Here is a 104062-nt window from a genome sequence, read left to right as displayed (position 1 = left end):
CACAGTTCGCTCGGGTATCTGACGCCCAAGCAGTTTGCAGACAGTTTTTTAACCGCAGACTCTAATTTGGTTTCGTACTAAATTGGGGAGCAGGTCACATCTATCCCATTGATGATGGTTAACTAGTATGGTTACAGGGCCGATTTCTCGACCGGCTTCGACGCCGAAGACTAGGTTGGGCGCTTCCCGTGCCGAGTCCGCTGCGGACGAACCGGATCCGAACCTGGTCGGTGCGGACGCCCGTCGATCTCAAGCGAAGTGGTCCGGTGGTAAGCGCAAGAGTGCTTGCAACACGGCGTCGAATTTCGCCGAATCCGTGTGGATCGCATCGTAGGCGTCTGGGTCCGGCATCTTGTTGTAGGAAGAAGCCTTAGCGAAGAGCGCAAACCGTGCCGGCTGAACGTACCGGGTGACATATCGGGTGCCTAGGGGGAAGGACTCGCCGCGGCCCTGCATCGAGTCCGCCTGAAAGTTCTGTCGAGAGTCATATGTGCCGCTCGGGAGCTGGGCAAGCTCTTCCCTGCCGCCATGGACATTGGCGGGCCTTTGGGCCTCCATCGTGCCGCATTCGAGAATCACGTGCGCCAAGTCAAGGCGTCCCGGTGGGCACCGGAAGCTCGCGATCGTGGGGCGCATCACGTTTACCGCAAGCTTGAACCCGTCGTCAGAATCGTGGCTGGTATGCCATTCGATCGCGTCATCGTCGAACGGCGAAACGCGCGCCCCACTGATGTCATGACCGCCACGGTCTGGCAAGAAAAAATGCACACACCCCCTACGGGACAGAGCCGTAAGCAGGTTGGCGATGTTGGCCGCTCCGGTAAAAACTGCCGTGTTTGGGACGGCAGTCGGAAAGGCCTCTTGTACGGATGCTTCCCATTCGTCCATCAGGGATGTGCGGCTCATGGCGTACCTCGTGTTATGGGCTAGCGCTATTGTGCCCCGGTAGAATTTCGGCGAGAAGGTCGTGTAATCCCGGTTTCGCTCCGGTTCTCGCGGGCGCTTTCCGTTTGACATTTTCTTGACATGAATCGGTCGATTTAGGGCCTAAATCGCGTGAAAGTGCTGCCGTTGATAGGGGCGGATGTCGCTGTAAGCGATTGATTTTGCAGCACTTTTCGCTATTGTCTTTTACAAAAAACGCGTCTCATAATCCGTTGGGGCTCGGTTCGACTCCGAGGAGGCCCACCAAAGAATTACTCAGGTATCAAGCACTTGGCGCCACCCTGACCGGTGGCGTTTCTTTTTGCGCGATGCCGTTTGACCAAAATCGATCCGTTCCCTGCCGCCAAGCTCCTTGAGCACCATGAGCGGCGTGCCGCGCTGAACGTGCCAGCTCGGCCAGGTGTGCCGCAGGTCGTGGAAGTGGAAATCCTCGAAGCTGGGCCGGCTGGCGGACCACCGCGACGTGCATAGGAACACCGCTACCAAACACAACGGGCTGATCATGTCCCGGCTACGGGGACTGCGGGGCAAGGGCAGCGAGCGCGCCACGCCGAGGGTGGAGAACCCAGGCCATGCAGACGATTACCGAGGCGCTGGATGCGGCCGGGCTGCTAATCGTGGAATGGTGGCGCTGTAGCTACAAAAATAGATTGCCACTCCCTAATTATGTAGCTACAATAATTAAATGGAAATCACATTCGACCCTGCCAAGGATCAAATCAACCAGAGCAAGCATGGCGTGTCCTTGGCGCTCGCAGCTCGGATCGATTGGCCCGAAGTGATGTCGAAACCTGATACCCGGCACGACTATGGCGAACTTCGAGAGATCGGGTATGCGGTTATCGAACAACGCCTGTTCTGTGTCGTGTTCACGCAGCGTGGCGATGTGATGCATGTAATCAGCCTGCGCAAGGCGAACTCCAGGGAGGTGAAGGCTTATGCCGAAGCTTAAGAAAGGGCTCATCATGCCCACCCCAGACGAGGATGCGGCGATCAACGCCGGCATCGCCGCGGACCCTGACACCTACGAGCTGGGCAAAGAAGAGTTCAAGCAACTGCGGAAAGTTGGGCGCCCGCGCGCGGCTCAAACGAAAGTCCAACTCACGGTCCGTTACGATCAGGAGGTTGTGGACGCGTTCAAATCCAGCGGGCCAGGTTGGCAGTCGAGGATGAATGACGCGCTGCGGGACTGGCTCCGGGATCACCGGGCACGGGACCTTGTGCAAAAGACGTAAAAAACGTGGTCATAGGTCTTGGAGCCATCGACGTTCCTGTACCGTGCGCTCCCCCGAGTGGCGGCGAGGATTCCCGCACATCCAGCAGCTACATGGCGTTGGGGTATCGATGACCTTGCTCCGCTCAGCTTCCCCGGTCAGTTTGTGACCCCACCAATAGGCCCGCTTTCGCCGCAGCCTGGCGCGTGCGGCGCGCCGTTCCGCTTTTCCTGACATGGTTTTCCTCGCACATTTTCATACGTTGAATGTGCGAAAGCCCGCTCAGGGGCGGGCTATGGGCGGAATGCTGGCTTTGTTGTGTCGGGCAGCCAGCGGCCCCGCGTCGGCAGCCCATCCCGGTTTCGCCATGGCGGGGGTGGGCAGTTCGCCGTGCTTCTTTTCGATCGAAGGGAAGTAGGACGCCGGACCGGTGACTTTTTCTTGGGTTGCCATGTTGGCCTCGGTAGCATATATCGAGAGCCGGCCAGCCTGTGAGGCGACCGGTGTCACCGGTACGACGAATGAAGGCGGCCGGAATCGACAGCTCATAGGGCCGATTCCGCGCCTTGGCTCCTGTAGCCTCGCGCCAGCCACCCCGTGGCCAACTCATCCCCATTCAGCGCCGGCGAAAAATAAAACCCTTGTCCCAAGGTAAACCCGATCTTGCGCAGCTGGTTGCGCTGGACCTCGGTCTCGATGCCTTCGGCGACCATGTCCAGGTGCATCGCGCTTCCCAGCCCATAGATTGCCTGGCAGACGATTTCGGCATCGTCGCTGGCGCCCAGGTCGTCGATGACGCTCTTGTCGATCTTGATGCAGTCGAAGGGCAGGGCTTTCAGGTGGCCGATGTTCGAGGCGCCGCTGCCGAAATCGTCCAGGGATAGCGGGAAGCCCAGGGCCTTGAGGCGGTTGAGTACGTTGATCGACAGGTTGGGGTTCGTCATCACGGAGGATTCCGTCAGTTCGAACTCGATCTGCGACGGGCTCAGGCCGTGGCCCAGCACGCAGCGCAACGATTTTTCGGGAAAGTCGTCGTCCAGCAGTTGTTTCGCGGAAAGGTTGACGGCCGTTACTGGCGGGACGAAGCCGCGCCGGCGCCACTCGACGAGCTGGCGACAGGTTTCATGTAGCACCCAGTCTCCCAGGGGGACGATGAGGCCCGAGGTTTCCGCCACGGGAATGAATTCGTCGGGAGCGACCTGGCCCAGCGCCGGGGAATGCCAGCGGCACAATGCCTCGACGCCGTGGAGCTTGCCGGTATCCAGGTGGACCTTGGGCTGGTATTGCAGGAGGAATTCGTTGCCGGTCTCGACCGCGCGCCGCAGTTCCACTTCGAGTTTCATGGGGCGGACGGCTTGTACGACGGTGTTTTCGTCGTAGACCTGCAGCCGGTTTTCTCCCAGCGTGATGGAGCGCGCCAGGGCCTGGTTGCCGTGCGCGATGAGTGTCTCCAGGGCATCGTGGTCGCCCGAGGACGAACTGATGCCTATGTTCAGGCTCAGGTGCAGGTCGCGGCCATGGAAATGGAAGGGGCGGCGGAAGGCGGCGAAGACGTCGTCGACCAGCGCGACGGTTTCGTCCAGGGGATCGGCCATGACGAACAGGCCGAAGGTGCCATCGTCGAAGCGCGCCAGGGTCGGGTTCTTCACCACGGCTTCCAGCCTGCGCGCTGCCTGGGTCAGCAGGGATTCGGACAGGCGCGGGCCCAGCGTCACGCTGACGTTGCGCAGCCGGCGGATGGAAATGAGCAGTACGACGATCTTGTCGTCGGAGCCGGCGAGTTTTCGAAGCGCGGCATCCAGTTCGAGCCAGAAGCCGGCCCGGTTGAGGAGGCCGGAGGCGCGGTCCCGGACCAGCAGCGTCCTGACCAGGTCCTGCTGCTCGTTGAGTTTGCGGCCCAGGTTGGTCTTCTGCTGGATGAGTATCAGCATGCCTCCTGCGATCATGGTCACGCAGAACTGGGTGAGCGGCATGACGATGAGCAGCGCTCCGGCCGCATGGGCCAGCCATAGCGCGGCGGCCTGGTTCAGCGAGGCCCAGGCGCCCATCGTGGCGAGGGCGCGCGCCGAGACCGCGCCGGGCTCGGGCACGAGCCGGTCGGGCCAGCGCGCCAGGAGGAGGATGCCGAGGAAGATGGTGGCCAGGACCGCCACGCCTATGGGGGCCACGGGGCCGCCTATCCAGCTGCGCGTGATGGCGCCGATGACCAGGGACACGAGCGCGGGTATGGGGCCGCCGAACAGGTAGGCCAGCACCAGGATGGCGCCTCGCATGTCGGCGATCGTGTATGGGCCGTGGTGGACCGAGGACATCATGGCCAGCCACATCGCGGCGCCGAACAGCACCGACATGTGGAGGTTCCCCTGCCTGCCGCCGGGCAGCCACGCCCTGAGCGCGACATAGACCGAAGTCAGCGCGATCGGAGTCAGGGCGGACAAAAGGAGGGGGAACAGGGTGTTCATACGTTCCCGCGCGCAAGGTGCGACTCCTCACCTGCGGCGCGGCGGATTACGGTCTGGCTTCAAAAGTGTAATCGCATCATCGATCCTGGATGTGGTGGAACGGTATTGTCAGGAACCCTTATCTTGGCCCCCCCTGGACGCCGGTTTCCTTCCGCCACACATCGTCCCGCGGCATGCTGGGGTTGGCCGGCCGCCGGTCGTAGTAGGGGATCAGCGGCACGTACAGGCCGTATAGTCGGCGCAGCTCGCCGATGGGCTCGTCGTGTTCGTCCACCCGCAGGTCGACCCAGGCGTAGGACTTCCTGTTGTGCACCAGCAGCGCGGCCGAGTGCTGGCCGGCCACCTGGCCGCCGGCGTCGCGCGCGGCTTCCAGCACGCAGACCAGGCGGTCGGCCAGTTCCAGGTCGGCGTGCCGTTCGAAGGCCTCGGACATGGCGGTGAGCGTGCGCTCGCTGGTCAGGCGGTTGCCCAGCACGACATAGTCCTGCTTGGCGATGTGGCCCTTCCAGTCCTCGTTGTCCTTGCCGGTGACGGCGGCGGTCCGGCCGTCCTTGTCGATGACGGCGATCTGCCGCCAGGCGATGTTGTCCTCGCCGTCGCTCTCGATGATGTCGTTCAGCACCTTGCGGGCGGAATAGCCCTGTTCCAGCAGCGACAGGCCCAGCGGTCCCAGGCGGGGATCGCCGTTGGCCTGCACGACCAGCCCCCCTATGCCGGGCCGCAGGAACGGGCACTTGGCGCCGATGGCCATGGGGCGCGTGGCGATGGCGATGCCGAACATGCCCGTGCGCGGGCAGCGGGCGATCACGGAGAACGTCATGGATACCTCCTTGGGGTGGATGGGGCTAGTCGACCTTGACGTTGGCCGCCTTGATGATGGCGGCCCACTTGGGGATCTCGGCGCGCAGGTAGGTATCGAACTGCTGGGGGCCGGCGCCGATGATCTCGGCGCCGAAGCCGTCCATGCGCGTCTTGATGTCGGGCGAGGCGAGCGCGGCGGCGATGTCCTTGTGCAGCCGTTCGACGATGGGCTTGGGCGTGCCGGCCGGCGCGAAGATGCCGAACCAGACCGCGACGTCGTAGCCGGGCAGGCCGGCCTCGGCCACCGTGGGCAGGTCGGGCAGCGAGGCCGATCGCTTGGTGCCCGCCACCGCCAGCGCGCGCAGGCGGCCGGCCTGGATGTGGGGCAGCAGGGCGGGCGGGTTCTCGAAGGCCATCTGCACCTGGCCGGACAGGAGGTCGTTCAGCGCCGGGCCCGTGCCCTTGTAGGGGACGTGGACGATGTCGACGCGGGCCAGGTACTTGAAGAGTTCGCCGAACAGGTGCTGCGAGGAGCCGTTGCCGGTGGACGAGAAGTTGAGCTGGCGGGGGTGGGCCTTGGCATAGTCGATTAGCTCGGGCACCGACCGGATCGGCAGCGAGGGATGGACCACGAGGATGTTGGGCACCACGGCGGCCAGCGTGACGGGCGCGAAGTCGCGCATGGGATCGTAGGGCAGCCGGGGATACAGGCCGGGCGCGATGGAGTGGGTGGGCGAGCTGCCCATGACCAGGGTGTAGCCGTCGGCCGGCGCCTTGGCCACGTAGTCCGAGCCTATGGTGCCGGCCGCGCCGGGGCGGTTTTCCACGACCACGGGCTGGCCCAGCGATTCGGTCAGCTTCTGCGCCAGCGCCCGGCAGAAGATGTCGTTGGCGCCGCCGGGCGCCCAGGGGCTGACCAGTTTGACCGGGCGCGCCGGATAGTCCTGCGCGGCCGCCTGGCTGCTGGCTATGGCTACCCCCAGCAACAGGTAGCGTGACCACTTCGACAACTTGCCGTTCCATCTGCTCGAGCGCATGGCGTGTCCTTGGAAAGACGACGAGGAATCAGTTGCCGGCTCCCGCCTTGGGGTAGAGGGTGGCCGTGTATCGGTAGCGTTCGGGGTGATAGACCGCATCGACGATCTCCACCGGCCGGTTCTGCGCGTCGTAGTAGATGCGGGTGGCGCGCAGCACCGGCGTGTTCCGGGGGATGCCCAGGCGGGCGGCGATCTCTCGGGTGGCGGCCAGGGGCTCGACGAGCTGGTCGGCGTGGTCGATGCGGACGTTCAGGCGGGTCTGCAGGTATTTGACCGGCGGCAGCGGACCGGCCACCTCGGCGGCGCCTATGCCGTCGGCCACGTGTTCGGCGAAGTAGAAGTGGGCGTAGTCCAGCGGTTCGGCGGGCGCCACGTGGTTGACCGCGCGCACGCATTTCCATTGCTGCGTGCCCAGGCCGAAGAGTTCGCGCAGCCTGGCCGGCAGGGGCGTCCAGGCCTCGTCCACGACGGTGACCTGGTTGCGCGGCAGGACCTCGTCGATCACGCCTACCAAGGTCACGTCCTTGGTGGCCCGGCGCGGATCGTTGACGAAGGTGCCGACGCCGCGGCGGCGGACGATCAGGTGGCGGGCCAGCAGTTCCTCGACGGCCTTGCGGACGGTGATGCGGCTGACGCCGAACTCGCGGCACAGGCTGTCTTCCGGGGGCAGGGCATCCCCGGGGACGAGCTGGCCGCTGGCGATGCGCTGGATGAGGTGCTCGGCCACCTGCCGGTACAGCGGCGCGCCGCCTTCGGCAAGCAGCGGGTTGGGAAGGTTCATGCGTGAGTCATGCCGTCATGATGTGAAGGCATCATGACGGCATGACATCATGATGTCAAGATCGAGCCATCGTCCCTGTCCGTTCCATGGCCGGCAGGAATCGCCGCCGCCGCAGGTTCACCGCCAGCACCATCAGCGCCAATCCCATCGCGAATGCGATCGCCAGGGTCGGCCCGATGCGGTCGGATTGCGCCAGGCCGATGCCCGCCAGCGTGGCGCCGAGCGACTGGCCGCCCACGCGGGCGATGGCCTGCATGCCGCCGGCCGCGCCGACCCGGTCGCGCGGCGGGCTGGACAGCATGTCGTGCGTGTTCGGCGCCTGGAACAGGCCGACGGCGATGCCCCCCAGCGCCAGGCCCGGCGCCAGCAGCAGGAACAGGTGGTCCGGGGCCAGCAGGATCCACGACAGGCCGGCCACCATGACGATGGCGGCCGTGGCGCACAGCGTGGCCGCGCCGAAGCGCGCGAGCAGGCGGCTGGCGAAGAAGGTGGTGACGGTGGCGCCGATGGGCCAGACGGTCAGCAGCAGTGCCGCCTGCGGCAGGGTCAGGCCCCGGTCGCCGTGGAAATGGAAGGGCAGCGCGATCAGGCTGGCCATCTGTGTCGCGAACATCAGCAGGGACGTGAAGATGGACAGGCGGAAGCGGACGATGGCGAACAGGTCCAGCGGCAGCAGCGGGCGGGCGCGGCGGGCATCCCGGCGTATCCAGGCCAGCCAGGCGGCCGCCGCCGCGAGCAGGACGGCCAGGCCCGTGGGGGGATGGACGCCCAGTCGGTCCAGGCCGATGACGGTCAGGCTCAGGGCCGCGACGTTCAGGGCCATGCTGGGCAGGTCGAGCCGGGTCGGGCGGCGCGGCGTCGCGGGCAGGGCGAAGGCGCAGAGCCAGGCGAGGGTGCCGGCGGGCAGGGCGATCGAGAACAGCCAGCGCCAATGGGCGACGGCGAGGATGGCGGACGACAGGGCGGGACCCGCCGCGGCGGCCAGCGTCACGGCCATGGTGTTGATGCCCAGGCCGGTGGCGAAGAGGCGCGCGGGGTAGGCGGCGCGCAGCAGCGCGGCGGCACTGCTCATGATGCATCCCGAGCCCAGGCCCTGGACGATGCGGGCCGACACCAGCGTCCGGGCATCGGGCGCGAAGGCACAGGCCAGTGCGCTGAGCGTGAACAGCAGCAGCCCCAGCCGGAAGACGCGGGCATAGCCCACGCGTTCACCCGCCACGGCAAGCGGCAGCAGGCTGGCCACGATAGTGAGCTGGTAGGCGTTGAGCAGCCAGACGGATGCCGCGGGAGACATGCCGGTCTCGGCGGAGATCAAGGGCAGCGCGACGTTGAGCATGCTGCCGTCCAGCACGCTCAGGATGGCGGCGAGGGTGATGGCGCCGACCGCCACGGCGCGCCGCGGCATGCGCAGGCCGTCGTCCGCCGGCGCGGGGAAGGAGAGGGAGTCTGGTGCGGACACGCGGATGAGGCCTCGTGCGGCGCCCGGGCCGGGCATCGCGGCAAACGACATGGGGAGCCCGCATGATGCATGCGGCGCGGGTCGCGGCGAACGAAGGATTGCGCATGACCTTATCCGCTTCCGGGCATGCCGAGCCGGTGCGAAAAACGTATGTCGATAGTCGATCTTATTTGTTCGCTTCAACGGACAAGGTGACTAAGCTTGCCGGTCTTCGCAACGACGACAGACAGATTCATGGAAGTCCAGGCCCTGACGCCGACCGTAGGCGTGCGCATCACCGATTTCAAGGCGTCCGAGGCGACGCCGGCCGATGTCGAGCGGCTGAAATCCCTTATCGCCGAGCATTGCGTGATCCATCTGCCCGGTCAGTTTCTGGACGCCGGCGGCCTGGAGGATTTCGCCGGACGCTTCGGTGAACATTGGCTGGGTTCCTTCCTCAAGCCCATCGACGGGCATCGCCATGCGATCCCCATCAAGAACAACGGCAAGGCACTCGCCATTTCCGAACGTTGGCACGCCGACAGCACCTACGATCAGTGTCCGCCCTACCTGTCGTTCCTGACGGCGATCGACCTGCCGCCGCTCGGGGGCGACACGATGTGGTGCAACCAGTACCTGGTCTACGAGTACCTGCCGGAGGGCGTGAAGCGGCTCATCAATCGGATCCGCGCGGTGCACTACAACCGCGGGCAGGTCAAGGTGCGCACCGGCGCGAGCCGCGACGACCTGCCCGGCTTTGCGCATCCACTGGTGATCAGGCATCCGGTCAGCGGCCGGCCGGTGTTCTACCTGAGCGCCCATGCGGAGCACCTGGAAGGGATAGGCAGGGAAGAGAGCGCGCTGCTGCTGGACTGGCTGCGCCGCTACAACGGCCAGCCGGCATTCAGCTACCGGCACCGGTGGTCGGCGGGCGACGCGATCATCTGGGACAACCGGTGCACGACGCACTACGCCGTGCATGACTACGGCGACTATCCGCGTTACCTGAACCGCGTGACCGTCGCCGGTCCCCAGCCCGAAGCCTATTTCGACATCGACTAGATCCCTACACGGGATGCATCAGAGGTTTTTCACATGAACACCCACATCGCACGGCGCAGATTGCTTGCCGCCGCCACGGCCGGCATTATGGCCGGCGCGCTGCCCATGCCCGGCCTGGCACAGGACTATCCATCCAAGCCCGTCACGCTGGTCATTCCCTACCAGGGCGGCATCACCGAACAATTGGGGCGGCTGTACGCCACCGAGCTCGAGAAGGTATTGGGCAAGTCCGTCATCGTCGAGGTCAAGCCGGGCGCGGGCGGGGTGATCGGCGGCAAGTACGCGGCGCGCGCGCCGGCCGACGGCTATACGCTGGTCGTGACGTCCGGCCTGACGCAGGAGACCGCGCAGGGGCGGTTCGATACCTTCGCCGAACTGGAGGCGATCACCGCCATCACGTCGCAGGCCTTCCTGCTCTACGTCAAGCCCGACAGTCCGATCACGACGATCAAGGATTACGTCGAGTACGCGAAACGCCATCCCGGCAAGCTGACTTATGGCAGCGTGGGGCCGAACACCTCGGCACACATCATCGGCCAGACGCTGGAGAAGAGCGCCGGCATCAAGCTGGTCCACGTACCCTACAAGGGAGGCGGCGCGCAGGCCCTGGCCGTGATGTCAGGGGAACTGGCTTCCGGCTACCTGACGTCGGCCTTCATCAAGCCCTACGTCGAGGGCAAGACCCTGCGGCCCATCGCGATCGTCTCGGACCAGCGCAGCGAGATCTACCCCGACGTACCGACCATCGTCGAGGCCGGCTATCCCGACCTCGCGCCGGTCGGTTCGTCGTGGTTCGGCATCTTCGCGCCCAAGGGGCTGCCGGCCCCGGTGAAGGACGCGCTGGTCAAGGCGGCCGGGACCATCCACGATGCCGGCCCGGTGGCCGCCTTCGTGCGCAACTCCGGCGGCGTCCTGTTGACCGCCGGCCCCGCCTACGCCACGAAGAAGACCCAGGAGGACATCGACTTCTGGAAAGCCTTCTACCGGACGCACGGCGCGAAGTGAGCGCGCGGACGTGAACGGGGACGCCGCGCCGCATCGCAGCTTCGTCGAGGATCGCGCCGAGCGCGCGCGCCGGACGCTGCCCGCCGAACTGTGGGCCTATCTGTCGGGGGGCGCGGAAACCGGCGCGGCGCTGCGCCGCAATCGCGACGCGTTGGATGCCGTGGCGTTGGTTCCCCGCGTGCTGGTGGATGTGACGGACATCGCGTGCTCGGCCTCTTTGCTGGGCCGCGAACTGTTGCTGCCGGTCATGTTGGCGCCGGTGGGGTCGCTCCACCTGGTGCATGAGCAGGGCGCGGCGGGCGCACAGCGGGCGGCCGAGTCGGCGGGCATCGCCTATGCGCTCGGCTCGGCCCTGCCCGACGCGGGTGCGCTGCGGGTGCCGCCGCGGGCCTGCGGTTTGTTCCAGCTTTACGTGGACGGCAACCAGGACTGGCTGGACGAGCAATGCGCGGCCGCCGTCGACCGGGGGTACTCGGGCCTGATCGTCACGGTGGACGCGCCGGTGTTCCCGGTCCGCCCCGCCGATGTGGAAACCGGTAATCATGCCGCGCTGCGCAGCGTACGCGGCACCAGCGCGCATCGCTGCTCCTTCGATTGGACCGCGCTGCGGCGGCTGATCGCCGCCCATCCCGGCATTCCGTTCTTCATCAAGGGCATCCAGGATCCCGACGATGCCGTTCGCGCCCGCGACCTGGGCGTGGCGGGCGTCTATGTCTCGAACCACGGGGGCCGGCAGTTCGACCAGGGCGCCGGTACGCTGGCCCTGCTCGGCCCGATCGCGCGGGCGCTGGACGGCAGCGCGACGCTGGTCGTGGACGGGGGCTTCGAGACCGGCAACGACGTGCTCAAGGCGCTGGCGCTGGGAGCGGACGTGGTGGCCCTGGGGCGCGCCTGTCTGTACGCCTATGCCCTGGACGGCGAAACCGGCCTGGCGGCCTATCTGTCCGCGCTGCGGCGGCAGATCCTCACCAATATGGCCCTGCTGGGCACGCCCACGCTGGCGGACCTGCGGGGCCTGAGGGTCCTCAAGCGCTGACGCGGCCGGGCGGCGCGCGGCGATCCAGCCATCACCTTTCAAGGCAGTCGAGTGGAAAGAGTCTATGCAGCGGTGTTTCTGGTCCTCGTGGGGGCGGGGGCCGTTCATTTGTCGATCGGCTACGGCATCGGCGATTCGCTGGAGCCGGGGTCGGGCTACTTCCCGATGATCCTGGGCGTGCTGCTGGCGGTCCTGGGCACGGCCATCGCCGTGCGTGAGTTCTGGGGGCGGCGGGAGGCGGCCGCCATCGGCCGGTGGCCGGTGCGGCCGCTGGCCTGCATCATCGGCGGCCTGGTCGTGTTCGCGGTGCTGCTGGGGGGCGGCGGGTCATCGGGATTCCGGGGCGCCGGGCTGGTGCCCGCCATGTTCGTGCTCGTGTTCATCACGGGGCTTGCCAATCAGCAACTGTCGTTCCGGGAGAATCTGCTGCTCTCGGCGCTGCTGACCGCGATCTCGCTGGTGATTTTCGTCGCTTTGTTCGGCCTGGCCATCCCGCTGTGGCCGTGGTCGTACTGAACCGGACTATCCATGGACCTGCTGCACAACATCGCCACCGGTTTTTCGCTGGCCCTTTCCGCCTCCAATCTGATGTACGCGTTGGCAGGGTGCCTGCTGGGCACGCTGGTGGGCGTGCTGCCGGGGCTGGGGCCCGTGGCCACCGTCGCCATGCTGCTGCCGGCCACCTACGCGCTCGATCCGATTCCCGGACTCATCATGATGGCGGGCATCTACTACGGCGCGCAGTACGGCGGTTCGACCACCGCCATCCTGATCAAGCTTCCCGGCGAGTCGTCGTCGCTGGTCACGACGCTGGACGGCTACGAGATGACGCGCCAGGGCAAGGCCGGAACGGCGCTGGCGCTGGCGGCCGTCGGATCGTTCTTTGCCGGCTGCGTGGGCACGTTGATCCTGGCGGCTTTCTCGCCGCAACTGGCCAAGGTGGCCTTCCACTTCGGGGCGCCCGAATATTTTGCGCTCATGTGCCTGGGCCTGATCGGCGCCATCGCGCTGTCTTCGGGCGACATGCTAAAGGCCCTGGCGATGACGGTGCTGGGCCTGCTGTTCGGCATGGTGGGCAGCGACGTCACCTCGGGCGAGACCCGCTTCACGTTCGGCTTGCTGGATCTCGAGGATGGACTGGAGTTCGCCATCGTCGCGATGGCCTGGTTCGGCTTCGGCGAAATCATCTGGAACCTGCACAATGCCGATCCCTCCCGGCACGTCGCGCCGCAGCGGGTTTCCCGGCTCAGGATCTCTCGGGAGGACATGAAGGCCGCCATGCCCGCCATTTTCCGCGGGTCGGCCATCGGTACGCTGTTCGGCGTGCTGCCCGGCGGCGGCGCCGTGCTGGCGTCCTTCGCGTCCTACACGGTCGAGAAAAAACTCGGCCCCAAGGCAGGCGAGCCCGATTTCGGCAAGGGCAACCTGCGCGGGCTGGCGGGACCGGAGTCCGCCAACAACGCCGGGGCGCAGACGAATTTCATTCCCATGCTGACGCTGGGCATCCCGTCGGGTCCCGTCATGGCGCTGATGATCGCCGCCCTGTCCATCCACGATATCCAGGCCGGGCCGCAGATACTCACCCGCAACGCCGACCTGTTCTGGGCGCTGGTGGCGTCGATGTGGATCGGCAATTTCATGCTGCTGATTCTGAATTACCCGCTGATCGGCATCTGGATACGGCTGCTGACCGTGCCGTACAAATGGCTGTTTCCCGCCATCGTGCTGTTCTGCACGATAGGCGTCTATTGCATCTCGAACAGCGCGTTCGCGGTCCTGTTGCTGGCCTTCTTCATTTTCTTCGGCTATGCCGCACGCAGGCTGCAGTTCGAGGGTGCGCCGCTCATGCTGGGTTTCATCCTGGGCGGCGACATGGAAGAATACCTGCGCAGGTCGTTGACGCTGTCGGGCGGCGACTGGTCGGTGTTCGTCCAGCGCCCGCTGTCGGCGACGTTCCTGGCCATCTGCGCGGGCACGCTTGCGCTGATGAGCCTGTCGTTCATCAAGGCCAGGCGGCGGCAGGTCTTCGTCGAGGCCGAGGCATAGATTCTCTGGATACTTTTTCATCATGAACAAGGTTTGCATCTTCGGCGCCGGGGCGGTGGGCGGATACATGGCGGCTCATCTCGCCCGGGCTGGCGTCGACGTGTCGGTCGTCGCCCGCGGCGAGCACCTGGCGGCCATACGCCGCGACGGCCTGAGGCTCATCGGTCACGACGGCGAGTTCACCGTGCGCGTGGCGGCCAGCGACCGTCCCGCCGACCTGGGGCCGCAGGATCTGGTCATCTCCACGCTCAAGGCCCACGGTCTGCCGCCGGCCGCGTCATCGATGCGGGCCCTGCTGGGACCCGATACGCCCGTGGTCTTCGCGGTGAACGGCATTCCGTGGTGGTACCTGGCGAACCTGCGCGGCGGTGCTCCCTCCGCGTCCAGGCTCGATCCCGACGGCACGCTGGCGCGCGAACTGGGCCTGGCGCGGACGCTGGGCTGCGTGATCCGTTCGCCCAACGAGGTCGTCGCGCCCGGCGTGGTGCGCAACAATTCGCGCGCCAGCAGTTTCGTGGTGGGCGAGCCCGGCGGCGCGCTGTCGCCGCGGCTCGAGCAGGTGGTGGCGCTGATGCGGCGCGGGCTGCCGGGCGCGGCGGCCACCGGGGACATCGGCCGGGAGATCTGGGGCAAGCTCCTGCTCAACGTTCCCAGTTCGCTGCTGTCCAGCCTGACCCACTCGCCATCGTCGGCCCTGTTTGCGGATCCCGCCACGCGCGAACTGTATGCCCGCCTGGCCCGGGAAGCGTGCGCGGTGGCGGCCCGCCATGGCGTCGCCATGGCGTTCGACCTGGAGGGGCAGGTGGCGGCCACGGGATCGAACCCGCATCCGCCCTCCATGTTGCAGGACCTGCTGGCCGGACGTCCGCTGGAGTTGGACGCCCAGCTATTCGCGGTCCAGGACCTGGCCCGGTCGGCCGGCGTGGACACGCCCATGCTGGACGTGATGCTGGCCCTGCTGGCGCACCGCGCGCACGCGCGGTCACCCGCCGCGCACGGATGACGAAGGCCTCAACGCCCGGCGGCCGCCAGCGGTTCGGTCCGGCGCAGCAGTTCGCGTGCCTGGGCGAGCGGCGCCGGATCGATCCAGTCGTCCACGGAAAAATCGTGGCGGATGAATCCGTGGCGATGGAGAAAATCCTTGCGGATCGACAGTGCCTCGATCAGGTCCGGGGCCAGGCTGGGTTCGAGGTTTTCATACAGGCTGGCGCCGAACGCCGCCGGCACCCACTCCTCGACCACGGACACTTCGCGCGCGATGATGCCGGCCGCTTCGGCGCGGTGCTCGCGCGCCCACTGCGCGGCACGCAGGACCTGGGCGAGGTAGCGCGCCACCAGGTCAGGACGGGTGCGTACCAGTTCGCCGCTGACCGACAGCACGTTGGGCGTGCCGTTGTTGATGGCGACCCGCCGGTCGGCGTGGTGGCCGATGTCGACCACGATGTCGGCGCCGAGGAATTCGCGCAGGGCGGGACCGTGCGCGCCGTAGACGTACAGGGCATCGGCCTGGCCGCGGATCAGCGCCAAGGCCTCGGCCCGCGACTGGCTGGCGGTCTGGCGCGCGTCGAATAGCGGGCCGGACGATGAGGCGGCCTGGTCGCCTATGTACGGCGCCTCGACCGGCAGATCGATGAAACTGACATCGTCAGCGCCCAGGCCCGCCGCGGCCAGAGACTGCAGATAGCCTTGCAGCGCCGAGGCGCGCCAGAAATCGATCTTTTCATTCACCCGCCGCGGCAGCGCCAGGCGCTTGCCCTTCAGGTCGCGGACATCGCGGATGCCAGCGCCGGGCAGGGCCAGGATGGCCTGGTACTGGGGCAGCCAGGTCAGGCCGACGACCACGACGTCCTGGCCTTCCGAGCGCGACCAGATGGGTGGCGCGTTGCCGCCCTGGCGGAAGGAGTTGGCCTGGCGGTGGTCGAAATGCGATTCGCGCACGGCCCGGCTGGGCGAGGCGCGCAGCGACGAGACAGCGATGCCGTCCGGCGCGAATTCGGCATCGATCCAGCCGTGGTGGATGGCGATGCCCGAGGCGCTGGGCACCGGGCAGCGGGTGTACCACAGGCGGTCGATACGGGAGATGTCCGGGCTGGGCATGTTCTTGCTCCTGTCGGCGGTGCGTTACTCGACGCGGATGTCGTGAGCCCGGATGACCTTGCCCCAGTTGACGATGCCGTCGCCGATCACCTTGCGCAGCGCATCGGGAGAGCCGCCGGCCGGATCGAAGGCCTGGGCCTGCAATTGCCTGCGGATCTCTGGTTCCCGCAGGACGGCATTGAAGGCGCGGTTGAGCCGGTCGATGATCTCGGGGCTGGTGCCTGCCGGCGCCACGAAACCCTGCCACGAGTCGAAGACGAAATCGGGCAGGCCCTGTTCGGCGAAGGTGGGCACGTCGGGCAGGGCGGCCGAACGCCTGGCGGTGGAGACGGCCAGCGCGCGTAGCCGGCCTTCGCGGATGAAGGGCAGGGCGGGCGCGATGGTGACGATGATGCCATCGGCGTGGGCGCCCAGCACGTCGGTCAGCGCGGGCTGGGCGCTGCGGTAGACCACCGGCTTGACTTCGATGGCGGCCTGGCTTTGCAGCAGCAGCACGCCCAGCTGGCCGGTGGTGCCGATGGCGGGCGAGGCAAGCGAATACTTGCCTGGCGCGGCCTTCGCCAGTTTCAGGAATTCCTGCACGCTACGCGCGGGTACGGCCGGGTTCACCGCGAAGACCTGGGGCGAAGAGATGGCGTGGACGATGGGCGCGAAACTGGTGCGCGCATCGAACGGCAGTTTGGTGAACAGCGACTGGTTGATCGAGATGATGTCGGTGGCCAACAGCAGCGTGTAGCCGTCCGGCGCGGCGCGCGCCACGTGTTGCGAGGCGATGTTGCCCGCGCCGCCGGGCCGGTTCTCGATGGTGATGGGCTGGCCCAGTTGCGCGGCCAGGGACGGCGCGAGCAGGCGCACGAGAATGTCGGGACTACCGCCCGGCGCCGCCGGGACGACGATCTGTATGGGTTTCGAGGGATAGGTTTGCGCGTGTCCGGCTGCCGGCGCGATCAGGCCGGCGAACGGGACGAGCAGCGGGATGAGCCGCGGGAGATGCATGATGAAGAAAAGCGTGGCGTGGGAAGGGCGCCACTATAGGCATGCACCCCCTGGGCGGGGAACCAATGAATTCGAGTTAGCTTATCTGTTTTCCGGCCGGCCGTAGAGCCGCCCCGCCAGTTCCGCCACCTTGGCGATGACCTGGTCCTTGACCTCGTCCGATACCCGCGTGCTGGCGACGTAGACCGACATCAGGATCGCGGGCCGTGCGGGCGGCCAGGCGAGCCCGATGTCGTTGGCGCCCACCTTGGAGTAGGTGCCGGTCTTCTCGCCGATGCGCCAGCCGGCCGGTATGCCCGCGCGCAGCCGCTTGTCGCCCGTCGTATTGCCGACCAGCCATGCCTGCAGCCGTTCGCGCGACGCGGGCGACAGGGCCTCGCCCACCGTCAGCCTGCCCAGCGTGCGCGTGATGGCGTGGGGCGTGGTGGTGTCGAGCATGCCGGTGGCATGGGGCACGTTCAGCTCGGGTTCGTAGCGGTCGCAGCGCGTGACGCCGTCGCCCAGGCCCCGGATGAAACGCGTCAGCGCCTCCGGGCCGCCGAAGCTGCGCAGGATGAGATTGGCGGCGGTGTTGTCGCTGGTGGTCATGGTGGCATGGCAGAGTTCGGCCAGGGTCATGCCGCGATCGCCCACGTGTTTCCCGGTCACGGGCGACCAATTGACCAGGTCCTGCCGGGTGTAGCGGATCCGCCGGTCCAGCGAATCTTCGCCCCGGTCATGCCGGGCCAGCACGAATCCGGCGGCCAGCAGCTTGAAGGTGCTGAGCATCTGGAAGCGTTCGTCGGCGCGGCGGCCCAGTTCCTCGCCGGAGGCGGTATCGACGATGCACACGCCCAGCCGCCCGTCGATCAGCCGCTCCAGGCGCGCCAGCTCGTCCAGGGCGGCGTTGCGCGCCGCGACCGGCAGGGTGCCCGCCGGCTGGCCGGCCCAGGCGCCGCGTGCGCCGCAGGCGAGGCTGGAAAGGACGAGGGCATGGAACGAGCGGCGAGTGGTCAAGGACGTTTCCTCCTAGGCAGGGAATGGCTGCCCGCGCGAAGGCGGGGCCGTATTCTAGCCTCCGGTGGCGGACCGGTCCGGGCGTTAAGCTATTCGACAACCCGGATCCGTAATATGACGGTACTTCCCGCGATAGGCCCGCCATGCCCCAGACCTTGCCGCCCGTTTCCGTCGACAGTGGTTCCCCGCCTCCTTCCGTGCTCCAGATCTTCCTTGCCTTCGCCAAGATCGGCCTGACCAGCTTCGGCGGCGGGCTGAGCGGCTGGATGCTGCGGGAGTTCGTGCAGCGCCGGAACTGGCTGTCGGAGGCCGAGTTCCTGAGCGGCCTCGCGCTGGCCCAGGCGTTTCCGGGCGTCAACGTGGTCAACCTGGCGATCTGGGTCGGTTTCCGGCTGCGGGGCGGCGTGGGCGCGCTGGCCGGCGCGCTGGGGCTGGTGGTGCCCGCCATGGTGCTGGCGCTGGTCGTGGTGGCCGCGTTCGCGACGATGGCGAAGTCCGACTCGGTGCACCTGGCGCTGGCCGGCGTGGCGGCCGCGGCCGTGGGGCTGTCGCTGCAGACGGGACTGCGGGCGGCGCGCCGGGCCGCGCGGGGTCTGCCCGCCCTGGCCGTGATGGTCGTCACCTTCGTGGCGATCTTCCTTTTGAAGCTGCCCCTGCTGTGGGTGGTCGGCGCGATGGCGCCGCTGTCCATCGGGCTGGCCTATCTGCGCCTGCGCGCGGGCGGGCAGGCATGAGGTTCGCGCAACTGGTGGAAGTGGTCCTGGTCTTCGCTCCGCTGTCCTTCCTGACGGTGGGCGGCGGGCAGAGCATCGTGGCCGACATCCACCGCCAGTCGGTGGACGTCTATGGCTGGGTGACGAATCCGCAGTTCATGGACCTGTATGCCCTGTCGCGCATCATTCCCGGTCCCGGCGCGCTGCTGGTGACGCTGGTGGGCTGGCAGGCGGCGGGGCTGGCGGGCGCGCTGGTGGCGTCGGCCGCGATCTTCATTCCGAGTTCGCTGCTGGTGTACGCCCTGGCGCATCTGTGGACCCGGTTCAAGGGCACGCGGTGCATACGCGCGATCGAGGCGGGCCTGGTGCCGGTGGCGGCGGGCATGGTTCTGGCTGCTTCGTGCACCGTGCTGCGCGCCGCCGAGGGCGGCGCCTGGGCCTGGGGCGTGGCGGCCGCCTCGACGCTGACGCTGATGTACACGAGGCTCAGTCCGTTCCTGATGCTGGGAATAGGTGCCCTGGTGTTCCTGGTGGCGCTGGGTTGACATGGATGAAGGCGGCGGATGCCGCCACAAGGAGTCGAAGGTGGAAGACTGGACGTTGCAGGCAAGAGGCTGGGTCAATGAACGCAATTTCGAGATCGATACTTCGCCGGGCGAGGACGGCTACCGGTTCCAGGTGCGGGTGCTGGGTTTTCCGCTGATGCGGGACAGCGAGGTCTTCGCTTCCGCGGAGCAAGCCCGGGCGGGTGCGGTGGCGTTCCTGGAACGGCAGTTCCAGGCCCCGGTCGAACTGGAATGAATCAGCCCGGATAAGCCTGCCGGACCGAGCGGATGAAGCCGCGCACGGCGTCGTCGTAGGCGGCGCCGCTGCGGCTGGTACCGGAGTGCGAGGCGCCTTCCAGCCAGACCAGCCGCTTGTGCGGCGATTGCCGTGCCGCCGCCAGCAGCGCGTCGCTCATGGCGGGCGGGACGACCCGGTCCCCGGTCCCGTGCAGCAGCAGGAGCGGCGTGCGCAGCTTGCCGATGGCGTCGCGCGAATCGAAGGGCTGCGTGACCAGCAGGCCGAAGCCGGGGATGCCGGCCCAGCGCGTGGTGGCGATCATGTCGCGGATACTGGTGAAGGTCGCTTCGACGATCAGGCCGGCCACCGGTATCGGCGGGTCGAGGCGGGCCATCAGGTCGATCGCGATGGCGCCGCCCAGGCTGTGGCCGTAGACGAAACGGCGGGCGGGATCGGGCTGGAGCCGGGCCAGTTCGCGCAGGGCTGCCTGGGCGTCCTGCCTGACGCTCGCCTGGGACGGCAGGCGAGGCGACGAGGCACCGAAGCCGCGATAGTCGATGGCGAGCATCGAATAGCCCAGCCCCGCCCAATGCTCCATGCGGAACGCGCTGCCGTTCAGGTTCCAGCGCGAGCCGTGCAGATACAGCACCGTGGGGGCGCCGGGATCCGGATGCCGCCAGTACCAGGCACGCAGGGTGTCGCCGCCGGGCAGGGGCAGGTCATAGACCTGGGTGCCGGCCGGCGGGTCGCGCCACCACGAGCGTTCGCCCAGTTCGACCGAGAAGATCATCCCGCGCTGCCAGCGGTCGAGCGCGACATAGCCCGCGCTGGCAAGCGCGAGCACGCAGGCGAGGGCGGCAAGGCGGCGGATCCACATGCTCATTCCGAGCGCCGGACCCGCCGGAGGTTCCCGCATGGGGCGGGCAAGCCGGTCAATCGGCCTGGATGCCGAATTCCTTGACGACCTTGCCGAAGAACGCGTATTCGTCGGCGGTCAGCTTGCCCAGGGCCTCGGGCGTGCTGGCCTTGGCGAAGGCGCCGAAGACGCGCATCTTGGCCACCACGTCGGGCATTTTCAGGATTTCGGCCATGTGCCCGTTCAGCGTGCGCACGACCTCGGCCGGCGTGCCCTTGGGCGCGTACAGGCCCTGCCAGGCGGCGATGTCGATGTTCTTGTATCCCAGTTCGGCCATCGACGGCGCGTCCGGGGCGAGCGGGGTGCGTTCGGCCGCGCCGTTGGCCAGGATGTGGATCTTGCCGGAGGCAAGATACGGTTCGACCGGGCCGTAGGTCATCCAGCTCAGCGCCACGTGCCCGCCCAGCAGGTCGTTCACGGCGGGGGCGACGCCCTTGTAGGGAACGTGGGTGATCTTGACGCCGGCGGCCTGGTTGAAGAGCTCGCCCAGGATGTGCATGGGCGAGCCCGAGCCGGGGCTGGCGTAGGTCAGCGCCTTGCCCGCCTTGGCATCCTTCAGGACCTGGGCGACCGAGGTATAGCCCGAGGCCTGGCCGGCCACCAGCAGCAGGGGCTGGGATGCGGTCTGGGTGATGGGAGCGAAGTCGCGGGCGGGATTGTACGTGTCGGCCGAATTCGTCTTGACCACGTGGGTGGCCATGGAGAAGGTGCTGGGAGCCAGCAGCAGCGTGTAGCCGTCCGGCTTGGCGCGCGCGACGTAGTTGCTGCCGATGATGCCGCTCGCGCCGGCGCGGTTCTCGACGATCACGGGCTGGCCCAGGCGCTGCGTCAGTTTTTCGCCGAACAGGCGGGCCATGGCGTCGGTGTCGCCGCCGGCGCCGTAGGCGACGACGATGGTGATGGGCTTGGCCGGGTAATTGGCCGCCATGGCCGGAAAGGAGGTGGAGAGCGCGCCGGCGGTCGCCAGCGCGGCAGCCAGCGCGAGCGTGGCGCGCCGGCTGGATTGGAGTTGCGTAAACATCATGATGACCATCTGTGTAGAAAGGAGAGTGGCCGACGGGCGGGGACGGGGCTCGTGGCCCAGCCGGGGGGCCGGCCGGCGGCGCATGCGCGTGCATGCGTGGCGAGGTTATACCGCAGCCGTCCGCGGCGCGGCTCCCGGCTTTGTATCTTCCAGGGAAAGCGATAGGTTGGGCGGGAGCAACATGCCAGGGGTGAAACGGCGCTGAAACGCGCGGACCCGGCGCAAGGGCAAAAAGAAGGCGGTCCAGCCATGAAGGCGAGGACCGCCAAGCTGCCGGAAGGCTCGTCCTGGGGGGGAGGCGCGGGCCTGTGTCCGTCCGGCAGCGACCCCGTGGATCAGACCGGGGACAGGGGAATCTCCGCCGCACCCGCTTCCAGGTAGCGCTTGAGCTCGCGCAGGTCCTCGGCCATCTGGCGCGCGGGCTCCTCGCGCGACAGGCGCGCCAGGAGCCGCCCCGCCTGGCCCAGCGGCGGCTGGTAGGCGATCGTCGCGGTCACCACCGTGCCGGTGCTATCGGGCGCGTCGTGGAATTCGACCTGGCCGTGATTGGGCACGTCGGCGGTGGCTTCGGCTTCCCAGGCGATGCGTTCGCCCGGAACGTCGTCGACCACGTGGGCGATCCATTCGACCAGCCGGCCCAGCGGCGCCTTGACGGTCCAGCGCGACCGGCGGTCGTTGATGACGTCGATGGAGACGATGTGGCGCATGAAGCGGGGCAGGTTCGAGAAGTCCCGCCAGAAGCGGTAGATTTCCTGGCGCGGGCGGTCGATGACGATGGCGTGGGTGGCCGCCGCGGCGGACAGCCATCCCTGTTCGCGCGCGATGCGCCGTTCCAGGGGCGAGGGGGCGACTGCGCGCTTGACGGGACAGTCGCCCGTGGCGGCGCGCCACAGCAGTCCGGCGGCGACGGCGCTGGCCAGGTCGCCGGCCAGCCCGCCGCGGCGCAGGCCCCAGAGTAGAAGCAATGATCCGCCGGCCGCCGAGCCCAGCCGCTCGGCGGATCCGAGGTTGCGGTCCGGATCGCGTTGCGCGGCAAGGGGAGCAGAGGCGGGGGGCAGGCTCGTCTGGTCGTCCATGCGGTCCTCCATGGCAGCGTGCTGCCGACCCAGCAAGCGGCGTGCCTCGGCGGTCCGGCCCGCGTCCGCGAGAAGCGGCCGCGCAACGTGTAAAAGTTGCCGCTCCACATCGGTAAAAAGGGGGCGCTCCGGTCCGGGCGTGCCGATGGCGTAGACTGGCTGCTCCGCGTGGCCGCAGGAGGCAAGATGGAGACAGGCATGGGTACGGGGTATCGGCGCTACGTGACGTCGCTGGCGCTGGCGTTCGCGGTGATCTGGGGGGCGCTGGCCATCGATCCGCTCGACCGTTCCGACTGGGCGCTGGAAAACGTGCTGGTGATCGGATTCTGCGCCGGGTTGGCCGCGAGCTGGCGGCATTTCCGGTTCTCGCGCCTGTCGTACACGCTGATTTTCGTTTTCCTGTGCCTGCATGCGATCGGTGCGCACTACACCTATGCGAAAGTGCCCTACGACGCATGGTGGCAGGCGCTGGCCGGCCGCAGCTTCAACAGCCTGTGGGGCTGGGAGCGCAACAATTTCGACCGCGTGGTGCATTTTTCGTACGGGCTGCTGCTGGCCTACCCGATACGCGAAGTGTTCCTGCGGGTGGCCGACGCCCGGGGGTTCTGGGGCTACTTCCTGCCGCTGGAGTTCACGCTGGCGACCTCCGCCATGTTCGAGCTGTTCGAGTGGATCGCGGCCGAGGTCTTCGGCGGCGACCTGGGCGTGGCTTACCTGGGCACTCAGGGCGACGTCTGGGATGCGCACAAGGACATGGCCCTGGCCGCCTGCGGCGCCGTGGTGGCGATGATCGCCACGGCCGCCGTGAACCGCTGGCTGCAGCGGGATTTCTCGCGGGAATGGTCGGACAGCCTGCGGGTCAAGGACCCGCGTCCCTATGGCGAGGAGGAAATCGCCCGCATGATCCGGCAGGGGCAGGACTAGCGGCGCCGCCGCGGGTCTGGGCCCGCGGCGGCCGGACTCAGGCTTCGCGCTTGAGGCGGCGCAGCAGCAGGGGCAGCACCAGCGCGGCCGCGGCCAGGGCGAGCAGCGTGGCCGAGGTCGGGGTCGACACCAGGATCATCGGATTGCCCTCGCCCACGGCCAGGGCGCGCCGCAACTGGGTTTCCGCCATGGGCCCGAGGATCAGCCCGATCAGGACCGGCGCGATGGGGAAGTCATAGACCCGCATGACGTAGCCCATCAGGCCGATGCCGAACATCAGCGCCATGTCGGTCCACGAGGTCGCCACGCCCCAGATCCCCACCATGGCGAAGATCAGGATGCCCGCGTACAGATAGGGCCGGGGAATCAGCAGCAGCCGCACCCACAGGCCGACCAGCGGCAGGTTCAGCACCAGCAGCATCAGGTTGCCGATGTACAGCGAGGCGATCAGGCCCCAGACCAGTTCGCCGCTGTTGGTGAAGAGGAAGGGGCCGGGCTGCAGGCCATAGCTCTGGAACGCGGCCAGCAGCACCGCCGCCGTGGCCGAGGTGGGCAGCCCCAGGGTCAGCAGCGGCACCAGCACGCCGGCGGCCGCGGCGTTGTTGGCGGCTTCGGGGCCGGCCACGCCTTCGATGGCGCCCTTGCCGAATTCCTCGGGATGCTTGCAGAGCTTGCGCTCGATCGTATAGGACAGGAAGGTCGGGATCTCGGTGCCGCCGGTGGGCAGCGCGCCGATGGGAAAGCCCAGCGCGGTGCCGCGCACCCAGGGTTTCCATGACCGCTTCCAGTCCTGGCGCGTCATCCAGGTGCCGCCCGCGAGCGGGTTGATGCGCGGCGGGGCCTTGCTGTAGCGGCTGGCGACATACAGGATCTCGCCCACCGCGAACAGCGACACCAGCACCACCGTCAGTTCGATGCCGTCGAGCAGGTCGGCCGAACCGAAGGCCAGCCGGGCCTGCCCGGTCTGGCCGTCGATGCCCACCACGCCCATGGCCAGGCCCAGGAACAGCGCGATGAAGCCGCGCACGCGCGAGGTGCCCAGCACCACCGAGACGGAGGTGAAGGACAGCACCATCAAGGCGAAGTAGTCGGCCGGGCCGAACACGAAGGCCAGTTCGGCGATGGCCGGCGCCACGAAGCTCAGGGCCAGCGTGGCGATGGTGCCGGCCACGAAGGAGCCGATGGCCGCGGTGGCGAGCGCGGCGGCGCCGCGTCCGGAGCGGGCCATCTTGTTGCCTTCGAGCGCGGTCATCATGGAGCCGCTCTCGCCGGGCGCGTTGAGCAGGATGGAGGTGGTCGAGCCGCCGTACATGGCGCCGTACAGGACGCCGGCGAACATGATGAAGGCGGCGGTGGGGGCGATCTGCACGGTAACCGGCAGCAGCAGCGCGATGGTCAGGGCCGGGCCGATGCCGGGCAGCACGCCGATGGCGGTTCCCAGCACGGAGCCCAGGAAGGCCCAGAACAGGTTCATCGGCTGCAGCGCGACGCCGAAGCCGGACAGCAGGGCGTTGAAGGTATCCATGGATCACCACCCCGCCGGAGGAAAGGCCGGGCCGAGGCTGACGCCCAGCCGGGAGAAGCCGAGCCAGCAGATCACGCCCAGCGCGAGGCCGATGGCACAGTCGAACACCAGGCGCCGCGAGCCGAAGGCCCGGGTGACCAGGGCGAAGGACCCCATGGCGGTCAGGGGAAAGCCGAGCGGCTGCATGGTCAGCAGGGGCAGGGCGGCGCCGGCGGCGGCCCACAGCAGGGCCGGCCAGGAGGCGCCGGCATCGGCCTCGGCGTTTTCCACTTCCTGGGGCGAGAAGGTCTCGCCGCGGGCGATCTGCACCAGCAGCAGGATGCCCAGGACGATCAGCGCCGCGCCGATGGCGCTGACGAAGAAGCCCGGGCCTAGCGCGGCATAGCCGCCGATCTGGGGCAGGGTGCCGCCTTCATAGAGCCAGACCGCGCCTATGGCCATGACGGCCAGGCCCAGCCACCAGGGGCGCCTTGAGGGTGTTGTCATCGTGTCGTCTCCGATGGGCGCCGGCGGCGGCGCCCGGTGCCTTCTCGCTGATGTCGGCCTGGGCCTTACTTGACCAGTCCGACGTCCTTGAGCACTTCGGCCTGGCGCGCCTTTTCCTTGGTCAGGAAGGCGGCGAAGTCGTCACCGGCCAGGTAGGCGTCGTCCCAGCCGCGATCGGCCAGCGCCTTCTTCCATTCGGGCGAGGCGTGCAGCTTGGCATAGCGCTGCAGCCACATGTCGCGGCCGGCCTTGCTCATGCCGGGCGCGCCGATGATGCCGCGCCAGTTGCCGATGACGACGTCGTAGCCGCTTTCCTTGAGCGTGGGGGCGTCGATGCCGGGCAGGCGCTTCTCGGAGGAGACCGCGATGATGCGGATGCGGCCCTGGTCGACGAAGGTCTTCAGCTCGGACAGGCCCGAGATGCCGATCTTGGCTTGCCCGCTGGCCAGCGAGGTGACGACTTCCGCGCCGCTGGTGTAGGGCAGGTAGTTGACCTTGGTCGGGTCGAACTTGGCCGCCTTGGCGAGCAGCGCCGCGGTGACGTGGTCGGTGCCGCCTATCGAACCGCCGGCCACGGCGGTGCCGCCAGGGTTGGCCTTCATCGCCTGGACCGCGTCGGCGATGGTCTTGATGGGCGAGTTGGGCGCGACCACGATCGCGCCGGCGTCGTCGGTCAGCCGCACCAGCGGCACGGTCTGGTCCAGCGTGACGGGAGACTTGTTGGTGATGATGGCGCCGACCAGGATGGCGCCCATGGACATGATGGCGTTGTCGTCGCCCTTGCCGGTGCGCACGAACTCGGCCAGGCCGATGGTGCCGCCCGCGCCGCCCTTGTTGGTGACCTGGAAACCGTCGGTGAAGATGCCGGTCTGCTGCATGACCTGCAACGGCACGCGCGCGGCGCCGTCATAGCCGCCGCCGGGGCCGCCGGGGGCCATGACCTTGGCGGGGGCCGCGATGCCGGCCAGCGGCGCGGCGGCGATGGCGAGGGCTGCAACCGTTTTCTTGACGAACTTCATGCATGTCTCCTTGCTGCGAGGGGCGGCGGGCAGGCCGCCTGATAAGAGGGAACGGCAAGGGGCCGTTCCGCTACGAAGACAGTATCCGTCCAAACGCGCGCGGGCGGAAAGTCATTCCCATGGCGGCAACAGCACCACGCCGTCCATCAGCCGGCGCGCCGTGCGGCTCATGGCCACCAGCGCGACGCTCCAGCGCCCGTCCTGGCTGCGTGCCTGGGCGCCCACTTTCAGCGTGCCCGACGGGTGGCCGAAGCGCAGTTCGCCGCGTGGGCCGCCCAGCACGTCGGCCAGCACCGTGCCGGGCACGGCGGCGGTGGCGGCGATCGCGACGGCACCGGTGCCCGTCATGGCGTGGTGCAGCTTGCCCATGGAAAAGATGCGCACGTTCAGGTCGATGTCGCCGGCGGCGACGGCGCGGCCGCTTGAAGCGGTATAGGCCGCGGGCGGGGCGGCGAAGGCGAGCTTGGGCGTGTGCTGGCGGTGCGCGGTGGCATGGGCGGCGTCGGGCGCCAGCCCCATGGCCACGGCGGCATGGGCGCGGATGGCCTCGGCCCGTGCCAGCAGGTCGGCGCGGCTGTTCACATCGGGTTGCAATTCCGTGCCGGCCAGTCCCAGGGACGAGGCGGCGACGAAGACGGTGGGGTTGCCGGCGTTGACCAGCGTCGCGCGGATTTCCCCCACTCCTGGAATGGTTAACACGTCGGCCGTGCGGCCGGTGGGGAACATCGCGCCTTCAGGCCCGTCGCCACCGCCCGGATCCAGGAATTCCAGCCGGACTTCGGCCGCCGGGAAGGTCACGCCGTCCAGTTCGAAGTCGCCCAGTTCCTGGACCTGCCCGCCCCGCACCGGCACGTGGGCGATGATGCGCTTGCCCAGGTTGGCCTGCCAGATGCGGACCACGGCGATGCCGTCGCCGGCCGGCCGTACCAGTGCGCGGTGGATGGCGAAGGGGCCGACGGCGGCGCTGAGGTTGCCGCAGTTGCCGCTCCAGTCGATGACGGGCTGGCCGATGGCGACCTGGCCGAACCAGTAGTCGACGTCGCAGTCGGGGCGGGTGCTGGGGCCGACGATGACCACCTTGCTGGTGCTGGAGGTGGCGCCGCCCATGCCGTCTATCTGCTTCTCGTAGGGGTCGGGGCTGCCGACCACCCGCATCAGGACGCGGTCGCGGGCGGCGGGATCGGCGGGAAGGTCCGAGGGCAGGAAGAACACGCCCTTGCTGGTGCCCCCGCGCATGTAGAGGGCGGGAATGGCACGTTGTCTGTCGAGGGTGGTCATGGCGGATCGGATTGCCAATTTCAGATTGTTTTCAGGAAACGCGCCCATATTTACGAGGTTACTACGAGGCGCGCGGGAATGCCCGGGCTGCCGGCAGGGGTGTGGCGCGTTGGCCCTCCCGGCCCGGCCCGAATCGGTGCAAACTAGCTTCCTTTGCCGTTTCCCCCGGGAACCGGCGCGGCTCGCGTTTCGTTCCCTCAACCTTTCGACGAGATAGCCATGACCCGCAAGACCCCCATCGAGCGCTACCGGAACATCGGCATCAGCGCGCATATCGACGCCGGCAAGACCACGACTACCGAGCGCATCCTGTTCTACACCGGGGTCAATCACAAGATAGGGGAAGTCCATGACGGCAATGCCACCATGGACTGGATGGAGCAGGAGCAGGAGCGCGGCATCACCATCACCTCCGCCGCCACGACGGCGTTCTGGAAGGGGATGGCGGGCAATTATCCCGAGCATCGCATCAACATCATCGACACGCCGGGGCACGTGGACTTCACGATCGAGGTCGAGCGCTCCATGCGCGTGCTCGACGGCGCCTGCATGGTGTACGACTCGGTCGGCGGCGTGCAGCCGCAATCCGAGACGGTCTGGCGCCAGGCCAACAAGTACGGCGTGCCGCGCATCGCGTTCGTCAATAAGATGGACCGCGTCGGCGCGGATTTCTTCCGCGTGCAGCGGCAGATCGTGGATCGCCTGAAAGGGCGGGCCGTCCCCATCCAGATCCCGGTGGGCGCCGAGGACCATTTCGAGGGCGTGGTGGACCTGGTCAAGATGAAGGCGATCATCTGGGACGAGGCCAGCCAGGGCGTGCGCTTCGAATACCGCGACATCCCGGCCGCGCTGCAGGCCACGGCCGCCGAGTGGCACGACAAGATGGTGGCCGAGGCGGCCGAGGCCGACGACGAGCTGATGGACAAGTACCTGAACGGCGACACGCTGACCGAGGACGAGATCAAGCGCGGGCTGCGCAAGCGCACCGTGGCGGGCGAGATCGTACCCATGCTGTGCGGCAGCGCGTTCAAGAACAAGGGCGTGCAGGCCATGCTCGATGCCGTCATCGACTACCTGCCGTCGCCGGTGGACGTCCCGGCCATCAAGGGCGTGGACCAGCACGACCGCGAGATCGAGCGCCACCCCTCGGACGACGAGCCTTTCTCGGCGCTGGCCTTCAAGATCATGACGGATCCCTTCGTGGGCCAGCTCATCTTCTTCCGGGTGTATTCGGGCATCGTGCGCTCGGGCGACACGGTCTTCAACCCGCTCAAGGGCAAGCGCGAGCGGCTGGGCCGCATCGTGCAGATGCATGCCAACGAGCGCCGCGAGATCAAGGAAGTCTACGCGGGCGACATCGCGGCCGCCGTGGGGCTGAAGGAGGCCACCACGGGCGATACGCTGTGCGAGCCCGACCACCCCATCATCCTCGAACGCATGGTGTTTCCCGAGCCGGTCATTTCGCAGGCGGTGGAGCCCAAGACCCAGGCCGACCAGGAAAAGATGGGCCTGGCGCTGAACCGGCTGGCCCAGGAAGATCCGTCCTTCCGCGTGCGCACCGACGAGGAATCGGGCCAGACCATCATCTCCGGCATGGGCGAACTGCACCTGGAGATCCTGGTCGACCGCATGAAGCGCGAGTTCGGCGTCGAGGCCACGGTGGGCAAGCCGCAGGTCGCCTACCGGGAAACGGTGCGTTCCTCGGTGCGCGACGTCGAGGGCAAGTTCATCAAGCAGTCCGGCGGCCGGGGGCAGTACGGCCACGTGGTGATCTCGCTGGAGCCGCAGCCGGCCGGCTCGGGCTACGAGTTCGTCGACGCCATCAAGGGCGGCGTGGTGCCGCGCGAGTTCATTCCCGCGGTCGACAAGGGCATCCAGGACACGCTGGGTTCGGGCGTGCTGGCGGGCTATCCGGTGGTGGACGTGAAGGTCACGCTGACCTTCGGCTCCTATCACGACGTGGACTCGAACGAGAACGCGTTCCGCATGGCCGGCTCGATGGCCTTCAAGGAGGCCATGCGGCGCGCGAATCCGGTGCTGCTGGAGCCCATGATGAGCGTCGAGGTCGAGACCCCCGAGGACTTCATGGGCAACGTGATGGGCGACCTGTCGTCGCGGCGGGGCATGGTGCAGGGCATGGAGGACATCGCCGGCGGAGGCGGCAAGCTGGTGCGCGCCGAGGTGCCGCTGGCCGAGATGTTCGGCTATTCCACCACGCTGCGTTCGCTCACGCAGGGGCGTGCCACGTACACCATGGAGTTCAAGCACTACGCCGAGGTGCCGCGCCAGGTAGCCGAGGCCGTGATCGGCGCCCGCAAGCAAGGAGGCTAAGGCTAGGCAGCGAGTTCGACGCCGCAGCCCGGCGTGCCGGGAAGCGTCAGGATGCCGTTTGCGATGCTCAGTCCCGTGCAGGGATCGTCCAGCAATTGCTCGTGTTCGGACAGTTCGCAGGCGTAGGGCAGGGCGCCGATCGTGCTGGCGGCCTGGGCGTTCATGGCCTGCATGAGCGCCGGGCCGAACGCGGCGCCCACGCGGCATGTCACGCCGCCGGCTTCGCAGATGTGGACCGCTTCCATGAAGTGGCGAAAGCCGCCCAGTTTGGTGACCTTGAGGTTGACCGCGTCGACGACCCGGTCGGCGACGAGCCTGTGGATGTCCTGGACGGTGACGGCGCTTTCGTCGGCTTCGATGGCCGTGGGCAGGCTGCGCGCGAGCAGCGAGAGGCCTGCCCAGTCATGCGCCGGAACAGGCTGTTCGATCAGCGCGATGTCGTACCGCTCCATGCGCGCGAACGCGGCCATCATCTGCTTGGCGTGGTATGACTGGTTGGGGTCCAGCGTCAGCACGACCTCGGGCCCGACCGCCCCGCGGACGGCGGCGACGCGCGCGATGTCGAGTTCGGTATCGCCGGACAGCTTGAGCTTGAGTTGCCGGTATCCGCCCGCCACCAATGCGGCGGCGTTGGCCGCCATCTCCGAAGGCGGCTTGATGGAAAGAATGCGGGACAGCCGCAGCTCGGCACGGACCTGCCCGCCGAGCAGGGCGCTGATCGGCACCCCCAGGCGCCTGGCCAGCAGGTCGTGCAGCGCCATGTCGATGGCGGCCTTGGCGCTGTACTGGAAGGCCAGTTTGCGATCGACGTCGCTCATGATTGCGGCGATCTCGCCCAGCCCCCTCCCCGTTACTACGGGTGCCAGCAGTTCGAGCGCGGTACGTACGCCTTCGCCATGGGTGGTGATGGCCGGAATGGCATGGGCGTAGCCCAGTCCGGTCGTGCCGATGTCGTCGGTCAGCGCCAGTAGATAACCCTCTATCGACGGTACCGAGGCGCGGGCGAACTTCCAGGAGGCGTCACGCATGCGCTGGGGGCAGGGTATGACGGATACGTGGGCGACGTGCATGGCTTACTCGGAATGTACGGTTGGCGTTGCAAGGGCGTCGAATACCGCAGCGACGTCATCGATCGCATCGAGCCGCATCAAGCGGTGGATGGCCTCGTCGATTCTGCCGGGAGCGATGACCCCGTCGGCATTCGAGCGGAATTTCCGGATGTAGTCTTCTTCCGAGATGGGGTTGGCGCGCGTGCCGCGCACACTCTCGATGACGTGCTCGAGGCATGAGCCGTCGTTCAGCCGGATGCGGACGTGGGCGCCCGCCTTCTTCGGGTCGGCGCTTTGGGAGGCATGGGCTTCGTACACCACCTTGTCGGCCAGGGCGTTGATGACCGGGTCCGCAAGCGCCTCCGGACTGTAGGCGTGCTTGTCCATGCCGCCGCGCACCAGGGCCTCGGCCAGCGAGTGCTGCAAGCTGATGCGGCCATGCCAGGAGGTCAACGGCCGCAGCTTCTCGGCAGCCGGTTCGCAAAGCGTCGCCACGGAGCTGGGGGCGATCCGGCACCGGATCTCGGCAATGTCGGCGGGCGCTATCGCATGCGCCGCCTTGAGGGCGAGCACCGCGTCGACATAGGGATGAATGGTGAATGCGCTGGGGTAGGGCTTGGAGGCGACGTTGAGCAGTTCCCACCGGCTGCCGAGGCCGTCTGTCGCCAGGGCGTAGCGGAAGGCCGACGGGTCGGCTTTCTGGACGTGCGTCTGGAACCAGCCGAAGCGCCCTTCGAATACCAGGCGCGGACCGCTGATCCCCTCCCGGCCCAGCGCGACCGCGCGCGCGGCCTGGCTCGCCGCCATCCCGACGTGGAGCGTCTTGGTCGACGCGCCGTCTTCCCATGACGCCATCAGGCCGCCGCACATGCTGGCGCAATGGCCGATGGCATCGACGACTTGCCGGCAATCGAGATGTTCCAGCCAGGCGAGCGCGTATACGGCGCCGAACGCACCCATGATCGCGGTCGGGTGTATGCCTACGCTATGAAGGCGCATGGGAGGGACCAAGCCGAGCCGGCAACTGAGTTCGCTGCCGATGATCACCGCCTGCATCAGCCGCGCGCCGGACAGATGCGATGACTGGCAGTAGGGAAGCGCGATCGAGAAGGGAGCCACGGTCGGGTGGACGAAAGACTCGATGTGCGTATCGTCGAATTCCAGCAGCGAAGACATGACGCCATTGACGAACGCGGCACCCGAGAGCGACAGCGATTGATCGAAACCGAGGCTCTTGGCCTGCGAGCCGGCGTCGGTCCGCGCCATGGCGCGGACCGCGGCATGGACGGGCTCCAGCGGCCTGGCCGCGAGCATGACGCCGACCGCATCGAGGATCTGCAGCCGGGCGAGATCCTTGACGTCGCGGGGAATGTCGGTCCATGACAGGTTCGTGGCCCAGTCCGCGAGCCGTTCGCTCATTCCATGCATGGCTCTAGTCCATTTTGATGGTGATGGATTGGCCCAGCCGCGACCATTGGCCGTACTCGGCGCGCAGGAATTCGACGAACTTCGCCCCGCCCAGCGCACTGGGCGTCGAGCCCTGGTTTTCCAGTGTCTGCTTGAAGGCCGTGTCCCGGAATACGCCGTCCACGGCCCGGTCCAGCGCGGACAGGATCGCCGCCGGCGTGCCCCGCGGCGCGAAGATGCCGTACCACCCGGCCAGCTTGACCTTGCCGAGTCCGCTCTCGGCGAGCGTCGGTACGTTGGGCAGCATGGACGAGCGTTGGGACGAGGTGACGGCGAGCGCCGTCGCCTGGCCGGACTGGACGTAGGGAAGTCCCACCTGGAGGTCGGAGAACAGCAGATCGATATGCCCGGCGTGAAGATCGATCAGCGCGGGGCCCGCACCCTTGTACGGTACATGGACCAGATTCGCGCCGGTCTCGTGTTTGATGAGTTCGGCCGCAACGTGAGGGAGCGTACCCGTGCCCGAGGACCCGATGTTCAGGCCGGCGGAGCCGGCTTTCGCGCGCGTGGAGATGTCGCCCAGCGTCCCGATGCCCGATTTCTTGCTGGCCATCAATATCATCGGAGAGGTGGCGATCATCCGTACCGCGATCAGGTCGCGGAACGGATCGTAGGGCACTTTGGTCAGTGCCGGATTGATGGTGATCGGGCCCTGCAGGCCCAACAGCAGGGTATATCCGTCCGGCGCTGCGTTCACGACCGAACTGGCGCCGATGACGCCGCCGGCGCCGGCCTTGTTCTCGACCACGACAGGCTGGCCGAGCTGCCGCGCAAGCGCTGCCGCCAGGGAGCGCCCTACCAGATCGGTGGGGCCGCCAGGCGCGTAGGGAACGACCAGCTTGATCGGCTTGGCAGGGTACCGGGTATCTTCGGCATGGACGCCGGGCGCGCAGCACAGGCCGGCAAACGCCAGGCAGAGCGCGCGGATGCGATAGGTCAACGCCATGAGTCTCCTCGTTTTTTTCGTGCTCTTGAAGCGTGGCACCGGGTGCGAGGATTACATCACAGCGCTGTTTCGCTGGGCGAAAAGTCCGGAAATAAGTGCCGGCTACCGCGCCGCGATGCCTGGCACGCCGCGCCGTATGGCCTGGGAGAAGTCCGGGTCCGCGTCGGCATCCCGCGCCCGCTGGGTGATACGGCCCAGCCGTTTCAGGTCCGCCAGCGTGTGCGAGGTGTCCAGCCCGCGCACATCGTAGATGTAGCCGGGCAGGTAGCCGGCCAGGACCAGTCGGTAGTCCATGGGCAGGCCCGGAATGATCCGGGTCATCATGTGGTAGACGATGGTCGTGCAGTTGGCCGTGATGGTGTGGTAGAAACGCGGCTTCGACACGAGCTTGTTGGCCTCGTCCACGTAGGCCAGGAACAGGGACATCATGGCCTCGCGAGGCATGGACACCCGGTACAGGTAGTCGTCTTCGCCCCGGATGTTGGTGCGTACCCGGACGATGTCGCGCTCGTCCGCCGCCACGACGCTGGTCTCGAACTCCTTGAAGAAACCGCCGATGGACGAGAATTTCTCGTGCCGTTCCTTGCGGATCTCGACCGAGAACACCAGTTGCCGGCCATCCTCGAAGCCGAACGAAACCAGGGTGTGGGCGATGGCCTCGATGGTCCAGTAGGACAGGATCAGGTCCACGCTGGCCAGCCTGGTCAGGTCGTAGCTGCGTGTCTCCCAGCGCGGGGTGTAGTCGTTCGGGCCGCGCCAGTCGAAGTTGCGCACGTTGCGCAGCGTGACCACGTGGCCGTCGACCTGGCCCGTGGTCATCTGCGCGACGTCGTCCGCCCAGACCCTGTCGTTCGACGGCGCGATGCTGTGCCACCAGGCCAGCAGCAGGCCGAAGGCCACGACGTACAGGCCCACGCCCCAGGCGGGGCGACCCGCCAGCGCCAGCCACAGCATGCCCAGGCCGAAGGCCGCGCCGGCCACGGCCGCCGCGATCTTGACGGGCAGCGGACCGGGCACCTGATAGCGCAGGGCGAAGGCCGCCCAGAGCGTGGTGGGAAGAAAGACCAGGACGGCCAGGGCCGACAGTAGAAATGTGCGCATGGGCCGGAACATACCACCGCCGGCCATCCGGCGGCAGTCCCCCGCAATGCGCCTGCCAACTGGTACAGTTGTCGGCGACGTTCCTCGGCTCACCGCTCGCGACCATTCATGACGCTTCCTGTCTTTTCCGCCCGCCTCGTGGCCCGCTGGCTGCTGATCCTGATGCTGCTGGCCGGCGCCTACTTCTTCAGCGGGTTCCTCGTTCCCGGCCTGGCGGCGCTGATCATCGGCCTGGCCAGCTGGCCCCTGTACCGGCGCTGGGTCCGCGTCTGCGGCGGGCGCACGACGCTGGCGGCCTCCGGCGCGCTGCTGGTCATCGTGGTCGGGCTGATCGTGCCCTTCGCCTACGGGCTGTCCTATGCCATCCAGGAGGCCAGCAACCTCATCCGCTGGCTGCTCGAGGCCAATCGCGAAGGCCTGGCCGTTCCGCACTGGGTGACGGGGCTGCCGCTGATCGGCGAGCGCCTGGCGGGATACTGGGAAGAACACCTGTCGCGGCCGCATGCGCTGGGCGCCTGGGTACAACTGATCAGCGGCGAGCACCTGGGCAACATCTACCGCGTGGTGCTGTCCACCACGGGCAATGTCTTCCACCTGGCGCTGACGGTGGTGTTCATGCTGATCATCCTGTTCTTCGTCTACAAGGACGGCGAGCGCATGGTCGGCCAGCTCGATACCGTGGGCGAACGGGTACTGCCGGTGCGCTGGACCCGGCTTTCGCGCGTGGTGCCGGCCACCATCAGCGCGACCGTGACCGGCATGGGCCTGATCGCCATCGGCGAAGCCGTCGTGCTGGGCACGGCCTACTGGATAGCCGGCGTGCCGTCGCCGGCCCTGCTGGGGCTGATCACCGGCTTCATGGCCCTGGTGCCCGGCGGCGCTCCGCTGGCCTTCACCATGGTCTCGCTGTACCTGGTCGGCTCGGGCAAGCTCATCGCCGGCATCGGGTTGTTCGCCTGGGGCACGCTGGAACTCTTCATCGTCGACAAGACCCTGCGCCCCCGCCTGGTGGGCGGCCCCGTCAAGCTTCCCTTCCTGCCTACCTTCATCGGCCTGGTGGGCGGCGTACAAACCATGGGCCTGGTCGGCCTTTTCGTCGGCCCGGTCCTGATGGCCCTGCTGGTCGCGATCTGGCGCGAATGGCTGCGAGAGGAAAGCCCCCCTAGAGGAAGCCCCCCCCTACGCGCTTACGCGCGCCCCCCAGGGAGCGGCACAGGCGGACCGGAAGGAAAGCCCACCCCCATGCGGCCTCCGGCCGCTCCCCCTCAAGGGGGCGGCACTGGCGGACCGGCGAAGCCGGATCCGCGGCGCCCTGGGTAGGGGGCAAAACAAAATGGCCTCGCTTTCACAAAGCGAGGCCATTTTTTCTTCATTTCCAACTGCTGGCAGCCAGCGAAGCATCACTGCTCCAAACCAGGATAACCGTACTAGACCCAGGATGCGGAGGATCCGGCTCCGCCGGTCCTCGCGCATCGCCCCCTGGGGGGGCGCCCGTAAGGGCGTAGGGGGGGACTGAATTAATACACCCCTTGCGCCAGCATCGCGTCGGCCACCTTCACGAAGCCGGCGATGTTCGCGCCGTCTACGTAGTTGATGGAGCCGTCGGCGCGGCTGCCGTGGCGCACGCAGTTCTCGTGGATGTCCTTCATGATGGCGCGCAGGCGCTCGTCGACTTCGGCGTGGTGCCACGACAGGCGTTGCGAGTTCTGCGCCATTTCCAGGCCCGACACGGCCACGCCGCCGGCGTTGCTGGCCTTGCCGGGGGCGTACAGGGTGCCGGCCCGGGTGAAGACGTCCACGGCTTCCAGCGTCGAGGGCATGTTCGCGCCTTCGGCCACGCACAGGACGCCGTTGCGGACCAGGGTCTCGGCGTCGTTGTGGTCGAGTTCGTTCTGGGTGGCGCAGGGCAGGGCGATGTCGACCGGGATGTGCCAGGGGCGCTTGCCGGCTTCGAACGACAGCTTGTTGCGCGAGGCGAAGTCGGCCAGGCGGCCGCGTTGGACGTTCTTGAGGTCCATGATCTCCTTGAGCATGTCGACGCCGATGCCGTCCTTCACGTACAGCGTGCCGTCGGAGTCGGACAGGCTCACGACCTTCGCGCCCAGGTCCAGCGCTTTTTCGGCGGCGTACTGCGCGACGTTGCCCGAGCCGGAGATCGACACGGACTTGCCGTCGAAGCTCTGGTTCTTGCGATACAGCATCTGCTCGGCGAAATAGATGGTGCCGTAGCCGGTGGCCTCGGGACGCATCAGGCTGCCGCCGAAGGCCAGGCCCTTGCCGGTGAACACCGCCGACGCGCTGTTGGACAGCTTCTTCATCATGCCGGCCATGAAGCCCACTTCGCGCGCACCCACGCCGATGTCGCCGGCGGGCACGTCGGTGTCGGGGCCGAGGTGGCGGTACAGTTCCGCCATCAGGGCCTGGCAGAAGCGCATGACTTCGCCGTCGCTCTTGCCCTTAGGGTCGAAGTCGGAGCCGCCCTTGCCGCCGCCCATGGGCAGGGTGGTCAGCGAGTTCTTGAAGGTCTGTTCGAATGCCAGGAAGCGCAGGATCGACAGGTTGACCGACGGGTGCAGCCGCATGCCGCCCTTGAACGGGCCGATGGCCGAGTTGTGCTGGATGCGGAAGCCGCGGTTGACCTGGGTCTGGCCCCGGTCATCGACCCAGCAGACGCGGAACTGGATGATGCGCTCGGATTCCACCAACCGCTCCAGCAGGCCATGTTCGGCGTAGCGCGGGTGTTTCTGCAGGAAAGGCCAGAGGCTGGTCATGACCTCCTTGACGGCTTGCAGGAACTCCGGCTGGTGAGGATCGCGCAGGGCGACCTGCGAGAGAAAGCTGTCTAGGCTGGCGTGTTTCAATATCGGCTCCGTTGAATGTCCGGGCGCTTGGGGTCGTCCTGCCGCAGCGAGCTGCGAGCGGCATCGAGGGCTGCACCTTTTGCGTGCGGCAATTGCTCTGATGTGGTGCGTTGCACCGAAAAAACGCGGCATTGTAATCGCGTTTTTCCGTCATCATGTCGGTAAACGACGACTTTATGCACGTATTTAGTGCGATTTTTAAAAAGGGACGGAGCATGGTGCTGAAGCGTTTCCCGGCGTTTAAATAGGGACGGAGCGACGCGGGGACGACCCCGCTGGTCATGACGAATGGGGACGGCCCCGCAACCAGGAAGAAAATGATGGCTTGGACCCTTTTGATCATCGCCGGACTGATGGAGGTCGGCTGGGCGATCGGCTTGAAGTACACGCATGGATTCACGCGGCTGTGGCCGTCGGTGGGCACTGTCACCGCCATCGTCGTCAGCATGGGATTGCTGGGCGTGGCGATGCGCACGCTGCCCGTGGGAACCGCCTATGCCATCTGGGTGGGGGTTGGCGCCGTGGGGACTGCCGCCCTGGGCATCCTGCTGTTCGGCGAGGCTGCCAGCCCGGCGCGCCTGGTCAGCCTGGGGCTGATCGTCGCAGGTATCATAGGGCTGAAACTGGCTTCCTAGCGTGCATTTCATCCCATGACCCTCGCCGTTCACGACGGACCCCTGGGCATCTTCGACTCCGGCGTGGGCGGCATCAGCGTGCTGAGCGCCATCCGGCAGGCGTTGCCCCATGAAGACCTGCTGTACGTGGCCGATAGCGGCCACCTGCCCTATGGAGAGAAGACGCCGGCCTACATCGTGGCGCGCGCCTTGCGCCTGGCGGAGTTCTTCCTTTCGAATGGGGCCAGGGCGGTGGCCATCCCCTGCAACACCGCCACGGCGGTCGCGGTGGATGCCCTGCGCGACCGCTACCCGGAACTGCCCATCGTCGGCATCGAGCCCGCTGTCAAGCCGGCCGTGCGGTTGACCCGTTCCGGGGTGATAGGGGTGCTGGCCACCACGGGCACCCTCCTGAGCGACCGCTTCCACGCGCTGGTCCGGCGCGAGGCGCCCGGCGTGGATGTGCTGCTCAAGCCTTGTCCCGGCTGGGTGTCGCTGGCCGAAGAAGGCTGGACGCCGGACCGCGACCATCTGGTGGCCGAGCCGCTGGCCGAACTGGTCGAGCGCGGCGCCGACGTCCTGGTGCTGGGCTGCACGCACTTTCCCTTCCTGATCGAGCCGATCCGGCGCCACGTGGGGCCGGACGTGGCGGTGCTGGAGACGGGCGTGCCGTTCGCCCGCCAGTTGCAGCGGCAATTGCTGGCCCATGGGTTGGCGCGCGAGGCGGGCGAGGGCGGCGTGGCCTTCATGACCAGCGGGGATCCGGCCGAGGTCGCGCGGCGCATCGCCCGCCTGACCGGGCGGGAGACCACGGTCGAGCGCCTTCCCCTGCAATATTGCTGAGACCGCACGGCGGCCCCGACTCGGGAGCGGGGTAGGGCCTTTCCGGCTCCGTCGCAGGCGATGGGGTATCCTCACGCCTTCCGCGGGCCTTCGCGCCGCGCCCGGCCGGTCCCAGCGCCGCCGTCTTCACGGATACCTCGGGAACCTTCATGTCGCTCGAACAGCACTACACGTCCATACTCGAACAGCTCGGCGAGGATCCGCGCCGGGAGGGCCTGCGCGATACGCCCAAGCGCGCCGCCAAGGCCATGAAATACCTGTGCCAGGGATATACGCAGAACCTCGACGAGATCGTCAACGGCGCCCTGTTCTCGTCCGACACCAATGAAATGGTGCTGGTCAAGAACATCGAACTGTATTCCCTGTGCGAGCACCACTTGCTGCCCTTCATCGGCAAGGCCCACGTGGCCTACCTGCCCAACGGCAAGGTGCTGGGGCTATCCAAGGTCGCGCGCATCGTCGACATGTACGCCCGCCGCCTCCAGATTCAGGAAAATCTGTGTCTGCAGATCGCCGAGGCCGTCCAGCAGGTGACCGATGCCCTGGGCGTGGCCGTGGTCATCGAGGCCCAGCACATGTGCATGATGATGCGTGGCGTCGAGAAGCAGAACTCTTCCATGGTCAGTTCGGTCATGCTGGGCGCATTCCGCGAAAACCCCTCGACGCGCGCCGAATTCCTCGAACTGATCCGCTGACCGGGTCGGCCGGTCCGCCATGGCCGCGCACCGGACGGGTGCGCCCCCACTGTTTCTCTGACCATGGATGGTGCAAGGCCGCACCGCCATGGCGCGTCCTGCTCGGTACAGGGGCCGGTCTTGGACCTGGCCCGGTGTTTGCTAGGCCTTAGGTAGTGGTTTACCCCAGTCGCGCCTCCAAAATCGAGGCGCTATATTTTTGCCACTGTTCCGTATATGAGATGAGGTTTCGTATTTAAGACGACGAACGATGCCGGCCCAGCGATGGAATAACACTATCGCAGTGTCCGGCCCCCCGCAACCGCGGGGGCGGGGCGGTTCCGTTCCCGTTCGCCGCTGAATCGAGACCCGGTTCCTACAGGCCCGCAACATGAATGAAATCGAGTTCCGCAAGGTTGGCAAGCGCTTCATGGACCGCCAGACGGGACAGCCCCGTACCGCGGTCACGGACGTCAATCTCAGCATACGCAGCGGCGAGGTGGTGTCCATCATCGGTCCGTCCGGCTGCGGCAAGAGCACGTTGCTGAACATGGGCGCGGGCCTTTACCTGCCCAGCGAGGGCGAGGTCTACGTGGGCGGCGAGCGCGTCACCAAGCCCGTGCGCAAGGTGGCGTTCATGCTGCAGAAAGACCTGCTGATGCCGTGGCGCACCATACGGGCCAACGTCGAGCTGGGGCTGGAGATCGACGGCGCCCCCGCCCGCGAGCGCAGGGTGATCGCGGACGAACTGCTGGCCAAGTGCCATCTGAAGGGATTCGAGGAACACTTCCCCTACCAGTTGTCGGGCGGCATGCGCCAACGCGCCGCCCTGGCCCGGACGCTGGCCGTCGACCCGCAGGTGCTGCTGCTGGACGAACCTTTCTCGGCGCTGGATGCGCAGACCAAGATGGTGCTGCAGCAGGACCTGGCCAAGATGGTGTACGAGAAACGCAAGACGGCGCTGTTCATTACCCACGACCTGGTGGAGGCCATCGCGCTGTCCGATCGCCTGCTGGTGATGAGCGAGCGCCCCGGCACCATCATCGAGGAAATCATCGTCGACCTGCCCATGCGGGACAACCCGCTGGAGCGGCGCAAGCTGCCGGAAATCGGCCCGCTGCAGGGGCGGTTGATGGAACTGCTGAAAGTGGGCAAGGAAACCGCCGAACTGCATTGAACCGCCCGTCCCCCCGATCTCGCACGTCGCGCCCGTGGGCGCCCATTCTTACAGGAAGCCCTATGAAAAACGCTCTGGTCTCGTTCAGCTTCAAACTGGCCGCCGTCGCCGTGGTTGCCGCGTCGCCCTTCGCCGTCCACGCCGCGCCCGAGGAAGTGAACTATCTGTTGCCCGCCCCGCCCACGCTGCCGGCCTTCGCCCCGTGGATGATCGCGCAGCAGCGCGGCTACTACGCCGATGAGAACATCAAGGTCAATTTCGTGCTCGGCAAGGGCGGCGTCGACGTCGCCAAGCAGATCGGCGCCGGCAACGCCGTGATCGGCGGCGCCATCGGCGACACGCCCATCATCGTCCGCGCCAACGGCGTGCCGGTGAAGGCCGTCGCCGTGCTTGGCGCCGGTTCGCTGTCGGCGCTGGCGGTCAAGAAGGACGGCCCGATCAAGTCGGTGGCCGACCTCAAGGGCAAGACCCTGACCGTGATTTCTTACAGCGACACGACCTACTACGCGCTGCTGGGCACGCTCAAGAAGTACAACCTGAGCAAGAACGATGTGTCCATCCAGGCAGCCGGCCCGGCCGGCGTCTGGCAGTTGTTCGCCGCCGGCAAGTCCGAGGGCATGGCCGCCACGCCCGACTGGCTGGTCGATGCCGACGAGGCCACCAACGGCAACGTCGAATACCTGAAGATCGACAAGCCTTTCAACAGCATGGCGCAGGCCATCATCGCCTCGGACGAGACGATCAAGAAGAATCCGGACCTGATCAAGCGCCTGGTGCGCGCGACCCTGCGCGGCATGCAGGACGTGATGAAGGATCCCAAGAGCGCCGCCGCCACCTACGCGCAGGCCGCGCCGGCCTTCAAGGGCAAGGAAGAGAAGCTCGAGCGCATCCTGCGCCTGTACAACAAGTACGTGTACGCCGACCAGAAGGTGCTGGGCCAGATGGATACCGCCCGCCTGGCGGAGGTGCAGAAGTTCTACGTGTCGGAAGGCATCGTGTCCAAGGCCGCGCCCTTGACCGATCTTTATACGAACCAGTTCGTCGGGGTTGAGCGGTAATGTCTGTATCCGTATCCAATGAAAACGCGCCCGCCGTGGCGGGCGCCGCCAAGCCGGCGGCCCGGCCGTTCTTCTCGGGCAAGGTCGCCACGGCCAGCGGCAGCGTGCTGGTCCTGCTGGTGTTCCTGGCCGCCTGGGAATGGGGCCCCGGCCTGCTCAACATGCCGGAATTCATCCTGCCCCGCTTCAGCCGGGTCGTCCAGGAGTTCGGCCACATGTGGCAGAACAGCGAGCTGCTCATGCACAGCGGCATCACCGCGTTCGAGGTGATCGTCGGCTTCATCCTGGGCGCCCTGCTGGGCCTGGTGGTGGGCGTGGTGCTGGGCCTGTCGCCCACCACGGAATCGATCCTGTCGCCGTACATCCTGGCGCTGCAGATCGCGCCCAAGGTGGCGTTCGCGCCGCTGTTCGTGATGTGGCTGGGCTATACCATCTATCCGAAGATCCTGGTGGCGATCCTGATCGTGTTCTTCCCGGTCATGATCAACGTGCTGTCGGCCGTGCGCACCGTGGATCCCGACATGGTCAACCTGGTCCGCACGCTCAATGCCAGCCGTTGGCAGATCTTCCGCCTGGTCGAGTTCCCGTCGGCGCTGCCGGCGCTGTTCTCGGGACTGCGCATCGCCTCGACGCTGGCCGTCATCGGCGTGACCGTGGGCGAACTGGTCGGGGGCAATCTGGGCCTGGGCTTCCTGCTGGTCGACGGCGAGGGGCAGGGCAACACTTCGGCCGTGTTCGTCACGATCGCGGTGCTCACGCTGATCGGCATCGTCGCCTACGCGGGCGTCGTCTGGGCCGAGAAGCGGGTACTTCACTATCTGCCGCGCGCGGCCACCACCACGGTCTGAGCGCGGGTAATGGGAGCAAAGTTGGATTCAAGCACTATCGGTAATCTTCTGCGGGGCCGCCGCGTCCTGGTGACGGGCGCGGCGCGCGGGCTGGGCTACGAGTTCGCGGTGGCGTTGTGCCAGGCCGGCGCGCAGGTGGCCATGGCGGACATCCTGGCCGACACGCTGAAGCAGGCGGTGGAGTCGCTGCAGGCGCGCGGTTTCCCGGTGCACGGCATCGAGGTCGACCTGGGCGACAAGGCGTCCGTCGAGCGGTGCGCGGCGCGCGCCGTCGAACTGCTGGGCGGGCTGGACGGGCTGGTGAACAACGCTGCCATCACCAACTCGGGCGGGCGCACCGCGCACCAGCTCGATGTCGAGGTGTGGGACAAGGTCATGCAGGTCAACGTGCGCGGCACCTGGCTGATGTCCGTCGCCTGCCATGCGGCGCTGAAGGCGTCGGGGCGCGGCGCCATCGTCAACCTGGCGTCCGACACCGCGCTGTGGGGCGCGCCCAACCTGCTGGCCTACGTCGCCAGCAAGGGCGCGGTCACGGCGATGACGCGGTCGCTGGCGCGCGAGTTCGGCGCCGACGACATCACCGTCAACGCCATCGCGCCCGGACTGACCCTGGTCGAGGCGACGGAGTACGTGCCCGAGGCCCGGCACCGGCTCTACCATGACCAGCGCGCGATCAGCCGCGAGCAGGTGCCCGAGGACGTGAGCGGTTCGGTCCTTTTCGCCCTGTCCGACCTCGCGCGCTTCGTGACTGGACAACTGCTTCCGGTCAACGGTGGATTCGTGATGAATTGAAAAAAGGCCAGCGGTGTGGCCGGCGCCGCTTGTCGGGACCGGTATCATTCCGTCCGCGAGCCATACAGACAGTCGGTCACACCATGAGCAAAGGGAACATTTCGGAGGTCGCGCAGGACAAGTATCTGGTTCCGGCGCTGGAGCGCGGCCTGTTGCTGCTGGGACAATTCAGCCATGTCGACCGCAAGCTGTCGGCGCCCGAGCTGGCGCGCCGCCTCAGCCTGCCGCGGTCCACGGTCTTTCGGTTGCTGATGACCCTGGAATCCATGGGCTTCGTCCAGCGCGCCGAGGGCGGGCACGATTACCGGCTCGGGCTGGCGGTGCTGCGCCTGGGCTTCGAATACCTGGCCTCGCTCGAATTGACCGAGCTGGGGGCGCCGCTGCTGGAGCGCCTGCGCGGCGAGATCGGATTCTCGTGCAACCTGGTCGTGCGCGACGGCCGCTCCATCGTCTATGTCGCCAAGTCGTCGGCGCCCACGCCCTTCACCAGTTCGGTCCACGTCGGCACGCGGCTGCCGGCGCATGCCACGGTGCTGGGCCGCGTCCTGCTGGAAGACCTCACGCTGGACGAACTGCGCGAGCTGTTTCCCGAGAAGCACCTGGAAAGCTATTCCTCCAGCACGCCCACGACCGTGATGGAACTCTACGAGCTGGTGCAGAAGGATCGCCAGCGCGGCTATGTCCTGCAGGAGGCCTTCTTCGAGGCCCGGGTCTCGACGATCGCCGCGCCGGTGCGCGACGCCACCGGCCGCATCGTCGCCGCGCTCGGGGCAACGATTCCCTCGTCGCGCTTCGAGCCCGAGCGCATCGACGACCTGGTGGCGCGGGTGCGCAGCACCGCCATGGAGTTGTCGCGCCTCCTGAATTATTCGCCCGAGAAAATGCAGGCCATGGGCCGGGTCGCCAACCTGTGACCGGGGCGGAATGCCGGGCATGGCGGCGCCATTGACCGTGTCTGCCCGCGCCGCGGTGGTGGGGGCCGGGCCCGCCGGCCTGATGGCGGCCGAGGTGCTGGCCGGGGCCGGCATCGCCGTGGACGTCTACGACGCCATGCCGTCGGCGGGCCGCAAGTTCCTGCTGGCCGGCATAGGCGGCCTGAACATCACCCATTCCGAACCCCACGCGGCGTTCCTGTCCCGCTACGGCGACCGGGCCCGCGTGCTAGCTCCCATGCTCGAGGCGTTCGGCGCCCAGGCCGTACGCGATTGGACCGAAGGCCTGGGCATAGATACGTTCGTCGGATCCTCGGGCAGGGTCTTTCCGAAAGAGATGAAGGCCGCGCCGCTGTTGCGCGCGTGGCTGCATCGCCTGCGGGAACGGGGCGTGCGCCTGCACATGCGGCATCGGTGGCTGGGATGGGAGGCGGACGGCGCGCTGGCCTTCGATACGCCCGGTGGCCGCACGGCCCATCGCCATGACGCGGTGGTGCTGGCCCTGGGCGGGGCCAGTTGGCCGAGGCTGGGCTCGGATGCGGCCTGGGTGCCGTGGCTGGCCGGGCGCGGCGTGCGCGTCGAGCCGCTGGTGCCGGCCAACTGCGGTTTCGAGATCGATTGGAGCCCGCACTTGCGCGAGCGCTACGCTGGGCAGCCCGTGCGCGCCGTCACGCTCTCCATGTCCGATGACCAGGGCGACTGGTGCCGAAGCGGCGAGTTCGTCGTGTCCGACTATGGCGTCGAAGGCAGCCTCATCTACGCCGCGTCCGCCCGCCTGCGAGAGGCCATTGCCCGGCACGGCCGCGCCGAGCTGAGGCTGGACCTGGCGCCCGGGCTTGGCCTCGAGCGCGTCGCGCGGGAACTGGCGTGGCCGCGCGGCAGCAAGTCCATGGCCAACCATCTGCGCGCGCGCATCAAGGTGGATGGCGTGAAGGCGGGCCTGCTGCGCGAAATCGTGCCGGCCGCCGATTTCCAGGATCCCGTCCGGCTGGCCGCCTGGGTGAAATCGCTGCCGTTGACGCTGCGCGCGCCGCGCCCGATCGACGAGGCCATCAGCAGCGCGGGCGGCGTGGCGTTCGAAGGCATGGACGAGCACGGCATGCTGCGTGCGCTGCCCGGTGTCTTCTGCGCCGGCGAAATGCTGGACTGGGAGGCGCCCACCGGGGGCTATCTGCTCACGGCCTGCCTGGCCAGCGGCCGTTGGTCGGGGCTGGGCGCGGCCCGTTGGTTGGCGCGGCGCAACGGCGCTTGACCTTGCCATCGTGGGAAGGGAAATACTGGCTACACCATCACGAAAGGAGTCATGCCATGTTTGAATTCCAGGTGCAGGGAATGAGCTGCGTACACTGCGTCAAGTCCGTTACCCAGGCGGTGCAGTCCGCCTATCCCCAGGCCCATGTCGAGGTCGACCTGGGTGCCGGGAAGGTGCGCGTCGACCAGGCCGGCGATGCCGCGCGCATCGCCAAGCTGATCGAAGAGGCCGGCTATACGGTGTCGGGTTCCGAAACCGTAGGCTGATCGCCGAACAGCGCGAGCTGTCCGCCGGGCGTGCCCAGGCGCACGCCCAGTCCCATCAGCCGCACGGCGCGGGGGTTGCGGCGAAAGGCCGTGGCCAGCAGGATGCGAAACTGTTCCTCGTCCAGCGCCGCGCCCACGCCCTCGGCGGTGGTGCGGTTGAAGTCCGAGAAGCGCAGCTTCACGAACAGCTTCTGGATGTGGTTCTGGGCGTCGGCGCGGCGCACGCGCGCGTCGAGCTGGTCCAGCATCTCGCGCAGGAGTTCCTGGCACGCCTCCAGGGTGTGCAGGTCCGTGACGAAGGTCTGTTCCACGCTTACCGACTTGCGCTCGCGGGTGGGCGAGACCTCGCGGTGGTCGATGCCGCGGCACAGGTCGTACAGGCGTTCGCCGAACGCGCCGAATTCCTCGCGCAGCCGGTCGTGTTCCCACGCTCTCAGGTCGGCGCAGGTTTCCACGCCCAGCGTCTTGAGCCGCGCGCCGGTCACCTTGCCCACGCCGTGCAGCTTGGACACGGGCAGGGCCGCCACGAAGGCGTCCACGTCCTGGGGGCGTACCACGAACAGACCGTCCGGCTTGTTCCAGTCGCTGGCGATCTTGGCCACGAACTTGCTGGGCGCGACGCCCGCCGAGACCGTGATGCCGACGGTCTGCGCCACGCGTTGCCGGATCTCGCTGGCGATCAGCGTGGCGCTGCCCCGCAGCCGGTTGCTGCCGGTCACGTCCAGGTAGGCCTCGTCCAGCGACAGCGGCTCGACCAGTTCGGTGTAGTCGCGGTAGATGTCCATGATCTGCGCCGAGGCCACGCGATACATCTCCATCCTGGGCGGAATGATGAGCAGGTCCGGGCACAGCCGTACCGCGCGTGCCGACGACATCGCGGAATGGATACCGTACTTGCGCGCCTCGTAGTTGCAGGTGGCCACCACGCCGCGGGTCTCGGGGCGCCCGCCCACGGCCAGCGGCCGGCCGCGCAGGCTGGGGTCGTCGCGCATTTCTATCGACGCGTAGAAGCAATCGCAATCGCAGTGGATGATCTTGCGCATGGCCGCTCGCCGGTTTTGCCTCCGCGCCTACTTCAGGCTGAGCTTCGCGTAGCGATAGAAACTGCCGGCGGCCGCGGTGGCCGCGAGCAGGAACCCATGGCGGCCGTCCAGGAAGCCGCGCTTGAAGAGGTACAGCCGCACGAAGGTCCAGGCGCCATGGCCGATCGCCGCGCCCATGCCGGCGCGCCGGCCGCGCGCGTGTAAAGCCTGCGCGCTGTCGGTGGAATAGCGGTTCATCTTCGCGATGGCGCTGTCCAGGTCGGGATAGGTGTAGTGCAGCAGATGCGGCGCCAGGTGCCCCACCTCGCCGTCGGCGACCACCTTCTCGTGCACCAGGTCGTCGCTGAAGCGCGCCGTGCCGCGCCGGAACAGGCGCAGCACGCGATCGGGCCACCAGCCGCTGTGCCGGATGAAGCGGCCGCAGAAGCTGGACAGCCGCGGCATGTCGTACGCATCGTGGCGCGGAGCGCGCAGGGTGTCGGCGATGGCGGCGGCCAGTTCGGGCGTCACCCGCTCGTCGGCGTCCAGCGACAATACCCAGTCGCCGGTGGCCAGGGCCAGCGCGCGGTTCTTCTGCGGGCCGAAGCCCGGCCAGTCCGAGGTGACCTCGACCCGGGCGCCAAGGCTGCGCGCGATGTCCACCGTCTCGTCGGTGCTGCCCGAGTCGACCACGACGATTTCGTCGGCGAAGCGGACCGATTCCAGGCAGTCGGCCAGATTGCGGGCCTCGTTGCGGGCGATGATGATGACGGACAGGCGCATGGCGCATGCGGAGCAGGGTGGCGATGCCGCCATTACAGCATGGTGGGGCGAGGCGGCGGGCCAGGTCGCCGCCGTTTTTCTTCCTGGCTGACAGGGCGGCTTTTGGGGTAAAATCTAAGTCTTTGATTTTTCTGGACTATTGATACGCATCATCGTGTTGCGGCATTGGTGGTCCGCCCACCATGACAGATACAGCGGCATCAGGGCCCAGTTCTTTTGCCGATTTCGGCCTGCACCCCGACATACTCAAGGCGGTCGTCGCCACCGGGTACACCATTCCGACGCCTATCCAGGCGCAAGCGATTCCGGTCGTCACCAGCGGCCGCGACGTAATGGGCGCAGCGCAAACCGGAACCGGAAAGACCGCGGCTTTCACCCTTCCCATCCTCCATCGGCTCATGCCCTTGGCCAACCACAGCGCCTCGCCGGCACGGCATCCCGTCCGCGCGCTGATCCTTACGCCCACGCGCGAGCTGGCCGACCAGGTGGCCGACAACGTCAAGCGCTACAGCCAGTTCACGCCCCTGCGCGCGGCCGTGGTCTTCGGCGGGGTCGACATCGGCCCGCAGAAGGAAGAAGTGCGGCGCGGCTGCGAGGTGTTGATCGCGACGCCGGGGCGCCTGCTCGACCACGTCGAGCAAAAGACCATCAACCTGGGCCAGGTCGGCATGCTGGTGCTGGACGAGGCCGACCGGATGCTCGACATGGGCTTCCTGCCGGATCTCGAGCGCATCATCCGCCTGCTGCCCCAGCAGCGCCAGACGCTGCTGTTCTCGGCCACCTTCAGCAACGAGATCCGCAAGCTGGCGCGCTCGTACCTGACGCAGCCGGTCGAGATCGAGGTCGCGGCACGCAACGCCACCGCCGACACCGTCAGCCAGATCGCCTACAAGCTCAGCGGCGACGCCAAGCGTGCAGCGGTCGTGCACCTGGTCAAGTCGCGCGGCCTGAAGCAGGTCATCGTGTTCTCCAACACGAAGATCGGCACCGCCCGCCTGGCGCGGCAGCTCGAGCGCGACGGCGTGCGCGCCGAATCCATCCACGGCGACAAGACCCAGGCCGATCGCATGAAGGCGCTCGAGGCCTTCAAGGCCGGCGAGCTGGAAGTGCTGGTGGCGACCGACGTCGCGGCCCGGGGCCTGGACGTGGCCGGCGTGCCCTGCGTGATCAACTACGACCTGCCCTATAACGCCGAGGACTACGTGCACCGCATCGGGCGCACCGGCCGCGCCGGCGCCACGGGCGAGGCCATCGCGCTGTTCACGCCCGAGGAAGAGAAGTTCCTGCTCGACGTCGAGAAGCTGATCAAGCGCCAGATCCCGCGCGGCCAGCTGGACCTGCCCGCCTCGCTGCTGGCCTCGTCGCGCGGCGAGCGTCCGGTCCGTGGCCATGGCGGACGCGGCGAGCGCGGCGAACGCCATCGCTACGAGCCGCCGTCCAAGCCCGTCGACGATTTCTTCTTCCGTCCCTACGTGCCCGCGGCCGGCGCCGAGCCTGCCCGCACCGAGGCGCCTCCCGTGCCGGCGCGCACCTCCGCCAAGCGGCCGCTGGCCGTGCTGCTGGGCGGCGGCAAGAAGGACTGAGTTTCTCGCCGCGCATGATCGGGGCGCCGGCCGCGCCCCGGCCTCACCCCCCGCGTATTTCCCATCGCCGCGCCCAGCGGTCCGTGGCCTCGGCCAGGAAGGCCGGGGCGTCCGCCGCCGGCAGCGGCTCGAATTGCAGGTGGCGCCATGCCTCCTGCAACGCGGCCAACGGCCGGCGCGTATCGATCGCCGCGGCGCCGGTCTGCTTCGACAGTTTCTGCCCGTCGGCATTGACCACCACCGGCACGTGCATCCAGCGGGGAACCGGCAGGGACAGCAGCGTCTGCAGGACTTTCTGCCTGGGCGTCGATCCGAGCAGGTCCTCGCCGCGGACGACGTCGGTGACGCCTTGCCAGGCATCGTCCACCACCACGGCCAATTGGTAGGCCCACATCCCGTCCGCGCGAAAAAGCACGAAGTCGCCCACGTCGGCCGCCACGTCCTGCTCGATCACCCCCATCCAGCGATCTTCGATGCGCACGTCGCCCGGCGGCACGCGCAGCCGCCAGGCGCGCGCCGGCTTGCCGTGCAGCCCGTCGCGGCAGGTGCCCGGATAGGGCAGCTCGCCGGGCGGGAGGTAGCCGCGCGAGTTCAGGATGGAGTCGGCGATTTCCTTGCGCGTGCAGCCGCAGGCGTAGACCATGCCCTGCCGCCGCAGCGCATCGAAGGCGTCGCGGTAGGCCTGGTGGCGCGAGGACTGGTGGAGGACCTCGCCGTCCCAGTGCAGGCCCAGCGCGCGCAGTTGCTCGAGGATGACGCGGTCGGCGCCTTCCACGACCCGGGGAGCGTCCAGGTCCTCGATGCGCACCAGCCAGCGCCCGCCGTGGGCGCGGGCGTCCAGGTAGCTGGCCAGCGCGGCCACCAGCGAGCCCTGGTGCAGGGGGCCGGTGGGGCTGGGGGCGAAGCGGCCGACGTAGTCCGATGGCGCGTGCATGAGGGACGCCGTTCCTTGAGTTCGAATGAAGTCCTCGAAGGATACGGCACAAATCAACGAGGTTCTGCTGTCCGGCCCGCCCTGATAGACTGGAAACGGACGAAGGCCGGTCTTCGCCCCCGACGATTGAAATCGGTCGGCGTGTCCCACATATAAGACAGTAACTGGCCGGCCCGGCGGTGTGCCGGGCCGGCGTCTTCGGCCGCCGGGTCCATCCCACGGCAGGGGGCGCACTTTACTTTGCGAGACCGCGGCTATGGAGTTCAAGGACTACTACGCTACTTTGGGCGTCGAGCAGGGGGCGTCGGACGACGATATCCGGCAGGCCTACCGCAAGCTGGCCCGCAAGTACCATCCGGACGTCAGCAAGGAGGCCGACGCCGAGCAGCGCATGCGCGACGTCAACGAGGCCTACCAGGTGTTGAAGGATCCCGAGAAACGGGCCGCCTACGACAACCTGGCGGCCGGCGTCTCGCCCGGCGGCGATTTCCGGCCTCCGCCCGACTGGGACAGCGGATTCGAGTTCCGCGGGGCCAGTCCTCGCGACGACGCCGCGTTCAGCGAGTTCTTCTCGTCGCTGTTCGGCGCGCGCCATCGTCCGGGCGGCGCGCAGATGCGCGCCCGGGGCGAGGATCATCACGCCGCCATCGAGATCGACCTCGACGACGCCCTGCACGGCGCGACCCGCGACATCTCGCTGCGCTCCATCGGCCACGACGAGAACGGCCAGCCCCGGCTGCAGACGCGCACGCTGAGCGTCCGCATCCCGGCCGGGATTCGCGAGGGACAGTTCATCCGGCTGGCGGGGCAGGGCATGCCCGGCCTGGGTGGCGGCGAGAATGGCGACCTCTATCTCGAGGTCCGGATCAAGCCCCACCCGCGCTATCGGGCCGAGGGCCGCGACCTGTACATGAACCTGCCGGTGGCCCCGTGGGAAGCCGCGCTGGGCGCCACGGTGCGGGCGCCCACGCCGCACGGCCCGGTCGAGGTCGGCGTGCCGGCGAACTCGCGCAACGGCCGCAAGCTGCGCCTGAAGGGCAGGGGCATCCCGGGCGACCCGGCCGGCGACCTCTATCTGGTGCTGGAGATCGCCTGGCCGCCCGCCGATACCGAAAAGGCGAAGGCCGCCTATAGACACCTGGCGCAGGAAATACCCTTCGACCCGCGCCGGAACCTGGGAGACTGACGATGAAGACGGTGGCCGTCACCGCCACATTGGTGGGCAAGGACCAGCCGCTCAGCACCGGGGACCTGGCCCGGGCCTGCGGCGCCGAGGAAGCCTGGGTGCTGCAATTGGTCAAGGTCGGCATCATCGAGGCCAGCGGCCGTCCGGCCGACTGGTGCTTCGACAGCGCCGCGCTGCGGCGGGCGCTGGCTGCCCGCGACCTGCAGCGCGATTTCGATGCCAGCCTGGACGCGGCGGCGCTGATCCTCGACATGAGCAACGAGATACGGCGGCTGCGCGCGCGGCTGCGTGTGCTGGGCCTGGACGCCGAAGCCCGCTGAATACCACGATTTCGGGTTTACCCTAGTGCCGACGAAGGGGCGGAGCGGCTATATTTCGTTCTGTTCCGTGTATGGATTGTCAGTTCATATTTGAAACGATATCCATGCGCATCCCTTAGCCACTCGTCCGAACCCCAGCGCGCGCCGTGAACCCGCTTTCCCCCCAGGAAACCCCGCAGGACAAGTACGTCGTTCCCGGCCTCGAGCGCGGCCTGCGGGTGCTGTGCGAGGTCGGCCAGGCCCAGGGCGCCATGAACGCGCCCGAACTGGCGCGTCGGCTGGGCGTGCCCCGCACCACGGTATTCCGGTTGCTGGCCACGCTCGAGCGCATGGGCTTCATCCATCGCGCGGACAACGGCCGCGACTATTCGCTGGGCATGGCCGTGCTGCGCCTGGGCTTCGAGTACCTCGCCTCGCTCGAGCTGACCCAGTTGGGGGCGCCCCTGCTGGAGCGGGTGCGCAACGAATTCAATCTCTCCTGCCATCTGGTGGTGCGCGACGGCGCGGACATCGTCTACGTCGCCAAGGCCGCCGCCAACACGCCCCTCGCCAGCTCGGTGAACGTCGGCACGCGCCTGCCGGCCCATGCCACGGTGCTGGGCCGGGTGCTGATGGCCGACATGTCCCTGGAAGCGCTGCGCGAGCTGTACCCGCAGGGGACGCTGCCCGTCGTCAACGCGTTCACGCCCCGCTCGGTGGAGCAATTGCACGCGCTGCTGGTGCAGGACCGCCGGCGGCCCTATCTGTTGCACGAAGGCTTCTTCGAGTCGGGCATCTCCACCCTGGCCGCGCCGGTGCGCGAGCAGGGCGGCGCCATCGCCGCCGCGCTGGGCGTGGCGATGCCCGCCGTGCCGCTCGAGGCCGGACGCCTGGAGCGCCTGGCGCGCAGCGTCTGCGAAAGCGCCGCCGAACTTTCTTCTTTGCTCAACTACCGTGGGCAGGATGCCGCCTACGGTCTCGATGAAAAACTGAACGGAATGGTTGCCTGATGACTATGTATAAGCTTGACGGGAAGGTCGCCGTCGTCACGGGGGGAACCTCGGGCATCGGACTCGCGACGGTCGGCTTGCTGCTGGAAGCCGGCGCTGCAGTCGCCTTCTGCGGCCGCAACGAGGACAAGCTCGACCAGGCCAGGGAAGGCCTGCTGGCGCGCTTTCCCGGCGCCCGCATCCTCGCGGCCCGGTGCGACGTGCTGGTGCCCGAGCAGGTCGAGGCTTTCGCCGCCCAGGTGCAGAAAGAACTGGGAACGGCGTCCATCCTGGTCAACAACGCCGGCCAGGGCCGCGTGTCCACGTTCGCCAGCACCGAGAACTCGGCGTGGCTGGACGAAGTCCAACTGAAGTTCTTCTCGGTCATCAACCCGACCCGCAGCTTCATCCCGCAGCTTTCACTGAGCGAGGACGCCGCGATCGTGTGCGTGAACTCGCTCCTGGCGATCCAGCCCGAACCGCACATGGTGGCCACGTCGGCCGCGCGCGCCGGCATCCATAACCTGGTGCGCTCGCTGGCCTTCGAACTGGCCCCCAAGAAGATCCGCGTGAACGGCATCCTGCTGGGACTGGTGGAATCGGGCCAATGGCGCCGCCGCTACGAAGAGCGCAAGGATCGCTCCTTGACCTGGGAACAATGGACGGGCCGCATCGCCGCCGAGAAACAGATCCCGCTGGGCCGCCTGGGCCGCCCCGAAGAGCCCGCGCGGGCCATTTTCTTCCTTGCCACGCCCTTGTCTTCCTACACGACGGGCAGCCATATCGATATTTCCGGAGGGGTTTGCCGTCATGCCTAATGTCAACCGTATCACCGTCGGCGCAGCCATTGCGCAGTTCCTGGAGAACTGCGGCGTCAAGGCGGCATTCGGGGTCATCTCGATCCACAACATGCCCATCCTGGACGCCTTCGGCGAACGCGGCAACATCCGCTTCGTCATGGCCCGGGGCGAGGCGGGCGCGACCAACATGGCCGACGCCTATGCCCGCACCACCGGCGGCCTGGGCGTGACCGTGACCAGCACCGGCACCGCCGCCGGCAATGCCGCGGGCTCGATGGTCGAAGCCATCACCGCCGGCACGCCGCTGCTGCACCTGACCGGCCAGATCGACAGCCCCTACCTGGACCAGAACCTGGGCTTCATCCACGAAGCCAACCATCAGCTCGACATGCTGCAGGCCGTCTCCAAGGCCGCGTTCCGCATCCGTACGCCCGAGACCGCCATTGGCATCGTCAAGCGCGCCGTGCAGATCGCCATGACCGCGCCCACCGGCCCGGTCAGCATCGAGATTCCCATCGACGTGCAGGCCGCGCTGATCGACGAACCCGCCGACCTGAATCCGCTGCCCGTGGTGCCCCTGGCGCCGTCCGAGGCCGCGCTGGACGAACTGGCCAACCGCCTGGCCCAGGCCAAGCGCCCGCTGCTGTGGCTGGGCGGTGGCGCCCGCCAGGCCGGCGAACAGGTGCGCCGTCTGGTCAAGATGGGCTTCGGCGTGATCACCAGCACGCAGGGCCGCGGCGTGATCCCGGAAAACGACCCGGCCTGCCTGGGTTCGTTCACGGTCGCCAAGCCGGTCGAGAACCTCTACCAGACGGTGGACGCCCTGCTGGTGGTCGGCTCGCGCCTGCGCAGCAACGAGACGCTGAAGTACGCGATCAAGCTGCCCGCGACCCGGTACCGCATCGACGCCGATTCGCAGGCGGACGGCCGCGCCTATACCACCGATTTCTTCGTCAACGGCGACGCGACGCTGGCGCTCAAGGGCCTGGCCGACCGCCTGGAAGGCAAGATGTCGGTCGATCCCAAGTTCCTGGACGACATCCGGTCCGCCAAGCAGGCCGCGATGGCCAAGCTGCGCGATGACGTCGGCCCGTACACCCGGCTGATCGACACCTTGCAGTCGGTGGTGGGCGAGTCCTTCAACTGGGTCCGCGACGTCACGTTGTCCAACAGCATCTGGGGCAACCGCCTGCCCTGCCTGCACGAGCCCAAGGCCGGCGTGCATGCCCTGGGCGGCGGCATCGGGCTGGGCCTGGCCATGGGCGTGGGCGCCGCCGTCGGCGCGGCCGTGACCGGCTCGGGCAAGAAGACCTTCACGCTGGCCGGCGACGGCGGCTTCATCCTGAACCTGGGCGAGTTGGCGACGGCCGTGCAGGAACAGGCCGACATGCTCATCGTCCTGATGAACGACCAGTCGTACGGCGTCATCAAGAACATCCAGGACGCGGTCTATGGCGGGCGCAAGCATTACGTGCAACTGCATACCCCCGACTATGCGCTGCTGACGCAGTCCATGGGCCTGGGCCATGCCCGCGTCAAGAACCTGGACGAGCTGGAAGGCGCGCTCAGGCAGGGCCTGGCCGCCAAGGGCCCGTTCATCGTCGAGATCGACATGTTGTCGGTCGGCGGCTTCAACACCAAGTTCGCGGGTCCCCCGGTCAAGGCCGCGACCGACAAGGCGGGAGCCTGAACCATGCTGATTTCCGACAAGAATCTTCCCATCTGCGTCGCCGGCGTCTGGCGCGAGGGCGGCGGCGACCGCTACGCGACCGTGTATCCGGCCACCGGCGAGCCCGTGGCCTACCTGAACGCGGCCAGCCTGGACGACGTCGAAGAGGCGATCCAGGGCGCGCACAAGGCTTTCCGCACCAGCGGCTGGGCCCAGCGCAAGCCGCACGAGCGCGCCGCCGTGCTGTACCGGATCGCGCAATTGATCCGCGAGCGCGCCGAGGACCTGGCCCAGCGCCAGCGCCTGGACAACGGCAAGCCCATCAGCGAGACGCGCGCGCTGGTGGCCAGCGCCGCGGGTACCTTCCAGTTCTTCGCGGCCGCCTGCGAGACGCTGGAGGAAGTGATCACGCCGTCGCGCGGCGACTACGTTTCCATGAGCGTGTACGACCCCATGGGCGTGGTGGCCGCCATCACCCCCTGGAACTCGCCCATCGCCAGCGAGGCCCAGAAAATGGCCCCGGCGCTGGCCGCCGGCAACGCCCTGGTGGTCAAGCCCGCCGAAGTCACGCCGTTGATGGCCCTGGACCTGGCCGCCATCTGTGAAGAGGCCGGCGTGCCCAAGGGCATCATCAGCGTGCTGCCGGGCAAGGGCTCGATCATCGGCGACGCCATCACCAAGCACCCGCTGGTCAAGCGCGTGTCCTTCACCGGCGGCACGACCACCGGCCGGCACATCGCCCACATCGCGGCCGACAAGATGATGCCGGTGTCTCTGGAACTGGGCGGCAAGTCGCCCACCATGGTGTTCGAGGACGCCGACCTGGACCATGCCGTCAACGGCGTGCTGTACGGCATCTTCAGTTCGTCGGGCGAATCCTGCATCGCCGGGTCGCGCCTGTTCGTCGCCTCGTCCATCTACGAGCAGTTCCTGGACCGCCTGACCAAGGGCGCCGCGGCGCTGCGCGTGGGCGACCCTGCCGACGAGCGTACCCAGATGGGCCCGCTCATCACCGGCCGCCATCGCGAATCGATCGAGCGCTACGTCGAGCTGGGCGTGTCCGAGGGCGGCCGCATCCGCACCGGCGGACATCGTCCGGAAGGCGGCATCTACGACAAGGGCTATTTCTATCGCCCCACCATCATCGAGGGCCTGGACAACCGGGCGCGCATCAGCCAGGAGGAGATCTTCGGGCCGGTGCTGGTGGCGATGCCGTTCGACAACGAAGAGAACCTGATCGAGCAGGCCAACGACAGCGTGTACGCGCTGGCCGCCGGCATCTGGACGCGCGACTACAAGCGCGCCTGGCGCGTGGGCCGCGCCGTGCAGGCCGGCACGGTGTGGATCAACACCTACAAGTTCTTCTCGATTTCCACGCCGTTCGGCGGCTGGCGCGACAGCGGCCTGGGTCGCGAGAAGGGCCGACTCGGCATCCTGCAGTACATGGAACAGAAAGGCATGTACTGGGGCATGAACCAGAATCCTTTGCCTTGGGCAGTGTAGGGCTCCCCCCTACGCGCTTACGCGCGCCCCCCAGGGGGCGGGCGGCGAAGGACCGGCGGAGCCGGATCCTTCGTGCCCTGGTCTAGGTGGGGCGTCTTGGTGCGGAGCACCAAGTTTTGGAGAGATATGATGGACGTATTGGGTATAGACGAAATCACCTACGGCGCCGACGATCTGGCCGCGTGCAAACAGTTCCTGTCCGACTGGGGCTTGACGCTGGCCGAGGAAACCGACAAGTCGCTGGTGTTCGAGTCGATGAACAAGTGCCGGGTGATCGTGAAGACCACCGATTTCCCGGGCCTGCCGCCGGCGATCGAGGATGGCCCGACGCTGCGTGAAGTGGTGTGGGGCGTGTCCAGCGACGAAGTGCTGGAGCGCTTCGCCGCTCGCCTGAAGGACAAGCCGGGCTACGTGAACGAAGGCGGGCGGGTCGGTTGTACCGACCCCAACGGCCTGGCGGTACGTTTCCAGACCACCCGCAAGATCGACATCGACCTCGACAGCCCGGGCATGAACACCTGGGGCACCAAGGCCCGCCGCAACCAGCGCAGCCCGATCTACGAGCGCGCCACGCCCATCGAGGTCGGCCACGTGGTGTTCTTCGTGAAGGATGTGAAGGCCTGCGAGCAGTTCTACACCGAGAACTTCGGTTTCGTGGCTTCCGACCGCTATCCGGGCAAGGGCGCCTTCCTGCGTTGCGCGCCCGAGGGCGGCCACCATGACCTGTTCCTGTTGCAGCCGCCGCAGCCGCGCGCCGGCCTGAACCACGTGGCGTTCGCCGTGCGCGACATCCATGAGGTGTTCGGCGGCGGCATGGCGATGGCCCGCCATGGCTGGAGCACGCAGCTCGGCCCGGGGCGCCACCCGATATCGTCGGCCTACTTCTGGTATTTCAATTTCCCGGGCGGCGGCCTGATCGAGTACTACGCCGACGACGACTACCTGGACGCCGAGTGGGAAGCCCGCGATTTCGAGCCCGGTCCCACGGTGTTCGCCGAATGGGCGATCGACGGCGGCCTGGACGGCAACACCCGCCGCCAGAAGAACGCCAAGGCGCCCGACGGCAAGTTTCTTACCGAGAAGAAATAGGGGCGACGTATGGCCGAGCCGGCGAATGTGATGTTGACCGTGCTGCTCAAGCACGATCAGTCGAACAATCTGGACGCGGTCCAGACCAAGCTGAAAGAAGCCGACTGGTGGGAGCGGTTCCCGCCCGAGGGCGTGAAGATCGTGTCCTGGACCGTGGCGATGGGGCTGGGGCAGATCGTGACGCTCGAGGTGCCGCCGCATCTGCTGGCCACGGTCAATGTCGAACTCGAGCGCTCGGCCTGGGGCGTGTTCCGCACCGAGTGCTATCCCACTTATGACTTTGTTCCCGTTCGCGAACGCATCCGCGAACGCGTACGCAACGGAGGTAAATGATGCAAGAAGACCGTTATCTGGAACCGCATCAGGCGCGGCGCCGTACTCCCACGGAATGGGAAAGCCTGCTGGGCGATTCGCTCGAGCGCGCGTTCGCGGCGGGCAAGCATGAACTGGCTCCCATCGTCGACTACCTGAACCATGCCGGCCCCCCGGCCCCCAACGGCGTGCCCTGGACCGAGGAACTGCTGCAATCCGAACTGGCCCGCCTGGCCGAGACCGCCTGAGGAGTCCGCCATGATCAAGATCGATAGCCCCGACACCCTGCTCGCGAACGGCCTGAAAGACACCTGGTACGCGATCTGTCCGTCCAATTTCATTACCGACAAGCCCGTGTCGCTGCGCCGCCTGGGCATGAAGCTGGTGTTCTGGCGCGACGAAGCCGGCAAGCTGTACGCGCTGGAAGACCACTGCCCGCACCGTGGCGCGCCGCTGTCGCGCGGCATCCTGCTGGGCGACCGCATCGCCTGCGGCTACCACGGCGTGCAGGTGCGCGCCGACGGCGTGGTGACCAACGTGCCGGGCAGCCCCGGTTGCAGCCTGGAAGGCAAGCGCGCCGCGCGTTCCTTCCACGTGGTCGAGCGCAACGGCGCGGTGTTCCTGTACAACTCGGCCAACAACGTGGACGAGGCTCCCGATTTCACGCTGCCGGAAGAACTGGTCTCGGACGAGTTCGCCTCCTTCCTGTGCTACACCGAGTGGCGCGGCGACTATCGCTACGTCATCGACAACGTCATGGACCCGATGCACGGGACCTACCTGCACAAGCAGTCGCACTCGATGGCCGAAGGTTCCTCGGTGGCGGAGTTCGGCGTGCGCGACACCGAGCACGGCTTCGTGTTCGAGAAGAAGGGCCAGCGCGGCGTGAACTTCGACTGGACCGAGTGGGCCAATACCGGCCTGCACTGGCTGCGGCTCGAGATCCCGTATCCCGCCACCGGCGGCCCCGGCGGCAGCTTCGCCATCGTCGGCACCTACACGCCCATTTCCGAGAACCTGGCCGCCGTGTTCCACTGGCGCTGCCGCAAGGTCTCGGGCTGGCAGCGCCATGCGTGGCAGTTCCTGTACCGCAACCGACTGGAAGCGCGCCACTGGGCGGTGCTGGAGCAGGACCGCGAAGTGCTGGAAGTCATGGAGCCGGACGCCAACCAGCGCGAGAACCTGTACCAGCACGACATCGGGCTGGTCCGCCTGCGCCGCCACCTGCGCAACCTGGCGACCGAGCAGTTCGAGCAACTGAAAGGAAAGACGGCGTGAGCCGCCGTGCCGGGCATGGATTCCCCGTCCGGGGAATCCGCGGCGCCTGGAGGCGGCGATGAGCGGCGGCGCGGCGGCGCGCCGCGTCATCGCGCCGTCGGTGCCCGAGCGCGAGACGGCCACCTGGTCCAATTGCCTGGTCCTGGGCAATGAAATCTCGATGTCGGGCATGACGGCCAACCCTGAATCCACGGCCGCCGCACCGCTGGGCACCTACGAACAAACCCTGATTGTGCTAGGCAAAATCCGCGCTTTGGTCGAGGCCGCTGGCGGAGGGGTGCAAAATATTTATAAACTGGTGATTTACGTGACGAACATCCAGGACAAGGATGAAGTCGGAAGGGCCCGCAAGGAGTTCTTCCGGGCGCCTTATCCGTGTTCCACGTTGGTCGAGGTGCGTGGCCTCGTTTTTCCCGGTCTGACCGTGGAGATCGATGCGTTTGCGCGGCTCGACATCGCCCTGCGTGCCGACGCATAACCGTTTTTTCCGACCTTTTCATGAACAGCAGCTCACTCCTTACGGTACTGGTTCACGCCATCCGCCTTGAAGCGCAGGGCATCATCAGTGTCGAGTTCCGCTCGCCCACGGGCGAAGAACTGCCTGCCTTCGCCGCGGGCTCCCACATCGACCTGCATCTGCCCAACGGCCTGGTGCGCAGCTATTCGCTGTTCAACTCGCCCGAAGAGCGGCATCGCTACGTGGTGGGCGTGCTGAACGACCGTAACAGCCGCGGCGGTTCGCGCTTCGTGCACGAGCAGCTGCGCGTGGGCTCGACCATCAAGATCGCGCCGCCGCGCAACAACTTCGAGCTGGACGAGTCGGCGGCCAAGTCGGTGCTGCTGGCCGGCGGCATCGGCGTGACGCCCATCTTCTGCATGTACAACCGCCTGCGCGCCATTGGCAAGCCGGTGGAACTGGTCTATTGCGCGCGCACCAAGAGCGAGGCGGCGTTCGTCGACGAGCTGGTGGCCTCGGGCGGCAAGGTCACGACGCGCTTCGACGACCAGGCCGGCGGCCCGCCCAACCTGCGCGAGCTGCTGGGCTCGCAGCCGGCGGACACCCATTTCTACTGCTGTGGCCCCACGCCCATGCTGGACGCCTTCGAGGCCACCTGCAAGGAACTGGGCTACCAGAACGTGCACATCGAACGCTTCGCTGCCGCCGGCGAAGTCACGGCCTCGCAGGAAGGCAGCTACCAGGTCGAGCTGGCCAAGTCGGGCAAGACCATCGACGTGCCGGCCGGGATGTCGCTGCTCGATGCGCTGCTGGAAGCCGGCGTCGACGCCGACTACAGCTGCCGCGAAGGCGTGTGCGGCGCGTGCGAGACCGCCGTGCTGGAAGGCACGCCCGAGCATCGCGACTCGGTGCTGACCGAGCGCGAGCGCGAGTCGAACAAGACCATGATGGTCTGCGTGTCGGGCTGCAAGGGCGCCAAGCTGGTGTTGGATATTTGACCCCCCCTACGCGCTGACGCGCGCCCCCCAGGGGGCGATGCGGGTGGACCGGCGGAGCCGGATCCACCGCATCCTGGGTCTAGTACCCGTTTCTTGGGTTGTGGCAGCCGTGCTTCGCTGGCTGCCAGCGGTAGTAACGGTGTGGCGTACCAAAAAACCGGTACTAGATCCAGGGCGCCGCGGATCCGGCTTTGCCGGTCCGCTAGTGCCGCCCCTTGAGGGGCGCGGCCATAGGCCGCGTGGGGTGGGCTCTCCTGCCGGTCCGCTAGTGCCGCCCCTTGAGGGGCGCGGCCGAAGGCCGCTTGGGGGTGGGTTTCCCCGACCGGCGGAGCCGGATCCACCGCATCCTGGGGCCGAGGGGGGCGGGAGTCGGGCGGTGTCTTTGGGCACCGCCTTTTTTATGTCCGTTTGATAGGCAGGCGTAATACGGGGGAGGGCAAAGTCCCCGGGCGGAGCCCTACGGCGCCGCCGCGCCGTCGGCGATGGGCGTGACGTTCGTGAACAGGTCCGCCGGCAGGTGCTTGACCGCCTCGTAGGTCGTGCTGATGTGCTCGGACAGCAATTGGCCGGCGCGTTCGCCGTCCCGCGCCAGCGAGGCCTCCAGGATGTTGCGGTGCTCGTCGTGCACGTCGCGCGGAATGGGCTTGCGCGTGACGACCAGCCGCCGGTAGCGCTCCGCCTGCTGGTACAGGATGCCCAGGAAGTGGTGCATCCAGCGTGACGTACAGGCGCTGATCAGCGCCTGGTGGAACTCGCGGTTGCGGTCTTCCCACTCGTCGAAGCGGTTGACCGGATTCGTGGCAAGGCGTTCCTCGGCCCGGCTCAGGCGGTGGAAGGCGGCGATGATGCGGCTTTCCCAGACGTCGTCGCCGGCCTGGATGGCCTGCCGCAGCGCTTCGCACTCCAGCAGGATGCGATTGCGGGTGATGTCCAGGAAATCTTCCATGGAGATGGGCGTGACATGGAAGCCGCGCTGGCCGTGGGAGACCACCAGCGCATCGGACACCAGCAGCGACAGCGCCTCGCGCAGCGTGCCGGCGCCGACTCCATAGGAATCCTTCAGGTGTTCCACGCGCAGGCGCGAGCCCGGCGCAAGCTTGCCTTCGATGATGTCGCGCCGCAGGGCGGCATAGGCCGTGCCCACGAGCGTGGTGGGGGCGGCTGCGTGGGCCAGGGGCGGTAGTTCCAATGGGATTCCAGGCATGCGTCTCGGGCGGCTGGGTGCCCCCTCTCATGAGCGATGGCTAGATTCTAGTCGATTCTCGATGAAATCCCCGGGCATTAGGGAAATCCATAAAATCTCGATAAAAATATTTCCAACCGATATTTTGTGGCGTATCGTGTCCGCCTACGAAAAGTGCAGGGGGCTTTCACGGCCCCCAGCTGGAGACACCGGTGATTCATCTACACGACATCCGCTACGTGCGGCTGGGCACGCCCGACCTGGAAGGTTCGGTGCGCTATGCAACCGAAGTCCTGGGTCTGGAAGTGGCCCGCCGCGTCGGCAAGGCGGTCTACCTGAAGTCCGACAGCCGCGATCACACGCTCTGCTATTTCGAAGGTGATCCGCGTGACCACACCTCGGCCTTCGAGGTCGACACGCCCGAAGAACTCGACCAGGCCATGGTGCTGCTGGAGCAGTCGGGCTACGCGGCCACCCGCGGCAGCGTCGAGGAAGCCGAGAAGCGCCACGTGCGCGACTTCATCAACTTCAAGGACCCGTCGGGCAACAGCGTCGACCTGGTCCATGCGCCGCACCATAGCGGCCGCCGCTATTTCCCGTCGCGCGACGCGGGCATCACGGGATTCAGCCACATCGGCCTGCGCACCCTGAATCCCCGCCGCGACGAAGCCTTCTGGACCCAGCTGCTCAGCGCCAAGGTCAGCGACCGCATCGGCGAAGCGCCCCTGCTGCGCATCGACGAAGTGCATCACAAGATCGCGCTGTTCCCGTCCAGCTACCCCGGCGTGCAGCACATCAATCATCAGGTCGAGAGCATCGACGACGTGATGCGGGCCTATTACATCCTGCTGGAGAAGCGCATCCCCATCCGCTTCGGCCCGGGCCGCCATCCGACCTCGGGCGCGATGTTCCTGTATTTCGAGGGACCGGACGGCATGATCTACGAATACTCGACGGGCGTGCGCCTGATCACGGAAGAGGACGAGAAGACCTACCGTCCCCGCACTTTCCCTGCCATCCCGTCGTCGTTCTGCATGTGGGGATCCAAACCCGATATTCCGGAGTTCAAGACTTGAGCCAGCACGACAACGCACCGACCGCCCGGCAGCAGAGCCTGGTGCGGGCGGCCGCCCGCGCCCTGGCGCGCGCCAACCTGGTCCATGCCTACGGCCATTGCAGCCTGCGGCTGGATGCCGACCGTTTCCTGGTGTGCGCCGCCAAGCCCATGGGCATGATCGGTCCGCACGAGGACGGCACCGTGGTCCCGGTTCGCGGCGAACTGCCCGAAGGCGTGCTGGGGGAAGTCCGCATCCACCAGCACATCTATCGCTTGCGGCCCGAGGTCGGAGCGGTGATCCGCAGCATGCCGCGCGACGTGATGACCCTGTCGTCCGCGCGCGTGACGCCGGCGCCGCGCCATGGCATGGGCTCGTATTTCTCGCCGGCCGTCCCGCTCTGGGACGATCCGCAACTGATCCGCACCGACGAGCAGGCCGCCGGCGTGGCCGCGAAGCTGGGCACCGCCGCGGCCGTGGTCATGCGCGGCAACGGCGCGGTGGTAGCCGCGCCCAATATCGAGCAGGCGGTGGTGCTGAACTGGTACCTGGAAGACGCCGCGCGCATCGAGCTGCAACTGCGCGCGGCCGGACTGGCCGACGGCCCGACGCTGTCGCCGGAAGAGGCGGCCCGCCGTGCCACCGGCGCAGGCCGCATCTTCGAACGCATGTGGGAATACCTGTGCGACGGCGATCCCGAATTTGCAAACGTCATCTGAGAATACAGCCATGAACGAATTCAAGAATTTCATCAACGGCCAGTGGGTCGCCACCGGCAAGACCTTCGAGAACCGCAACCCCGTCGACAACAGCCTGATCGGTCCCGTGCACGAGGCCGGCCGTGCCGAAGTCGATGCCGCCGTCAAGGCCGCGCGCGCCGCCCTGTCGGGCCCGTGGGCGACCATGAAGGTGCAGCAGCGGGTGGAAATGCTGCACGCCATCGCCGACGGCATCAACCGCCGGTTCGATGATTTCCTGGCGGCCGAGATGGCCGATACCGGCAAGCCCCACGTGCTCGCCAGCCATGTCGACATCCCCCGCGGCGCCGCCAACTTCAAGGTCTTCGCCGACCTGATCCGCAATGTGCCGGGCGAAAGCTTCGACATGGAGACCCCTGACAACGGCTTCGCGCTGAACTACGCGGTACGCGTGCCGCGCGGCGTCATCGGCGTGGTCTGCCCGTGGAACCTGCCGCTGCTCCTGATGACCTGGAAGGTCGGCCCGGCCCTGGCCTGCGGCAACACCGTCGTGGTCAAGCCGTCCGAGGAAACCCCGGCCACCGCCACGCTGCTGGGCGAGGTGATGAACGAGGTCGGCGTGCCGCCCGGCGTCTACAACGTCGTCCACGGTTTCGGCCCGGACTCCGCCGGCGAATTCCTGACCCAGCATCCCGACGTGGACGGCATTACCTTCACCGGCGAGACCCGTACCGGCGAAGCCATCATGAAGGCCGCCGCCAAGGGCGTGCGCCCGGTGTCGTTCGAACTGGGCGGCAAGAACCCCGGCATCGTGTTCGCCGACGCCGATTTCGACAAGGCTGTCGCCGGCATCGCCCGTTCCGCGTTCGAGAACAGCGGCCAGGTGTGCCTGGGTACCGAGCGCGTCTACGTGCAGCGCCCCATCTTCGAGAAGTTCGTTGCCGCGCTCAAGGCCAAGGCCGAGTCGTTCAAGCTGGGCGATCCGCACGACCACGCCACCAATTTCGGTCCGCTGGTCTCGCAGGTGCATCGCGAGAAGGTCCTGAGCTATTACGCCAAGGCCCGCGAGGAAGGCGCCACCATCGTCACCGGCGGCGGCGTGCCCGACATGCCCGGCAAGATGTCCGAGGGCGCCTGGGTGCAGCCCACGATCTGGACCGGCCTGCCCGAGACGGCCGCCGTGATCCGCGAGGAGATCTTCGGACCCTGCTGCCACATCACGCCCTTCGACACCGAGGAAGAAGTCATCAAGATGGCCAACGACACGCCGTACGGCCTGGCCGCCACGGTGTGGACGCAGAACGTGGGGACCGCCCATCGCCTGGGCAAGGCCTTGAACGTCGGTATCTGCTGGGTCAACTCGTGGTTCCTGCGCGACCTGCGCACGTCGTTCGGCGGCGCCAAGCAGTCGGGCATCGGCCGCGAGGGCGGGGTGCACTCGCTGGAGTTCTACACCGAACTGCGCAACGTCTGCGTGAAACTGTAAGGAGCTCGCCATGCCCCTCATCCAGGTGCAAATGATGGAGGGCCGCACCGACGAACAGCGCGCGGCCCTGATCGAGGAGTTGACCGAAGCGACCCACCGCGCCATCGGCGCTCCCCGCGAGTCCGTGCGCGTGGTGCTGGTCGAAGTGCCCAAGACGAATTTCGGGATAGGCGGCAAGACCGCCAAGGCGCTGGGGCGCTGATTTCCCGCTATTTCCCGACGAAGGAGACATAGTCGATGATGAAGAAGCAAACCGCCGTACTGGTCGCGGCGGCCCTGATGGTTGCCGGCGCCGCGCACGCCGAGGTCAAGATCGGTTTTTCCGGGGTGCTGTCGGGCCCCATGGCGGCGCTGGGCCAGGACCAGTACGACGGCTTCATGCTGGCTGTCGAGCAACTGGGCGGCAAGCTGGGCGGCCAGCCCGTGACCGTGCTGCGCGAGGATGACCAGCTCAAGCCGGACGTCGGCGCGCAGATCGTCCAGAAGTTCATCGAGCGCGACAAGGTCGACGCCATCGTCGGGCTGGGCTTCTCGAACGTGCTGATGGCCGAGACCCGCCGCATCAAGGATTCGGGCGTCGTCGCGCTGTCGACCAACGCCGGTCCGGCCCCGATCGCCGGCAAGGGCTGCATGGCCAACCTGTTCGTGATGGGGTGGCAGAACGACGGCATGTCCGAAGCCATGGGCAAGTACGCCAAGGAACAGGGCTACAAGAACGTCTACCTGATGACGTCGAACTACCAGGCCGGCAAGGACAAGCTGGCCGGCTTCAAGCGCTTCTACGGCGGCGCGATCCAGAACGAGGTCTACACCCCGCTGGGCCAGCTCGACTACGCGGCCGAGATCGCCGCCGTCCAGAGCGCCAAGCCGGATGCCCTGTTCGTGTTCTATCCCGGCGGCGTGGGCGTGAACTTCGTGCGCCAGTTGAACCAGGCCGGCCTGATGGGCAAGCTGCCGTTCCTGTCCGAGAGCCTGATCGATTCCAACTCGCTGGCCGCGCTCAAGCAGCAGGCGGTCGGTTCGATCTACGGCACGCCGTGGGCGCCGGTGCTCGACAATCCGCAGAACAAGAAATTCGTGTCGGGCTACGAAGCCAAGTACAAGCGTCCCCCCACCGAGTACGCGGTGGCCGCCTATGACGCCGCCTACCTGCTGGATGCCGCCATCACCAAGCTGGGCGGCAAGGTGTCGAACAAGAAGGCCTTCGCGGCCGCCGTCAAGGAAGCCGGCTCCAAGTTCCCCACGGCCCGTGGCAAGTTCGCCTTCAACACCAACAACATGCCCATCCAGCACTACTACGCCTACGAGATCGTCAAGAACGGCGACGGCGTGGGCTACAAGCAACTGTCGCAGGTCCTGACGGACCACAAGGACGCGTACGCGGCTGAATGCAAGATGTAGACCCCCCCCTACGCGCTTACGCGCGCAAGGAAAGCCCACCCCCTACGCCCTTCGGGCGCCCCCTCAAGGGGGCGATGCGGGTGGACCGGCGGAGCCGGATCCACCGCATCCTGGGTCTAGGTCCCTTATCTTGGGTTGGGGCTTCCCTTTCAGGGGTGGCACCGATGGATGATGGGGGCGGGCGCCGGTATGCTGGGTGGCGATCGCCGCCACGGGATCGGGGAGTGCATGGGCACTAAGAACGAAAGAACCGGGTATGCGGGGAAGACCCGGGTTTTGACACGGAAGTCTGTCAATGAATAGTTCGCTGTTTTTGTCGCAGTTGCTCAATGGTGTGCAGCTCGGCGTCTTGTTGTTCCTGCTGTCATCAGGGTTGACCCTGATCTTCGGCATCATGAATTTCATCAATCTCGCGCACGGTTCGCTGTACATGGTCGGCGCGTTCATCGGCGCCGCCACCTACAACGCGAGCGGGTCCTTCATCTTCGCCATCGCCGCGGCCATCATCTCGGCCGGGCTGGTGGGGCTGCTGCTGGAGCACCTGGTCGCCAAGCCGCTGTACCGGCACGACCACCTGTACCAGGTGCTCGCGACCTTCGGCCTGATGATGTTCTTCAACGAGCTGGCCATCGTCATCTTCGGCAACCGTCCCTACTACGCGGCCATTCCGTCGGCGCTGGACGGCGCCGTGACGCTGTTCGGGTCGCAGTATCCCGTCTACCGGATCCTGATCATCGCGGTCGGCGTGCTGGTGGCGCTGGGTGCCTGGTACCTGATCCAGAAGACGCGCTTCGGCATGCTGATCCGCGCCGGCGCCAGCAATTCGCCCATGGTCAGCGTGCTGGGCGTGAACATCGACCTGCTCAAGAAACTGCTGTTCATGCTCGGGGCGGGGCTGGCGGGACTGGCTGGCGCGCTGGCCGGGCCCATCCTGTCGGTGCAGTCCGGCATGGGCGAACCGGTCCTGATCCTTGCGCTGGTGGTCATCGTGGTGGGCGGTATCGGGTCCATCCGCGGCGCATTGGTGGCGGCGATGATCATCGCCGTGATCGATACGCTGGGGCGCGCCTACATTCCGCACCTGCTCGGCTCGTTCATGCAGCCCGCCTCGGCCAACGCCGTCGGCCCGGCCATGGCCTCCATGCTGATTTATGTGCTGATGGCGCTGGTGCTGGCTTTCCGCCCCAATGGCATCCTGAACAAGAAGTAGGCCCCCCCCTACGCGCTTCGCGCGCCCCCCAGGGGGCGGCACTGGCGGACCGGCGGAGCCGGATCCGCGGTGCCCTGGGTCTGGTTGCGGCGGTAACTGATATTCCTGCAAGGTAGACGATATGAATCGCGTCAAATTCGGGGCCTGGATGATCCCGGTCCTGTTCATAATCCTGGCGGCCGTGCCGTTCGTCGCGCAGGCGATAGGCGAGCCGTTCTACGTGACGTTCTTCGCCCGCGTGCTGATCTATGCGCTGGCCGCCTGCGCGCTGAACCTCGTGCTGGGATTCGCCGGCCTGGTCAGCTTCGGCCATGCCATGTTCATCGGCCTGGGCTGCTATGCCGTGGGCATACTCAGCTACTACGGCATCAGCGATGGCTGGCTGCAACTGCTGACCGCCGTGGTCGTGTGCGCGCTGGTCGGCCTGGTCGTGGGCACCGTATGCCTGCGCACCTCGGGCATCGGCTTCATCATGATCACGCTGGCCTTTGCCCAGATGTTCTACTTCCTGATGGTCAGCATGACCACCTTCGGCGGCGACGATGGCCTGAACATCAATGAGCCGAGCAACTTCGGGCTGTTCGAGCTGTCGGGCAGTTCCGAGGTCTACTGGGCGGCCTGGGCCGTGCTGCTGGCGGTCACGGTGTTCCTGGCGCGGCTCAAGAAGTCGCCGTTCGGCATGGTGCTGCAGGCCACCCACATCAACCCCCGCCGCGTCAACGCCTTCGGCTACTCGGTCTTCCGCGTGCAGCTGGCCGCCTACGTCCTGTCCGGCGTGCTGACCGGGCTGGCGGGCCTCCTGCTGGCGAACCTGACGGCCTTCGCCTCGCCCAGCTACATGTCGTGGCCGGTGTCGGGCGAACTGATCGTCATGCTGGTCATCGGCGGGCTGGGCACGATCACCGGTCCCATCGTGGGCGCGATCGCCTTCCTGGTCATGGAAGAGTTCTTCAAGGGCCTGACCCAGCACTGGATGCTGATCATGGGGCCGGTCATCGTCGTGATCGCCCTGCTGACCAGGAACGGCTTCGCGTGGCTGATCCGCCCGCGCGAAGCGTCCGCCCCGGCGCCGTCCGCGGCGCCTGCCGCGGCGCCCAAGGTCGCCGCCGTTTCCGCGGGAGAATCGCAATGAACGCCATCGGACTGCGTACCCAGGACCTGGTCAAGCGCTTCGGCGGCTTGCGCGCCACCGACGGCGTGACGCTGGAGATCGAGCCGGGCGAACTGCACGCCATCATCGGCCCCAACGGTGCCGGCAAGACCACGCTCATCAACCTGCTGACCGGCGAGCTACGCTCGGACGAAGGCAGCATCGTGCTGGGCGGCGAAGAAGTCAGCGGCACGCCCGTGCAGCACCGTGTGGGCATGGGCCTGCTGCGGTCCTACCAGATCACGTCCATCTTCGACGCCTTCACCGTGGTCGAGAACGTGTGCCTGGCGGCGCTGCGCAAGAAAGGCGTGCGCTGGGCCGTCTGGAAGCCCATGTCGTCCTACGGGGATGTCATGGAAAAGGCCCGCGCGATCATCGAGCAGTGCCACCTGTCCGACGTGGCCGACACCGTGGTGTCCAACCTGGCCTACGGCCAGCGGCGCCAGCTCGAGGTCGCCATGGCGCTGGCGGCGGATCCGCGCATCCTGCTGCTGGATGAGCCCATGGCCGGCATGAGCGCGGCCGAAGGCGCCGCGGCCATCGAGCTGCTGCGTTCCCTGAAGGGCCGCTACACCATCCTCCTGATCGAGCACGACATGAACGCGGTCTTCTCGCTGGCCGACCGCATCAGCGTGCTGGTCTACGGCAAGATCGTCGCGACCGGCTCGATCGAGGAAATCCGCAACCATCCCGAAGTGCGCCGCGCCTATCTGGGCGACGACGCCGATGCCTGAGGCAGGAGTTCACGCATGCTTTCCATACAAGGACTGGCGGCCAAGTACGGTTCCTGCCAGGCACTGTTCGACATCGACATGGAGGTCAAGCGCGGCGAGGTCGTGGGCCTGATCGGCCGTAACGGCATGGGGCGCACGACGGTGATCAACTGCCTGTTCGGCCTGCTCAAGCCGGCGGCCGGCAGCATCACTTTCGACGGGCAGACGCTGAACGGCATGGCGCCGTACCGCGTGGGCCGGCTGGGACTGTCGCTGGTGCCGGAAGGGCGCCAGATATTCCCCACGCTGACCGTGGAGGAAAACCTGATCGCCACGTCCAAGCGCACCGACGCCTCGGCCTGGACGCTGGACAAGATCTACGGCCTGTTCCCGCGCCTGAAGGAGCGGCGCTCCAACCTCGGCACGCAGTTGTCGGGTGGCGAGCAGCAGATGCTGGCCATCGGCCGCGCGCTGATGACCAACCCCCGCCTGCTGGTGCTGGACGAAGCCACCGAGGGCCTGGCCCCCATCGTGCGCGCCGAGATCTGGAGCGTGCTGGCCCAGCTCAAGCAGGAAGGCCTGACCATGATCGTGGTGGACAAGAACACCAAGGCCCTGCTGCGCTTGTCCGACCGCAACTTCATCCTGGACAAGGGCGTGACGGTCTGGCGCGGCACGTCGCCGGAACTCTCGGCACGTCCCGAGCTGATCGCCCAGTACGTCGGCGTCTAGGACCCACCCCCTACGCCCCCTCAAGGGGGCGGCACTGACGGACCGGCAAAGCCGGATCCGCCGTGCCCCCGGGGCACCATCCGGCTGACGATGGCCGGCGTTTTTCCCGCTTGTAGTCATGGGATCGATTGGAGTAGCAATGAGGTTGAAGGACAAGACGGCGCTGGTGACCGGCGCCGCGGGCGGTATCGGGCTGGCGATCGCCAAGCGGTATAGCCAGGAAGGCGCCAACGTGGTGCTGGTGGATCGCGCCGAGAAGGTCGAGGGCGAGGCCTTGGCGGCCATGCCCGGCCCGGCGCGCGCGATGCGCGGTGACGTCACCGATCCGGCCCAGGTGGCCGAGATGGTGGCGCTGTGCGAGCGCGAGTTCGGCGGGCTGGACATCTGCGTCTGCAATGCCGGCGTGATCCGCGCCGCCGAGTTCCTGGACGTGACGCTGGAGGACCTGGACTTCGTGATGAACGTCAACGTCCGCGGGACCTTCCTCGTGGCCCAGGCCGCCGCCAAGGCCATGGTGCGGGGTGGACGCGGCGGCAGCATCATCACGCTGTCGTCGATGACGGCCGAGCTGGCGATGTCCAACCAGCTGGCCTACGGCGCCAGCAAGGGCGCGGTGCGGCAGATGACCAAGGCCATGGCGCTGGCGATGGCGCCGCACGGCGTACGCGTCAATGCGCTGGGGCCGGGCAGCATCGATACCGACATCATGTCGACCATCACCGACAATCCCAAGGCGCTGCACACGGTGTTGTCGCGCATCCCGATGACGCGGCTGGGGCGGCCGGAGGAAGTGGCCGGCGCTGCGGTGTTCCTGGCCAGCGAGGACGCCAGCTACGTGACCGGGCAGACGGTATTCGTCGACGGCGGCCGCCTGGCGCTGAACTATACGGTGGAAGTCCCGGGCGCGGCCCGGGAGTAGGCATCGCGCGGTGATCGACAAGGGCCTCGGGGCATGCGCCGCCGGGGCCTTTGCATTTCAGCGCGGGATTTCCGCTTGGCCGGTCAGTCGAGTGAAATGTTCGCCTTCCTGATCACCGGCCCCCACAGCGCATGATCGGCCTTGATGCGCGCGGCGAACTCCTCCGGGCTGGAGGTGTAGACCACCGAGCCGTGCGCGTCGTAGAGCTTCTTCATGTCCTCGGCCCGGACCGCCTTGGCGATCTCGCGATTCAGCCGCTGGACGATGTCGGCGGGCACGCCGGCCTGGGCCACGACTCCCAGCCAGACGGTGTCTTCCAGGCCCTGGTAGCCCTGCTCGGCGAAGGTGGGGACGCCGGGCAGGCCGGGCAGGCGTTCCCGGGTGTTCACGGCCAGGGCCTTGAGCCGGCCGTCCTTGACCTGCGGCTCGATCAGGGCGGAGCCGGCCAGGTAGAGCTGGGTCCGGTCGCTGATGGTGGAGTTGAGCGCGTCGGGGCCGGACTTGAACGGGACGTGGAGGATGTCGGCCCCGGTCTGCAGCTTGAACATCTCGAACAGGACGTGAGGCGGCGAGCCGGTGCTGGAGGAGGCGTAGTTCAGCACCCCGGGCCTGGCCTTGGCCAGCGCGACCAGTTCCTTGAGCGAGCCGGCGGGCAGGGCGGGGCTGGCGGTCAGCACCATGGGAATGACGGCGATGGGGCTGACGGCCTGGAGGTCGGCCTGCGGGTGGTAGGGCAGCTTGCTGAACAGATACTGGTTCCAGACGGCATGCGCGTTGGTGACCACCGCCAGCGTGTAGCCGTCGGCGGCGCTGTTCTTCAGGTTCGTCATGGCGAGCAGGCCGCCCGCGCCGGGGCGGTTGTCGATCACCACGGCCTGTCCCAGGGATGTCCGCATCTTCTCGGCGATGGGGCGGGCGAACAGGTCGGGCAGGCTGCCCGGCGCACCGTTGACGATCAGGTGGATGGGGCGCGTGGGGTAGGCGGTCTGGGCCTGCGCCGGCGCGGCGGCAAGCATGAGGAGCCCCAGGACGGGGGCGGCAAGGTAGCGGGATGCGTGCATGGCGGAGTCCTCGGTTTGGGGTCAGGCCACCAGACGGCGGCGCGCGATCTCGATCATCATCGACATGCCGACGGGCAGCACGTCGTCGTTGAAATCGAACTTGGGGTGGTGGCACATGTGGCCGCCATTGCCCAGGAAGAAGTAGCAGCCGGGTTTTTCCTGCAGCATGTAGGCGAAGTCCTCGGAGGCCATCAGCGGCGGAATGTCGGGCTCCAGGCCGTCCGGGCCGACGACGGCCAGCGCGGCCTCGCGTACGACCTGCGCCTGTTCGGCGTTGTTGATGGTGGCGGGGGAGGTCTGCAGATGCTCGAACTCGATGCGGCAGCGGTGGGCCTGTTCGGCGCCGGCGCAGATTTCCTTCAGTCGCTTGAGGACCTCCGCCTGCACGCCGTGGTCCAGCGTGCGCACCGTGCCCTCCAGCACGGCCTGGTCGGCGATGACGTTGATGGCGGTACCGGCGTGGAACTGGCAGACGCTGACCACCGCGGTCTGCAGCGGATCCACCGAGCGGCTGACGATGGTCTGCAGCGACTGCACCAGCGCGCTGCCGACCACCACGGGATCCACCGTGCGGTGCGGGCTGGCGGCATGGCCGCCGACGCCGTGGATGCGGATGCGGAACAGGTCGCAGGCCGACAGCGTGGCGCCGTTGCGCACGCCGACGCGGCCGGGCTCCAGCGGGGGGTGGTTGTGCAGGCCGTAGAGTTCGTCGCACGGAAAGCGTTCGAACAGGCCGTCCTGGATCATGGTCGAGCCGCCGCGCAGCGTTTCCTCGGCAGGCTGGAAGATCAGGTTCAGCGTGCCGCGGAAGTCGCGGTTCGACGCGAAATGGCGAGCCACGCCCAGCAGGATGGCGGTATGGCCGTCGTGGCCGCAGCCATGGAAGCGGTTGGGACGCACCGACTGGTAGGGCAGCCCGGTCTGTTCCTGCATGGGCAGCGCGTCCATGTCGGCGCGCAGGCCGAGGTTGCGGCCGGGACCCTGCGCGCCGTGGATGACGCCGACCACGCCCGTTCCGCCGATGCCGGCATGGGTTTCGATGCCCCATTCACGCAGGCGTTCGGCGACGAAGGCCGCCGTCTCGTGTTCCTCGAAGCCGAGTTCGGGGTTGCGGTGGAGCGTGCGCCGCCATGTGGTCATGTCCTGGGCGTGCGTGTCCGAGACCTCGATTTTCATTGCAATCCTATCGTCTGAAGCGAAAAATAGGATGCTATTTCAACTATTGAAAATTGCACTCAGTATTTACCCCGCTGGCGAGGCGCGGCATACAATGCCGCGATGCCCCGCCGCCCGCACGAGACCGCCGTGACCAAGAAACTCGAGACCTACTTCACCTACAAGCTCGATCTCATCAAGAGCGAGGCGGTGCGGCAGGTCAACGAGCTCTATCGGAAGGAACTCGGGCTGGTGGTGCGCGACCTGCGGGTGTTGCGCCAGATCGGCGATGCGCCCGGCATCAGCGTGTCGGCCCTGCAGGCCGCGACCTTCATAGAAAAGACCGTGTTGTCCAAGGTCGTGTCGCGGCTGATCGAACTCGGCCTGGCCGAGCGCAGCATCAGCGCGCGCGATGCGCGGGCGTTCGAGCTGACCCTGACCGCCCGTGGACGCCGCGTGCGCGAGCAGGCCGACCGCATCGGCGGCGGCCATGAGCGCGAGGTGATGTTCGGCGATTTCAGCGAACAGGAATTGCACCAGCTCGACGCGCTGCTGGACAAGCTCATGCGGTCGCTGCGGGCTGCGCGCGACGGCGGGACGGGAGAAGCGGCCTGACCGGTCAGGCGGGAGCAGGCGCGGACGGCGGGGCCGCGATGCTGCGCGCCAGTTCGTCCCACAGGGCACGCGCGGGCCGGCTCAGCGTCGTGTCGCGCCGCCGCACGAGGCAGATGCGGCGCGCGATGGTCGGGGCCGTCAAGGGGATGGTGGCGACCCGGGTCGTCGCTGCCAGCGCCAGGCGGGGCAGCACCGCCATCCACCCGCCGTGTTCCAGGAATCCGATCATGGACGACAGGTGCTCCACCTCGTCGAACCAGGGCGCGGGCACGCCCGCCACGGCCAGAGCGGCGTCGATCTGCTGGCGGTTGGCGCTGCTGCGGCGCAGGGCCAGCACCCGCTGCCCCGCCAGGTCGGCCCAGGCCGCCTGGGCGCGCGCGGCCATCGGGTGGCCGGGAGCGCATGCCAGCACGTAGGGGTCGTCGCGCAGCGACTGGCAGGCCAGCTCGGGTTCGTCTTCCCACAGAACCGTGATGCCGAACTCGGCTTCCCGCCGCAGCACGGCATCGCGCACGCGCGCCCCCGTGTCGTCGCGCAGATCCACGCGCACGTCGGGATGCCGCTGCCGCAGGCGCGACAGGGCTGCGGGGAACAAGGAATACGCCACGGTGGTGATGCAGGCCACGGTCATCTGGCCGCCTTCGCCGCGCGCCATGCGTGCGGTTCCGGCCAGGCAGTCGTCCAGGCTGTCCAGCAGCGGCGCCAGGCGCTCGTGCAGGGCCAGGCCCAGCGGCGTCAGCACCATGGTGCGCGTGGTGCGTTCGACCAGGCGTCCCCCCAGGGCTTCCTCCAGTTTGCTGATGCGCCGGCTCAACGCCGAGGGCGAGAGCGCCAGCAGGTCGGCGGTCTTGTTGAAGCCGCCGCAGCGCACGAGGGCGCAGAAGGCCTGGAGGTCGGGAAGGTCGCAATTGGTGCGCATGACGCAATAATATCGCAATAATTTGCACTGGATTTCATTATTGGCCGTCGGCATCATGGTCGTCATCTTTCGTTCGTGATCGCCATGCCCGTCATCAAAGCTTTCGTTTCCAGTCCCTTGCTGGCCGGCGCGCCGCTCGATCCGCTGGGCAGCGCCACCGAGCGCGCCTGCGTGGACTTGTTGGGCGCGCAGGCCGCCCAGGTGCAATTGGTGGTGGTGGCGGCGCACGCCGTCCCGCGCGGCTGCCCCGTCTACCTGGAGGTCCAGTTCCGCCGCAACGAACGCCGCGACGCCCAGGTCGTCGCGCGTTTCATGGCGGCCATGGAGGACGCCCTGGGCGCCTGCTTCGGCGCCGTGCCCCGCATACGCTGCTTTTCCGAGGACCAGGATTTTCTCCATGCCCGCAACTGAACCGGCCCCGGACGAGATCTGCCTGCGCGCGATCGAAAGCTTCCACGTGGGGGGCGAGGTGCGCACGCTGCGCGGCCTGCCCACCGAGGCCAGGCGCCTGGCGCAGGGGGCCGAGCCCAGGCCGGTCGATCCCAACGGCGACCATGTCGTCGGCCAGATGTACGTGCAGGCCTACCGGCTGGCGCGGCCACGGCACGCGCTGCCCGTGCTGTTCTGGCACGGCGGTGGCATGACGGGCGCCAACTGGGAGACGACTCCCGACGGCCGTCCGGGCTGGCTGTGGCGCTTCCTGGGCGCGGGATACGACGTCTATGTGTCCGACGCCGTGGAGCGCGGCCGCGCTTCCTGGGCGCGCTTTCCCGAGTTGTATGCCGGTGCGCCGCTGTTCCGCACCATGGACGAGGCCTGGGACATGTTCCGGATGGGGCCGGCCCACGGCTACCGCACGGATCCGGCCGCCCGCCTGGCCCACGCCGCGCAGCAGTTCCCGGTCGGCGCCTTCGATCAGTTCGCGCGTCAATGGGTGCCGCGCTGGGCCGGCCACGAGGCCGTCACCAGCGCCGCCTACCGCGCGCTGCTGGATCGGGTGGGGCCTTGCATCGTCGTCGGGCACAGCCAGGGCGGCGGGTTTGCACTGCTGGCGGCCCAGGAGCGGCCCGAGTCCGTGCGCGCCGTGGTTGCGCTCGAACCTTCCGGTGCGCCTGCCGCCCCGCCGGCGGCGATCCCGCCGCACCTGATCGTGTGGGGCGACCATATCGGCGACCACCCTGTCTGGCGCCGATATCGCGCCACGGTGGACGCGTACGCCGCCGTGCTGGCGCGCAGTGGCGCGGCGGTCGAGTCCCTGGACCTGCCCGCAGAAGGCGTGCGCGGCAATTCCCATTTCCTGATGATGGACCGCAACAGCGGTCTCATCGCCGACCGGGTGCTGCGCTGGCTGGACGCGCTCGACCCGCGGCACCCTTGAACCATAAACCGGAGACAACATGACCAAGAGCATCCGCATGGGCGCGTACGCCCTGGCTTCCCTGGCCGCGCTCGGCGCGGCGGGCGCCATGGCGGCCGATTCCTATCCCCATCGTCCCGTGACCGTGCTGGTGCCGTTCGGACCCGGCAGCGGCGTGGACACGACCGCCCGCATCGTCGGCGAGGCGCTGTCGCGCGAACTGGGCCAGCCGCTGGTGATCGAGAACCGCGCCGGCGCGCAGGGCGCCATCGCGGCCCAGGCGGCGGCGCGGGCCGCTGCCGACGGGTACACCCTGTTCTTCACCACGCAGACCACCCAGGCGGCCAATCCCGCCCTGATGAAGACGCCGGGCTACGACCCCGTCAAGGACTTCGCGCCGGTGGGGCGCGTGGCCTACACGCCGGCCTTGCTGGTCGCCAATCCCGCGCTGCCGGTCAGGACCCTGGCCGATCTGGTCAAGCTGGCCAAGGCACAGCCCGGCAAGCTGTCCTATGCCTCGGGCAGTGCCGGCACCCTGGTGCCGGGCGCGATGCTCACGACCGCCGCTGGCATCCAGATGCTGCACGTGCCCTACAAGAGCATTCCGCTGGGTTTGAACGACGTCATGGCCGGCCACGTCTCGGTCATGTTCACCGACATCGTGACGGGCACCCAGCAGGTCAAGGCCGGCAAGGTCCGCGCGCTGGGCATCAGTTCCGCCAGGCCGTGGCCGCTGCTGCCCGAGGTGCCGCCCATCGCCGAGCAGTATCCCGGATTCGAGCTGCTGGCCTGGTATGCGCTGTATGCGCCGGCGGGTACCCCCGCGCCGGTGATCGAGCGGCTCAGCCGTGCGCTGGAGAAGACCACGCGCGATCCGGCCGTGCGCGAACGCCTGGTCGGCCTGGGGCTGGAGATGTCCTACAGCACGCCCGCGGAACTGGCGGCTTTCGGCCGCTCCGAACTGGACAAATGGAGCCGGGTCATCCAGGCCGCGGGCATCGAGAAGGAGTAGGGCCTGCCCGCGGGGAAAGGGGGCGCAGGGGGTGTCCCGGACCCTGCGCCGAGAGGCTAAAATGCCGGCATGTCCCAGTCGCCTACCCCCCCATTCGTCCACCTGCGCGTCCACTCCGAGTTCTCGGTGTCGGACGGCATCGTCCGCATCCCCGACCTGGTCAAGAAAGTCGCCGCGCTGGAACAGCCGGCCATCGCGCTGACCGATCTTTCCAACCTGTTCGGGTTGATCAAGTTCTACAAGGCGGCGCGGGGCAAGGGCATCAAGGCCATCGCCGGCTGCGACGTCTGGGTGTCCAACGACGCCGACCGCGACAAGCCCTACCGGATGCTGCTGCTGGTGCGCGATCGCGCCGGCTACCTGAACCTGTGCGAACTGCTGACGCAGGCCTTCCTGACCAACCAGCATCGCGGCCGCGGCGAGATCCGGCCCGAATGGCTCGAGACCTACGGCGCGGGGCTCATCGCCCTGTCCGGCGGACGCCAGGGCGACGTGGGCCAGGCGCTGGAGGCCGGCAACCACGACGCGGCGCTGGCGTTCGCGCGGCACTGGCTGAAGGTGTTTCCGGGCGGCTACTACATCGAGCTGCAGCGCGCCGGCCGCGAAGGCGACGAGACCTACGTGCAGGCCGCGATGCGGCTGGCGGCCGAATGCGGCGCGCCGGTGGTCGCCACGCACCCGGTACAGTTCCTCGAACGCGACGACTTCCGCGCCCACGAGGCCCGCGTCTGCATCGCCGAAGGCGAGATCCTGGCCAATCCGCGCCGCCAACGGCTCTACACGGAAGAGCAGTACCTGCTGTCCTCGCAGGAAATGGCCGAACGCTTCGCCGACGTGCCCTCGGCGCTGGCCAATACGGTGGCGATCGCCACGCGCTGCAACCTGACGCTGGAACTGGGCAATCCCAAGCTGCCCAATTTCCCCACGCCCGAGGGCGTGACGCTGGCCGAATACCTGGTGCAACTGTCCAAGGAGGGCCTGGCGCGCCGCATGGCGCAGCTCTTCCCGGACGAGAAGGAACGCGCCGCGCACCAGGAGGAATACGACCAGCGGCTGGACAAGGAATGCCAGACCATCATCGACATGGGCTTTCCTGGCTACTTCCTGATCGTTCAGGACTTCATCAACTGGGGCAAGAACAATGGCGTGCCGGTGGGGCCGGGCCGGGGATCGGGCGCAGGCTCGCTGGTCGCGTTCAGCCTGGGCATCACCGATATCGATCCGATCCGCTACGACTTGCTGTTCGAGCGCTTCCTGAACCCGGAGCGGGTCTCCATGCCCGACTTCGATATCGATTTCTGCCAGGACAACCGCGACAAGGTCATCGAGTACGTCAAGCAGAAATACGGGCGCGACGCGGTCAGCCAGATCGCCACCTTCGGTACGCTGGGCGCCAAGGCGGTCATCCGCGACGCGGGGCGGGTGCTGGACCTGCCTTACCTGTTCTGCGACGGCCTGTCCAAGATCATCCCGCACTCGCCTGCCGACCCCTGGAGCCTGGAGCGGGCGCTGAACGAAGAGCCCGCCTTCAGGGAGCGCTACGACAACGACGAGGAAGCGCACGCGCTGATCGACCTGGCCCAGCCGCTCGAGGGACTGACGCGGAACATCGGCATGCACGCCGGCGGCGTGCTGATCGCCCCGGGCAAGCTGACCGATTTCTGCCCGCTGTACTGCCAGCCTGGCCAAAGCCACATCGCGGTGTCGCAGTTCGACAAGGACGACGTGGAAGCCGTGGGCCTGGTGAAGTTCGACTTCCTGGGCCTGCGCAACCTGACCATTCTCGACTGGGCCGTGCGCTACGTGCGCGAGTTCAACGAGGGCATGCGCGACTTCGACGTCATGGCGCTGCCGCTGGACGACCTCGATTCCTACAAGCTGCTGAGCGACGGCAACACCACCGCCGTGTTCCAGTTGGAATCGCGCGGCATGAAGGAACTGCTCAAGAAGCTGCGCCCCAGCAACTTCGAAGACATCATCGCCGTGCTGGCCCTGTACCGGCCGGGCCCGCTGGGCTCGGGCATGGTGGACGACTTCGTCAACCGCAAGCACGGCCGCGCCAAGGCCGAATACTTCCACCCGGACCTGGAACCGGTCCTCAAGAGCACGTACGGGGTCATCGTCTACCAGGAACAGGTGATGCTGATCTCGCAGATCATCGGCGGCTACACGCTGGGCGGCGCCGACATGCTGCGCCGGGCCATGGGCAAGAAGAAGCCCGAGGAAATGGCCAAGCACCGCGAGATCTTCCAGTCGGGCGCGGAAAAGAAGGGCTATGACCCCGAGATCGCGGTCACGCTGTTCAACCTGATGGAGAAGTTCGCGGAATACGGCTTCAACAAGTCGCATACCGCGGCCTACGCGCTGATCGCCTACCAGACGGCCTGGCTCAAGGCTCACCATCCGGCCGAGTTCATGGCCGCCACCATGTTGTCCGACATGGACGACACCGACAAGGTCCAGATATTCTGGGCCGACACGGTGGCCAACAAGGTCAAGGTGCTGCCCCCCGACATCAACCTGTCCAATTACCGCTTCGAGCCGGTGCTGGACGAATATTCGGCGCGCGGGCAGCCGCCGCGCACCATCCGCTACGGGCTGGGGGCGGTCAAGGGCACCGGGCAGAGCGCGGTCGAGGAAATCCTGCGCGCGCGGGCCGAGAAGGGGCCGTTCACCGACCTGTTCGATTTCTGCCGGCGCATCGATCGCCACGTGGTGAACCGCCGCGCCATCGAAGCCCTGATCAAGGCCGGCGCATTCGACACGCTGTCGCCCAACCGCGCCGCGGTCCTGGCGACCCTGGGCACGGCGATGGACGCCGCGGAACAGGCCGCCCGCGCGGCCAGCCAGGTGTCGCTGTTCGGCGGCGACGACCACGCCGACCTGGCGGGCGAGCTGGCCGATGTCGAGCCCTGGGACGAGCGCGAGCGCCTCGGCCAGGAAAAGACCGCGCTGGGTTTCTACTTCAGCGGCCACCTGTTCGACGCCTATCGCACCGAAGTCCGCCGGTTCGTGCGCACCCCCCTGTCCAACCTGCAGCCCAGCCGCGACCTGCAATGGATGGCGGGCATCCTGTCGGCCGTGCGCACGCAGATGACACGGCGCGGGAAGATGGTGTTCGCCGTGCTTGACGATGGCACGGCGCAGGTCGAGATCTCGGTGTTCAACGAGCTGTACGAGCGGCACCGCAGCCGGCTGCGCGAAGACCAGTTGCTGATCGTCTCCGGCAAGGTCAGCAACGACGAGTACTCCGGCGGCATGCGTATCGTGGCCGACGAACTGTTCGACCTGCAGATGGCGCGCGAGGCCAAGGCCCGCGCGCTGTCCATCCGCCTGAACGGCAACGCGCACGCGGACTCCCTGCGTGAAGTCCTCAACCCGCATCGCGCCGACCCCGAGAACGGCTTCCCGGGCACGCCGGTCGAGATCGTCTACAACCGCGGCGATGCCAAGTGCGTGGTGCGCCTGAGCGAGGACTGGCGGGTACGGGTGCCCGACGTGCTGATCCAGCAACTGGGCAAGCTGACGGGGCAGCCGGCCGACGTCGGGCTGGAGTACTAGCGGCGTGGTTGGTCTGTCGAGGGCTGTTCGTTCGGCGATGGGGTTCGCGGGTCTGCAGGGGCTGCTCGCGGTATTGCTGGCGCTGTTCCCGGTGTTCCTGCTGCCGAAGATGTCGGTTTCCAACGCGCTGTTCACCGTGCTGGCTTGTTGGGGGCTTGGATGCCTGCTCGTGCCCGGACGCGACCGGGAGCGCTGGGGCACTTACTGGCGCAGCGCCGGTGGCCTGAGCCTGGCATTTCTGCTGTGGCCGCTGGCGGTGGCCATCCAGCAGGCAGTGGCCGGGCAGCCGATCAACATTCCTTACCTGTTCACACGCTTCGTCCTGCTGTTCGTGCTGGCCTGGGGCCTGACCAGGCTGGGGGCGAAACGACTGGAGTGGATGGCCTGGGGGTGTGCCGCGGCGGCTTGCTATGCCGCGGTGTGGATTCATTTCGCCACCCTCGAGATGCGACCGGACCACGTGGGAATCTACAACATCATCCCTTTTTCCAACCTGGCTTTGTTGATGGGGGCGCTGGCGGCCATCTCCATCGGATGGGACGAGCCTCGGCAGTATGCAATCCATGGGGTGAAGCTGCTGGCGATGTTGGCCGGCATGTATGTCGCGTATTCGGGGCAGACCCGCGGTAGCTGGCTGGCCGTCCCGGTGCTGGTCTGTGTCGTATGTGCCTCATATCGTCATGGTTCCCGCAAGCTGCGGGTAATGGCGCTGAGCGCGCTGGTGGTCGTCGGCGTATCGATTGCGGGTACCAGCGACATGGTGCGGGAGCGGGTGGCCGAAAGCGTGGCGGCACTGGCGGGCGGCAAGAACACGCTGGATAGTTCGAGCGGTGGTCGCATCCAGGTGTGGCACGCATCGCTGAGGCTTTTTGCAGAACATCCCTGGACCGGGGTGGGAAGGGAGCATTTCAGAGATGCGCTCAGGGAACAGGCCAAGGCGGGGCTGATCACACGAGAAGCCGCAGAACTTGCCCATTCCCATAACGATATTCTGTATGCGATGGCCGCCTACGGCGTTCCCGGTCTCATCGCGGTACTGACGCTTTATCTGGCTCCCGCGGTTTTCTTCGGCAGGAGGTTGCGCCGTGCGGACCCTCGTGTTGCGTGTGCGGCGGCAATGGGACTGACCACGGCTGTGAGTTTCTTCATTTTCGGGCTGACCGAGGCCATGTTCAGTATTTCGATCACCAATGCCTTCTACGTTCTGATCATGGCGTGGCTGGTGGCATTCATCGTTTGCCGGGAGCCGGCCCCGAGAGGCGCGATGAACCAGGAGGCCGTTCACTCATGATGCCGATATACGTCATCAATCTCGAGCGTGCCGCCGAGCGTCGACGGAAAATCGGGACGCAGTTGGATCGTTTGGGGCTGTCCTACGTGCTTTGCCAGGCCGTGGACGGAGCGCAACTTGACGCGCAGGCCGTCTCCGCCCTGTACGATGAGGCTACCGCTACACGCGATTACCGGCCGCTGTCGCGTGGCGAGCTCGGTTGCGCCCTGAGCCATCTGGCCGTCTATCGGCGGATGCTGGACGAAGGCGCCGACCGGGCTCTGGTGCTGGAGGACGATGCCGCGCCGGGCGTCGACGTGCCGCGAGTCCTGCGGGAGTTAGAGCGCGTACTGGACCCGGCGAGTCCGACGGTGGTGCTGTTGTCCCATGTCGACAAGTACACGCGCTGGGGCCGCCAGTCGCTGGACGGCCAGAGGCATCTGGTAAGGCGATACGGACATTGGTGGCTTGCCCATGGTTACATCGTGACGCGTGGAGCCGCCGAGCGCATGCTGGCGGCCTTGCAGCCGGTCTGGAGCGCAGCCGATTTCTGGGCGGGATTCGAGCGCCGGGGCATCGTTCGGGTCCGGGCCGTCGTGCCCAGCTGCATAGGGTTGACCGAACTCGCGCAGACCTCGTACCTGGAGGGCGGGCGGGTCGACCTGGACACTGCCGAGAAATCCCGGCGCAGCATCGGCTATTACCTCAAACGCTATTTGTATCAGCGTTTCCTGCATCAGATCCTGGTGCGGCCCTTCCTGCGGGTCGCACGGCAGCGTCCGCCATCTCAGCCGCCGGCCTGAGCGGTGGCCAGGTCGAGAACGATGCGCGCATGGGCCAGGACGTCAGTGGCATAGGACAGGTGGGCGGACGGCGACGATAGCCGTGCGCGACCCTCGTGGACCCGTGCCACGCAGCCGGCGATGGCGTCAGCCAGCGACGCCGGGCTATCCAGGTCGAACGTGACGCATGCTTCGCGCGACAGCACCTCGGCGCAGCCGGTGTCGCGCGGCAGCACGGCCGGAGTGCCGCATAGCACGGACTCCGGACCGACCAGGCCGAAGGGTTCGTAGCGCGAGGCCAGAATCGTAAAATCGGCGGCGCGATAGCAGTCCTCGATGTCCTGCCGGTAGCCGATGTAGCGGATCCGGGGCGACTGCGCGTCGACCGGCCGGCCGGCGACGAGCAGGCACACCGGCAGCGCCGTGTCCTGGAAGAACGAGGCGAGTTGCTCGTATCCCTTGCGGCCATGGCCGGTGGAGGGGAACAGGAACGCGACTTGCCCGTCGGAGATGCCCAGCGCCCGCCGCAATTCGAGGCGGCGCTCGGGTGTCACGGGTACGAATCGGGTAGCGTCGACCGGCGGATAGGCGACATGGAGTTTGCCGGCGGGGAGGTCGTAATACCGTTCCAGTTCTCGCGCCATGAAGCCGGAGTGCGCGACCACCTTGCGGGCATGGGCATAGTGGCGCGTTTCGAGCCGGATCTGCCAGCGATCCGACCATTTGGGCGAGCGTTGGGCATGGGCGAGGAATCCCTGGTGCGTGCCGCCGCAAATGGCGATGTCGGACACGGCGGTGCGGCTGCATCCGATCAGGACGTCCACCCCGTGGCTGTCCTTGAGCGCGCGGACCCGCGCCGAAAAATAGTGATCGCGCAGTTTCGAGGGCAGGGCCCGGACGTTGATCCGTACCGGTTCCACGTAGGCATGTTCGGGAATGGCCGTGTCGAATTCGCGGGCGAAGACCAGGGGACGCACTCCCAGCCGATGCAGCCCACGCACCAGGTCCATGGTGTAGCGTTCCATGCCGCCGCCGTAGCCGAAACGGTGGCAGGCGATAGCGAGTTTCATGGCTGGGTTTCCGCTGGTGGGGCAGGGACAGCATCCCCGCCGCCGGGTTGCCGGCGCAGTATGGCGACCGCTTCCTGGCATACGCGTTCCGGAGCCATGCGGTCCAGGCATTCGGAGTGGCTTTCGCGGTGCCGCTCACAGCCTTCCTGCTGGCACGGCACGCATGCGCGGAAGGGTTCCTGCAGCAGGACGACGTTGCCGCGTACTTGGCTGGATGCGCGCTGGTCCCAGGGCGGCTCCAGCCCGTCGGGCGGGCTGGGGCCCCATTGGCGGGGCTCGGTTGGGCCGAACAGTGCCAGGGTAGGAGTGCCACAGGCGGCGGCCAGATGGGTCGTGGCGGTGTCCGGTCCCACGTACAGCCGGGCCAGATGCAGGAGATCGGCCAGTTCGCCCAGGCCCAGGCAGCCCTGGATGCGGATGACGGCCGCGCGGGTCGGGGCGTCCAGCGCGGCCAGGATCTCGTCCAGGTACCGGCTTTCCGCTTCGCCCGGACCGCCGCTCAACAGTAGGCGTAAGCCTTGCTGCCGCAGTTCGCCCATGAGGCTGGCCCAACCTGCCGTATGCCACCGCTTATAGCGCCAGCGTGGCGAGGGATGGATCACCGCGAAGGGCTGGCGTGGATCGAAAGGAGCGGTGCCGTGCAGGTACGGCGAGAGTTTTTCCGCCCACGCCTCAGGAGCTATCTGGCCCGTCGGGGGGATGACGGTGCGGGCCGACGGCACGCCCAGCATCTGCACTACCTGTTCGTTTTCGCGAACGCGGTGGGTGATCCCGTCGACCGACAGAGCGTGTCGCAGCAACAGCCTTTTCCACCAGGAATGGCTGCGTTCGGTCGAGACCAGTCCAATCCGCCGAGGTGCCGCCACGAAACCGAACAGGTGGGGTTTGTCGCCGGGTTGCGGCACCACGGCGAGGTCGTAACGGCGCCAGAGCTGGCGGGCGAGTGCAAGGATTTCCTCGCGTGCCGGGCGTTCGGGGATGGTGTAGACCCGGCGGATGTCCGGGTTGTTCTGCAACATGCTTTCGGTGCCCTTGAACACCAGCATGTCGACCTCGCAGCCAGGATAGTGCTGGCGCAGCGCATGGGGCAGGGGGGTGGTCAGCAGCACGTCGCCCAGGTAGCGCAGGGCGACGACCAGGATCCGCGGTGTCTTCGCGGCAGTCCTGCGGCTCATTCGGTGTCCCCTTGGGCCAGCCGTTCGACGGCGGCGACGACTTCGGGCACGGCCGGCCATTGCCCCTCGGCGCCCAGGCAGACTGCATCGGGCGACCATGGGCCGGTGCGCTCCCGGCGAGTGACGCCGAATAGGGTGACTTGGCGGGCGCCCGCGGCGGCGGCAACATGCGACGTACCCGAGTCGTTGCATACCACCGCGGCAGCGTGCGTGGTCAGGGCGGCAAAGGCACCCAGGGACAGCGGCGGCAGTACCGTGGCGGACGGGACGGCCGCGCGCGAGACGGCCACCTCGTGCGGGGGCGGACAGATCGCGCAAGTCCATCCGCGTTGCCCGAGCGCCTCGGCCAGGGCGCCGAACCCCGGCCATGCCTTGGGCCGGCCGTGGTGCAGCCCGGCGGCGATGGGCGCCAGCAGGACGAAGGGGCCCGTGATGCCTGCCTGCGCCAATGTTTGCGTGGCGTGTTCGTGGTGGGCCGCCGTCAGGGGCAGCGCGAGGCGCTTGCCGGGCTCTGGAGGCCGGCTGGCCGGACCGGGCTGCCAGCGCCGTAGCGTCTCGTAGGCCAGCCGGTAGAACACCTCCACCTCGTGCAGGCCATGCGGCTTGGGCAATGCCCAGCTCAGCAGCAGCGACCGGCCATCGCCGCGATAGCCGGCGGATCGGATGCCGGCCAGGCGAAACAGTGCGGCGCTGGACAGTGAATTGGGGAATATCAGGCCACGCACCGAGCCGTGACCGGCCAGCGAGCGGCGCAGCGTCTGCCTGTTTTCGCCGAACGAGCGGCCCAGCGCGATGAATCCATCATGGCCCGTCAGTCCGGAGAACAGGTCCTGGGCCCAGGCGCGTCCGCAAAGCACCAGCGGGTGGCCTTCCCGCCGCAGCAACTCGAGGGCGGGCAGGCACATGCAGGCATCGCCCACCCAGTTAGGCAGGCGTACGTAGATGGAGTCGGCGCGTGGCATCAAGAGGCAGGGGCGGGCAGTCCGGCGGATGGCCGCCTGCGCGTACAATGTGAAGCTTCGTATTGTAAGCGGGCCTGCCGCCGCGGGAAGGTCGAAGCGGCATTCGGTCTGGCTCCGGAAAACTCCCTCGTGAACTCCCATCCCGTCAAAGCCGATTTGTGGCGCCGCGTCTATACGCGGGTCCTGAAGTATTGGAAAGCGCTCGCGCTCGGCATGTTGTTCCTGACAGGGGTGGCGGCATCGCAGCCTGTCCTGGCGATGCTGATGAAGCCGCTGCTGGACGGCGGTTTCAATGGTCAGAATCCGGACTATGTCTGGAAGATCCCGCTGGCCATCGTCGGTATTTTCCTGGTCCGCGGTGTATTGAACTTCCTGAGTGACTACCTCCTGGCGTGGTCGGCCAACCATGTGCTGGCGGACCTGCGCGGGGAAATGTTCGATCGCCTGTTGCGCCTGCCCGATACCTATTTCAAGCGCATGGGGTCGTCGTTGTTGCTCAACCGCTTCGTGGTGGATGCAGCGGGCGTGATGCAGTTGGCCACCGAAGTCATCACCGTGCTGGTGCGCGAGACGCTGATCGTGGTGTCGCTGGTTTGCGTGCTGTTGTATCTGTCCTGGCAGCTCACGCTGATCGCGCTGGTGGCTTTTCCCTTGTCCACCTTCATCATGCGGGCCATCTCCCGCCGCATCCGCAGGATCAACCGCGAGACCATCGCCATGAATGGCGAGTTGACCCGCATTGTCAGCGAAGCCATTGACGGGCAGAGGGTGATCAAGTTGTTCAGCGGCTACGAGCACGAAGAGGCCCGGTTCCTCCAGGTCAATAGCCGGTTGCGCCGTTTTGCCATGCGCAATGCCGTGGCCACGGCGGCGTCGGCGCCCATCACTCAAGCCATTTCCGCGGTTGCCTTGGCCATCGTGGTAGCGACCGCGCTGGGGCAGTCGGGTGCCAACCAGATCACGGTAGGAGGTTTCGCCGCTTTCGTGACGGCCATGCTGCAGATACTGGATCCGCTCAAGCGGCTGGCCAATGTCGCCAGCCCCATGCAACGCATGCTGGTGGCGGCCGAGAGTGTATTCGCCCTGGTGGACGAGATGCCCGAGCCGGATGCCGGTACGCGCACCTTGGCCCAGCCGGTGCGCGGCCGCATTGAGTTCGAGAACGTGTCGCATAGGTTTCCCGAGGCTGCCCGGGATACCTTGGCCGATATTTCGTTCAAGGTGGAACCGGGGCAGACAGTGGCATTCATCGGCCGGTCAGGGAGCGGCAAGACGACCTTGGTATCGATGCTGCCGCGCTTTGCGCTGCCATCTTCGGGCTTGATACGGGTGGACGGGGTGCCGATCGAGGAGCTGACATTGACCAGCTTGCGCGACGCGATTTCGCTGGTCAGCCAGGACGTGGTGCTGTTCGACGAGACCATCGCTGCGAATGTCAGCTACGGCGCCCGCAGCGAACCCTCCGAGCAGATCATTCGGCAGGCCCTGGCCGATGCGAATCTGTTGGAGTTCGTCGATTCCCTGCCGCAAGGCATGCATAGCAGGGTAGGGGAGAACGCCGCCAGGCTATCGGGCGGACAGCGGCAGCGCCTGGCCATTGCCCGCGCGCTGATCAAGGATGCGCCCATCCTGATCCTGGACGAGGCCACCTCGGCCCTGGACAACGAATCCGAGCGGCAGGTGCAGGCTTCGCTGGAACGGCTCATGAAAGGCCGCACCACCCTGGTCATCGCCCACCGGTTGTCGACTGTGCAGAATGCCGATCGCATTGTCGTGCTGGACAAGGGCCGTATCGTGGAACAAGGCGGGCACTCGGATCTGCTGGCGGCCGGCGGGCTGTACGCCGCGCTCTACAAGATGCAGTTCAGTGAGACGGCCTGAATCAGGATTCCGTATCGTCGGCCGGAGCCGGCAGGAACCTGGCTGGGGGCATGATGGCGCGAGTCGCGTTTCCGCTGGGCCGGGCCGTGTTTTCTTGGGCCTTGTCCCAGGGGAGATCGGTCTGTTTCGCGGAAACCTGCGACTGCAACTGGTTGAAGGCACGCTCCACTCGTCCTGACGTCAGCGCGTATTTCCAGAGCTTTTCTTTGAGCTTGCCCATGGGAATGCCGTCGCTGCCGATCAGAATGCGACCGGGGCCCCAGTCGGGGCGCCATGTCCGGGCGCTTCCCCGGCGCATGAACAGCGACAACGCAGGAACATGCAGATTCGAGGCCAGGTGGCCGATGCCGGAATCGTTGCCGATGAACCATCCCGACTCGAACAGCCAGGCGGTGACATTCTCCAGCGCGCCAAGCCGGGGCAGGCCTATACCCAGTTCCTGGACGTGCTCCCACTGCGGCCGCTCGGAGGGACCTACGATGAATTGCGGGTCCAGGCCCCGGCGCTTGAGCCGAACGGCCAGAGCGACGAAGCGGGACGCCAGCCAGCGCTTGTCGGGAGTGCTGGCCATGGGATGGATGGCGACACGGGAGGCATGCTTGCGGTAGACGAGTCCGGGAGGCGGGACAAGGCCGTTGTATTTGTCAGCCTGGGGCAGGCCCAACGAATCACGGCTGAAGTTGGCCAGCCTTTGGGCCAGCGAGGCCGGTACCTTCAGCCTGCGTAGATTTTCCAGCGCCACGATGCGCCGCTGCGGCGCATCCGTGCCCGGTTCGTGCAATTGGATGACGGTCCGGAATTCCGCCGGGCATTCCGCTGCATCACCAGGCAACTCTTCGCGAATATCGAAACCGGGAAACCAGGCGCGTAGCCGGTGGATATGTGGCCCGAAGACCGTGACCGCAATCCCGTGCCGTCTCAGGTTCTGGGCGACGATCATCAGCAGCAGCGAATCGCCGATGGCCAGAGATGTCAATAACGCGGTGTTTTCCCGAGGAATGGAGGAAGTCTGCACGGTGCCGGAAGTCGAAGCTTGCCCGCGCATGATAGCTCAATCGGCCATTCGCATTGCCGGCACGCGGACATGCTCATGAATGGGGCCCCTGAGGCCCCCATTCACACGTCACTTCATCTGGCATTCGCCCGCATACGAGTCCTTGCTGTGCTCGTAGATCACCCCCTTGGTCACGAACGCCGGCTTGCCGTTGGCGTCCTTGGCCACGTCGACCCGGTAGAACGGCGCGATCGGGAACTGGTTGGTGTTGAACGCGAAGGAGCCGCGCACGGAATCGAACTTGGCTTCCCGCAGCGCCGCGCGGAACGCGGCCTTGTCGGACACGTTGCCCTTGGTCTTGGCCAGGGCCGAGGCGATCAGGCTGGCGGCGTCGTAGGATTGCGCCGCATACATCGAGGGTTCGCGGTTGTACTTCTTGCGGAAGGCCTCGGCGAATTTCTTGTTGGCCGGATTGTCGAGGTCGGGCGAATACGGAGCGGCCGTGACCGCGCTCAGCGCGGCGTCCTGCAGGGCGGGCAGGGTGGAGCCGTCGATGGTCGAGGTCGACAGCATGCGGACCTTGTCGAACATGCCGGCCTGCCGGTACTGCTTGACGAAGTTCACGCCCATGCTGCCCGGATAGAAGGTGTAGATGGCCTCGGGCTTGCTGGAGGCCAGGGCGGAGATCTCGACCGAGTAGTCGGGCTGGTTGACCTGGGTGAAGGTCTCGCCCACCACCTGGCCCTTGAAGGTTCGCTTGAACCCTTCCATGGCGTCCTTGCCGGCCTGGTAGTTGGCGGCCAGCAACTGGATCTTCTTGATGCCCATCTTGTTGGCGAGCTCGCCGCCGGCCTCGTGCAACTGGTCGTTGTTCCACGAGGTGGAGAAGAAGTAGGGCGAGCAGCCCTTGCCCGTGATCGGGGTGGGGCCGGCGTTCGAGCCGACCAGGAAGACCTCCGCGCTGGTGATGGGACGGTGGACCGCCATCATGACGTTCGAGTAGATCAGGCCGGTGATGAGGGGGACCTTCTCGCGCTCGAGCAACTGGCGCACGACCTGCAGGCCGACCTCGGGCTTCATCTGGTCGTCTTCCTTCAGGACCTGGACGTCGACCCCGCCCAGCTTGCCCTGGCCCTGTTCCACGGCCAGCATGAAGCCGTCGTACTGGTCCTGCCCCAGCACCGAACCCGGACCGGACAGCGTGGAGACGAAGCCGATCTTGACGGCGGCGAAGGAGGGGGCGGCGAAGGCCGCTTGCAGTATCGATGCGATGGCTATCAGTTTGGCGGTTTTCATGCGGACTCCTGGCTTGCCTGCGGGGTGGATGAGGCCGGATGCCCGGCCCCCGGGATACTGCGGTCGGCGGCGCGACGCCGGTGCCGGACGGTTATTTCAGCTTGCATTCCCCATGGTAGGGGTCCTGGTGGTCCGGGAACACGGTTTCCCGCGTGGCCAGCGTCACGCCGCCCGCGGGGTCGCGCACCACTTCGAATGCGTAGTAGTTCGATACGGGGAAGTGATTATTGTTAAATTTGAAGTTGCCCCGCACTGAGGGGAAATTCGCCTTGACCATTGCCTGTTCGAAGGCTTTCTTGTCGTCCAGGCGGCCGCCGGTGGCCTTGAGCGCGGCATTCAGGGCCTGCGCGGAGTCGTAGCCATAGGCCGCGTAGTGCGAGGGGATGCGCCCGTATTTCTTGCGGAACTGCTCGACGAAGCTGCGGTTGGCCGCATTGGGCAGGTCGGGCGACCATGGCCCGCCCGACATCACGCCCAGCGCCAGGTCCTGCAGCGCCGGCAGGGTCGTGCCGTCCACCGTGGAACCCGACAGCAGCGGGACCTTGCCCAGCAGGCCGGCCTGGTGGTATTGCTTGACGAAATTCACGCCCATGCCGCCGGGATAGAAGATGAACACGGCGTCGGGGCTGGCGGTGCGCAGCTGGGTGATTTCCACCGAGTAGTCGGGCTGGTTGACCTGGGTGTAGGTCTCGCTCAGGACTTCGCCCTTGAAGTAGCGCTTGAAGCCCGTCAGCGCCTCGCGGCCGGCCTGGTAGTTCGGCGCCATCAGGGCGACGCGCTTGTAGCCTTTCTGCTGGGCGTACTTGCCCATGGCCTCGTGCTGCTGGTCGTTCTGCCAGGACGTGGAGAAATACAGCGGCGAGCACATCGAACCGGCGATCTGGCTGGGGCCGGCGTTGTTCACCAGCAGGAAGGTGCCGCTGTTGATGACGTCGCGATAGACCGCCATCAGCACGTTCGAGAAGCTCAGGCCGGTGATGAGCTGCACGCGGTCGCGCTCGATCAGCTTCTTGGCGGCCTGGCGGCCCACCTCGGGCTTGAGCTGGTCGTCTTCCTGGATGATCTTGACTGCCTGCCCGCCCAGTTTGCCGCCGGCGGCTTCCACGCCCAGCATGAAACCGTCGTACTGGTCCTGGCCCAGCGTGCCGCCGGGTCCGGACATCGTGGCCAGGAAGCCGATCTTGATGTCGGCGTGCGCGGCGGCGGTGACGCCGAACGCGAGGCAAAGGCTGGCCACCAGGGCCGGGACCGGGCGCTGCAAAGTCATAGGCGGTTCCTTGGACTTACGTTTTAAGTTTAAAGTAATTTTTGGAATTCGAAACGAAATTCGTGTTCGTCTTCCGGTGCCGCGCGGCGGATGTGGCCGGCGGTGGGGGCGGGGAAGTGGGCTGGCAGGACCAGCGTGCCGTCGCGGACGCAGGCCTCCAGCAGCGATTGCCGGGTGCGGCGGGCGTGGTCGGGGTCGGCGCAGAAGCGCGTGCTCCACTGGGGGTAGCAGCACTGCAGCGGGTGGTGGAAGGCATCGCCGGTCAGCAGGACGCGCTGGTGCTCGCCCTGGATCTCGACGGCCACGTGGCCGGGCGTGTGCCCGGGCGCGGGAACGAGGCGGATGGCTTCGTCGATGCGGTGGTCCATGTCGACCAGGTCGGCCAGGCCGGCTTCGAACACGGGCAGGACCGAGTCGCCCACGTAGTCGCCGGTGCGCACGAGCCCCGGGTGGCCCTCGTGCTCCTTCCAATAGGCCCATTCCTCGTGGGTGAAGAGATAGCGCGCGTTGGGGAAGGTGGGCACCCATGCGCCGCCGACCAGCCGCGTGTGCCAGCCGACGTGGTCGACGTGCAGGTGGGTGGAGACGACGATGTCGACGTCCTCGGGGCGCACGCCGGTCGCTTGCAGGCGATCCAGCCAGCCCCAGTGCTGCCGGTCGAAGTCGGGGCGTACCCGCGCCTTGCAGTCGCCCACGCAGGTGTCCACCAGGATCAGGCGGCCGCGGCTTTTCAGCAGGAAGGACTGGATGGAGATGACCAGCCGGTCGGAGGCCGGGTCGTAGAACCGCGGGGCCAGCCAGTCCAGGTTGGCCTGGATGGCTTCGGGGGTCGAGTCCGGGAAGATTTCCGCGGGGCGCAGCAGCGGGCCCTCGGCCTCGACGATGCGGGTGAGTTCGACCCCGCCGAAGTCGAACCGTGCCGTCATGCGGTGCCCGGAACGTGCTTGCCGGGATGCACCGTGCCGCACGAGGGGCAGCGGCGCTTGTCCTCGCTGGCGTAGAAGGCCTCGAACAGCGGCGGCAGGTCGGTCACGATGCTCTTGAGCTGGACTTCGACGCGGTGCACCAGGTGTCCGCAATGCAGGCAGTACCACTCGAAGCCGTCCACCAGGCCTTCGGGACGCTGGCGTTCGATGACGAGACAGGCGCTGCCGGTCTCGGGACGCTGGGGCGAGTGGCGCATGTGCGGAGGCAAGAGGAAGATGTCGCCTTCCTTCAGGTCCACGCGTTCTTCCTTGCCTTCCACCCAGAGCTTCAGGTAGGCGTTGCCGCGGATCTGGTAGAAGAACTCTTCCAGCGGATCGTCATGGTAGTCGGTACGGTGGTTGGGGCCGCCGACCACCGTGACGATGAAATCGGAGTCCTGCCAGATCTGCTGGTTGCCGACCGGCGGCTTGAGCAGATGGGCGTTGTCGTCGATCCATTTCTGGAAATTGAGCGGAAGACCGTATTTGTACATGGTGCTCTCGTTGGGTCGGTAGGTCTGCGCCCGCGGGGCGGCTTCCCGCGCCGGAAGGAGGCGGTCGTGGCCTATCGTAGGCTAATTGCAGTCTATGTGACCCATGCGCCGGGCGAGAAATAGAAGTTGGCGCCCGGGGTATGCACATTGGCTATGGCGCGTTCGGGCCTTGCGCCCGGAGGAAGGATCAGGAGGCGCCGGCGCGCCGGGCGTCGCAGATGCGATGCAGGTATTCGATCAGGTGCTGGCTGGCGGGAGTGAGTTGCCGGTTCGCCCGTACCGAATAGCCCACGCGCCCGAACAGGCCGAATTCGGCCAGCGGCAGGCGCTTGAGCAGTCCGTGGTCCAGGAATTGCGCGGCGGCGTCCTGCGGCATGAGGGCGATGGCCTCGCCGCGCAGCAGGATGCCCAGGTTGGTCAGCAGCGACAGGGATTCGATGTGGCGGGGCGGAATGCCCAGCCCGGTACGGTGGAAAGTCTGTTCCACCGCGGTGCGCAGCGGCGATTCGGCCGAAGGCAGGATCCAGGGCTGCTCCATCAGCTGGCCCAGTTCCAGGTGCGCCGCGCGCGCCAGCGGGTGGTGGGCGCCGACGACGGCATGCAGCTTTTCCTCGTACAGCGTGTGGTGGGTGAGCGGATAGGCATAGCCGAGCGCGATGTCGCGCTCGGGCAGGCGTCCCACCACGATGTCGAGGTCGCCCGTGGCCAGCGCGGGGAAGAGCTGCGACGAGGGGCCTTCGGAGACCGTGACGCGGATCCCCGGGTGCTCCTGCATCAGCATCGAGATCGCCTCGGGCAGCAGCTTGGCCGACGCGGCGATCAGGGTGCCGACGATGACGTGCCCGCTTTCCCCCGTCAGCGCGGCATTGAGTTCGTCCGTCATGTAGCGCAGCTCGGCCATCAGCGTCTTGACCCGCCGGCCCAGGAGATGCGCCAGCTCGGTCGGGACCACGCCGCGGTTGGACCGCTCGAACAGCGGCGCGCCCACGAACTTCTCCAGCTCGTAGATGGCCTTGGTGACGCTGGGCTGCGTCAGGTTCAGTTCATTGGCCGCGCGCGACAGCGACCGGCGCTCGAGCACCCGCTCGAAGATCTGGAGTTGGTGCAGCTTGAGCTTGTGCCCAAGCGCGTTGGGAGTCAGACGGAAGTTGGACATGGCGGCCGCAGGGGACATTCCCCTGCGATTATCGCCCATTCGCGCGCCTACAGCTTCACGCAGACGTTGGTCGGCTCGGTATAGAAATGCAGCGAGTGGCGGCCGCCTTCACGCCCTATGCCCGACAGGCCGCTGCCGCCGAAGGGCGTGCGCAGGTCGCGCAGGAACCAGCAGTTCACCCACGCCAGGCCCACCTGCATGGCCTGGGCCACGCGATGGCCGCGGGTCAGGTTGGTGGTCCAGACGGCCGCCGCCAGCCCGTAGTGGGTGTCGTTGGCCAGCCGGATGGCTTCTTCCTCGGTATCGAAGGGGGCGATGTGGCAGACCGGGCCGAACACCTCTTCCTTGATGCAGCGGGCGGTCTCGGGCAGGCCGGTCCAGATGGTCGGCTGGATGTAGGCGCCCTGGTCGCGCTCGTCGCCGAAGGTCGGCACGCCGCCGCCGGTGACCACGGTGGCGCCTTCCTCGACCGCCAGGCGCAGGTAGGACAGCACCTTCTCGCGGTGCTCGTGCGACACCAGCGGGCCCATGGTGGTGGCGCTGTCCATGGGGCGGCCCAGCACCAGTTTCTCGGCTTCGAGCTTCAGGGCGGCGACGAAGCGGTCGTAGATCGGCCGCTGGACGTAGACGCGCTCGGTGCACAGGCAGACCTGGCCGCAGTTGGCGAAGACCGAGCGGGCCACGCCGGCGACGGCCGCGTCGAAGTCGGCGTCCTCGAACACCAGCGCGGCGTTCTTGCCGCCCAGTTCGAACGATACCGGCTTCACGCCCGGCGCGACCGCCTTCATGATGGTGCTGCCGGTGGCCGATTCGCCGGTGAAGGTGATGCCGTCGATGTCAGGGTGGGTAGTGATGAATTCGCCGGCCGAATTCGGGCCGAAGCCGTGGACCACGTTGAACACGCCGGCGGGCAGGCCGACCTCGGCCGCCACTTCGGCCAGCAGGGTGGCGGTGGAAGGCGTGACCTCGGAAGGCTTGGCCACCACGGTGTTGCCGAAGGCCAGCGCGGGCGCGACCTTCCAGGTGAACAGCAGCAGCGGCAGGTTCCACGGCGAGATGACGCCCACCACGCCCAGCGGCTTGCGGTAGGCGTAGTTCAGCGCCTGCCGGCCGTCCGGCGTATCGGTCATGAAGCTTTCCATGTCCAGCGTGCGGGCGATCTCGGCGAAGGCGCGGAAGTTGGCCGCGCCGCGCGGGATGTCGATCTGGCTGGCCCAGCCCACGGGCTTGCCGGTGTCGCCGATCTCCGCCGCCAGGAAATCGTCGAAGCGGCGTTCGATGCCGTCGGCCAGCGCGTATAGGTAGTCCGTGCGCTGGTTGACCGGCAGCGCCGCCCAGGCCGGCAAGGCCTGGCGGGCCGCCGCCACCGCGGCGTTCACCTGGTCGCGGCTGGCTTCGTGCACGCGCGCCACCAGTTCGCCGTTGGCGGGGTTGAGTTTGTCGAAGGTGCGGATGCCGTCTTCGAAGCGGCCGCCGATGAAGTTGCGCAGGGATTTGACCGACATGGTGCTGGGTTCCGTTGAGGTATAGTACGTATACGTCATAATATAGTGGAATTTCGCGCGACCGGTCCATCCCCGGGGGCATAACAACTTCGGTGCCAGCCATAGCCGGTTCGAAGAAACGCCAGGGCGCCGCTGGCCGGGCGCGCGACATCAGTTAAGATCTCAAGTCCGCTCCGGCTCGCCACCATGACCCGATCCTCCGCCTTGCGACGCCCGCCCGCCGCGCCGTCTCCCGAACCGGAAACCGTGCCTTGTACGGATGCCGTGCGGGCGTTCGAGCTCACGGACGTCGTGTCGCACCTGCTGCGGCGCGCGCATTTTCGCGCCGAGGCCCTGTTCATGCAGACCTTCCACGACGAGGACCTGACGCCGCGCCAGAAGGCGCTGCTGATCACCGTCTGCAAGCATCCGGGCGCCACGCAGAATCAGCTGGCCGAGGACATCGCGCTGGACCGCAATTCGCTGGCCGACATGATCAACCGCCTGGTGCGCAAGGGGTACCTGCGGCGCCGGCGCTCGGCGGACGACAAGCGTGCGTATGCCGTCACCATCACCCAGGCGGGCGTGGACGTGCTCGAGCGCGTGCTGCCCCGCGACCGGGAGGTCGAGGAAGCCATCATCGCGGCCCTCCCGCCCGAATATCGGGCGTTGTTCGTCAAATGCCTCAAATTGATGGCCGGAGTGGGGCCATGAACCGCCGGCATTGTCCGCGCGCAGGTTTCTCCCGTATATTCGTACGTATACGGCATAAAGGTGTTTTTCTCTTTTCTCCAACTTCCAAACAGGACTACCCATGGGGCAGATAGGACAGGGGGGCGTCGCCGCCGAGGCGATCGCCGGGCTTGCGCAACGCCTGCGCAGTGCTCATGAAAGCCGCGTCGCGATCGATCCGATCCGGGATCAATTGCCGGCCGGCGACCTGGACGCCGCGTACGCGGTGCAGCAGGCCAATACCGACCACTGGATCAAGCAGGGCCGCCGCCTGGTCGGCCGCAAGATCGGCCTGACCTCCAAGGCGGTGCAGGCGCAGCTGGGCGTGGACCAGCCCGACTACGGCATGCTGTTCGCCGACATGTCGGTGTGCGACGGCGAGGAAGTGCCGCTGTCGACCCTGATCCAGCCCAAGGTCGAAGCCGAGATCGCCTTCGTCATGGAGCGCGACCTGGCCCAGCCCATGGCCACCATGGCCGAACTGATCTCGGCGGTGGCCTATGCCGTGCCGGCCATCGAGATCGTCGACAGCCGCATCGCCAACTGGAAGATCAGCATCGTCGACACCATCGCCGACAACGCCTCGTCCGGCCTGTTCGTGCTGGGCAACCGGCCGGTCAAGCTGGGCGACTTCGACGCCCGCCTGTGCGGCATGGTCATGGAGCGCAATGGCGACCAGGTATCGATCGGCGCCGGCGCCGCGTGCCTGGGCCACCCGCTGAACGCGGCCCTGTGGCTGGCGCGCAAGATGGCCGAGCGTGGCAATCCGCTGCGTGCCGGCGACGTGGTGCTGAGTGGTGCGCTGGGCCCCATGGTCGCGGTGCAGGGAGAGGAGATTCTGGAAGCGCGCATCGCCGGACTGGGTTCGGTGCGCGCGGTGTTTGGCGCGAAGGAGCAAGCATGAGCGGTCCGCTGTTGTCCCTACCCGAAGTGGCCCGCGAGCTGGACGAAGCCGCCAGCACGCCGCGCGCCGCCGAGCAGTTCGTCGAACGCCGTCCGCTGACGCTGGCCGAGGCCTACGAAGTGCAGCGCATGCTGATCCAGCGCCGCATCGACCGCGGCCATCGACGCATCGGCATGAAGATGGGCTTCACCAGCCGCGCCAAGATGGTCCAGATGGGCGTGCATGACATGATCTGGGGCCGCCTGACGCATGACATGCGCGTGGACGAGGGCGGCGAACTGAAGCTGTCGACCCGCGTGCATCCGCGCGTCGAGCCCGAGATCGCCTTCCTGCTGCGCAAGCCGCTGTCGGGCATGGTGTCGCCCATCGAGGCCCTGGACGCCGTCGAGGCGATCGCCCCGGCGCTGGAGATCATCGACTCGCGCTACAAGGCCTTCAAGTTCTCGCTGGAAGACGTGGTGGCGGACAACGCCTCGTCGTCGGGCGTGGTGCTGGGAGCCTGGCACAAGCCCAGCATCGACTTCTCCAACCTGGGCCTGATCATGTCGTGCAATGGCAAGGCCCAGCAGGTCGGCACCACCGCCGCCATCCTGGGCCATCCCGTGCGCTCGCTGGTCGCGGCCGCGCGCCTGGTGGCGCAGGCGGGCGAGATCCTGCCCGAGGGGTCGATCGTGATGGCCGGCGGCGCCAGCGCCGCCGAGGCGCTCGTGGCCGGTACCTGGGTCGAGCTCGAGATGCAGAATCTCGGCCGCGTGGGCTTCCACGTCACGGCCTGAGGCGGTTCACGGCCGTTACGGGCAGCCCCGGCCGGGGTTGCCCGATGCCCTGGCCCGCGCCCTCCGGGCGTATGGCCAGGAGCTATATTCACAGCGCTTTCATATAATTTAATGTTATATGAATATGGGGACTTGGTCTGAGCCATCCCCTGGCCAGGTCTTAAAATTCTCAGGATGCCCATTCCCTGCGCGCCGCGCGCAATCATCATGAGAATCCTTGCCATTCTTTCCGCCTGGCTGATCGCCTTCGCCGCGCAGGCCGGCGCCCAGGCCGCCCCGTCCCCCATCCTGTCGCCCGACGAACTGAAGGCGGTGCTGTCCTCGCCCTCGGTCACGGTCATCGACATCCGGCCGCCCGCCGATTACCTGCAAGGCCACATCCCCGGCGCCTTGTCCGCTCCCTACGGCTCCTGGCGCGGACCGGCCAACAGCCCCGGCACGCTGCCGCCGCTGGACAAGCTGACCGCGCAAGTGCGCAAGCTCGGGCTGGCGCCCGAGCGCCATGCCGTGGTGGTGTCCTCGGGCGCGGACGTGACCGACTTCGGCGCCGCCGCCCGCGTCTACTGGACGCTCAAATACCTGGGCCTGACCCAGTTGTCCATCCTGAACGGCGGCATGCAGGCCTGGCAGCAGGCGCAGCAGCCCCTGAGCCAGGACGCGCCGGCCCAGCCGGCGCCCAGCCGCTACGAGCCCAGGCTGAACACCGCCATCAAGGCTACCCAGGCCGACGTGCTGGCAGGCACGACCGGCGGCGGCACCCGCTTGATCGACGCGAGGCCCAAGAATTTCTTCGAAGGCCTGGTCAAGGCCCCGACGGCCTCGGTGCCCGGCACCATCCACGGCGCCACCAACGTTCCGCACAGCGTCTGGTTCGCCCCCGGCAGCACGCAGATCGTCTCGGCCGCCGAGGCCCGCGCCATCGCCGCCCGGGAATTCCCGGACGCGGGCGGCGACAACATCGCGTTCTGCAACACCGGACACTGGGCGGCGACCGACTGGTTCGCGCTGTCCGAACTGGCGGGGCTGCCGCACGTGCGCATGTATCCGGAATCCCTGGCCGACTGGACCAACGCGGACCAGGCCTTGCCCATGGACAACGTGCCGGGCCGGGCCAGCCAGATCTCGGAAAAATTCAAGAAGTTGTTCGGCAACTCCTGAGGCGCCAGCACGAAAGGAATCCCCCTGATGCAAACGACGCTTTCCCAGGCGGGCTCGCCCGCCATCGCTTCTCCCGCGTCCTCCGCGCTTGGCCATGCACGCTGGCCGCTGACGGCCGCGATCCTGCTTGCCGTGCTGGCGCTGGCCTGGTTCGTGACCGTGCGCCAGTCGGTGCTGTTCGTCATCGGCATCGGCATGGGCGGCCTGCTGGCCGGCGCGCGCTTCGGCTTCACCACCGGCTGGCGCCGGTTGATCGAGGCCCGGGACGCCAGCGGCGTGTTCGCCCAGATTGCGCTGCTGGCGGTGGCGGCAGCCATTTCCATTCCGCTCCTGGCGAAGTTTCCCGGCGACCTGGCCGCGGCCCTGGGCCCTCCCAGCATCAGCCTGCTGATCGGCGCCTTCGTGTTCGGCATCACGATGCAGATCGCCGATGGCTGCGGGTCGGGCACGCTGTACAAGGCCGGACTGGGCATTCCGCTGAACATGGGCGTGCTGCCCTTGTTCGCGCTGGGCAGTTTCCTGGGATCGGTGCATCTGCACGGCTGGCTGTCGCTGGGCGCCATCGCGCCGGTCAGCCTGGTCCGCGACTGGGGAGCGGGCGGCGCGTTGGCGTTGACCTTTGCCGGCCTGGCCGTTTTCGGCCTGGCGGCCTGGGTCTGGAGCCGCAAGGGCGGGGCGGCCGCATCCTCGCCCTGGAACCGCAAGCTGCTGCTGGCCGGCGTCGGCCTGGCCCTGCTGGCGGTGGCGAACCTGGTGGTGGCCGGCCAGCCCTGGGGCGTGGTCTACGGTTTCGGCCTGTGGGCGGCCAAGGTGGCGACGGCGGCCGGCGTGTTCGATCCCGCCGCCAACGCCTTCTGGAGCCAGGCGGGCAACCTGCGCACGCTGGACCAGAGCGTGTTCCTGGACGTCACCTCTATCACCAACATCGGCATCATGGCCGGCGCGCTGTGGATCGCCGCCCGCAAGCCGTCCAGCGGCAAGCCGCTGACCGGCCGCCAGTGGGCGGCCGTGCTGGTCGCGGGTTTCCTCCTGGGCTACAGCTCGCGGCTGGCGTTCGGCTGCAACGTTGGCGCCATGGTCAGCGGCATTTCCACGGGTAGCCTGCACGGCTGGATCTGGGTCGTGCTGGCCTTCGCCGGCTCGCTGATCGGCGTGCGCCTGCGCCGCCGGCTGGGCGTGTGAACGGGGGACATGGACATGACTTCCCGTACTTCCGCCGTCGTGCTGCTCTGGGCCGTGCTGATCGCCTTCTTCGCCTGGGACTGGACCCACTCCAGTCCCGTCAACCATCGGAAGGAACCCGCCATCCTGGCCATAGGCTCGGGGCAGGCTCCCAGCGGGGGGCATTGCTCGGCGTTCTGATCCGCGCCCGCCAGGGTTCCTCATGTGCAACCATCATGCATATGCAATAGAGTTGCATTAACTTCGGTTTTGAGCAAGAATGCCGCTCGCGGCCGGCAAGGATCTGCCTTGCCGGCGGCCTGCGGCATTTTTGCGCCATCCATGAAGAAGGAACCGTGATGTTGGGAAGGCTGAACCCCCTCGTATTGGCATTGATGAGTGTTTCCTGGGGCCTGCCCGCGGCCGCCTGGGCACAGGCGGAAACGCCTACCGCGCCCGCGCCGCAGACCCTGAAGGAAGTCACCGTATCCGCCACGCCCCTGTCGCGCAGCGAACAGGACCTGGCGGCGCCGGTTACGGTGCTGGACGAGAACGACTTGCTGACCAAGCGCGCCGCCACGCTAGGCGAGACGCTGGAGCAGGAGCCGGGTATCACTTCATCGCATTTCGGCGCGGGCGCCAGCCGCCCCATCATCCGGGGCATGGACGGCGCGCGGGTCAAGATCGTGTCCGACGGCGCCGAGGTCCAGGACGCCTCCACCATCAGCCCCGATCATGCGGTGGGCCTGGAGCCCATGCTGTCCCAGCGCGTGGAAGTGCTGCGCGGGCCGGCGGCGCTGCTGTATGGCGGCGGGGCGATGGGCGGGGTGGTCAATGTGCTCGACAACAAGATTCCCACCGAAATGCCGGAGAACGCCGTGGAAGGCAGCGTGGAGCTGCGCGGCGCGACCGGGCCGCGCGAGACGTCGGGCGCGTTCGAGCTGACCACCGGCGGCAAGGGACTGGTCCTGCATGCCGAGGGGCTCAAGCGCAACGCCAACGACTACAAGGTAGGCCGGGGCTGGGCCGGCGGCAACCGCGTGGACGGTTCGTACAACCACACCGAGACCGGCAGCGTGGGACTGTCGTGGGTGGGCGATCGCGGCTACATCGGGCTGGCCTACACCAGCCAGCGCAACCGCTACGGCCTGCCGGGCCATGACCACGCCTACGAGGGCTGCCATGTGCATGGCACGCACCTGCACTGCCCCGACGACGGACATGGCCACGATCACGGCGACGAGGACGGCCACGACCATGCCCACGACGAGGACGGCGACAGCCACGGCATACCTTTCGTGAAGCTGCGCAGCCAGCGGTGGGACGTGCGCGGCGAACTGCGCGATCCTTTCGCCGGCTTCACCCGGCTGCGCGTGCGCGCCGGCTTCACCGACTACCAGCATGACGAGATCGAGGGCGACACGGTCGCCACCACGTTCAAGAACAAGGCGCACGACGGCCGCGTCGAACTGGAGCACGCGCCCATAGGCGGACTGCGGGGCGTGATCGGCGCGCAGACGACGCGCCGCGCCTTCAGCGCCCTGGGCGAGGAAGCCTACGTGCAGCCCACCGTCACGCGCAACAACGGCTTGTTCATGCTCGAGGAATACACGGTGGGCGATTGGCGCTTCGAGGGCGGGCTGCGGCACGAATGGCAGCGCATCGACGTGCAGGGTGGCGCGCCCGACACGCGCCACCGCGGCACGTCGGTGTCGGCCGGAGCCGTCTGGAAGTTCGCGCCGCAGTATTCGCTGGGCGTGTCGGCGTCGCGCTCGCACCGCCTGCCGACCGCCGAGGAACTCTATGCCAACGGCCTGCATCTGGCCACGTCCACCTACGAGATCGGCAACGCCAGCCTGAAGAAGGAAACGTCCAACAACATCGACCTCACGCTGCGCAAGTTCGCCGGGCCCACCACGTTCTCGGCCTCGGTGTTCCACAACAAGATGGACAACTTCATCTATGGACGCACGCTGGACGTCTACCAGAACCTGCAATTGCTGGAATACACGCAGCACGATGCCACCTTCACCGGGCTGGAGGCCAAGGTGCGCCACCAGATCGACCGCATCTTCGCCGTCTCGCTGATGGGCGACTACGTGCGCGCCAAGCTGGACGGCGGCGGCAATCTTCCGCGCATCCCGGCCTACCGGATCGGCACGCGGCTCGATGCGCGCTGGCAGGCCTGGAGCGGCGACGTCGAGCTGTCGTACGTGGGTCGCCAGGACAAGGTGGCCGAGTTCGAGACCGAGACGGCCGGCTACACGATGCTCAACCTTGGCGCGGCCTACGAAGGTCGCATGAGCGGGACCCGTTACCAGATCTACGTCCGCGCCAACAATCTCACGAACAAGCTCGCCTACCGGCATACGTCGTTCATCAAGAATGCCGCGCCGCTGATGGGGCGGAACATCGTCATGGGCGTGCGGCTGACGTTCTGATTGTTACAGCGGTGACCGGGGGCGCGGCCTATCCTGGATGGAGTTTTCACTCGAGACAGGAGAGCAATATGGAGCAGGCAGTCAAGCCGCAGGCCCCCAGTGCCGAGAAGTTTTCCATCGATGTGGAGGCCATGCGCGCCCGGGCGCGCAAGCATCTGGACGAGGGCGCGGTGACCCAGGACTACGGCGCCGACCGCGACGTCGTGCTTAAGATGCTGAACGAGGCCCTTGCCACCGAGCTGGTCTGTGTGCTGCGCTACAAGCGCCACTATTTCATGGCGCGCGGCATCCATGCCGATCCGGTCGCGGCCGAGTTCGCCGAGCATGCCGCGCAGGAACAGCAGCATGCCGACCAGATCGCCCAGCGCATCGTGCAGCTCGGCGGCGAGCCGGACTTTTCGCCCGACAGCCTGTCCCGGCGCAGCCATTCCCAGTACGTGGAGGCCGACACGCTGGAAAGCATGATCAAGGAGAACCTGGTGGCCGAGCGCATCGCCATCGACAGCTACCGGGCCATGGTCCGCTACCTGGGGGACAAGGACCCGACCACGCGCCGCATGCTGGAGGAAATCCTGGCGGTCGAGGAAGAGCACGCGGACGACATGTCCGACCTGCTCGCGCGCGGCTAGCCCCGAGGCCGGCCTCTAGGCGGCGGGCGGCTCGGGAGCCGCTGCCGCCTGCGGGGACGGCGACGCCAGCGAAGCCGATGGCGCGCCGAACAGATAGCCCTGGGCGTATTGCGCGCCCAGCGCCGCGAGGCGGGCCAGGCTGGCCTCGTCCTCGACACGCTTGAACACCACCTGGCACGAAAGTCCCGCGGCTGTTTCCAGCAGCGGGGGCAGTTCGCGTTCGGGATCGGCCACCGTGCGCAGGTCCAGCTTGATGACCTCCGGCGCATGCAGGTGCAGCAGCGACTGCGCCTCGCCCACGTTGTTGGCATGCACGCCCGACTGGAAGCCGGCCTTCTTGTAGTTGCCCAGGATCATGCCGGCCAGCAGGACGTCCTGCGCGGCCTCGGCCGGCAACTGCAACACGATGCGCGCGGGCGGGATGCCCAGCGCCTCGACCATGCGGCGGAACGCCTGCCCGTGGTC

Annotated in this window: 104 protein-coding genes (1 of these 104 running past the window's edge); 63 read left to right on the top strand and 41 right to left on the bottom strand. The window is 67.4% G+C overall.

Translation table 11 applies throughout. From position 1 onward, the window contains the following. Nucleotides 1–249 precede the first annotated feature (249 nt). Together ABD104_RS12025 and ABD104_RS30320 are read right to left on the bottom strand one after the other, a co-directional pair. Nucleotides 250–906, bottom strand: coding sequence for a hypothetical protein (locus ABD104_RS12025; RefSeq protein ID WP_343927602.1), 657 nt, complete (start codon nt 904–906; stop codon nt 250–252). A 294-nt stretch (nt 907–1200) separates the two neighbouring features. Then, the gene (locus tag ABD104_RS30320; protein ID WP_425543330.1) at nt 1201–1449 is read right to left on the bottom strand and encodes a site-specific integrase; all 249 of its coding nucleotides are present in this window, start codon (nt 1447–1449) and stop codon (nt 1201–1203) included. A gap of 181 nt (nt 1450–1630) precedes the next feature. Between ABD104_RS30320 and ABD104_RS12015 the strand changes: the two genes are divergently transcribed. Then, nucleotides 1631–1897 carry a BrnT family toxin gene (locus ABD104_RS12015; RefSeq protein ID WP_087840839.1) on the top strand — a complete coding sequence of 89 codons (267 nt, stop codon included), beginning with the start codon at nt 1631–1633 and terminating at the stop codon, nt 1895–1897. Continuing rightward, the gene (locus tag ABD104_RS12010) at nt 1884–2180 is read left to right on the top strand and encodes a BrnA antitoxin family protein (protein WP_254914655.1); all 297 of its coding nucleotides are present in this window, start codon (nt 1884–1886) and stop codon (nt 2178–2180) included. Before ABD104_RS12015 ends, ABD104_RS12010 begins: the two co-directional genes overlap by 14 nt. Before the next feature lie 261 nt (nt 2181–2441). On the opposite strand, the gene ABD104_RS12005 is transcribed toward ABD104_RS12010, so the two are convergent. The 6 genes from ABD104_RS12005 to ABD104_RS11980 form a co-directional block, all read right to left on the bottom strand. Beyond that, on the bottom strand, nt 2442–2612 hold the full coding sequence (locus ABD104_RS12005) for a hypothetical protein (RefSeq protein ID WP_176400825.1): 171 nt from the start codon (nt 2610–2612) through the stop codon (nt 2442–2444). Between the two features lie 92 nt (nt 2613–2704). Further along, nucleotides 2705–4621 (bottom strand): putative bifunctional diguanylate cyclase/phosphodiesterase, encoded by a 1917-nt coding sequence (locus ABD104_RS12000; protein WP_343927601.1) that lies wholly within the window; start codon nt 4619–4621, stop codon nt 2705–2707. A gap of 118 nt (nt 4622–4739) precedes the next feature. Then, nucleotides 4740–5441: a DUF1028 domain-containing protein gene (locus tag ABD104_RS11995; protein WP_343927600.1), complete on the bottom strand. Its 702-nt coding sequence runs from the start codon at nt 5439–5441 to the stop codon at nt 4740–4742. A gap of 25 nt (nt 5442–5466) precedes the next feature. Next, nucleotides 5467–6459 (bottom strand): Bug family tripartite tricarboxylate transporter substrate binding protein, encoded by a 993-nt coding sequence (locus ABD104_RS11990; RefSeq protein ID WP_343927599.1) that lies wholly within the window; start codon nt 6457–6459, stop codon nt 5467–5469. Between the two features lie 28 nt (nt 6460–6487). Continuing rightward, entirely contained in the window at nt 6488–7240 is a 753-nt protein-coding gene (locus tag ABD104_RS11985; protein ID WP_343927598.1) for a GntR family transcriptional regulator, read from the bottom strand. A 55-nt stretch (nt 7241–7295) separates the two neighbouring features. After that, on the bottom strand, nt 7296–8699 hold the full coding sequence (locus tag ABD104_RS11980) for an MFS transporter (protein WP_343927597.1): 1404 nt from the start codon (nt 8697–8699) through the stop codon (nt 7296–7298). A 234-nt stretch (nt 8700–8933) separates the two neighbouring features. Between ABD104_RS11980 and ABD104_RS11975 the strand changes: the two genes are divergently transcribed. The 6 genes from ABD104_RS11975 (at nt 8934) to ABD104_RS11950 (ending at nt 14830) form a co-directional block, all read left to right on the top strand. Then, a complete protein-coding gene (locus ABD104_RS11975) occupies nt 8934–9740 on the top strand; it encodes a TauD/TfdA dioxygenase family protein (protein WP_343927596.1) in 807 nt (268 codons plus the stop codon). Nucleotides 9741–9773: 33 nt separating this feature from the next. After that, a complete protein-coding gene (locus ABD104_RS11970; protein WP_343927595.1) occupies nt 9774–10745 on the top strand; it encodes a Bug family tripartite tricarboxylate transporter substrate binding protein in 972 nt (323 codons plus the stop codon). A 10-nt stretch (nt 10746–10755) separates the two neighbouring features. After that, nucleotides 10756–11781 carry an alpha-hydroxy acid oxidase gene (locus ABD104_RS11965; RefSeq protein ID WP_343927594.1) on the top strand — a complete coding sequence of 342 codons (1026 nt, stop codon included), beginning with the start codon at nt 10756–10758 and terminating at the stop codon, nt 11779–11781. A 72-nt stretch (nt 11782–11853) separates the two neighbouring features. Then, complete coding sequence (locus ABD104_RS11960; RefSeq protein WP_343927593.1) at nt 11854–12297, top strand: tripartite tricarboxylate transporter TctB family protein; 444 nt, start codon at nt 11854–11856, stop codon at nt 12295–12297. Nucleotides 12298–12309: 12 nt separating this feature from the next. Then, nucleotides 12310–13827, top strand: coding sequence for a tripartite tricarboxylate transporter permease (locus ABD104_RS11955; protein WP_343927592.1), 1518 nt, complete (start codon nt 12310–12312; stop codon nt 13825–13827). Between the two features lie 22 nt (nt 13828–13849). Then, nucleotides 13850–14830: a ketopantoate reductase family protein gene (locus ABD104_RS11950; RefSeq protein ID WP_087840828.1), complete on the top strand. Its 981-nt coding sequence runs from the start codon at nt 13850–13852 to the stop codon at nt 14828–14830. An 8-nt stretch (nt 14831–14838) separates the two neighbouring features. Here ABD104_RS11950 and ABD104_RS11945 read toward each other — a convergent pair whose 3' ends face one another. The 3 genes from ABD104_RS11945 to bla form a co-directional block, all read right to left on the bottom strand. Next, nucleotides 14839–15924 carry an ABC transporter substrate-binding protein gene (locus tag ABD104_RS11945; protein WP_279818046.1) on the bottom strand — a complete coding sequence of 362 codons (1086 nt, stop codon included), beginning with the start codon at nt 15922–15924 and terminating at the stop codon, nt 14839–14841. Between the two features lie 24 nt (nt 15925–15948). Continuing rightward, the gene (locus ABD104_RS11940) at nt 15949–16920 is read right to left on the bottom strand and encodes a Bug family tripartite tricarboxylate transporter substrate binding protein (protein WP_343927591.1); all 972 of its coding nucleotides are present in this window, start codon (nt 16918–16920) and stop codon (nt 15949–15951) included. 81 nt (nt 16921–17001) lie between these two features. Next, a complete protein-coding gene (bla, locus tag ABD104_RS11935) occupies nt 17002–17916 on the bottom strand; it encodes a class A beta-lactamase (RefSeq protein ID WP_242621592.1) in 915 nt (304 codons plus the stop codon). A 143-nt stretch (nt 17917–18059) separates the two neighbouring features. Here bla and ABD104_RS11930 point away from each other — a divergent pair, with 143 nt between their 5' ends. From ABD104_RS11930 to ABD104_RS11920, 3 genes are read left to right on the top strand one after another with little or no spacing between them, the layout of a single operon-like run. Then, entirely contained in the window at nt 18060–18650 is a 591-nt protein-coding gene (locus tag ABD104_RS11930) for a chromate transporter (RefSeq protein WP_087840825.1), read from the top strand. Further along, nucleotides 18647–19174, top strand: coding sequence for a chromate transporter (locus ABD104_RS11925; protein WP_087840824.1), 528 nt, complete (start codon nt 18647–18649; stop codon nt 19172–19174). Before ABD104_RS11930 ends, ABD104_RS11925 begins: the two co-directional genes overlap by 4 nt. A 40-nt stretch (nt 19175–19214) precedes the next feature. Further along, nucleotides 19215–19430: a hypothetical protein gene (locus ABD104_RS11920; protein WP_140416900.1), complete on the top strand. Its 216-nt coding sequence runs from the start codon at nt 19215–19217 to the stop codon at nt 19428–19430. A 1-nt stretch (nt 19431) separates the two neighbouring features. Here ABD104_RS11920 and ABD104_RS11915 read toward each other — a convergent pair whose 3' ends face one another. The 3 genes from ABD104_RS11915 to ABD104_RS11905 form a co-directional block, all read right to left on the bottom strand. Next, nucleotides 19432–20295, bottom strand: a complete 864-nt coding sequence (locus tag ABD104_RS11915) for an alpha/beta hydrolase (protein ID WP_087840822.1) — start codon at nt 20293–20295, stop codon at nt 19432–19434. A 49-nt stretch (nt 20296–20344) separates the two neighbouring features. Next, nucleotides 20345–21352 carry a Bug family tripartite tricarboxylate transporter substrate binding protein gene (locus ABD104_RS11910; protein ID WP_254914654.1) on the bottom strand — a complete coding sequence of 336 codons (1008 nt, stop codon included), beginning with the start codon at nt 21350–21352 and terminating at the stop codon, nt 20345–20347. Nucleotides 21353–21687: 335 nt separating this feature from the next. Continuing rightward, on the bottom strand, nt 21688–22428 hold the full coding sequence (locus ABD104_RS11905; RefSeq protein WP_343927590.1) for an SRPBCC family protein: 741 nt from the start codon (nt 22426–22428) through the stop codon (nt 21688–21690). Nucleotides 22429–22626: 198 nt separating this feature from the next. Here ABD104_RS11905 and ABD104_RS11900 point away from each other — a divergent pair, with 198 nt between their 5' ends. Next, a complete protein-coding gene (locus ABD104_RS11900; RefSeq protein ID WP_343927589.1) occupies nt 22627–23352 on the top strand; it encodes a DUF2238 domain-containing protein in 726 nt (241 codons plus the stop codon). Nucleotides 23353–23389: 37 nt separating this feature from the next. On the opposite strand, the gene ABD104_RS11895 is transcribed toward ABD104_RS11900, so the two are convergent. The 4 genes from ABD104_RS11895 to prpF form a co-directional block, all read right to left on the bottom strand. Further along, on the bottom strand, nt 23390–24877 hold the full coding sequence (locus ABD104_RS11895; RefSeq protein WP_087840819.1) for a tripartite tricarboxylate transporter permease: 1488 nt from the start codon (nt 24875–24877) through the stop codon (nt 23390–23392). Between the two features lie 3 nt (nt 24878–24880). Then, the gene (locus tag ABD104_RS11890; RefSeq protein ID WP_343927588.1) at nt 24881–25363 is read right to left on the bottom strand and encodes a tripartite tricarboxylate transporter TctB family protein; all 483 of its coding nucleotides are present in this window, start codon (nt 25361–25363) and stop codon (nt 24881–24883) included. 65 nt (nt 25364–25428) lie between these two features. Beyond that, nucleotides 25429–26382, bottom strand: coding sequence for a Bug family tripartite tricarboxylate transporter substrate binding protein (locus ABD104_RS11885; RefSeq protein WP_087840817.1), 954 nt, complete (start codon nt 26380–26382; stop codon nt 25429–25431). Between the two features lie 111 nt (nt 26383–26493). Next, entirely contained in the window at nt 26494–27660 is a 1167-nt protein-coding gene (gene prpF, locus ABD104_RS11880; RefSeq protein WP_087840816.1) for a 2-methylaconitate cis-trans isomerase PrpF, read from the bottom strand. 219 nt (nt 27661–27879) lie between these two features. Between prpF and fusA the strand changes: the two genes are divergently transcribed. Beyond that, complete coding sequence (fusA, locus tag ABD104_RS11875) at nt 27880–29991, top strand: elongation factor G (protein ID WP_087840815.1); 2112 nt, start codon at nt 27880–27882, stop codon at nt 29989–29991. A gap of 2 nt (nt 29992–29993) precedes the next feature. Here fusA and ABD104_RS11870 read toward each other — a convergent pair whose 3' ends face one another. The 4 genes from ABD104_RS11870 to ABD104_RS11855 form a co-directional block, all read right to left on the bottom strand. Further along, nucleotides 29994–31061: a mandelate racemase/muconate lactonizing enzyme family protein gene (locus tag ABD104_RS11870; protein WP_279818347.1), complete on the bottom strand. Its 1068-nt coding sequence runs from the start codon at nt 31059–31061 to the stop codon at nt 29994–29996. 3 nt (nt 31062–31064) lie between these two features. Continuing rightward, a complete protein-coding gene (locus tag ABD104_RS11865; protein ID WP_343927587.1) occupies nt 31065–32468 on the bottom strand; it encodes an MmgE/PrpD family protein in 1404 nt (467 codons plus the stop codon). Between the two features lie 4 nt (nt 32469–32472). Beyond that, nucleotides 32473–33453 carry a Bug family tripartite tricarboxylate transporter substrate binding protein gene (locus tag ABD104_RS11860; protein WP_087840812.1) on the bottom strand — a complete coding sequence of 327 codons (981 nt, stop codon included), beginning with the start codon at nt 33451–33453 and terminating at the stop codon, nt 32473–32475. Between the two features lie 102 nt (nt 33454–33555). Continuing rightward, nucleotides 33556–34554: an Lnb N-terminal periplasmic domain-containing protein gene (locus tag ABD104_RS11855; RefSeq protein ID WP_207958611.1), complete on the bottom strand. Its 999-nt coding sequence runs from the start codon at nt 34552–34554 to the stop codon at nt 33556–33558. A gap of 108 nt (nt 34555–34662) precedes the next feature. Here ABD104_RS11855 and ABD104_RS11850 point away from each other — a divergent pair, with 108 nt between their 5' ends. Further along, nucleotides 34663–35874 (top strand): AI-2E family transporter, encoded by a 1212-nt coding sequence (locus tag ABD104_RS11850; RefSeq protein WP_343927586.1) that lies wholly within the window; start codon nt 34663–34665, stop codon nt 35872–35874. 197 nt (nt 35875–36071) lie between these two features. On the opposite strand, the gene gdhA is transcribed toward ABD104_RS11850, so the two are convergent. Further along, complete coding sequence (gene gdhA / locus ABD104_RS11845; protein ID WP_207958610.1) at nt 36072–37415, bottom strand: NADP-specific glutamate dehydrogenase; 1344 nt, start codon at nt 37413–37415, stop codon at nt 36072–36074. A 320-nt stretch (nt 37416–37735) separates the two neighbouring features. Between gdhA and sugE the strand changes: the two genes are divergently transcribed. The 10 genes from sugE to ABD104_RS11795 all read left to right on the top strand — a co-directional run bounded on the left by sugE (nt 37736) and on the right by ABD104_RS11795 (nt 45871). Then, nucleotides 37736–38050 (top strand): quaternary ammonium compound efflux SMR transporter SugE, encoded by a 315-nt coding sequence (gene sugE / locus ABD104_RS11840; protein WP_087840868.1) that lies wholly within the window; start codon nt 37736–37738, stop codon nt 38048–38050. 15 nt (nt 38051–38065) lie between these two features. Then, nucleotides 38066–38872, top strand: a complete 807-nt coding sequence (gene murI, locus ABD104_RS11835) for a glutamate racemase (protein WP_087840808.1) — start codon at nt 38066–38068, stop codon at nt 38870–38872. A gap of 149 nt (nt 38873–39021) precedes the next feature. Beyond that, nucleotides 39022–39567 carry a GTP cyclohydrolase I FolE gene (folE, locus tag ABD104_RS11830; protein ID WP_087840807.1) on the top strand — a complete coding sequence of 182 codons (546 nt, stop codon included), beginning with the start codon at nt 39022–39024 and terminating at the stop codon, nt 39565–39567. A gap of 370 nt (nt 39568–39937) precedes the next feature. Continuing rightward, nucleotides 39938–40723, top strand: a complete 786-nt coding sequence (locus tag ABD104_RS11825) for an ABC transporter ATP-binding protein (RefSeq protein ID WP_087840806.1) — start codon at nt 39938–39940, stop codon at nt 40721–40723. Between the two features lie 62 nt (nt 40724–40785). Next, a complete protein-coding gene (locus ABD104_RS11820; RefSeq protein ID WP_087840805.1) occupies nt 40786–41781 on the top strand; it encodes an ABC transporter substrate-binding protein in 996 nt (331 codons plus the stop codon). After that, on the top strand, nt 41781–42629 hold the full coding sequence (locus tag ABD104_RS11815) for an ABC transporter permease (RefSeq protein ID WP_087840804.1): 849 nt from the start codon (nt 41781–41783) through the stop codon (nt 42627–42629). The genes ABD104_RS11820 and ABD104_RS11815 overlap by 1 nt, the downstream gene beginning before the upstream one ends. 21 nt (nt 42630–42650) lie before the next feature. After that, complete coding sequence (locus ABD104_RS11810; protein WP_243724445.1) at nt 42651–43421, top strand: SDR family oxidoreductase; 771 nt, start codon at nt 42651–42653, stop codon at nt 43419–43421. A gap of 83 nt (nt 43422–43504) precedes the next feature. Continuing rightward, nucleotides 43505–44335, top strand: a complete 831-nt coding sequence (locus ABD104_RS11805) for an IclR family transcriptional regulator (protein ID WP_087840802.1) — start codon at nt 43505–43507, stop codon at nt 44333–44335. 19 nt (nt 44336–44354) lie between these two features. Next, nucleotides 44355–45605 (top strand): TIGR03862 family flavoprotein, encoded by a 1251-nt coding sequence (locus tag ABD104_RS11800; RefSeq protein WP_087840801.1) that lies wholly within the window; start codon nt 44355–44357, stop codon nt 45603–45605. A gap of 56 nt (nt 45606–45661) precedes the next feature. Then, entirely contained in the window at nt 45662–45871 is a 210-nt protein-coding gene (locus ABD104_RS11795; protein WP_343927585.1) for a heavy-metal-associated domain-containing protein, read from the top strand. On the opposite strand, the gene dinB is transcribed toward ABD104_RS11795, so the two are convergent. Continuing rightward, on the bottom strand, nt 45838–46914 hold the full coding sequence (gene dinB / locus ABD104_RS11790) for a DNA polymerase IV (RefSeq protein ID WP_087840799.1): 1077 nt from the start codon (nt 46912–46914) through the stop codon (nt 45838–45840). The two genes, ABD104_RS11795 and dinB, sit on opposite strands and share 34 nt — an antisense overlap. Nucleotides 46915–46941: 27 nt before the next feature. Then, nucleotides 46942–47676, bottom strand: coding sequence for a glycosyltransferase family 2 protein (locus tag ABD104_RS11785; protein WP_087840798.1), 735 nt, complete (start codon nt 47674–47676; stop codon nt 46942–46944). A gap of 182 nt (nt 47677–47858) precedes the next feature. On the opposite strand from ABD104_RS11785, the gene ABD104_RS11780 reads away from it, so the two are divergent. Beyond that, nucleotides 47859–49259: a DEAD/DEAH box helicase gene (locus ABD104_RS11780; RefSeq protein WP_087840797.1), complete on the top strand. Its 1401-nt coding sequence runs from the start codon at nt 47859–47861 to the stop codon at nt 49257–49259. A gap of 43 nt (nt 49260–49302) precedes the next feature. On the opposite strand, the gene gluQRS is transcribed toward ABD104_RS11780, so the two are convergent. Then, on the bottom strand, nt 49303–50193 hold the full coding sequence (gene gluQRS / locus ABD104_RS11775; RefSeq protein WP_087840796.1) for a tRNA glutamyl-Q(34) synthetase GluQRS: 891 nt from the start codon (nt 50191–50193) through the stop codon (nt 49303–49305). Between the two features lie 256 nt (nt 50194–50449). Between gluQRS and ABD104_RS11770 the strand changes: the two genes are divergently transcribed. The 12 genes from ABD104_RS11770 (at nt 50450) to ABD104_RS11715 (ending at nt 60773) form a co-directional block, all read left to right on the top strand. Continuing rightward, nucleotides 50450–51379 carry a DnaJ C-terminal domain-containing protein gene (locus ABD104_RS11770; protein WP_087840795.1) on the top strand — a complete coding sequence of 310 codons (930 nt, stop codon included), beginning with the start codon at nt 50450–50452 and terminating at the stop codon, nt 51377–51379. Nucleotides 51380–51381: 2 nt separating this feature from the next. Next, nucleotides 51382–51699, top strand: coding sequence for a chaperone modulator CbpM (locus ABD104_RS11765; protein ID WP_087840794.1), 318 nt, complete (start codon nt 51382–51384; stop codon nt 51697–51699). Between the two features lie 146 nt (nt 51700–51845). Continuing rightward, a complete protein-coding gene (locus ABD104_RS11760; RefSeq protein ID WP_087840793.1) occupies nt 51846–52688 on the top strand; it encodes an IclR family transcriptional regulator in 843 nt (280 codons plus the stop codon). Then, nucleotides 52688–53485, top strand: coding sequence for an SDR family oxidoreductase (locus tag ABD104_RS11755; protein WP_087840792.1), 798 nt, complete (start codon nt 52688–52690; stop codon nt 53483–53485). The genes ABD104_RS11760 and ABD104_RS11755 overlap by 1 nt, the downstream gene beginning before the upstream one ends. After that, nucleotides 53478–55157 (top strand): thiamine pyrophosphate-binding protein, encoded by a 1680-nt coding sequence (locus tag ABD104_RS11750; RefSeq protein WP_087840791.1) that lies wholly within the window; start codon nt 53478–53480, stop codon nt 55155–55157. Before ABD104_RS11755 ends, ABD104_RS11750 begins: the two co-directional genes overlap by 8 nt. Nucleotides 55158–55160: 3 nt before the next feature. Then, nucleotides 55161–56639, top strand: coding sequence for an aldehyde dehydrogenase (locus ABD104_RS11745; RefSeq protein WP_420495837.1), 1479 nt, complete (start codon nt 55161–55163; stop codon nt 56637–56639). Nucleotides 56640–56768: 129 nt separating this feature from the next. Further along, nucleotides 56769–57728 (top strand): VOC family protein, encoded by a 960-nt coding sequence (locus tag ABD104_RS11740; RefSeq protein ID WP_087840790.1) that lies wholly within the window; start codon nt 56769–56771, stop codon nt 57726–57728. A gap of 30 nt (nt 57729–57758) precedes the next feature. Beyond that, complete coding sequence (locus ABD104_RS11735) at nt 57759–58061, top strand: hypothetical protein (protein WP_371695517.1); 303 nt, start codon at nt 57759–57761, stop codon at nt 58059–58061. Continuing rightward, a complete protein-coding gene (locus ABD104_RS11730) occupies nt 58061–58288 on the top strand; it encodes a recombinase-like helix-turn-helix domain-containing protein (RefSeq protein WP_087840788.1) in 228 nt (75 codons plus the stop codon). Before ABD104_RS11735 ends, ABD104_RS11730 begins: the two co-directional genes overlap by 1 nt. A 10-nt stretch (nt 58289–58298) precedes the next feature. Beyond that, nucleotides 58299–59318, top strand: coding sequence for an aromatic ring-hydroxylating oxygenase subunit alpha (locus ABD104_RS11725; protein WP_087840787.1), 1020 nt, complete (start codon nt 58299–58301; stop codon nt 59316–59318). A 58-nt stretch (nt 59319–59376) separates the two neighbouring features. Beyond that, nucleotides 59377–59796 carry a RidA family protein gene (locus tag ABD104_RS11720; protein WP_087840786.1) on the top strand — a complete coding sequence of 140 codons (420 nt, stop codon included), beginning with the start codon at nt 59377–59379 and terminating at the stop codon, nt 59794–59796. Between the two features lie 20 nt (nt 59797–59816). Beyond that, on the top strand, nt 59817–60773 hold the full coding sequence (locus tag ABD104_RS11715) for a PDR/VanB family oxidoreductase (RefSeq protein ID WP_087840785.1): 957 nt from the start codon (nt 59817–59819) through the stop codon (nt 60771–60773). A gap of 457 nt (nt 60774–61230) precedes the next feature. Here ABD104_RS11715 and ABD104_RS11710 read toward each other — a convergent pair whose 3' ends face one another. Continuing rightward, nucleotides 61231–61962 (bottom strand): GntR family transcriptional regulator, encoded by a 732-nt coding sequence (locus ABD104_RS11710; RefSeq protein ID WP_242621595.1) that lies wholly within the window; start codon nt 61960–61962, stop codon nt 61231–61233. A 206-nt stretch (nt 61963–62168) separates the two neighbouring features. Here ABD104_RS11710 and ABD104_RS11705 point away from each other — a divergent pair, with 206 nt between their 5' ends. The 10 genes from ABD104_RS11705 to ABD104_RS11660 all read left to right on the top strand — a co-directional run bounded on the left by ABD104_RS11705 (nt 62169) and on the right by ABD104_RS11660 (nt 71320). Further along, the gene (locus tag ABD104_RS11705) at nt 62169–63032 is read left to right on the top strand and encodes a VOC family protein (protein ID WP_087840783.1); all 864 of its coding nucleotides are present in this window, start codon (nt 62169–62171) and stop codon (nt 63030–63032) included. Next, nucleotides 63029–63730: a class II aldolase/adducin family protein gene (locus tag ABD104_RS11700; RefSeq protein WP_207958608.1), complete on the top strand. Its 702-nt coding sequence runs from the start codon at nt 63029–63031 to the stop codon at nt 63728–63730. The genes ABD104_RS11705 and ABD104_RS11700 overlap by 4 nt, the downstream gene beginning before the upstream one ends. 10 nt (nt 63731–63740) lie before the next feature. Then, nucleotides 63741–65195, top strand: coding sequence for a 2-hydroxymuconic semialdehyde dehydrogenase (locus ABD104_RS11695; RefSeq protein ID WP_087840782.1), 1455 nt, complete (start codon nt 63741–63743; stop codon nt 65193–65195). A gap of 10 nt (nt 65196–65205) precedes the next feature. Then, nucleotides 65206–65397: a 2-hydroxymuconate tautomerase gene (locus tag ABD104_RS11690; protein ID WP_087840781.1), complete on the top strand. Its 192-nt coding sequence runs from the start codon at nt 65206–65208 to the stop codon at nt 65395–65397. Between the two features lie 38 nt (nt 65398–65435). Continuing rightward, the gene (locus tag ABD104_RS11685; RefSeq protein WP_087840865.1) at nt 65436–66596 is read left to right on the top strand and encodes an ABC transporter substrate-binding protein; all 1161 of its coding nucleotides are present in this window, start codon (nt 65436–65438) and stop codon (nt 66594–66596) included. A 295-nt stretch (nt 66597–66891) separates the two neighbouring features. Next, nucleotides 66892–67806 carry a branched-chain amino acid ABC transporter permease gene (locus tag ABD104_RS11680; protein WP_087840780.1) on the top strand — a complete coding sequence of 305 codons (915 nt, stop codon included), beginning with the start codon at nt 66892–66894 and terminating at the stop codon, nt 67804–67806. A gap of 121 nt (nt 67807–67927) precedes the next feature. Continuing rightward, complete coding sequence (locus ABD104_RS11675) at nt 67928–68938, top strand: branched-chain amino acid ABC transporter permease (RefSeq protein ID WP_087840779.1); 1011 nt, start codon at nt 67928–67930, stop codon at nt 68936–68938. Then, entirely contained in the window at nt 68935–69690 is a 756-nt protein-coding gene (locus ABD104_RS11670; RefSeq protein WP_087840778.1) for an ABC transporter ATP-binding protein, read from the top strand. Before ABD104_RS11675 ends, ABD104_RS11670 begins: the two co-directional genes overlap by 4 nt. 15 nt (nt 69691–69705) lie before the next feature. After that, a complete protein-coding gene (locus tag ABD104_RS11665) occupies nt 69706–70401 on the top strand; it encodes an ABC transporter ATP-binding protein (protein ID WP_087840777.1) in 696 nt (231 codons plus the stop codon). Nucleotides 70402–70540: 139 nt separating this feature from the next. After that, a complete protein-coding gene (locus tag ABD104_RS11660; RefSeq protein WP_087840776.1) occupies nt 70541–71320 on the top strand; it encodes an SDR family NAD(P)-dependent oxidoreductase in 780 nt (259 codons plus the stop codon). Between the two features lie 83 nt (nt 71321–71403). On the opposite strand, the gene ABD104_RS11655 is transcribed toward ABD104_RS11660, so the two are convergent. Then, a complete protein-coding gene (locus ABD104_RS11655) occupies nt 71404–72381 on the bottom strand; it encodes a Bug family tripartite tricarboxylate transporter substrate binding protein (protein ID WP_243724443.1) in 978 nt (325 codons plus the stop codon). Nucleotides 72382–72402: 21 nt separating this feature from the next. Next, on the bottom strand, nt 72403–73557 hold the full coding sequence (locus ABD104_RS11650; RefSeq protein WP_243724442.1) for a M20 aminoacylase family protein: 1155 nt from the start codon (nt 73555–73557) through the stop codon (nt 72403–72405). Between the two features lie 129 nt (nt 73558–73686). Here ABD104_RS11650 and ABD104_RS11645 point away from each other — a divergent pair, with 129 nt between their 5' ends. Continuing rightward, nucleotides 73687–74151 (top strand): MarR family winged helix-turn-helix transcriptional regulator, encoded by a 465-nt coding sequence (locus ABD104_RS11645; protein ID WP_165963088.1) that lies wholly within the window; start codon nt 73687–73689, stop codon nt 74149–74151. 4 nt (nt 74152–74155) lie between these two features. Here the strand turns inward: ABD104_RS11645 and ABD104_RS11640 are convergent, their stop codons facing one another. Then, nucleotides 74156–75070 (bottom strand): LysR family transcriptional regulator, encoded by a 915-nt coding sequence (locus tag ABD104_RS11640; protein WP_176400821.1) that lies wholly within the window; start codon nt 75068–75070, stop codon nt 74156–74158. An 84-nt stretch (nt 75071–75154) separates the two neighbouring features. Here ABD104_RS11640 and ABD104_RS11635 point away from each other — a divergent pair, with 84 nt between their 5' ends. The 6 genes from ABD104_RS11635 (at nt 75155) to ABD104_RS11610 (ending at nt 83073) form a co-directional block, all read left to right on the top strand. After that, on the top strand, nt 75155–75481 hold the full coding sequence (locus ABD104_RS11635) for a hypothetical protein (RefSeq protein ID WP_140416898.1): 327 nt from the start codon (nt 75155–75157) through the stop codon (nt 75479–75481). Further along, nucleotides 75468–76448 carry an alpha/beta hydrolase gene (locus ABD104_RS11630; RefSeq protein WP_087840773.1) on the top strand — a complete coding sequence of 327 codons (981 nt, stop codon included), beginning with the start codon at nt 75468–75470 and terminating at the stop codon, nt 76446–76448. The genes ABD104_RS11635 and ABD104_RS11630 overlap by 14 nt, the downstream gene beginning before the upstream one ends. Nucleotides 76449–76467: 19 nt before the next feature. Beyond that, on the top strand, nt 76468–77439 hold the full coding sequence (locus ABD104_RS11625) for a Bug family tripartite tricarboxylate transporter substrate binding protein (protein WP_087840772.1): 972 nt from the start codon (nt 76468–76470) through the stop codon (nt 77437–77439). 69 nt (nt 77440–77508) lie between these two features. Further along, complete coding sequence (dnaE, locus tag ABD104_RS11620; RefSeq protein WP_132979370.1) at nt 77509–81000, top strand: DNA polymerase III subunit alpha; 3492 nt, start codon at nt 77509–77511, stop codon at nt 80998–81000. Between the two features lie 4 nt (nt 81001–81004). Then, nucleotides 81005–82291, top strand: coding sequence for an O-antigen ligase family protein (locus tag ABD104_RS11615; protein ID WP_132979369.1), 1287 nt, complete (start codon nt 81005–81007; stop codon nt 82289–82291). Further along, nucleotides 82288–83073, top strand: coding sequence for a glycosyltransferase family 25 protein (locus tag ABD104_RS11610; RefSeq protein WP_132979368.1), 786 nt, complete (start codon nt 82288–82290; stop codon nt 83071–83073). The genes ABD104_RS11615 and ABD104_RS11610 overlap by 4 nt, the downstream gene beginning before the upstream one ends. Here the strand turns inward: ABD104_RS11610 and ABD104_RS11605 are convergent. Genes ABD104_RS11605 through ABD104_RS11595 form a run of 3 tightly spaced genes read right to left on the bottom strand, consistent with a single transcriptional unit; the run spans nt 83058 to nt 86259 of the window. Further along, nucleotides 83058–84122: a glycosyltransferase family 4 protein gene (locus tag ABD104_RS11605; protein ID WP_343927584.1), complete on the bottom strand. Its 1065-nt coding sequence runs from the start codon at nt 84120–84122 to the stop codon at nt 83058–83060. The genes ABD104_RS11610 and ABD104_RS11605 overlap by 16 nt on opposite strands. After that, a complete protein-coding gene (locus ABD104_RS11600; protein WP_343927583.1) occupies nt 84119–85297 on the bottom strand; it encodes a glycosyltransferase family 9 protein in 1179 nt (392 codons plus the stop codon). Before ABD104_RS11600 ends, ABD104_RS11605 begins: the two co-directional genes overlap by 4 nt. Continuing rightward, nucleotides 85294–86259: a glycosyltransferase family 9 protein gene (locus ABD104_RS11595; protein WP_343927582.1), complete on the bottom strand. Its 966-nt coding sequence runs from the start codon at nt 86257–86259 to the stop codon at nt 85294–85296. Before ABD104_RS11595 ends, ABD104_RS11600 begins: the two co-directional genes overlap by 4 nt. 129 nt (nt 86260–86388) lie before the next feature. On the opposite strand from ABD104_RS11595, the gene msbA reads away from it, so the two are divergent. Next, nucleotides 86389–88140: a lipid A export permease/ATP-binding protein MsbA gene (msbA, locus tag ABD104_RS11590; RefSeq protein ID WP_279818306.1), complete on the top strand. Its 1752-nt coding sequence runs from the start codon at nt 86389–86391 to the stop codon at nt 88138–88140. A 1-nt stretch (nt 88141) separates the two neighbouring features. Here msbA and ABD104_RS11585 read toward each other — a convergent pair whose 3' ends face one another. The 7 genes from ABD104_RS11585 to ABD104_RS11555 form a co-directional block, all read right to left on the bottom strand. Beyond that, nucleotides 88142–89185, bottom strand: a complete 1044-nt coding sequence (locus ABD104_RS11585; RefSeq protein ID WP_279818305.1) for a glycosyltransferase family 9 protein — start codon at nt 89183–89185, stop codon at nt 88142–88144. Nucleotides 89186–89263: 78 nt separating this feature from the next. Beyond that, nucleotides 89264–90430, bottom strand: a complete 1167-nt coding sequence (locus ABD104_RS11580; RefSeq protein ID WP_343927581.1) for an ABC transporter substrate-binding protein — start codon at nt 90428–90430, stop codon at nt 89264–89266. Nucleotides 90431–90521: 91 nt separating this feature from the next. Next, nucleotides 90522–91697, bottom strand: coding sequence for an ABC transporter substrate-binding protein (locus ABD104_RS11575; RefSeq protein WP_087782232.1), 1176 nt, complete (start codon nt 91695–91697; stop codon nt 90522–90524). A 29-nt stretch (nt 91698–91726) separates the two neighbouring features. Further along, nucleotides 91727–92623 carry an MBL fold metallo-hydrolase gene (locus tag ABD104_RS11570; RefSeq protein WP_343927580.1) on the bottom strand — a complete coding sequence of 299 codons (897 nt, stop codon included), beginning with the start codon at nt 92621–92623 and terminating at the stop codon, nt 91727–91729. Continuing rightward, nucleotides 92620–93156: a 3-hydroxyanthranilate 3,4-dioxygenase gene (locus tag ABD104_RS11565; RefSeq protein WP_087782230.1), complete on the bottom strand. Its 537-nt coding sequence runs from the start codon at nt 93154–93156 to the stop codon at nt 92620–92622. The genes ABD104_RS11570 and ABD104_RS11565 overlap by 4 nt, the downstream gene beginning before the upstream one ends. Before the next feature lie 187 nt (nt 93157–93343). Continuing rightward, nucleotides 93344–94312: a LysR substrate-binding domain-containing protein gene (locus ABD104_RS11560; RefSeq protein WP_087782229.1), complete on the bottom strand. Its 969-nt coding sequence runs from the start codon at nt 94310–94312 to the stop codon at nt 93344–93346. A 47-nt stretch (nt 94313–94359) separates the two neighbouring features. Further along, entirely contained in the window at nt 94360–95817 is a 1458-nt protein-coding gene (locus ABD104_RS11555) for a 2-hydroxymuconic semialdehyde dehydrogenase (RefSeq protein ID WP_087782228.1), read from the bottom strand. A 186-nt stretch (nt 95818–96003) separates the two neighbouring features. Between ABD104_RS11555 and ABD104_RS11550 the strand changes: the two genes are divergently transcribed. The 8 genes from ABD104_RS11550 to ABD104_RS11515 all read left to right on the top strand — a co-directional run bounded on the left by ABD104_RS11550 (nt 96004) and on the right by ABD104_RS11515 (nt 103597). After that, a complete protein-coding gene (locus ABD104_RS11550; RefSeq protein ID WP_087840758.1) occupies nt 96004–96510 on the top strand; it encodes a MarR family winged helix-turn-helix transcriptional regulator in 507 nt (168 codons plus the stop codon). 100 nt (nt 96511–96610) lie between these two features. Further along, nucleotides 96611–97432 carry a 2-keto-4-pentenoate hydratase gene (locus ABD104_RS11545; RefSeq protein ID WP_087840757.1) on the top strand — a complete coding sequence of 274 codons (822 nt, stop codon included), beginning with the start codon at nt 96611–96613 and terminating at the stop codon, nt 97430–97432. Beyond that, nucleotides 97429–98208, top strand: a complete 780-nt coding sequence (locus ABD104_RS11540) for a 2-keto-4-pentenoate hydratase (RefSeq protein ID WP_087840756.1) — start codon at nt 97429–97431, stop codon at nt 98206–98208. Before ABD104_RS11545 ends, ABD104_RS11540 begins: the two co-directional genes overlap by 4 nt. 207 nt (nt 98209–98415) lie before the next feature. Beyond that, the gene (locus tag ABD104_RS11535) at nt 98416–99366 is read left to right on the top strand and encodes a sulfurtransferase (protein WP_087840860.1); all 951 of its coding nucleotides are present in this window, start codon (nt 98416–98418) and stop codon (nt 99364–99366) included. 27 nt (nt 99367–99393) lie between these two features. After that, the gene (locus tag ABD104_RS11530; protein WP_087840755.1) at nt 99394–100548 is read left to right on the top strand and encodes a YeeE/YedE thiosulfate transporter family protein; all 1155 of its coding nucleotides are present in this window, start codon (nt 99394–99396) and stop codon (nt 100546–100548) included. A gap of 15 nt (nt 100549–100563) precedes the next feature. Then, a complete protein-coding gene (locus tag ABD104_RS11525; protein WP_165963085.1) occupies nt 100564–100728 on the top strand; it encodes a hypothetical protein in 165 nt (54 codons plus the stop codon). Between the two features lie 194 nt (nt 100729–100922). After that, complete coding sequence (locus ABD104_RS11520) at nt 100923–102968, top strand: TonB-dependent receptor domain-containing protein (RefSeq protein ID WP_343927579.1); 2046 nt, start codon at nt 100923–100925, stop codon at nt 102966–102968. A gap of 68 nt (nt 102969–103036) precedes the next feature. Next, on the top strand, nt 103037–103597 hold the full coding sequence (locus ABD104_RS11515) for a ferritin-like domain-containing protein (RefSeq protein WP_087840753.1): 561 nt from the start codon (nt 103037–103039) through the stop codon (nt 103595–103597). Nucleotides 103598–103612: 15 nt separating this feature from the next. On the opposite strand, the gene ABD104_RS11510 is transcribed toward ABD104_RS11515, so the two are convergent. Next, nucleotides 103613–104062, bottom strand: partial view of an EAL domain-containing protein gene (locus ABD104_RS11510; RefSeq protein ID WP_165963084.1) — the 3' portion only. It continues 378 nt past the right edge of the window; only the last 450 of its 828 coding nucleotides appear in the window; the start codon falls outside the window, past its right edge; it ends in the stop codon at nt 103613–103615.

Origin of the sequence: Pigmentiphaga daeguensis (genome assembly GCF_039523035.1) — a bacterium.
In the GTDB taxonomy this organism is placed as follows: Bacteria; Pseudomonadota; Gammaproteobacteria; order Burkholderiales; family Burkholderiaceae_B; genus Pigmentiphaga; species Pigmentiphaga daeguensis.
This window is presented reverse-complemented; position numbering and strand designations above follow the sequence as displayed.

What these genes read in the sequence shown, in the direction of transcription:
- ABD104_RS11785 (WP_087840798.1), bottom strand. Translation starts at nt 47,676, where the DNA reads ATGCGCCTGTCCGTCATCATCATCGCCCGCAACGAGGCCCGCAATCTG.
- ABD104_RS11985 (WP_343927598.1), bottom strand. Translation starts at nt 7,240, where the DNA reads ATGAACCTTCCCAACCCGCTGCTTGCCGAAGGCGGCGCGCCGCTGTAC.
- ABD104_RS11530 (WP_087840755.1), top strand. Translation starts at nt 99,394, where the DNA reads ATGCAAACGACGCTTTCCCAGGCGGGCTCGCCCGCCATCGCTTCTCCC.
- prpF (WP_087840816.1), bottom strand. Translation starts at nt 27,660, where the DNA reads ATGACCACCCTCGACAGACAACGTGCCATTCCCGCCCTCTACATGCGC.
- ABD104_RS11770 (WP_087840795.1), top strand. Translation starts at nt 50,450, where the DNA reads ATGGAGTTCAAGGACTACTACGCTACTTTGGGCGTCGAGCAGGGGGCG.
- ABD104_RS11680 (WP_087840780.1), top strand. Translation starts at nt 66,892, where the DNA reads ATGAATAGTTCGCTGTTTTTGTCGCAGTTGCTCAATGGTGTGCAGCTC.
- ABD104_RS11640 (WP_176400821.1), bottom strand. Translation starts at nt 75,070, where the DNA reads ATGCGCACCAATTGCGACCTTCCCGACCTCCAGGCCTTCTGCGCCCTC.
- ABD104_RS11815 (WP_087840804.1), top strand. Translation starts at nt 41,781, where the DNA reads ATGTCTGTATCCGTATCCAATGAAAACGCGCCCGCCGTGGCGGGCGCC.
- ABD104_RS11940 (WP_343927591.1), bottom strand. Translation starts at nt 16,920, where the DNA reads ATGCATCTCCCGCGGCTCATCCCGCTGCTCGTCCCGTTCGCCGGCCTG.
- ABD104_RS11925 (WP_087840824.1), top strand. Translation starts at nt 18,647, where the DNA reads ATGAGGTTCGCGCAACTGGTGGAAGTGGTCCTGGTCTTCGCTCCGCTG.
- ABD104_RS30320 (WP_425543330.1), bottom strand. Translation starts at nt 1,449, where the DNA reads ATGATCAGCCCGTTGTGTTTGGTAGCGGTGTTCCTATGCACGTCGCGG.
- ABD104_RS12025 (WP_343927602.1), bottom strand. Translation starts at nt 906, where the DNA reads ATGAGCCGCACATCCCTGATGGACGAATGGGAAGCATCCGTACAAGAG.
- ABD104_RS12015 (WP_087840839.1), top strand. Translation starts at nt 1,631, where the DNA reads ATGGAAATCACATTCGACCCTGCCAAGGATCAAATCAACCAGAGCAAG.
- ABD104_RS12000 (WP_343927601.1), bottom strand. Translation starts at nt 4,621, where the DNA reads ATGAACACCCTGTTCCCCCTCCTTTTGTCCGCCCTGACTCCGATCGCG.
- ABD104_RS11625 (WP_087840772.1), top strand. Translation starts at nt 76,468, where the DNA reads ATGACCAAGAGCATCCGCATGGGCGCGTACGCCCTGGCTTCCCTGGCC.
- ABD104_RS11740 (WP_087840790.1), top strand. Translation starts at nt 56,769, where the DNA reads ATGGACGTATTGGGTATAGACGAAATCACCTACGGCGCCGACGATCTG.
- ABD104_RS11930 (WP_087840825.1), top strand. Translation starts at nt 18,060, where the DNA reads ATGCCCCAGACCTTGCCGCCCGTTTCCGTCGACAGTGGTTCCCCGCCT.
- ABD104_RS11745 (WP_420495837.1), top strand. Translation starts at nt 55,161, where the DNA reads ATGCTGATTTCCGACAAGAATCTTCCCATCTGCGTCGCCGGCGTCTGG.
- ABD104_RS11910 (WP_254914654.1), bottom strand. Translation starts at nt 21,352, where the DNA reads ATGATGTTTACGCAACTCCAATCCAGCCGGCGCGCCACGCTCGCGCTG.
- ABD104_RS11660 (WP_087840776.1), top strand. Translation starts at nt 70,541, where the DNA reads ATGAGGTTGAAGGACAAGACGGCGCTGGTGACCGGCGCCGCGGGCGGT.
- ABD104_RS11595 (WP_343927582.1), bottom strand. Translation starts at nt 86,259, where the DNA reads ATGCCACGCGCCGACTCCATCTACGTACGCCTGCCTAACTGGGTGGGC.
- ABD104_RS11865 (WP_343927587.1), bottom strand. Translation starts at nt 32,468, where the DNA reads ATGCATGGAATGAGCGAACGGCTCGCGGACTGGGCCACGAACCTGTCA.
- ABD104_RS11605 (WP_343927584.1), bottom strand. Translation starts at nt 84,122, where the DNA reads ATGAAACTCGCTATCGCCTGCCACCGTTTCGGCTACGGCGGCGGCATG.
- ABD104_RS11600 (WP_343927583.1), bottom strand. Translation starts at nt 85,297, where the DNA reads ATGAGCCGCAGGACTGCCGCGAAGACACCGCGGATCCTGGTCGTCGCC.
- folE (WP_087840807.1), top strand. Translation starts at nt 39,022, where the DNA reads ATGTCGCTCGAACAGCACTACACGTCCATACTCGAACAGCTCGGCGAG.
- ABD104_RS11570 (WP_343927580.1), bottom strand. Translation starts at nt 92,623, where the DNA reads ATGACGGCACGGTTCGACTTCGGCGGGGTCGAACTCACCCGCATCGTC.
- sugE (WP_087840868.1), top strand. Translation starts at nt 37,736, where the DNA reads ATGGCTTGGACCCTTTTGATCATCGCCGGACTGATGGAGGTCGGCTGG.
- ABD104_RS11765 (WP_087840794.1), top strand. Translation starts at nt 51,382, where the DNA reads ATGAAGACGGTGGCCGTCACCGCCACATTGGTGGGCAAGGACCAGCCG.
- ABD104_RS11610 (WP_132979368.1), top strand. Translation starts at nt 82,288, where the DNA reads ATGATGCCGATATACGTCATCAATCTCGAGCGTGCCGCCGAGCGTCGA.
- ABD104_RS11735 (WP_371695517.1), top strand. Translation starts at nt 57,759, where the DNA reads ATGTTGACCGTGCTGCTCAAGCACGATCAGTCGAACAATCTGGACGCG.
- ABD104_RS11795 (WP_343927585.1), top strand. Translation starts at nt 45,662, where the DNA reads ATGTTTGAATTCCAGGTGCAGGGAATGAGCTGCGTACACTGCGTCAAG.
- ABD104_RS11995 (WP_343927600.1), bottom strand. Translation starts at nt 5,441, where the DNA reads ATGACGTTCTCCGTGATCGCCCGCTGCCCGCGCACGGGCATGTTCGGC.
- ABD104_RS11825 (WP_087840806.1), top strand. Translation starts at nt 39,938, where the DNA reads ATGAATGAAATCGAGTTCCGCAAGGTTGGCAAGCGCTTCATGGACCGC.
- ABD104_RS11870 (WP_279818347.1), bottom strand. Translation starts at nt 31,061, where the DNA reads ATGCACGTCGCCCACGTATCCGTCATACCCTGCCCCCAGCGCATGCGT.
- ABD104_RS11555 (WP_087782228.1), bottom strand. Translation starts at nt 95,817, where the DNA reads ATGTCGGTCAAATCCCTGCGCAACTTCATCGGCGGCCGCTTCGAAGAC.
- ABD104_RS11650 (WP_243724442.1), bottom strand. Translation starts at nt 73,557, where the DNA reads ATGAAAATCGAGGTCTCGGACACGCACGCCCAGGACATGACCACATGG.
- ABD104_RS11900 (WP_343927589.1), top strand. Translation starts at nt 22,627, where the DNA reads ATGGGTACGGGGTATCGGCGCTACGTGACGTCGCTGGCGCTGGCGTTC.
- dnaE (WP_132979370.1), top strand. Translation starts at nt 77,509, where the DNA reads ATGTCCCAGTCGCCTACCCCCCCATTCGTCCACCTGCGCGTCCACTCC.
- gluQRS (WP_087840796.1), bottom strand. Translation starts at nt 50,193, where the DNA reads ATGCACGCGCCATCGGACTACGTCGGCCGCTTCGCCCCCAGCCCCACC.
- ABD104_RS11750 (WP_087840791.1), top strand. Translation starts at nt 53,478, where the DNA reads ATGCCTAATGTCAACCGTATCACCGTCGGCGCAGCCATTGCGCAGTTC.
- ABD104_RS11630 (WP_087840773.1), top strand. Translation starts at nt 75,468, where the DNA reads ATGCCCGCAACTGAACCGGCCCCGGACGAGATCTGCCTGCGCGCGATC.
- ABD104_RS11955 (WP_343927592.1), top strand. Translation starts at nt 12,310, where the DNA reads ATGGACCTGCTGCACAACATCGCCACCGGTTTTTCGCTGGCCCTTTCC.
- ABD104_RS11860 (WP_087840812.1), bottom strand. Translation starts at nt 33,453, where the DNA reads ATGGCGTTGACCTATCGCATCCGCGCGCTCTGCCTGGCGTTTGCCGGC.
- ABD104_RS11945 (WP_279818046.1), bottom strand. Translation starts at nt 15,924, where the DNA reads ATGCCCAGCCCGGACATCTCCCGTATCGACCGCCTGTGGTACACCCGC.
- ABD104_RS11580 (WP_343927581.1), bottom strand. Translation starts at nt 90,430, where the DNA reads ATGAAAACCGCCAAACTGATAGCCATCGCATCGATACTGCAAGCGGCC.
- ABD104_RS11560 (WP_087782229.1), bottom strand. Translation starts at nt 94,312, where the DNA reads ATGTCCAACTTCCGTCTGACTCCCAACGCGCTTGGGCACAAGCTCAAG.
- ABD104_RS11755 (WP_087840792.1), top strand. Translation starts at nt 52,688, where the DNA reads ATGACTATGTATAAGCTTGACGGGAAGGTCGCCGTCGTCACGGGGGGA.
- ABD104_RS11970 (WP_343927595.1), top strand. Translation starts at nt 9,774, where the DNA reads ATGAACACCCACATCGCACGGCGCAGATTGCTTGCCGCCGCCACGGCC.
- ABD104_RS11655 (WP_243724443.1), bottom strand. Translation starts at nt 72,381, where the DNA reads ATGCACGCATCCCGCTACCTTGCCGCCCCCGTCCTGGGGCTCCTCATG.
- ABD104_RS11715 (WP_087840785.1), top strand. Translation starts at nt 59,817, where the DNA reads ATGAACAGCAGCTCACTCCTTACGGTACTGGTTCACGCCATCCGCCTT.
- ABD104_RS11575 (WP_087782232.1), bottom strand. Translation starts at nt 91,697, where the DNA reads ATGACTTTGCAGCGCCCGGTCCCGGCCCTGGTGGCCAGCCTTTGCCTC.
- fusA (WP_087840815.1), top strand. Translation starts at nt 27,880, where the DNA reads ATGACCCGCAAGACCCCCATCGAGCGCTACCGGAACATCGGCATCAGC.
- ABD104_RS11725 (WP_087840787.1), top strand. Translation starts at nt 58,299, where the DNA reads ATGATCAAGATCGATAGCCCCGACACCCTGCTCGCGAACGGCCTGAAA.
- ABD104_RS11850 (WP_343927586.1), top strand. Translation starts at nt 34,663, where the DNA reads ATGACGCTTCCTGTCTTTTCCGCCCGCCTCGTGGCCCGCTGGCTGCTG.
- ABD104_RS11950 (WP_087840828.1), top strand. Translation starts at nt 13,850, where the DNA reads ATGAACAAGGTTTGCATCTTCGGCGCCGGGGCGGTGGGCGGATACATG.
- ABD104_RS11780 (WP_087840797.1), top strand. Translation starts at nt 47,859, where the DNA reads ATGACAGATACAGCGGCATCAGGGCCCAGTTCTTTTGCCGATTTCGGC.
- ABD104_RS11975 (WP_343927596.1), top strand. Translation starts at nt 8,934, where the DNA reads ATGGAAGTCCAGGCCCTGACGCCGACCGTAGGCGTGCGCATCACCGAT.
- ABD104_RS11670 (WP_087840778.1), top strand. Translation starts at nt 68,935, where the DNA reads ATGAACGCCATCGGACTGCGTACCCAGGACCTGGTCAAGCGCTTCGGC.
- ABD104_RS11525 (WP_165963085.1), top strand. Translation starts at nt 100,564, where the DNA reads ATGACTTCCCGTACTTCCGCCGTCGTGCTGCTCTGGGCCGTGCTGATC.
- ABD104_RS11695 (WP_087840782.1), top strand. Translation starts at nt 63,741, where the DNA reads ATGAACGAATTCAAGAATTTCATCAACGGCCAGTGGGTCGCCACCGGC.
- ABD104_RS11895 (WP_087840819.1), bottom strand. Translation starts at nt 24,877, where the DNA reads ATGGATACCTTCAACGCCCTGCTGTCCGGCTTCGGCGTCGCGCTGCAG.
- ABD104_RS11665 (WP_087840777.1), top strand. Translation starts at nt 69,706, where the DNA reads ATGCTTTCCATACAAGGACTGGCGGCCAAGTACGGTTCCTGCCAGGCA.
- ABD104_RS12005 (WP_176400825.1), bottom strand. Translation starts at nt 2,612, where the DNA reads ATGGCAACCCAAGAAAAAGTCACCGGTCCGGCGTCCTACTTCCCTTCG.
- ABD104_RS11990 (WP_343927599.1), bottom strand. Translation starts at nt 6,459, where the DNA reads ATGCGCTCGAGCAGATGGAACGGCAAGTTGTCGAAGTGGTCACGCTAC.
- ABD104_RS11690 (WP_087840781.1), top strand. Translation starts at nt 65,206, where the DNA reads ATGCCCCTCATCCAGGTGCAAATGATGGAGGGCCGCACCGACGAACAG.
- ABD104_RS11540 (WP_087840756.1), top strand. Translation starts at nt 97,429, where the DNA reads ATGAGCGGTCCGCTGTTGTCCCTACCCGAAGTGGCCCGCGAGCTGGAC.
- ABD104_RS11820 (WP_087840805.1), top strand. Translation starts at nt 40,786, where the DNA reads ATGAAAAACGCTCTGGTCTCGTTCAGCTTCAAACTGGCCGCCGTCGCC.
- murI (WP_087840808.1), top strand. Translation starts at nt 38,066, where the DNA reads ATGACCCTCGCCGTTCACGACGGACCCCTGGGCATCTTCGACTCCGGC.
- dinB (WP_087840799.1), bottom strand. Translation starts at nt 46,914, where the DNA reads ATGCGCAAGATCATCCACTGCGATTGCGATTGCTTCTACGCGTCGATA.
- ABD104_RS11685 (WP_087840865.1), top strand. Translation starts at nt 65,436, where the DNA reads ATGAAGAAGCAAACCGCCGTACTGGTCGCGGCGGCCCTGATGGTTGCC.
- ABD104_RS11885 (WP_087840817.1), bottom strand. Translation starts at nt 26,382, where the DNA reads ATGAAGTTCGTCAAGAAAACGGTTGCAGCCCTCGCCATCGCCGCCGCG.
- ABD104_RS11550 (WP_087840758.1), top strand. Translation starts at nt 96,004, where the DNA reads ATGACCCGATCCTCCGCCTTGCGACGCCCGCCCGCCGCGCCGTCTCCC.
- ABD104_RS11720 (WP_087840786.1), top strand. Translation starts at nt 59,377, where the DNA reads ATGAGCGGCGGCGCGGCGGCGCGCCGCGTCATCGCGCCGTCGGTGCCC.
- ABD104_RS11805 (WP_087840802.1), top strand. Translation starts at nt 43,505, where the DNA reads ATGAGCAAAGGGAACATTTCGGAGGTCGCGCAGGACAAGTATCTGGTT.
- ABD104_RS11675 (WP_087840779.1), top strand. Translation starts at nt 67,928, where the DNA reads ATGAATCGCGTCAAATTCGGGGCCTGGATGATCCCGGTCCTGTTCATA.
- ABD104_RS11635 (WP_140416898.1), top strand. Translation starts at nt 75,155, where the DNA reads ATGCCCGTCATCAAAGCTTTCGTTTCCAGTCCCTTGCTGGCCGGCGCG.
- ABD104_RS11585 (WP_279818305.1), bottom strand. Translation starts at nt 89,185, where the DNA reads ATGCGCGGGCAAGCTTCGACTTCCGGCACCGTGCAGACTTCCTCCATT.
- ABD104_RS11545 (WP_087840757.1), top strand. Translation starts at nt 96,611, where the DNA reads ATGGGGCAGATAGGACAGGGGGGCGTCGCCGCCGAGGCGATCGCCGGG.
- ABD104_RS12010 (WP_254914655.1), top strand. Translation starts at nt 1,884, where the DNA reads ATGCCGAAGCTTAAGAAAGGGCTCATCATGCCCACCCCAGACGAGGAT.
- ABD104_RS11535 (WP_087840860.1), top strand. Translation starts at nt 98,416, where the DNA reads ATGAGAATCCTTGCCATTCTTTCCGCCTGGCTGATCGCCTTCGCCGCG.
- ABD104_RS11855 (WP_207958611.1), bottom strand. Translation starts at nt 34,554, where the DNA reads ATGCGCACATTTCTACTGTCGGCCCTGGCCGTCCTGGTCTTTCTTCCC.
- ABD104_RS11730 (WP_087840788.1), top strand. Translation starts at nt 58,061, where the DNA reads ATGCAAGAAGACCGTTATCTGGAACCGCATCAGGCGCGGCGCCGTACT.
- ABD104_RS11890 (WP_343927588.1), bottom strand. Translation starts at nt 25,363, where the DNA reads ATGACAACACCCTCAAGGCGCCCCTGGTGGCTGGGCCTGGCCGTCATG.
- ABD104_RS11905 (WP_343927590.1), bottom strand. Translation starts at nt 22,428, where the DNA reads ATGGACGACCAGACGAGCCTGCCCCCCGCCTCTGCTCCCCTTGCCGCG.
- ABD104_RS11800 (WP_087840801.1), top strand. Translation starts at nt 44,355, where the DNA reads ATGGCGGCGCCATTGACCGTGTCTGCCCGCGCCGCGGTGGTGGGGGCC.
- ABD104_RS11565 (WP_087782230.1), bottom strand. Translation starts at nt 93,156, where the DNA reads ATGTACAAATACGGTCTTCCGCTCAATTTCCAGAAATGGATCGACGAC.
- ABD104_RS11515 (WP_087840753.1), top strand. Translation starts at nt 103,037, where the DNA reads ATGGAGCAGGCAGTCAAGCCGCAGGCCCCCAGTGCCGAGAAGTTTTCC.
- ABD104_RS11520 (WP_343927579.1), top strand. Translation starts at nt 100,923, where the DNA reads ATGAGTGTTTCCTGGGGCCTGCCCGCGGCCGCCTGGGCACAGGCGGAA.
- ABD104_RS11915 (WP_087840822.1), bottom strand. Translation starts at nt 20,295, where the DNA reads ATGAGCATGTGGATCCGCCGCCTTGCCGCCCTCGCCTGCGTGCTCGCG.